Source organism: Pseudactinotalea terrae (assembly GCF_009733845.1).
In the GTDB taxonomy this organism is placed as follows: Bacteria; Actinomycetota; Actinomycetes; order Actinomycetales; family Beutenbergiaceae; genus Pseudactinotalea; species Pseudactinotalea terrae.
The window spans coordinates 1-113,066 of the sequence record NZ_WNXZ01000005.1 but is presented as its reverse complement, the minus strand read 5'-3'; the positions used below and the strand labels follow the sequence as shown (position 1 = coordinate 113,066).

Genomic DNA, 113,066 nt, shown 5'->3' with positions numbered 1-113,066 from the left:
GGCCGTGGCAGCCGAGCTCGGTGGCCCCGACAAGGCGATCGCCGTGCGCGCCGACGTCACGAGCGAGGACGATGTCAGGGCGATGATCGCCGCCGCGAACCTCGCGTTCGGCGGCGTCGACCTCGTGGTGAACAACGCCGGTCTCTCGGTCAGCAAGCCGCTGCTCGAGACCGAGGTGGCCGACTGGGACCTGCAGCACGACGTGATGGCTCGCGGCTCGTTCCTCGTCTCCCGTGAGGCGGCCCGCGCGATGATCGCCCAGAAGCTGGGCGGCGACATCATCTACATCAGCTCGAAGAACTCGATCTTCGCCGGCCCGAACAACATCGCCTACTCCGCCACCAAGGCCGATCAGGCGCACCAGGTCCGGCTGCTCGCGGCCGAGCTGGGTGAGCACGGCATCCGCGTCAACGGCATCAACCCCGACGGCGTGGTCCGCGGGTCCGGGATCTTCTCCGGCGGGTGGGGCGCCAAGCGCGCCGCCGTGTACGGAGTCCCGGAGTCCGAGCTCGGCGCGTACTACGCGCGGCGGACCCTCCTCAAGAAGGAGGTGCTCCCGGAGCACGTGGCGGCTGCGGCGTTCGCGATCGCCGGTGGCGACCTGGACCAGACGACCGGTCTGCACATCCCGGTCGACTCCGGGGTCGCTGCTGCCTTCCTGCGCTGATCGAGATGAACGAACCCACGCGCGGTGCCTTTGTTGCTGTGGATCTCGGCGCGTCGAGCGGGCGGGTGATCCGAGGCGAGGTGGTGAAAGGGGAGGTCACGCTCACCGAGGTGGCACGGTTCCCCAACGGCGCGACCCCGGATGAGAGCGGCACGCTGCGCTGGGACCTCAGCGGGCTGGTGCAGGCGATCCTCGAGGGCCTGCGGGCCGCGGGGGAGCTCGGCCCTGTCGCCTCGATCGGGGTCGACACCTGGGCCGTCGACTACGGCCTCCTGGACTCCCACGGGGCTCTCCTGGCGGAGCCCGTGGCCTACCGGGACGGGCGGAACGAGGCGGCCGTCCCGCGCGTGCACGAGCGGGTCTCGCCCGCGGAGCTGTACGCGATCTCCGGGATGCAGCACCTGCCGTTCAACACCGCGTACCAGGTGAACGCCGAGCAGCAGGGCGAGCTGTGGGCGCGGGCGAGCACGCTGCTGCTGGTGCCCGACCTCATCGCGTACCTGCTGACCGGCGCCAAGGTGGCCGAGCTCACCAACGCCTCGACGACGGCGCTGCTCGACGTCGGGGCGGGGGACTGGTCGGCCGAGCTGCTCGAGCGCCTCGACATCCCGCGGGACCTCCTTCCTGACGTCGTCATGCCCGGCTCCGTGATCGGCACGCTCAGCCCCGAGGTCGCGGAGCGCACCGGCCTCGGTGAGGTCCCGGTGGTGGCGGTCGGCTCGCACGACACGGCGTCCGCCGTCGTCGGGGTGCCCGCACGGCGGAGCGACTTCGCCTACATCTCGTGCGGGACGTGGTCTCTCGTCGGTGTCGAGCTCGACGAGCCGATCCGCACCGAGGCGAGCCGCGCGAAGAACTTCACGAACGAGCTGGGTGTCGACGGCACCGTCCGCTACCTGCGCAACGTGATGGGTCTGTGGGTGCTGCAGGAGTCGCAGCGCACCTGGGCCGAGCAGGAGGTGGCGGTCGAGCTGCAGCAGCTGCTGGCCGATGCGGCGCAGCTGCCGGAGCGAGGCACGGTCATCGACGTCGACCATCCCGACTTCCTGCCTCCCGGCGACATGCCGGCGCGGATCGCCGCGCACGCCGAGGCGACCGGGCAGCCGGTGCCTGTCACGCCCGCCGAGGTCACGCGGTGCGTTCTCGACTCGCTCGCAGTCGCGTACCGACGGGCCGTGCATGACGCCGTGGACCTCTCGGGTCGCGAGGTGGGTGTCATCCACGTGGTGGGAGGCGGCTCCCGCAACGCCCTGCTGATGCAGCTGACCGCGGACGCCACCGGGCTCGAGGTCGTGGCGGGCCCGGAGGAGTCGACCGCGCTGGGGAACGTCCTCGTGCAGGCTCGCGCGCTCGGCGCCGTGCCCGACACCGGTCTCGCCGGCCTTCGTGAGATCGCCTCCCATGGCGCCGATCTCGTGACGTACCGGCCGAGCATCGACGCCACCTGCGCCCTCGGCTGGGCGGAGGCCGAGCGCCGTGTCCGCGACGCCTGAGGCCCAGGACGGCGCCGCGCGGCGTCCGCAACTAGCGGCAACGCATGGCGTTCCGCGGCCGGGTGCGCCACGCTGACCCAGCACGATCACAGACCCCGAGAGGACAGATCAACGATGAGGTACGCCGTCGCCGGTACGGGTTCACGCGCAGGGATGTACGTCGGAGCACTGACCGGTGACCACGCCGACTCCGGTGAGCTGGTCGCGTGGTGCGAGCCGAACCCGGTGCGGGCGGCCTGGTACGACAACCACATCTCCGCTGAGCTGCCGCGCTACGAGGTGGCGGACCTCGAGAAGATGATCGCCGACGAGCGCGTGGACAAGCTGATCGTCACGACGCCGGACCACGCGCACGCCGAGATCGTCTCGCGGGCGATGCGCGCCGGGGCCGACGTCATCGTCGAGAAGCCGCTGACCATCTCGGACGAGGGCTGCCGCCTCATCACGGACACGATGCGGGAGACCGGTCGCGACCTGGTGATGACGTTCAACTACCGGTACTCACCCCGCAACAGCGAGCTGCGCCGGGTGATCGCTGAGGGTGAGATCGGGCGGGTGCTGTCGGTCCACTTCGAGTGGGTGCTCGACACCGCGCACGGCGCTGACTACTTCCGCCGCTGGCACCGCCAGAAGGACAGCTCCGGCGGCCTGCTCATCCACAAGTCCAGCCACCACTTCGACCTGGTCAACTGGTGGCTCCAGGACGTCCCGGCGCGGGTGTACGCCACCGGTGGCCTGAAGTTCTACGGGCCCGAGGGCGCCGGCGCTGCCGGCGCCGGTGAGCGTCCCGCGCGTGGCTCCGAGGGGCGCCCCGACGACCCGTGGTCGCTCGACATCTCCTCCGAGGAGCGCCTCAAGGAGCTCTACTACGACGCCGAGAAGCACGACGGCTACATCCGCGACCAGGATGTGTTCGGCCCGGGGATCACGATCGAGGACGATCTCGGCCTCGTGATCGACTACGCCGGCGGCCCGTTCATGACCTACAACCTCACCGCGCACTCGCCGTGGGAGGGCTACCGGGTGTTCGTCAACGGCTCCGAGGGCCGGGCAGAGCTCGAGGTCGTCGAACGCTCCTGGGTCGAGGCCAAGGGTGCCGTGGTCGACCCCAGCGCGAACGAGGTCGAGCAGGCCGAGGCCACCCGCCCCAAGGGCGCGCGGCTGCTGGTGCAGCGCCACTGGGAGGCCGCGCGCGAGGTGGAGATCCCCGAGCGGTCCGGCGGCCATGGCGGCGGTGACGCGCTTCTCCTCCAGGACCTGTTCCAGCCCGGCACCCGCCCCGACCCGCTGGGTCAGGCTGCCGGCGTCCTCGACGGCGTGCGGGCCGTGTGCGTCGGCATCGCCGGCAACGCCTCGCTCGCCTCGGGCCAGGCGGTGCGCATCGCCGATCTCGACCTCGGCGTCGACCCCGCCGCCTCCTCCCTGTCCTGACGAGCCTGGTGGGTCCAGGGGCCGTCGCGCTCGCGCTGACCGAGGAGGAGAGACGGTGCGGTACTGCTTCATCAACCGGGTGCGGCCGGACAGGCTGACCGAGTACGCGGCCGCCCACGCGGCCGTGTGGCCGGAGATGCTCGAGGCGCTGCGCGACTCGGGCTGGCGGGACTACTCGCTCTACCTGTCCGACGACGGGCTGCTCGTGGGGCACTTCGAGGCCGACGACTACGACGCGGCCCAGCAGGCGATGACCCGCACGGAGGTCAACCCACGCTGGCAGGCCAGCATGGAGCAGTTCTTCGTGAACCCCGGCAACCCCGACGAGGGCTTCCAGCTGCTGCCCGAGATCTTCAACCTCGAGGACCAGCTCCGCGCGGCTGGCCTGCCGACCGCGTCCACGCCGCGCCCCTGACCGGATCTCACCGCACTGTCGTCACCTGTCGGAGGTGCGGTGATGGGGCGCTCCTGATGTGCCTGTGGGTCCGCGGCTCGTTGTGGAAGCGACATCGTGGCACTTTCCGCAACGCCCATGAGACAGGAACGTTGCACATGTGACAGATGGGCGAGCTCCGCAACGCCACCCGGGGGCACCTTGCGGCTCGCGGCTCCGCGCTGGTGCCGAGTTCGTTGGATCTCGTCAAGTTCGTTCGGTGCACCCGACGAGCTCGGCGGACTGCAACGAACTCGGCGTGGGTGTGGCGGGCCCGGAGTGTCGGCGGTCGCGCCGGGCCGTCAGAAGATGCCGACGGAGAAGTAGTTCATCTCGTCGGGCCGCTCGATCACGGCCGGACACCCTGCGGGAACGAGCTCCGCATCGGCCAGCGAGGTGCCGTAGCCGCCGCCGAGCGAGATGAGCTCGCCGAGCTTTGCGCTCTCACCGTTGACCGTCAGCGTGGTGCCATCCCAGTCGGTGACGGCGATCGGCAGGATCGGCACGACAGGCGGCCGGTCGTCGAAGCCCTCGTGCGTCGGCAGCAGGACGAGGCAGCCGTCCTGCAGCTCGAGGGTCCCTTCCAACAACGCGCCGGAGCCGCCCGACTCGGTCTGCAGGTGGTAGGCGAACGGGACGTCGCTCGGGAGTGGATCGGGTGGTGACGGCGCCGCAGCGCAGGCGGCGCACAGAAGGATCGCGCCCGCGAGTGCGAGAGCGCTCGGCGACCTCCGCATGCCCGGACGCTAGCACCGCAGCCACGACCGCAGACGTGTGGCGACCCGACTGCGCGGTAGCTGCCGGTCGGCTGCCCGGGGGGGCTGCCGACTGAGGCACTGTCGAGAGTGATCCTGCCGACGGGGGGCCTTGCCGGTCGTGACGTTGCCGACAGCCAGGGTGTGACGTTGTCCACTGGGAAGCGCGTGTCGAAGGCTCAAATCGCAACGATGCGATCGACGTCGACTCAGCGTCCGCAGCGCCAGATCCCCGGAATACCACCGATTCCGGCACTTAGCAGCCCGTGGGAGCGCCCGTAACCAGATCGTTAAGTCCGTATGTCCTGACAAATGTTGACCTTCGCGTCCGGCCGGTGCTAACGTTCACGCGGTAACCGCCTTCCAGGCACCCAGCGCGCGTCGCGTCGGTCGGCCGCGTCTCAGAGAAGAGGCCCCCATGAGATCAACTTTCAGCCGCCGTCAGATTCTGCTCGGCGGACTTTCCGGCGCCGCGGTGATCGGCCTGACCGCTGCCTGCGGCAGCGACGACGCGGGCGGCGGATCCACCGACCCGGCCGAGGTCGGCACGCTCCAGTTCTTCCTCTCCGGTGACGCCAACCAGGGTGGCGGCTTCGCGGCCATGGCGGCGAAGTACAAGGAGGAGACCGGCATCGAGGTCGAGATCGTCGACGTCGCCAACGAGGACCTCACCACCCGCCTCAAGAACGCCGCTCAGGCCGACGACCTCCCCGCGCTCGCCCGCGTCGGCGCCGTCGACCCCGTGTGGAAGAACGCGACCATGGACCTCGCCGAGATCATGAGCGCGAACAACATCATGACCGGCCTGTCGACGCAGGACGAGGACGGCAAGGTCATGTCCTTGCCGACCGACGTCACCGGTGTCGGGCTGTTCCTCAACAAGTCGCTCTTCGACGAGGCCGGGGTCGCCTTCCCCACCGACCCCGAGGGTGACGTCTGGTCCTGGGACGACTACGTGGCCGCCGTCAAGCAGGTGCAGGAGGCGACCGGCGCGTCCTACGGGATGGCGATGGACCGCAGCTCGCACCGCCTGAAGTCCTTCCTCTATGAGTTCGGCTCCACCATGTGGCAGCCCGACGACAGCGGGACGTTCACGACCAACGACGCGACCAAGACCGCGCTCGAGTACTTCTACGGCCTCAACGACGACAGCTTCATGCCGCGCTCGGTGTGGCTCAGCGAGGCCGACGGCAACGCGCTGTTCAAGAGCGGCGACGTCGTGTCCTACTACTCCGGCTCGTGGCAGATCGCGGACTTCGCGGACAACATCGCGGACTTCGAGTGGGTCTCGGTGCCGACGCCGCGTCAGCCCACCCGCGCCATCAACTTCGGGAACGCCGCCTCGATCGTCGTGTTCGAGGGCACCGGCCAGGAGCAGGCGGCGTACGACTTCGTCAACTGGCTCTTCACCAAGGAGAACTACGACGAGCTCGCCACGACCTCTGGCTTCCTGCCGGCGGTCGAGGGTGCCACGGTCGACTATGGCGACCAGCAGGCAGCGTTCGACCTGTACAACGCCGAGATCGCCGGCTCCGACCCGATCGTCAGCACGATCAAGCAGATGGAGCTCGGCTTCGAGGTCGCGGGCCTCAGCGTCGACGGCGACCCGCTGCGCGACAACGTGATCCGCTACCTCAATGACGAGATCGGCGTCGACGAGTGCATCACGATCATCGGTGAGCAGATGACGGAAGCCTTCGGCTCCGCCAGCTGAGACCGCTACGGTGCGCCCCGGGAACCCGGGGCGCACCGTTTCATCTATGAAGGAGGACGTGATGGTCCAGGACGCACCTGCGGCTGCTGCTCCGGCGTCCGCGCCACCGACTCGACGGCGTATCCGCCGACCCGGGCAGACCCTCGCCCCGCTGCTGTTCATCTCGGTGGCGTTCGTGCTCTTCGCGGTCTTCTTCGTGGGCCCCGGATCGCTCGGCATGTACTACTCCCTCACGGAGTACACCGGTGTGGGAGACCCGGAGTTCATCGGTCTCGCCAACTACGAGAAGCTGTTCGGCGACAGCCAGTTCTACCGGTCGATCATCCGCACCGTGCTGTACACGGTCTTGGCGGTGCCGGTGCACTACGTCGCGGCGCTCGGGATCGCGCTGCTTCTGACCTCGGCGGCCACCCGGTTCCGCAGCGCGGCCCGCGTGATCTTCTTCGTGCCGTGGCTGATCTCGCCGATCGTGACCGGTGTGATCTGGCGCTGGATGTTCGGTGAGAACTTCGGACTCATCAACTTCGTGCTGAACGCGCTGGGCGGCTCCGGGCAACGCTGGGAGACCGAGGGCAACCTCGCGCTCGCCGTCGTGATCCTCGCCGGGACCTGGGCCGGCACCGCCTTCACGATGCTGCTGTTCATCGCAGCACTGCGGAACATCCCGAAGTCCTACCTCGAGGCAGCCCAGATCGACGGCGCCTCGGCCGCGCAGCGGTTCTTCAAGATCACGCTGCCGCTGCTGCGGCCGACGTCGTTCATGGTGATCCTGCTCGGCACGCTCGGCGCAATGAAGGAGTTCGCCATGGTGCAGGCCCTCAACGGCGGTGGCCCCGGCACCGAGAACATGTTCATCGTCCAGTACATCTACCAGACCGGGTTCCAACGTGCCGACATCGGGTACGCGAGCGCGGTGTCGATGGTGCTGATGCTGATCCTCATCGTGATCGCCCTGAGCCAGATGCGCTTCGACCGCCGGGAGGACCTCGCATGAACGCACCCCGTAAACGTCTCTCCCCCGCTGCGCTCCTCGGAGAACTCTGCGAGGACCCCGCATGAGGATCCGTGGTGTCAACATCGGACTGACCGTGCTGCTGCTCGTGCTCGCAGCCTTGTTCGCGTTCCCGATGCTGTGGTTCCTGCTCAGCTCGTTCAAGCCGGGCAGCGAGCTGTTCTCGCTGCCGCTCTCGCTCTTCCCCGACAACTGGACGGCGTCGGGCTACGAGACCGCGTGGACCCGTTTCGACTTCTGGCGCTACTTCGCCAACACCGGCACCGTCGCGGTCATCACGACGTTCTTCACCGTGCTGGTCTCGGCCATGACGGGATACGCGTTCGCCAAGTACAAGGCCTGGTGGCTGCAGGCGTTCTTCATCTGCATCCTCATCACCACGATGCTCCCCACCGAGGTCATCATGCCCTCGACGTTCGCGATCATCCGTGACCTCGGGCTGTACAACAGCCTCGCCGGCATCATCGTGCCCTCGATCATCACCGCGACCGGCATCTTCATGTTCCGGCAGTACTTCCGCACCGTCCCCGACGAGCTCCTCGAGGCAGCCCGCATCGATGGTGTCGGCGAGTTCCGGGCGTTCTTCCAGATCATGCTCCCGATCGCCAAGCCGATCGCCGTGGTGCTCGCGATCTTCTCGTTCCAGTGGCGCTGGAACGACTACATCTGGCCGCTGATCGTGCTGAACGACCCGAACAAGTACACGCTGCAGATCGCGCTCCGCTCGATCGTGGGCGCCGACAACATCGACTGGTCGGTGCTGCTCTCGGCCTCGGTGATCTCGCTGATCCCGATGGTGATCCTCTTCGTCATCTTCCAACGGCAGATCATGAGCGCCGACATCAACTCCGGCCTGAAGGACTGATCACGCTGAGCCTCACCGACCGCATGGCCGAGCTCGTCGAGACCTGGTGGGACGACGAGGTGCAGCATCCGTCGCTGGGTCACCGTGCCCTGATGAGGCTCGTCGCCACGGCGGTGGCGCTCGACGCGGCACGCCCCGGGGCGAGCTCAGAGGCCAGGGTGACGGCCGCCGTCGGGCTGGCTGATCGGCTCGTGGCCCTGCAGGGATCTGACGGGCTGTTCTCCTCCGACGGCAACCTGCACTCGCCGCCCGACAGCGCGTTCACGCTCAACGACGTGGGCATCACGCTCGGCCTGCTGCCGAGGGCGAGCGCACCCCAGGCCAGGGAGCTCGAGGAGCGGTTGCGCAGGATCGCGACCGCTGCCGCCCCGGCGCTGGTGGCCGGTGGCGTGCACACGCCCAACCACCGCTGGGAGATCAGCTCCGCGCTGGTGCGACTGGCATCGTTCGACGACCGTGCCGTGCCACGCGCCCAGGAGTGGCTCGCCGAAGGCGTGGATGTCGACGCCGACGGCATCTACTCCGAGCGCAGCGCCAACTACTCGGCGTTCGTGAGCAACCCGTGCCTGCTCGCGCTTGCCGACGAGCTCGGTCGCCACGACCTCGACGAGATCGTCCACCGGAACCTGCACACGATCCTCGACCTCACCGATGCTGACGGCGTGGTCGAGACCGTGTTCTCGCGTCGTCAGGACCAGGGCAGCGGGATCCCGATCGAGGCGTTCCACACGCAGCTACGCCGGTACGCCGTGCGCGGCTGTGAGACATGCGCAGCCGGCGCGGCGCGCTCCGAACCGCGCGACGGAGCGATCGCAGCGATCGCGCTGCTCGAGCTCGTGGCCGAGCCCGCGCTGGCGGCCGAGCTACCCGTGATCGAGCCCATGGGTGAAGCAACCCGACGCCACTTCGGGGGAGTCGGGCTGCTGGTGGCCTCGCGAGGCCGTACCCGTTCCGTGGTCTACGGCGGCTCGGACGTGCCGCACGTGGGTCGGGTCGGTTCCGGGCTCGCCGGCAACCCCACCTTCCTCCGGTACCGGTCCGGTGCCGCCGTCATCCGATCGCTGCGGCTCTCGCGGGTGTTCTTCGGTCTCGGCCCGTTCCGGGCCGAGAGCCTTCAGGTGGCCGACGACGGCGTCGCACACCTTCACGAGTCCGTCACCGCTCGGTACTACCGACCGCTGCCGGCCGATCGCCGCCGTGCGGACGGCGACTACCGGCTCGTGGACGACGGCCGCTTCACCGCATCCATGGCGTTCGACGAGCGCCCGTACGACGAGGTCCGGCTGACCACCGAGATCGCGGTGGAGCAGCTCGAGCGAGGGCTCGAGATCGCTGTTGACATGACGGGGGCCGAGACCCAGTGGGCGCTCGAGCTCGCCCTTGGTGACGGCGAGCTCATCGGTGCCGAGCGCGCATCGGAGGCGACCTACCGGATGACCGGACGACGAGCCGAGCTGCGAAACGGGAGCGACGCCGTCGTCATCGAGACGACCATCGGGGCCGCGGCCGGGCCAGCCGGCTTCTACGCGCCGGGGGAGGCCTTCAGCTTTCTGGGCGGCACCGATGCCCTCGACGGGCCACGCCTGTACCTCACGGGTACGGTCCCGACCACGTGGAGGGTGACGCTCCGGTCGGAGTGAGCGCCGACGCGGGCGCTCAGCGGTAGGCGGGCGCGCGCAGGCGGGAGGGAGTGCGGCGTCATCGCCCGGGTGGCATCGTGTACCCGCGGGAGAACGCCGCGGCGACGGCCGCAGCTCGGTCGTGGACGCCGAGCTTGGCGTAGATGTGCAGCAGATGGGTCTTGACGGTGGCTTCGCTGATGAACAGCTGCTTGCCGGCCTGCCGATTGGTCGCCCCGCCGGCGATGAGTCGCAGCACCTCCAGCTCCCGCGGCGAGAGCGGTTCGGCCGATGGCTGGCGAAGCTGGCCCATCACGCGTGAGGTCACCGAGGGAGAGAGCACCGACTCGCCACGAGAAGCGGCCTCGACGGCGCGGAACAGCTCGTCCCGCGGCGTGTCCTTCAGCAGATATCCGGTGGCTCCGGCGTCGATCGCCAGCAGCACGTCCTGATCGGTGTCATACGTCGTCAGCACCAGCACACGGCTCTGCACCTGCTGGCGAGACAGCTCGCGGATGGCGCTGACGCCATCTCCCCCCGGCATCCGCAGGTCCATGAGCACGACGTCGGGCTGCAGCCTGGCCGCCGCGACAACAGCTTGCCTGCCGTCACCTGCCTCGCCCACCACCTCGAACCGACCGTCGGCGCTGAACATGCTGCGCAGCCCGTCACGGACCACCGGGTGGTCGTCGACGATGAGCACCGAGATCATGCTGCGTCCTGCTCGGCCGGGATCGCGGGCAGGGTCGCCGAGATCGCGGTACCGCCGCCCGGCTCGGACTCGACCTCGAGCTGCCCGGCCAGTCGCTGGACCCGCTGCCGCATCGCCGTGAGGCCGAAGCCTCCGGCTGCGGCCGCATCCTGGGGTCGCGTGCGCGAGCCACGCAGCGCTACGGGCTCGAACCCGACGCCGTCGTCCAGCACGTCCAAGGTGACGGATTCCTCCATGTAAGACAGCGTGAGGACCACCCGGCCGGCGTCGGCGTGCTTGGCCACGTTCGCGAGCGCCTCCTGCGCAGCGCGCAGCAGCGTCACCTCGATGTCGGTGTGCAGCGGACGCGCGTACCCGGTCGTCGTCAAGGCCGCCTCGACGCCGTTCGACTGCGACCAGCGACTGACTGCCGCCTGGATGGCCTCTGGCAACCGTGACTCGGCCAGCACCTGTGGTTCGACCGCGTGCACGGTGCGCCGAGCCTCGGTCAGTCCCTCCCGGGCCAGCTCGATCGCGGCGGTGACCTGACGGCGCTCCGGCGAACCTGTCCGCAGGGTCTGCTCGGCCGCCTGGAGCTGGGCGAGGATGCCGGCCAGTCCCTGGGCCAGGGTGTCGTGGATCTCCCGAGCCATGCGCTGGCGCTCGTCCTGGACCCCGGCCTCACGTGCCTGCACGAGCAGCTGGGCGTGCAGGGCCGCGTTGTCCTGCATGGCCTGCTCGAGCTGGGCGTTGGAGGCGTGCAGCTCGTCCAAGGACTGCCGCTGCCACACGACGCGCTGCTCCTCCTGCTCGGCGAAGCGCAGGAACGCTGCGGCTATCAGTGCGACGACCAGTGCCACGGGGGGCCACGCCAGCCATGCCTGGCCCTCTGCAAGCCCCGCGTAACCACCGAGGTACGCCGCCGACGTGACTGCGGCCGTGGCGCTCACCCCGACGTACTTCCAGCGTCCTCGCAGGTGCGTCTCGGCGTAGACGTAGCCCATGAAGGCGAAGAACCCGTACCACGGTGATGCGGCCACGAGCCCACCGGCCAGAGCGACCACCGCGGCGTAGAAGGTCCCACGCCGCACCTGGTTCTCGTGCCCCCCCGGGTGGCCGCTGAACAGGTAGATGCACGCGGTGGCTGCCACCGTCAGCGCGACGACCGCCACCACGTTGACCCCGGGGTCCATGAAGGCCTGCAGCAGTGTGAACGCCAGGCTGATGGCCAACAGAGCGTACGGCAGCACGCGCATGACGGCCCTGCGTCGTCGATCAGCGCGGTCGAGGGCATGGCGCAGCTCGGCTTCGATGGCCATGGTCATCCCCTCCGCTGTGGTCCTGCCGTCACTCCCACCGGAAGTACCGAGCCGCCAGTGCGCCCGCCACGAGCGTCCAGCCGACCAGGACGAGCACCGGCATCAGCTGGGGCCAGTCACCACCGGTCGTGTCTTGCAGCGACTGTACTCCGGCGCCCAGCGGCGAGAAGTCGCTGATGGTCCGCAGGGTCTCGTTCATCTGCTCCCGTGGGACCCACAGGCCGCCGAAGAACAGCACGGGGAAGAACATCACGGTCCCGATCCCACTGGCGGCCTGCCCACTCGGAGCGAGGGCCGCGACGAGCAGGCCGAGAGCGAACAAGGCCGCCGCCATCAACAGGTACGTGCCGAGGTAGCCGATGAGGTTCGCGGGCAGCTCGACGTCCAAGGTCGCGGAGCTGACAACCAGCAGGATCACCAACGTCAGCAGCGACATCATCAGAGACATCAGCAGATGCGCCCCCAGCACGGCCTGCGGCCGCACAGGGGTGGTCCGCATCCGTCGCAGGATCCCCCGTGCCCGATAGTCGGCGATCACCGTCGGCAGCGAGGTGAACGCCAGGAAGCACACGGCCATCGCGATGAGGATCGGGGTGTAGACGTCGATGGCACGCAGCCCACCGAGCTCCGGGTCCGGTTGCCGGAGCTCGGTGACAGCTCCGAGGATCACCAGGAGGACCGGCGGGAGGCCGATCACGAACGCCCAGTTCATCCACTCGCGCAGGAACAGTCGGGTCTCGGTGATGGTCAGCAGGCGGACAGCACGCATGTCAGTCTCCTTCGGTCATGGGGCGGCGGCCGGTCAGGGCGACGAAGGCGTCGTCGAGCGTGACCTGCTCGACGCGCAGGTCGCCGGCGACGACGTGGTGCCGGGCCAGCTCGGTCGTCACGGCGAGCAGGAGGTTGCCTGTGCCCGTGATGACGAGCTGCGGACCGGCCCAGTCCACGGAGGCGACCTCCTCCAGTCGCGTCAGGGCGGCGACGTCGAAGGGCTCCGAGGGCCGGAACCGGATCCGCTGGCCGTGCTCGACGCGAGCGACCAGTCCGGCGGGGGTGTCGAGAGCGACGAGCCGGCCGCGGTCGATCACCGCCAGGCGGTCGCAGAGCCGCTCCGCCTCCTCCATGAAGTGGGTGACCAGCAGCACGGTGACGCCACGGTCACGGATCCGTTCGATCAGGCCCCAGGTGTCTCGGCGCGCCTGCGGGTCCAGCCCGGTCGTGAGCTCGTCCAGCACCGCTACCTCTGGGCGTCCCACCAGTGCCAGCGCGATCGACAGCCGCTGCTTCTGCCCGCCCGAGAGGCGGCGGAACTGCGTGGTCAGCTTGTCGGTGAGGTTCAGCTCCTCGATCAGCTCCCGCCAGTCGGCCGGGTCGCGGTAGTACGCCGAGTACAGCCGCATGGCCTCGGCCACGGTGATCTTCGCCGGCAGCTCGCTGGCCTGGAGCTGGACGCCGAGGCGTTCCTTGAGCTCGGCAGCGTGCTCCTGCGGGTTCAGCCCGGTGACCGTGATCCTCCCCGCGTCGGGGACCCGCAGGCCCTCGATGCACTCCACGGTGGTGGTCTTCCCGGCTCCGTTGGGGCCGAGGATCCCGAAGATCTCACCCTTGTCCACGGTGAAGCTGACACCGTCGACGGCGGTGCGGTCGCCGTAGCGCTTGGTGAGCCGGTCGACTTCGATGATGGTCATGCGTCGAGCCTGCCGCGGCGCCCGGCTCGGCGGATCGACAGCGCCGGATGACTCCGGACCGCGGTCGGGGGAGCCCGGCATCCACCGATCGGTGGATGCGAAGGACACCGCGCCCAGGGTGTCAGCACCCGGGGCGCGGCGTCGATCTCAGGACGACAGCGAGCGGAGGTGGTCCAGGCTGCGGCGGACGTCGGCCACCGGGCCCTCGCCTTCGGGCTCGGTCTGCAGGATCGTGTCCTGCTCGAGGACCCACCAGCCGTCGAAGTCGACCGCTGTGAGGGCGCTGACGATGGCGGGGAGGTCGACGTCGCCGTCTCCCAGCGGCACGTACATGCCGGCGCGCACGGCGTCGGTGTAGCTGAGCGCGCCCGACTGGACCTGGGCGGCGAGATCGGCGCGGACATCCTTGGCGTGGACGTGGCTGATGCGCTCGGCGTGGGCGCGGGTGAGCTCGGCCGGGTCGGTGCCGCCGATGAGCAGGTGGCCGGTGTCCAGGCAGAGCGGGACACCGGTGCCGTCGAGCACGCGCGTCACGTCGGCGAACGACTCGACCAGCGTGCCCACGTGCGGGTGCAGGCTCGGCGTGATGCCGCGCGAGCGCGCGTGGATGGCGAGCCGGTCGAGGTTGCGCAGCAGCCGGTCCCACTCGTCGGCGGACAGCTCGGGGCGGGCGTCGTAGCCATCGGTCCCGGTCGCCGCAGCGAGCACGAGCACGTCGCCGCCGGCGGCGTCGAACGCGTCGAGCTCGGCGTCCAGACCGGGCAGCGGGTCGTGCTCGGCCACGTGCAGCAGCACCGGCACGAACGCCCCGACGGCGGCGAGCCCGGCGTCGGCGAGCACGCTGGCCCGGGCAGCCGGCGCCTCGGGCAGCCAGCCCTGCGGGCCGAACTCGGTGGCGGTCAGCCCCACCTCGACCATCTCGCGCAGCACGCGGTCCGGCTCGAGCTGGAAGCCCCAGCCCGGCACCTCGCACACACCCCAGCTGATCGGGGCTCCAGCAACCTTCATGATGCGACCTCCAGGTCGATGGTGGTTCCGGTACGGGCCGACCGGTCCGCGGCCTCGGCGAGCGCGAGGGCGGCGCGACCGTCGGCGATCGATGGCGTCTGCGGTGCCCCCGAGAGCGCGGCCTCGATGAAGCTGCCGAGCTCGGCGGCGTACGCGCGCCGGTACCGCTCGAGGAAGAACGGCAGGAACGGCCCCGACTGCTCGGTGCCCGAGGCGTCGTGCAGCCGGACCGAGCTGGCCCGCTGGTTGGTGACCTCGAGGGTGCCCGTGCTCCCGAACACCTCGACGCGCTGGTCGTAGCCCGCCACGCTGTGGCGGGAGTTGACGATCACGGCCACCGCACCCGAGGTCGCGGTGAGGGTGAGGGTCGCGGCGTCGTAGACGTCCTCCACCTCGGGATCGAGGTGCTGGCCCACGGCATGGACCGACTCGATGTCACCGATCAGGTGCCGCGCCATGTCGAGGTCGTGGATCGTCATGTCCTTGAAGATGCCCCCGGAGACCTTCAGGTACTCCGACGGCGGCGGGGCCGGGTCCCGGCTGACGATCGTGACCTGCTCGACCGTGCCCACCTGCCCGGCCTGCACGCGTGCGTGGACCTCCGCCACGCTCGGGTCGAAGCGGCGGTTGAATCCGACCATCACGCGGCCGGCGTTCTCGCCGAGGGCCTCGATGCAGGCGTCGACCGCCGCGACCTCGAGCGCCACCGGCTTCTCCATCAGCACCGCCTTGCCGGCTGCCACCGCGGTCAGCGTGTGGGGCACGTGCAGCGGCGTGGGGGAGGCCACGACGACGGCGTCGACGGCGTCACTGGTCAGTGCGGCATCGGCGTCGGCGGTGGAGTCGGCGCCGAGCGCGGCGGCCAGCTCCGCCGCGGCTGCGGCGTCAGGGTCGGCGACCAGCACCAGCTCGGCGCGGTCGTGGTCACGGATCGTGCGTGCGTGCACGGCACCGATGCGCCCGGCACCGATGACGGCGATCCTCAGTCGATCTGCCATCTCGCCCTACTTGTCGCTGTCGCCGGAGAAGTGGAACGACGCGGCGACCCTGCGGGCGGGCCAGCGCTGCGTGGTGACCTTGGGGCGGGTGTAGAAGCTCACGCCCTCAGGCCCGTAGATCGGGCTGTCGCCGAACAACGAGTCCTTCCAGCCCCCGAAGGAGTGCCACGCGACCGGCACCGGGATCGGCACATTGACGCCCACCATCCCGACCTTGACACGACGCCGGTACTCACGCGCCGCCGCACCGGAGCCGGTGAAGATCGCGGTGCCGTTGCCGTACGGGTTGGCGTTGACGACGGCGATCGCCTCGTCGAGGTCGGCGACCCGCACGATGTCCAGCACCGGGCCGAACACCTCCTCGCGGTACACCTCGTGCTCGGTGGAGACCTTGTCGATCAGCGTCGGACCCACGAAGAAGCCCTCTTCGTGACCCTCGACCTGCAGGCCGCGACCGTCGACCACGAGATCGGCGCCCTCGCGCTCCGCGGAGCCGATGAGGCCCTCGATGCGCTCCTTGGCAGCGGCCGTGATGACCGGGCCCATGTCGGAGTCGGGCTGGTCGCCCGGTGCGACCTTGACGGCGCGCGCACGCTCGGCGAGCAGGGCCACCAGTTCGTCGGCGATCTCCTCGGCCACGACCGCGACCGACAGCGCCATGCAGCGCTCACCCGCGGAGCCGAAGGCGGCAGCGGTGAGGTGATCAGCCGCGTCCTCGAGGTCGGCGTCGGCGAGGATGACGCCGTGGTTCTTGGCGCCGCCGAGCGCCTGCACGCGCTTGCCTGCTGCGGTCGCTGCGGCGTGCACGGACCTCGCGATCGGCGTCGAGCCCACGAACGAGACCGCGGCCACGTCCGGATGCTCGATCAGCGCCGTCACGGCGTCCTTGTCGCCGTGCAGCACGCTGAACACGCCGTCGGGCAGGCCGGCCTGCTGCCAGAGGCGTGCGAGCACGTTCGCCGCTGACGGGTCGCGCTCGGAGGGCTTCAAGATGAAGGCGTTCCCCGTGGCGATCGCCATCGGCGACATCCACAGGGGCACCATCGCGGGGAAGTTGAAGGGCGTGATGCCCACCACGACACCGAGCGGCTCGCGGGTCGTGAAGACCTCGATGCCGGTGGCGGCCTCGTCGCTCAGCTCACCCTTCATCAGCTGCGGCAACCCGCAGGCGTACTCGACCACCTCGAGGCCGCGCGCCACCTCGCCCCGAGCGTCGGAGACCACCTTGCCGTGCTCACGGCTGATGATGCGCGCGAGCTCGTCGGCATGGGAGGCCAGCAGCTCCCGGAACGCGAAGAGCACGGCCGCGCGCTTGCCGAGCGAGAGCGCGCCCCACGCCTCCTGCGCGGTGACGGCGGCGCTGACGGCGGCGTCGATCTCCGCCTGGTCGGCGAGCGCCACACGGGCGATCTCGCGACCGGTCGCGGGGTTGAACACCGGTGCCGTCCGAGCCTCGTCGACCGAGGTGGCGGCGCCGTCGATCCAGTGGGCGACGAGGGTGGTGTCGGTGGAGGTGGCGGTCACAGGTAGTACCTCTGGTTCTTTCTGTCGTGCTCGTACGTCTCACGGGCGCGTTGGGTGGAGGGAAGGGTCGAGACCTCGCTGACCGGGACGTCCCACCAGGCGGTGCCGGGCGGGTTCGGTCCCTCGAGATCGGTCTCGATGACGACGACGGTGGTGCGGTCGGACTTGCGTGCCTGCGCGAGCGCGGAGCGCAGCTCGTCGAGGCCGGTGGGGGTGAGCACGTCCGCACCGAAGCTGGCCGCGTTGGCGGCCAGATCGACCGGGTCCGCTCCGCCGTCGAGCAGTCCCGTCTCGGCGTTGCGCGTGCGGTAGGCGGTGCCGAACCGCTCGGAGCCGCGGGACTCCGAGAGCGCCCCGATCGAGGCAAAGCCGTGGTTCTGCACGAGCACGACGATCACCTTGATGCCTTCGGACACGAGCGTCGCGAGCTCCTGCGGGGCCATCTGGTAGCCGCCGTCGCCGACGAGCGCGTAGACCTCGGCGTCCGGCCGCGCGAGCTTGACGCCCATCGCTGCCGGGATCTCGTACCCCATGCAGGAGTAGCCGTACTCGAGGTGGTACTGGCCCGCTCGCGACGCACGGAACAGCTGCTGCAGGTCGCCCGGTGCCGAGCCGGCGGCGTTGATCAGCACGTCGCTGCTGGTGACGACGTCGTTCAGCACGCCGATGACCGCGGTCTGCGCAGGCAGCGGGTGGTGGACGACCCCGTAGCAGTCGTCCACCACCCGCTGGGCCTGTGCGCGAGCCTCGGCGATCTCGGTGGCGTACGAGGGTTCGACGGCGTACCCCGCCAGGGCGTCGACGAGCGCCTCGAGCGTGGTACGGGCATCGGCAACGACCATCTCGGCACCGTGCTTGGCGGCGTCGAAGCCTGCGACGTTGATGTTGACGAACCGGGCATCCGGGCCGAACACCGTGTGGCTCGCGGTGGTGAAGTCGGTGTAGCGGGTGCCCACGCCGATGACGACATCTGCCTGCGCGGCGAGGGCGTTGGCGCTGCTCGCCCCGGTGGAGCCCAGACCTCCGACCGAGGCTGCGTGATCCCACGAGATCGCGCCCTTGCCGGCCTGGGTGTCGGCGACCGGGATCCCGGTAGCGTCCGCGAACGCCGTCAGCGCCTCGCTCGCGCCCGAGTACACGGCACCACCGCCGGCGACCAGCAACGGCCGGCGCGCCGACCGGATCGCCTCGACAGCGCGGTCGAGGGCGTCGGGCTGCGGCACGGGGCGGCCGATGTGCCAGACGCGGTCGGCGAAGAACTCCACCGGCCAGTCATGGGCCTGCGCCTGCACGTCCTGCGGCAGGCACAGCGTCACGGCGCCGGTCTCGGCCGGGTCGGCGAGCACGCGCATCGCCTGCGGTGCGCTCGCGATCAGCTGCTCGGGTCGCCAGATGCGGTCGAAGTACCGCGAGAGGGGTCGGAAGGCGTCGTTGACCGTGACGTCCGGCCCGGTCGGGAGCTCGAGCTGTTGCAGCACCGGATCGGGCACGCGGTTCGCGAACACGTCCGAGGGCAGCAGCAGCACCGGGATGTGGTCGATCGTCGCGAGCGCCGCACCGGTGAGCATGTTGGTGGAGCCGGGCCCGATCGAGGCGGTGCACGCCATCATCTGCGTGCGCATCGAGGCGCGGGCGAACCCGACAGCAGAGTGCACCATGCTCTGCTCGTTGCGCGCGAGGTAGTAACCGAGCTCGTCCGGACCGCGCTCGCCTGCGGGCACGCCCGCTTCACGTGCCTCGGTGAAGGACTGCAGCAGACCCTGGCCGAAGCCTGCGACGTTGCCGTGCCCGAAGATCCCGAAACATCCGGCGAACATGCGCGTCCGCACGCCGTCCCGCTCGGTCCACTGGTGCGCGAGGTACCGGACGAGCGCCTGCCCGACCGTCAGCCTCACCGTCTGCTGCACGCTCACTGTCCTGTCTCCAAGCTATCGGTGAAGGGGAGTCGAGGGTCGACCGGCTGGCCCTCCCACGACGCGCGCAACCATGCCCACGCCGGGTCGTCGACCATCAGCCACTCGCCGTCTCCTGCGGGCCCGGCCATCACGTTCAGGTAGTACAGGTCGACGCCCGGCAGGGTCATCGACGGCCCGTGGTAGCCGTGCGGCACGAGCGCGACGTCACCGCTACGGACCTCCGCGAGCACGTCGATCGGGCGCTCGGGGGTGCCGTAGTTGCGGTGGTAGGCCATGCCCGGCCCACCCGGGGTGTCGGCCACCTCGAAGTAGTAGAGCTCCTCGAGCTCGCGTTCGTCGTCGCTGTGGGTGTCGTGCTTGTGCGGCGGGTAGCCGGAGGTGTTGCCGCCGGGCGTGTAGACCTCGCACACCAGCATCCGCTCCACCTCGATGCTGCTCCCGATCGTGTAGTTGTGCACCTGCCGGCTGCAGGAGCCGGCACCGCGCAGCAGGGTGGGCACCTCCGCCGCCCGCAGCACCTGCACCGCGAGGCGCTGCTCGGCGCGCGCCCGGGTGAGGGCCAGCCGCGCGCCGGCTGCGCCGGCGGTGACCTCGACATGGCTGCCCAGCGGCAGGTAGGCGAAGTCCACCGGCCCGTCCCACACGCGCGCACGCCCCGCAAGGTCGATCTCGGTGCGCTCGCCGTCGGCGGCCGTCACCACGGCCCGCAGGTCTCCGCGCAGCGGCAGCAGCCCGGCCTCGTCGGTCGCGAGCTCCCAGGTGTGGGCGGCCCCGGCGTCGAGATCGCGAACCTCCACGCCCGAGTAGCGCCAGCCGGCCGATTCCGGCGTGACCGAGGCGACGACGCCCTGGTCGCCACTCGAGTGTGCCCGCATCACGTACTGGTTGCTCACAGCTCCCTCTCGCGCACCGTCACTCACAACGCTCTCTGGTCGCGCACCGACGCTCGCTCCGGTCCTCGCTCCGCTCCGGTCCTCACTCGCTGGTGCGCTCACAACAACCCCACAGCCTCGTCCACCGCCGCGGCGACATCGCCGTCGGGCGGGTACAGCAGCGAGCGGCCGACCGCGAGACCGGCGACGCCCGGTGCCGCGGCAGCGGCTCGCCACGGCTGGTCGCTCGGGTCGCCGGGACCGACCTCGCCGCCGAGCAGCAGCGTGGGCATCGTGGTGGCGGCGAGAACCCGGTCCATCTCCTCGACGGCCGGCAGCTTCAACCACGTGTACGCGGAGGTGCGGCCCAGGCCCGACGCGATCGTGATCGAGCGGATCACCGCATCAGGAGTCAGGTCGTTGCGGACCTTGCCCTCGACGCGGGTGCTCCAGAACGGCTCCACCAGAGCGATGAGACCACGCTCGGCCAGCTCGTCGACGGCGCGCGCGCAGGCCTCCATGGTCGCGACGCTGGCCGCGTCGTCGGGGTCGATGCGCAGCAGCATCTTGCCGCCGTCGAGCCCCGCGTCTGCGACACCGCGCGCGTCGTAGCCGCTGAAGCGGTCGTCGAGCTCGAACGTGGTCCCGGCGATGCCGCCGCGGTTCATCGAACCGAGCACGAGCTTGTGGTCGAGCGCTCCGAGCAGCGCGAGCTCCTCGATCAGGTCGGCGGTGCCGAGGAAGCCATGGACTCCGGGCCGCGAGACCGCGATCTGGATGCGGCGCAGCAGGTCGTGCCGGTCGGCCATCGCGCGCGCGTCGCCGCCCACGGAGAGGGAGCCGCGAGCCGGGTGGTCGGCGGCGATGACCAGCAGCTTGTCGATGCCCGCGAACCCGGGGAACCGCGGGCGCTCGCGCAGCCGTTCGGCGATGAGGCCAGGGTTGTCCCGCCGGATCTCGGTGATCGAGGCGGTGCCCTGCGCAGACGCGATGCTCATACGTCGGCGCCGGTCATCAGCTGCTCGACCTCGGTCGTCGTCGGCATCGCGGTGGAGCATTCGAGCCGCGAGGCGACGATCGCACCCGCGGCGCTGGCGAACGAGATCATCCGGTGCAGGTCCCAGCCGCTCAGGAGGCCGTGGCAGAGCGCGCCGCCGAAGCCGTCGCCGGCGCCGAGCCCGTTGAGGACCTCGACCCTGCTGGCCTCGACCACCACCTGCTCGTCGGCTGTCGCGGCGAGCACGCCGCGCGGACCCATCTTGACGATCGCGAGCTCGACGCCCGCCTCGAGCAGCGCCGCCGCCGCCCGCTCCGGCTCGGTCTCACCGATCGCCATCGCGCACTCCTCGCGGTTCCCGACGGCGACGGTCACATCTCCGAGGATCTCGCCGACGGCGGCACGCGCCGTCCTCTCGTCCGCCCACAGGGTGGGCCGGTAGTCGAGGTCGAGGACCGTGTGGGTGCGCTTGCCGCGGATCTCGAGCGCCGCGTGGTGCGCCGCGCGGCTGGGCTCGACCGACAGCCCGGTCACCGTCATCCAGAACAGGCTCGCCGCGGTGACGGCCTCGGCGTGGGCGCGCACGTGCTCGGCTGTGATCTGCAGGTCGGGCGCGCTGGGCTCGCGGTAGAACCACAGCGGGAAGTCGTCCGGCGGGTGGATCTCGCAGAAGGTGATCGGGGTGTGCAGGATCGGGTCGACCACCACGAGGCTGTCGTCGACGCCGAGCTCGCGCATCTGGCGTCGCACGTAGATGCCGAACGGGTCGTCGCCCACGCCGGTCACCACCGCTGCGGAGCGACCGTGCCGAGCTGCGGCGACGGCGACGTTGGTCGGGCTGCCACCCAGGAACTTGCCGAACGAGGTCACGTCCTCGAGTCCGACATCGATCTGCAGCGGGTACAGATCGACGCCGCTGCGTCCCATCGTCAGCACATCGAGGCCGGCGGCGGGGTGACTCATACGGTTTCCTTCTTCCCTGTGGGCCTGCGGTGCCAGTGCTGCTGAGCCTGCCGTGTCGTGCACTTCCGCGCAAGCGTATGTCAGGACATTCTTTCATACGGCCGAAGCTCGCGGTAGCCTGTGCGGATCAGAGCGATGGAGGGGGAAGCCGTGGACGCGCCGATGCGTTTCGACCTGGACCGCAACAGCCCGGTGCCGCTGTACCACCAGCTGGCCTCGGCGATCGAGGCAGCCATCCATGGTGGCCTGCTCACGCCCGGAGCTCCGCTCGAGAACGAGATCGCTCTCGCGCAGCGACTGGGCATCTCGCGACCGACCGCGCGCCAGGCCCTGAAGTCGCTCGTCGACCGCGGGCTGCTGGTCCGCCGCCGTGGGGTCGGCACGCAGGTGGCGCCCACGCAGATCCACCGGCCGGTCGGCCTGACCAGCCTCTACGACGACCTCGAGGGCAGCGGCCAGACACCCACCACCCGCACGCTCGAGTGGCAGCAGCACCGGGCGAGCGCCGAGGAGGCCGAGGAGCTCGAGATCGCCGTCGGCTCGCCGATCGTGACGATCAAGCGGCTCCGGCTCGCCGGCGACGACCCGATCGCCGTGCTTTGCAACCACCTGCCGGAGGAGCTGGCGCCGACCGCCGACGACCTCGAGCGCACGGGCCTGTACGAGTGCCTGCGCGCACGCGGCTGCCAGCCCGCGGTGGCGAAGCAGCGGATCGGTGCCCGCACCGCCAGCGCCGCCGAGTCCCGCATGCTCGAGGAGTCGCCTCGGGCCGCGCTGCTCACCGCCGACCGGGTCGCGTACGACGACGCCGGTCGCGTCGTCGAGGTCGGTCACCACATCTACCGGTCGTCTCGGTACTCCTTCGAGACCACGCTCTTCTCGCGCTGACTCGCGGCCGGCGCAGCCCGACGCCGGCCTCGGTGCGCAGGTGGGGCCGGTCGAGATCGTGGGCGGTCGGTGGGTGACGTCGCCGGTCGATGGCAGCCATGAGCCACTGCCCGCCCTCTGCAACAGCCTACGGAAAGCGCTTGCCGGATCGGTCGCCGTCGGGCACACTGGAAGCGATCCGTCCTGCCACCCCAAGGAGCGCCCGTGCCCAGCGAACGACCCGTCGCCCTCGTCACCGGAGGGAACCGCGGTATCGGCCTCGGCATCACCGAGGCTCTGCTGGCCGAGGGGTACGCCGTTGCCATCCTCGCCACCCGTGAGGAGCCGGCCGAGCTGATGGCGAGCCTGCGCGAGAAGGGTGACGTCATCTACGTGCGCGGCTCGGTCGCCGAGCTCGAGGACCACGGCCGCTACGTCGACGCCGCCCTCGAGAGGTGGGGCCGGATCGACCTGCTGGTCAACAACGCCGGTGTCGCTCCCAGCGTGCGCGCCGACATCCTCGAGGCCGAGGCCGAGAGCTTCGACCGCGTGCTCGGCATCAACCTGCGCGGGCCGTACTTCCTCACCCAGCGTGTCGCGAACGCCATGATCGCCCAGCGAGGAGATGTGGATGGCGCAGCCGGGCTACCGCCGGAACCGCTGGGCACCATCGTCAACGTGTCCTCGATCTCGGCCACCGCCGTCAGCACCAACCGCGGCGAGTACTGCATCTCGAAGGCCGGCGTGGGGATGGCCACCCAGCTGTGGGCCGTGCGCCTGGCCCCCGAGGGGATCCTCGTGTACGAGGTGCGCCCCGGGGTGATCGCCACCGACATGACCGCCGGGGTGCAGGCCAAGTACGACGAGCTGTTCGCGGGCGGGCTCGCACCCATGCCCAGGTGGGGGACCCCTGCGGACGTGGCGGGCGCCGTCGTCCAGCTCGCCGCGAAGCGGATGCCGTACTCGACCGGTGATGTCATCACGGTCGGCGGCGGCATGCAGATCCCCACGCTCTAGCCCATGCGCCCCACCCCCGAGCCTCGAGACCGCACATCCACGGTGAGATCGCACCACGCGGAGTGCGATCTCACCGTGGATGTGCGATCTCAGCGTCAGCAGGAGGAGAGTTCCCAGTGACCACGCCACTTGACGGCGACGCCAACCCCGGCCTGGAGCCGGCGCACCTGGAGAAGGCCGACCAGGTCGTCTTCGGCGACCCGGACGCGGCGCCGACGATCCGCTTCGGGGAGCACGAGATCCCGGTCGTGGTGGCGAACACCGTGGTGGTCGGGACCGGGTCCGCGGGCTACTGCGCCGCGGACCGGCTCTGGGAGTTCGGCCAGACCGACGTCGTGATGGTCGCCGACAAGATCAATGCGGGTTCCTCGCGCAACGCGGGCAGCGACAAGCAGACCTACTACAAGCTGACGCTCTCGGGCGGTGACGACGACTCCGTCCACGAGATGGCGCACACGCTGTTCTCCGGCGGCGCGATGGACGGCGACAACGCGCTCGCCGAGGCCGCGCTCTCGGCTCGTGGCTTCCTGCGGCTGTGCGATCTCGGGGTCCCGTTCCCGCAGAACCGGTACGGCGAGTTCATCGGCTACAAGACCGACCACGACCCGCGCCGCCGGGCCACCTCGGTGGGGCCGTACACCTCGCGCTCGATGGTGGCCCAGCTCGAGAAGAAGGTGGCCCGCAACGGCACCCCGGTGTACGACGAGTGCCGCGTGGTCGACCTGATCCGAGGAGCCGACGGCGAGATCGCCGGTCTTCTCGTGTTCCGCACCGACGTGAGGCCGGGCCCCGACCAGAGCCCCTACCTGCTGTTCCGTTGCACCAACATCGTGTACGCGACCGGTGGCCCGGCAGGCATCTACGCCACCCGGGTGTTCCCCAACGGGCAGTGGGGTGCGAGCGGTGCCGCCTACCGCGCCGGCGTGCACGGCAAGAACCTCACCGAGTGGCAGTTCGGGCTCGCGTCCATCAAGCCGCGATGGAACGTCTCGGGCACCTACATGCAGGTGATCCCACGCTTCGTGTCCACCGATGCCGACGGCAACGACGAGCGCGAGTTCCTCACCGAGACGATCGGCGACTACGGCCGCATGATGTCGCTCGTGTTCCTGAAGGGCTATCAGTGGCCCTTCGACATCCGCAAGGCACGTGACGGCTCGAGCCTGATCGACCTGCTGGTCTACCAGGAGACCGTGCTGCGCGGGCGACGGGTGTTCCTCGACTTCCGCTCCAACCCGGTGCAGCCGGAGTTCGATCCTTCAGCCCTGGCGCCCGAGGCCTACGAGTACCTCGACCGCGCGGGAGTGCTGTTCGGCACCCCGATCGAGCGGCTGCGCCGGATGAACGAGCCTGCCTACCAGTTCTACCTCGGCAAGAACCCGTACGTGGACCTCGAGAAGGAGATGCTCGAGGTCGACGTGTGCGCGCAGCACAACAACGGCGGCCTGCTCGTGGACGCCTGGTGGCAGTCGAACGTGCCGGGCTTCTTCCCGGTCGGTGAGGCCGGGGGAGCGCACGGCGTGTATCGGCCCGGTGGCGCTGCTCTCAACTCCGGTCAGGTGGGTGCTACTCGCGCCGCCCGGTATGTCTCCGCGGCTCGCACCGACGACCCGATCGATGAGTCCGCCTTCACCCAGGCGGCCGCGCCGGTGGTGAGCGACGCCGTCGAGCTGGTCGCGCGGGCGACCGAGCGTGCGGCCTCAGGAAGCCCTGACAACACCGGTGACCTGCTCAGCGACGTGCAGGCCCTGATGAGCGAGAAGGCCGGTCCGGTGCGAAGCGCCGGCTCGATCGATGAAGCCCTCGCGCAGGTGCACGAGTGGCTCGCCGGCTACGGCGATCTCGTCAGCGCCGACGGGGGTTCGCGCCGATCGATCAATCGCACCTTCCTGGTGCGGGACATCCTCGTCACGGCGTATGTGTACCTGAGCGCGATGAAGGACTACGTGACACACGGAGGCCGCTCACGAGGCTCGGTGCTCTACACCGATCCTTCAGGTGACCTCCCGCAGGTCGGCTACGGCGACAACGCCGAGGAACCGCTCGACCTGCCGGAGATCTTCCGGTTCGCCCTTGACGGCGGTGCGCTCGACGGCGAGGTCCAGGAGGCTGCGTACGCCGCCGACGCCGACGACCCGGCCGGCCGACCTGCGTTCACCTGGCGCCCGGTGCGGCCGATCCCCGCCGATGACGACTTCTTCGAGAACGTCTGGCGCGACTTCCGTGAGCACGGGAACGTGTACTGACGCGCTACCTGTCCCAGAGCAGCCGGACGACGGAGGTGTGGGTGGACAGGAGGACGCCGTTCGACAGCGCGACGAGGTTGGACGCATCGTCGACACGCAGCGGGGCGGTCCAGTCCTGCGAGCCGTCGAGAGGGTCGAGCGCGAACAGGGTGCCCTCGACATAGTTCAGCATGAGGATGTTGTCCCGGGTCGCGGCGAGCGCGAAGGTCGGTGCGCTGAGGCTCCACAGCTCGTTGCCGCTGCGCAGGTCCCACCCGACGACGCGCTCGGCGGTCTCGCCCCAGCACGGTGTCACCAACGCGCCCTGCAGTCTCGCGACCGGGCGGCACCCGTCGTGCGATGACGGCATGCGCCAGAGCTCGGTCCCGTCGGCGCGCAGGGTGGCGATGAGCCTGCCGGTGGGATCCTGGCTGAGGGCGACCGCGCCGCCGAGATCGTCGTCGTAGGGGATCAGGATCTCGTCCCGCTGCAGCGGGACTCTGCCCACTGGCGTGTGAACGACGAGCTCGGGGCTGGCGGCACTGCCGATCTCGACGTCGACGTCGTCGTGGAGGGTCCAGCGCGTGATGGGCGAGACCGCCCCGGTCGCGATCTCGATCGAGCTGGCCGTGTTGTAGATCTCCACCCTGTCGTTGACCACCGCGAGCTGGGTCCAGAACGGGGCAGTCGTGCCCTCCACGACATCGAGCTCGACCCGCCAGCGCTCCGAGCCGTCAGCCTCGATCAGCGCCACGGACTCCGACGGTGCATCCGATGCCTGGATGACGACCGCGTCGTCTTCTGTGGCCACCACCGCCACGGCACGCGGGTACAGGCGGGTGTGGCGGCTGCCGTCGGAGATGTCGATCAGCACCAGCACCGCGCCCGGCGAGCCGGGGCTGTCGACGCACCCGATCGAGGTTCCCCAGGTGCACGTGTAGCCCCGGTCGTAGTAGCGCCACACCTCGGCGCCGTTCGCGAGGTCGAGGCCGAGGACGCTCCGGCCGGCACCGTCGTCGTCCTCGACCACGACGGCTCGGTCTCCCTCCGCCAGCACGACCTCCGGGAACCGCAGCTCGGTGGTCCAGACCGTGCTGGGCTCGGTCCGGATGTCGAGGTCGAACAGGCCGATGTCCGGTCCGCTGCCTGCGCCGTAGGAGATCGGGACGGGGCCCGAATTGGCGGCCCCGATGCCGACGAGCGCGAGCGCCGTCAGGATCCATGGCAAAGGCTGGGAGGCCCGACGGCGACCCGTTCGCGGCGGGGGAGCGCCGCCGTCGTCGTCCGGCTCAGCGAGCTCGAACTCCTCGACGGCGGACATGGGTCGATTCTCCCGCCTCGCCCTTGTCCTGTCCCCAGGTCTGTCAGCCCCATCGCAACCGGGACAGGTTGTCCTCGCCGATCACGAGGATCCCGTCGGAGATGGACATCACGTAGGGGTAGCCATCGATCGGCATGGGAAGGGACCATCGAGCCAAGCCATCTGACGAGTCGATCCCGAGCAGGATGCCCTGGGTGTGATCGAACACCAGGAGCGTGTCCTCGCTCGCGGCGACGACGCTCGCATTCGGCAGTTCCCACCGCGTCTCGCCGGTGACGACATCGAGCACGACGATCTGCTCGTGGGAGACCTCCCAGCACTGCGTGGCGATGGTGCCGCGCAAGCGCGCGACCGGGTGACAGGTCGGGGTGGCCACGTGCCACAGCTCGGCCTGGTCGACGCGTCGCGACGCGGTCAAGACCTCGTTCGAGATCTACTGCACCATGACAGGGCCGCCGAAGTCGTCCTCGAAGGGGATCAGCGACTCGTGGAGTCCTAGCGAGATCTGCCGGTCGCTGGTGTGCAGCACCATCGTGCCGTCGGCCGTGAACTCGATCTTCGCGCCGCCCGGAAGCTCCCAGCTCGTCGCTGACGTTCAGCGGCACCCACTGCGGTCCGTTCTCCGTCGGCACCGCGTCTGCGCTGACTCGCCAGCGCTCGGATCCGTCCTCCTCGATGTGCACGACGTCCTCGTCGACACTCTCGGTGGCCGCGATGATCAGCATGCCGTGGGCCGTGGGTATGGCGGCCAGTGCGCCCGGGTAGGGCGGCGGACCCCGTGTGCCGCCATCGGTGTCGATCGTGGCAGCGTTCAGGGCGCCCACCAGCACGAGTGCGGCCGCTGTCGCCGCCCATGGCCACGCCCTCGACCGCGAATGGCGAATCTCATCAGGCGTACCCTGGTGCCATGAGCAACTTGTCGCTGATCGACAGCACGCCAGGGGTTCGTGGTGGCAAGCCTCGGTTCGTCGGGACGCGGATCACTGTCGGTGATGTGCTTGAGTACCTGGCTTCGGGAATGACCACCGAGCAGATCGTCGAGGAGTTTCCGGAGCTCACCGCCAATCACGTACGAGCAGCAATCGAGTTTGCTGCTCTGCGCGAGCGGCGGCTCGCGTCAGCGTGAGATTGCTGTTCGACCAGAACTTGTCACGCAAGCTGGTCGGGACCTTGGAAGCGGAATATCCCGACTCCACCCACGTTGCTGTTGTGGGACTGGACACCGCGGACGACCGGGCTGTCTAGCAGTACGCGGCTCAGCATGAGCTGGTGCTTGTGTCCAAAGACAACGACTTCGCGCAACTCGCCTTTCTCTTTGGTGCGCCGCCGAAGGTCGTCTGGGTACGCGTCGGGAACAGCACATCTGCAACCGTCGCAGATGTGTTGCGGGATGCTCGTCCAACGATTGCGACGTTCGTCGCAGATCCCGATGAGGCTTTGCTCGTGCTGTCGTAGTGCCGCCACCGAACTTCGGCTCACAATTCTTGTCCGCGCGATCACTGACAGCCTTGGCCGGGACAGAGATGCTCAGAGGTAGGGCTCCACGAGCCTCGTGTAGCGCTCGACCATGGTGGCGACGGTCTGCTCGGCCGGTGCCTCCCAGATCTCCGCGTTGAAGATCTCCACCTCGACGGCGCCCGTGTAACCGGCATCTGCCACCCACCTGGTGATGGTGGGGAAATCGATGTAGCCATCCCCCATGAAGCCGCGCGAGAGCAGCGGGTCGGCGGCGAGCGGGAGCAGCCAGTCGCAGACCTGGTAGAGCGCCAATCGGCCCTCGCGGCCCGCGCGTGCGATCACGTTCTCCAGCTCGGGATCCCACCACACGTGGTAGGTGTCGACCAGCACACCGACGGACTCCTGCGGGAAGTCGGCAGCCACGTCGAGGCACTGACCCAGCGTGGACAGCACCGCGCGATCGGCGGCGAACATCGGGTGCAGCGGCTCCAGCACCAGGCGCACCCCGTGCTCAGCAGCGAACGGCACCAGCTCGCCCACCCGGTCCACGACCCGCCGGCGGGCGGCGATCAGGTCGCGATCGCCGTCGGGAAGTGCAGCGGCGCCCGGCTCGGGGTTGGCGGGCAGGCCGCCCACCACGAGCACGAGCTCGCTCGTACCGAGGGTGGCGGCCTCGACGATCGCGGCCTTGTTGTCGGCGAGTGCAGCGGCCTGGCCCTCGGCGTCGGCGGCGGTGAGGAAGCCGCCGCGGCACAGGCTGGAGACGCTCAGCCCGGCGTCACGGATGAGCGTGGTCGCCTTCTCCAGGCCCACCTCGGCGACGCGGTCGCGCCACGGCCCGATCGCCGTCAGGCCGGCGTCGGCCGCCACCCGCACGGCTTCGGCGAGCGTGACGTACTTCGTGGTCGCGGTGTTGAGCGCCAGCCGGGTCACAGTGCGATCGGCTCCAGCTCGACCCTGCGGCCCTCGGCGGAGGAGGCGAGCCCGGCCTCGGCGAGCTGCACGCCGCGTGCGGCAGAGAGCAGGTCGTAGCGGTGCTCGCGCCCGGCGACGACGTCGCGGATGAACTCTTCCCACTGCAGCTTGAACCCGTTGTCGAGGTCGGCGTTGGCCGGGACCTCCATCCACTGGTCGCGGAAGGGCTCGGTCACCGGCAGGTCGGGGTTCCACACGGGCTTGGGCGTGTGCGCACGCTGCTGCGCGACGCACTTGCGGAGCCCGGCGACCGCGGAGCCGTGGGTGCCGTCGACCTGGAACTCGACCAGCTCGTCGCGGTAGACGCGCACGGCCCAGGAGGAGTTGATCTGGGCGACGATCTCCTCGCCGCTCGGACCCTCGATCTCGAAGATGCCGTAGGCGGCGTCGTCAGCGGTGGCGGCGTACTCCTCGCCCTTCTCGTCCCAGCGGGTCGGGATGTGCGTGACGGTCTTGGCGACGACGCTCTTGACGTTGCCGAGGATGCCCTCGAGCACGTAGTTCCAGTGGCAGAACATGTCGGTGGTCATGCCACCGCCGTCTTCCTTGCGGTAGTTCCAGCTCGGGCGCTGCGCGGCCTGCACGTCGCCCTCGAACACCCAGTAGCCGAACTCGCCACGCAGGCTGAGGATGCGGCCGAAGAACCCTTCATCGACCAGCCGGCGGAGCTTGACCAGTCCGGGCAGGTACAGCTTGTCGTGGACGACGCCGGCGGTCACGCCGGTCTCCCGGCGGAGCCGTGCGAGCTCGATCGCCTCGTCGAGGGTCTCGGCCGTGGGCTTCTCGGTGAAGATGTGCTTGCCGGCCTTCATGGCGGCGGTGAGGGTCGCGGCGCGCAGCGAGGTCATCGAGGCGTCGAAGATGATGTCGACCTCGGGGTCGGCGATCGTGCCCTCGAGGTCGGTGGTCCAGCGCTCGATGCCGTGGCGCTCGGCGATCTCCTTGACGGCGTCGGGGCGGCGGCCGATGAGGATCGGCTCGACGAGCACCTTGCTGCCGTCGGCGAGCGTCACGCCGCCCTGCTCCATGATCGGGACGATCGAGCGGACGAGGTGCTGGCGGTACCCCATCCGGCCCGTGATGCCGTTCATGCCGATGCGGAGGGTGCGGGTGGACATGGGGAGCTCCTGGAGGTCGTGGCCGTGGGAATGCGCTTTCCGCAGCCTAAGGGAGGGTCTCGGTGGTGTCAACGAGCCCCTAGCGTGGAACCATGACGCGGACGTCCCCCACCATCGCCATCATCGGAGCCGGCGGCTTCGTCTTCCCGTTCCGGCTCTTCGGTGACCTCATCAGCTTTCCCGCGCTGCAGGCTGCCGAGATCAGACTCATGGACATCGATGCGGGCCGGCTCGATGGCGTCGCCTCCGCCGCGCGTGCCCTCGTGGCCCATCACGGGCTTCCCACCAGGGTCATGACGACGACGGATCGTCGCCAGGCGCTGGACGGAGCCGACGTCGTCATCATCACCTTCCAGGTCGGAGGTGTCGCCGCCTACCGCCACGACGTCGAGATTCCGCGTCGGTACGGCATCGACCAACCCGTCGGGGACACGGTGGGTCCGGGTGGGGTGTTCAGGTTCCTGCGATCGGTCCCCGCCTACCGCGACATCGCGGCCGATGCCCTCCAGCTGTGCCCGGAGGCGACGTTCATCAACTACGCCAACCCCATGGCGATGGCGACGGCCTACCTCAACGCGCTCGGGCTGCGCACCGTGGGGTTGTGCCACAGCGTGCAGGGCACCACCCGGATGCTCGCGCGCACGCTCGGGGTGCCCTACGAGGAGGTCAGCTACCGGTGCGCCGGGATCAACCACCAGGCATGGGTCCTCGACTTCCGTCACGGCGACGAGGACCTCTACCCCCGGCTCCGGGCAGAGATGCGTGCACGGCACCAGGTCGGGCGCGGTGCAGCGGCGCTGCGTGCCGATGACGGCGACCACTCCGGTGCTGCCGCGGCCGCCAGCACGTACGAAGGCGGCAACGAGCAGGTCCGCACGGACATCATGAACGCCTTCGGGTACTTCCAGACCGAGTCCAGTCACCACGCCTCCGAGTACCTGCCCTACTTCCGCAAGAACGCCGAGCTGGTCTCCGAGTACATCCCGCAACGGTGGGACTACTACGAGATCTGCGCCGCGCACGACGTCCCGGGTGACCTCACCGATCAGCTCGAGCGCCTGCAACGCGAGCTGGCACCCTCGGTGGAGTACGGCGCCACCATCGTGAACTCGATCGTCACCGGCGTGCCCAGCGTCGTCCACGGGAACGTGCCCAACGCCGGCTCGCTCATCACGAACCTGCCGGCGGAGGCGTGCGTCGAGGTGCCGTGCCTCGTCGATGCAGGCGGTGTGCAGCCCACGGCCCAGGGGGAGCTGCCACCCCAGCTCGCCGCCCTCAACCGCACCAATGTCAACGTGCAGACCCTCGCCGTCCGGGCCGCCCTGACCGGCGACGTCGAGCACGTCCACCACGCCGTCGCGCTCGACCCGCTCACCGCGGCGATGTGCACGCTGCCGCAGATCCGTGCGATGACCGACGAGCTGCTGGCCGCCCACGCCGAGCTGCTGCCGGCCGAGCTCCTCGGCGCTGTCGAGCCCTGAGCCGGAGGACCACGTCCTCGCGATCGGCACCGCAGCAGCCACGGCCACGCCTACCGTGGTCGGATGCTCGCCCGAACCCGCTCGCTGCTGCTCGCCAGCCACCCCGGGCCGACGGCGACGGTCACCGTCCTGGCGGTCGTCCTCGGCATCGCCATCGACCTGCCGGCCTGGCGCATCGGGGCCCTGGGGATCGCGATCCTCGCCGGTCAGCTCTCGATCGGCTTCTCGAACGACTGGCTGGACGCTGCGCGGGACCGAGCCGTCCACCGCACCGACAAGCCGGTCGCCCGGGGCGACATCTCGGTCACCGCCGTGCGCAGGGCCGCCTGGGTCTTCGCTGCGCTCACCATCCCGGCGTCGTTCGTGCTGGGCTGGCGGTCTGCGGTGGCGCACCTCATCCTGGTGGCCTCCGGCTGGGCGTACAACGCCGTGCTCAAGAGGACGGCGGCCTCTGTCATCCCGTTCGTCCTCAGCTTCGGACTGCTCCCCGCCGTCGTCACACTGGCGGCCCAGCCGCCGGCGGCCGCCACGTGGTGGGCGCTCGGCGTCGGTGCTGCCTTCGGCGTCGCGATCCACTTCACCAACGTCCTGCCCGACCTCGATGACGATGCCTCCACCGGCATCGACGGACTGCCGCATCGCCTCGGTCGAGTGGCTGCTGGCGTGGTCGCGTTCGTCGCGCTCGCCGTCGCGGCCACGCTGGTGACGCTCGGACCTGTGCTCTCGGGGGCGGCGTCGTCGCCCACTCCGCTCGGGATGGTGGCACTGGCTCTGTGCCTGGCCATCGCCGCGCTGGGGATCGTCCTCGTGGCGACGCGCCCGCCCGGCCGCCTGCTCTTCCGTCTGATCATCGTGGCGTCGTTGATCGTTGCCGGCAGCCTCGTCCTGGCGGGCACGTCGCTGACGGCCTGATCGTTCGCGCCGCAGGACCGGTGTCTCAGCGGAGGTGCCGCATGGCGTACACGGACGCCAACGCGCGGCGGGCCGGGCTCCGGAGCGCGGCGGTCAGCAACCCGTCCCGCACCACGGCACCGAACCCGGCGACCGGTCGCCCGAGGCCCATGTTGAGCTCGGCCTGCCGCGCCGCCCACCGAGCGCGCCGTCGGCGTGCCGCGTCGAACCGGTCGAGTGCTGCGGCGGTCGCGGGCCCGTCCGCGGTGCCGCGAACCGCGGCGAGAAGCAGCGGAGCCAGCCGTGCGCCGTCGAGCCATCCGAGGTTCATGCCCTGGCCGCCGATGGGGCTGATCTCGTGCGCGGCGTCACCGAGCAGGACGACGCCGCCCACCACGGTGCGTGAGGCGAGCCGTCGTCGGACCGTGAACGCGCTCAGCATGCTGGTCGTCGCCGGGTCCACGAGGACCCCGGTCCGCTCGGTGACGAGTGCGGCGAGACTCTCGGCGGTCGGCTCGACGACGGGCGACGGCGTACGGACGACCCAGCGCCGCAGGGCACCGGGAAGCGGGAAGGACTCCACGACGCCCGCGCGCTCGAGGTGGATGACCGCGTCCGCGCCGGCGTCGGTGCTGTCGAGCAGGTCGCCCATGACGTAGCTGTCGGGATAGGCGCGCACCGGCGAGGACACGCCGAGCAGGTCGCGCACCCGGCTCCGCGCGCCGTCGGCGGCCACCACGAAGCGCGCCGTCTCCGCAGACCCGTCCTCAGCGCTCACGTGAACCCCGCCGGGCTTCTGCTCCAGAGCGGTGAGCGTGCGGTCGTGGATGAGGTGCACGCCGTCCAGGGCTGCCACGTCCTCGCGAAGGATCTGCTGCGTGCGCACCTGCGGAAGCGTCGCGACGTAGGGGAACCGGCGCGAGACGCCGTCGAAGGGGACGACGCCCAGCACGCGCTCGCGGGTGCGGGCGACGCCGCGGCGCACCTGCACGGCCTCGGCGACGATCTGGTCGGCGACCGCCGGCTCGAGGGACTCGAGCGCGGGAGCGTGGATGCCGATCGCGCGCGAGTGTCCCGCACGTCCCGTGCCCGGAGCAGGTGCGGGCCGTCGTTCCCACACGGCGACGTCCAGTCCGCCCCGTGCCAGGCGGGCGGCGAGGGCCAGGCCGACGGTGCCGCCGCCGACCACCAGGACGTCACGCACCGACATCGCGCTCGATCGCGCCCGACACCCACGCCGGCTCGCGCACGGCCAGCACGCGGAACGGCGCGCGCTCGACGCGCCAGCCGTCGGGCAGCACGGCCGCGAGCTCGTCGGGCCGGTAGCTGCGCCGGATCGAGAGCAGGCCGTCGTCGCGCACGAACGCCGCGTGCGGTCGCCCACGGCGGTGGAGCGGGATCGTGCCGACCCAGTAGCCGACGTAGGCCAGCCGCCCGCGCGCGATGTCGCTGTGCACGACGAGGCGCCGCGCCAGCGCCGCGCTGTCGTGCAGCAGACCATCGAGACCCTCGGGATCCAGATGGTGCAGCACGTGATTCGACACGACGACGTCGAAGGCGGCACCCTCATGCACGAGGTCGGAGCTGAGCGCGCGCCGGAACGTGACTCCAGTCGGAGGCAGGCTCTCGGCGTACTCGATCGCGCGCGGGTCGGGGTCGATCGCGGTGATCTCCAGCAGCAGCCCGTCGCGCGCGGCCCAGCGGGCGAGGGAGCGGGCGACGTCGCCACCGCCAGATCCGATGTCGAGGAGCGTCGTGCTGACCTCGCGTGACAGCAGCGGCCGCAGGCGGCGGGCGTAGATACTCCGCCATCCGGCCACCAGGCGGTTCACGGCGACGAAGGCGCGGTAGGTGCGCCGCAGGCCTTCGGCGTCGCACTCCGGGTCGTCCATCAGCTCGAACGCTGCGACGTCGCGGCGCTCCAGCCCGTGGCTCGAGCGCCTCGTGCGGGCGAACGCTGCCGCAGATCTGCGACTCACGCGGCGGCCGGTGCGCCGTCGGACCGCCTCATCGTCAGCAGCGCGGACTCGACGGTGAGGCCGGGTCCGAAGGCCATGGCGCACACGCGCTCGGGCGTCCCGTCGGCCGCCGCGAGCAAGCGCTGCAGGACGAACAGCACGGTCGCGCTCGACATGTTGCCGTACTCCCGCAGCACCGATCGGGACGGTTCCATCTGCGCCTCGCTGAGCCCGAGCGCCTGCTCGACCTTGTCGAGCACCGAGCGGCCGCCCGGGTGCACGGCCCAGCGAGCGATGCGTCCACCGGCCCCGGTCGAGTCCGTCCCCGCCGTCGTGAGCAATGGGTCGAGCGCACCGCGGATGTGCTCGGAGATGATCGACGGCACGTAGCGAGAGAGCACCATCTCGAAGCCGTGGTCGCCGATCGTCCACGCCATGTCTTGCTCGCCGACGGGTGTCAGGGTGGTGCGCATCTCGTCGAGATCGAGCACGAGATGCCCCGCCGGCGCGGGTCGGGCGGTGACGACAGCGGCGGCGGCGCCGTCAGCGAACAGCGCCGAGGCCACGATCGTGTCCGGGTCGTCCGACGCCTCGAGGTGGAGCGAGCACAGCTCGGCGCACACGACCAGCACCACCGCGGCGGGGTTCTCGGCGCAGATCGACCGCGCGGCCGAGATCGCCGGGAAGGCGGCGTAGCAGCCCATGAAGCCCACGTGCAGGCGACGTGTGGTGGCGGCCAGTCCGAGGTCCCGCACGAGCACATAGTCGGGGCCGGGGGCGAAGAAGCCGGTGCAGGATGCGGTCACGACGTGCGTGACGTCGCCGGTCTGCAGTCCGCCCGAGGCGGCGAGCGCCCCGCGGGCCGCCTCGAGGAACAGGCTTGGCGCGTGGGCGACGTAGTGGTCGTTGCGCGTGCCGGTGGTGGGGGAGAGGATGCGCCGCTGCCCGCGATCGCAGAAGACCGGACCAGCGGTATCGGCGGTCGGCTCCGCCTCGAGCGGCGCGCCGAGGTCAAGGTCACCCACAACCGTGTGGCGGGTGTCGATGGCGGAGCCATCGAAGGCCGACGCGATGAGACGGCGGGCGAGCCGGCTGCGACCGGGCTGGACCAGCAGAAGGTCGCGCATGTCCGGTTGCTTGATGACGGTCGGTGGGACCGAGGTGGCCACCGACCTGACGCTGATGGCCATCTTTCCACTGTATCTGCGGGCTCCGCTCCGCACGGCTGGAATCGTCGCCGCCGGGTACGCAACAGCGGCCTCCGACTCGTGCCCGACTCGGCTCCGGGCAGGCGTGGGCGAGGATCTCACAGCGGCTCACGTCGGGGTGAGCGCGAAACGTAACAGTCCGGTCCACATCCGTGACGAGGGCGAAACGCACGCTCTCTAGCGTCGTGAGCACGCCACGGACCGGGCCCGGAACTACCGGGAGCACCGGGCGGCGACCTCCCCCGACCTGGAGATCGACCATGTCGTACACCAAGCCCGCTGACCTCGTCGTCGCCATGGCCGACGCCGGCGAGACGAAGATCAGGATGAGCACCAGCGACACCATCGTGAAGGGCGCGATGGGTGCCGCGTTCCTCAGCATGGGCGCCGCGTTCGCTGTCACGGTGACCGTGACGACCGGCTCGGCGCTGCTCGGGGCGTTGCTGTTCCCGGTCGGCTTCGTGCTGCTGTACCTGCTGGGGTACGACCTGCTGACCGGCGTGCTCGTGCTCGGTCCGATGGCGTGGCTCGACCGCTCACGCGGGATCACGGGCAGGGCGGTGCTCCGCAACTGGGGCCTAGTGTTCGTGGGCAACCTGATCGGCGCGCTCACGGTCGCGGTGCTGATGTCGATCGTGGTGACCTACGGGTTCGATGTCTCCCCGAACGAGGTCGGACAGGCGATCGGTCACATCGGCGAGGGGCGCACGGTCGGGTACGCCGAGCACGGCGGTGCGGGCATGCTGACCCTGTTCGTGCGGGCGATGCTGTGCAACTGGATGGTCTCCACCGGCGTCATCGGCGCGATCCTCGCCAAGGACGTCATCGGCAAGATGATCGCGATGTGGCTGCCGATCATGTTGTTCTTCTTCATGGGGTTCGAGCACTCGATCGTCAACATGTTCCTGTTCCCCTCGGGCCTGCTGCTCGGTGGCGAGTTCACGCTCGGCGACTACCTCGTGTGGAACGAGATCCCCACCCTGCTCGGCAACCTCGTCGGCGGACTGACCTTCACGGTGCTCCCGCTGTACCTGGCCTATGGCCGCAAGCGCACTGTGGCTGCCGAGTTGCCCCGCCCGGTCGCGGCGCCCCGCCCGCAGCCGGCTCTCGTCTCCGAGGGGGTCTGAGATGGCGCGCCGGCTGGTCGTCGTCGGTGGCGGCATGGTCGCCCAGCGGCTCGTCGAGGCCCTCCGTGCTCGCGACGAGGCCGGTGCCTGGGAGGTCACCGTCCTCGCCGAGGAGGCATCCAAGCCGTACGACCGCGTGGCTCTCACGAGCTACTTCTCGGCGCGTGACGCCGAGGAGCTCACCCTCGGAGACCCGGCGCTGTGGGAGGACGAGCGGGTCACGCTGCGGCGCGACGCCGCCGTCACCGCGATCGACCGGGAGAACCGCACGGTCACGGACCGGCTCGGCCGGGTCCACCCCTACGACGAGCTCGTGCTCGCCACCGGCTCGAGCGCGGCGGTGCCGCCGATCCCGGGCGCCGACCTCCCCGGTGTGTTCGTCTATCGCACGCTCGATGACGTGGCAGCGCTGCGCGGGTGGGTCGAGGAGAAGCGTGCTGCTGCCCCGAGCGCGAACGGCTGGCAGCGCCCGGTCCGTGGCGCGGTCATCGGCGGCGGTCTGCTCGGGCTGGAGGCCGCGGGTGCACTGAAGGCGCTGGGCGCGCAGGCCACCGTGCTGCAGGCGACCACGCACCTGATGAACGCGCAGATCGACCTCGGTGGTGGCGAGGCGCTCAAGCGGATCCTGCAGGGCATGGGCATCGCGGTCCGCTGCGAGTCGCTGACCTCCCGGATCCGGTCCTCGCGCCGCACCGGGCACGTCGGCTCGATCGATCTCGGCGAGGGTGGCCGTCTCGATGCCGACGTCGTGGTGATCGCCACCGGTGTGCGGCCCCGCGACGAGCTGGCCCGCGCCGCCGGTCTGCCGGTCGGTGAGCGCGGCGGCGTGATCGTCGATGTCGCGTGCCACACCGGGGACCCGCACGTGTGGGCGGTCGGTGAGGTCGCGAACGTCGAGGGCAACGGGTGCGTGGGGCTGGTGGCCCCGGGCTACGCGATGGCCGAGGTCGTCGTCGACCGGCTGCTCGGGGGGGAGGCCACCTACCCGGGCGCCGACACCGCGACCAAGCTCAAGCTGCAGGGTGTCGACGTCGCGAGCTTCGGCGACCCGTTCGCCAGCACGCCGGACTCGATGGAGCTGGTCTACGCCGACCCGGTGGCGGGCGTCTACAAGAAGCTGGTCGTCTCCGACGACACCCGCACGCTGCTGGGCGGGGTGTTCGTGGGCGACGCCGCACCGTACGCGGCGCTCCGCCCGATGCTGGGTGCCGAGCTCCCGGGTGACCCGGGCCAGCTGCTGCTACCTGAAGGATCGGGCGCCGCTCCGAGCCTCGAGCTCCCCGACTCGGCGTCGGTGTGCTCCTGCAACAACGTCAGCGCGGGCGCGATCCGGGACGCCGTCACCGAGCACGGCTGCACCGATCTGGCAGGCGTGAAGGCCTGCACGCGTGCCGGCACCACGTGCGGCTCCTGCCTGCCGCTGGTCAAGAAGATCACCACCACCGAGCTCGAGCGGGCCGGTGCCGAGGTCTCCAACGCACTGTGCGAGCACTTCGAGATGTCCCGCGCCCAGCTGTTCGACGCCGTGCGGGTCGCCGATCTGCACACCTTCAGCGAGATCATCGCGCGCTTCGGCCGTGAGCCCGGCCGTGGCTGCGACATCTGCAAGCCGACCGTGGCCTCGATCCTCGCCTCGTTGGGCAACGGGCACATCCTCGACGGCGAGCAGGCGACCCTGCAGGACACCAACGACCACGTGCTGGCCAACATGCAGAAGGACGGCACCTACTCGGTCGTCCCACGCATCCCCGGCGGCGAGATCACGCCCGACCAGCTGCTGGTGATCGGGCAGGTCGCCAAGGACTTCGGGCTCTACACGAAGATCACCGGCGGGCAGCGGATCGACATGTTCGGCGCCCGGATCGAGCAGCTGCCGCAGATCTGGCAGCGGCTCGTCGAGCACGGCATGGAGTCCGGGCACGCTTACGGGAAGTCGCTGCGCACCGTGAAGTCCTGCGTGGGGTCCACCTGGTGCCGCTACGGCGTGCAGGACTCGGTGGGCATGGCCGTCGAGCTCGAGCTGCGCTACCGGGGCCTGCGCTCGCCGCACAAGATCAAGCTGGGCGTCTCCGGCTGCGCGCGCGAGTGTGCCGAGGCTCGGAGCAAGGACGTCGGTGTGATCGCCACCGAGAAGGGCTGGAACGTCTACGTCGGCGGCAACGGCGGCTTCAACCCGCGGCACGCGAAGCTGTTCGCCGAGGACCTCGACGACGCGACCCTGATCCGGACGATCGACCGCTTCCTCATGTACTACGTGCGCACCGCCGACCGGCTGCAGCGCACGGCCGCCTGGGTCGAGGACCACGAGGGCGGCATCGAGGCGATCCGTGCGGTCGTCATGGACGACTCCCTGGGCATCGGCGCGGACCTCGACGAGGCGATGGCCGCGCACGTGGGCAGCTACGCCGACGAGTGGCGCGCCGTGCTCGAGGACCCCGAGAAGCTGCGCCGCTTCGGCTCGTTCGTCAATGCTCCCGACGTCGCGGACCCCGACCTCGTCTACGTCACCGAGCGTGGCCAGATCCGGCCCGCGAGCGAGGCCGAACGAGCGAGCGAGGTCCACGTATGACCCCGATCTGCCGGCTCGCCGACCTGGCCGTCGAGCGGGGCGCGGCCGGCCTGCTCGGCGACACCCAGATCGCGCTGTTCCGGCTGCCCGACGACAGCGTGCACGCGGTGCAGCAGCGCGACCCGTACTCGGGCGCCAACGTCATGTCCCGCGGCATCGTCGGTACCCGTGGCGGGATCCCGACCGTCGCCTCGCCGATGTACAAGCAGGTCTTCGACCTGCGCACCGGGCGCTGCCTGGACGCCGTGGGCTACACCCCCCGCCCAGGGCTCGCGCCCGATCTGGTGACCTGGCAGGTCGAGGTGATCGACGGCGTCGTCCATGTCGGTGCACCCCTCAGCATCGAGGCGAGCGCCCCATGATCTCGATGCTCGGCATCGACCTGGCCGGCCGCGACGTCCTCGCCGTCGGGGGTGGCGTCGTCGCTTTGCGACGAGCACAGGCATGGGCCGACGGCGGAGCGCACCTGCGCGTGTTCGCTCCCCGGGTCGTGGACGAGCTGGCGATGCTGCTGGAGCGCGCCGGCACGTGGCGGGCGCGCCCGGTGCGCGAAGGCGACCTCGAGGGTGCGTGGCTCGTGCTCGCGGCGACCGACGACCCGGCCGTCAACCACCAGGTCGCGGCCTGGGCCGAGGCACGCCGCACCTGGTGCGTGGTCGCCGATGCCGCCGAGGCTGGCACGGCGCATACCCCGGCGACCGCACGCAGCGGTGACCTCACGGTCGGCGTCGTCACGGACGGTCGGGGCGATCCCCGCCGGATGGCTGCTGTGCGCGACGCTCTCGCGGAGCGTCACATGACCGGTGTCGACCGACGTCGGCGCCGCCTAGCCGGCGGTCGCGTCACGCTCGTGGGAGGCGGTCCGGGCGCCGTCGACCTGCTGACCGTGCGCGGCCGCCGCGCGCTGGCCGAGGCCGATGTGGTGATCGCCGACCGGCTCGGTCCGCTCGACGTGCTCGACGAGCTCCCGCCGGGGGTGTCGGTGCCGGCGCTCGCGGGCATGCCGCTGACGCACCGAGGCACGGTGGCGGCGTTCCACGTGATCGCGGGTCATGCGGGGCTCGACGACGTCTCGCTCGCGTGCGTGCGCGAGGGCGCGGCTACGCTGGTCGTTCTCATGGGCGTCTCACAGCTGAACCGGATCGCGACCCAGGCGCTGGCCGCCGGGGCCGACCCGATGCTGCCGGTCGCGCTCGTCGAGAACGGGTCCACACCGCAGCAGCGGGTGACCCGTGCGCCGTTGCGCGAGATCGTCGCCCGCGCCGCGCAGGTGGGCGTGCGCTCACCCGCCGTCATCGTCATCGGCGAGGTCGCCGCGGAGCACACCGGCGTCACGGCCGCGGTCGCGTGAACGCTGCGCTGGGCCAGGTGATGGCCGGGTGCACCGTGCTGATCACCGCAGACCGCCGCAAGCACGAGCTCGCGGCGGCGCTCGAGCGCCGTGGCGCGCTGGTGCGGCACGCGCCGTCGCTGACGATGATCCCGCACGCCGACGACGACCAGCTGCTCGCCCGCACGGCCGAGCTGGTCGCGGACCCGCCGGACGCTGTCGTGGTCACCACCGGCATCGGGTTCCGCTCCTGGGTGGAGGCCGCGGACGCGCACGGCCTCGCCGACCAGCTCCTCAAGGTCCTCGACGCCTCCCGCCTCATCGCGCGCGGCCCCAAGGCCCGCGGCGCGATCCAGGCGGTCGGGCTGACCGCCGACTGGGTCGCCGAGTCCGAGACCTCCGCCGAGATCGCTGACCTGCTGCTCCGGGAAGGTGTGGCGGGCCTGCGCATCGCCGTCCAGCAGCACGGTGCTGGGGCCGACGGCCTCGACGTGGTGCTGGCCGAGGCCGGCGCGCAGGTCGTCAGCCTGCTCGTGTACCGCTGGGGGCCGCCGCCCGACCCGCAGGTGCTCGCCGACTCGGTCGAGGCCGCAGCCAGGGGTGAGATCGATGCGGTGGTGTTCACCTCGGCGCCGGGTGCGGAGGCATGGTTGACCGCCGTCGAGGAGCAGGGCCTGGCGGATCCGATCCTTCACCTGTTCGGCAGCGGCGCCATGATCGCGGCGGCCGTCGGTCCGGTGACGGCCGGGCCTCTGGAGCGCCGCGGGGTCCATCCGCTGGTTCCGGAGCGTGGCCGGCTCGGTGCGCTGGTTCGTGCGCTGGTGGCGCATTACGAGCACGTCGAGACGCTCGCACTCACCACGGTCGCCGGGCCGCTGCAGATCCGATCCAGGGTCGCGGTGCTCGACGGCCACCTGCTGCCGCTGTCGCCCAGCGGCCTGGAGGTGCTGCGGCTGCTCGCGGCGAGGCGTGGCGAGATCGTCACCCGTGACGACGTGCTCGCGATCCTGCCCGGTGACGCGGCCACCGGTCACGCCGCCGAGGTCGCGGTCGCCCGGCTGCGCGAGGCGATGGGCCGCCGTGATGTCATCAAGACCGTGGTCAAGCGCGGTTATCGACTGGAGCTCACATGACCGGCACCGCCCCCGTGCTCATCGGCTGCTCGCACGGCACCGACGATCCCGAGGGCCGAGCCGTGATCCGCGCGATCCTCGACGGCGTCCGTGCGGTCCGCCCCGATCTCGATGTCCGTGAGGCGTTCGTGGACGTGCAGCAGCCCGAGGTGGCCGATGTGGTCACCGAGGTGGTGATGCCCGACGGCGGTGGCGCGCGTGAAGCCGTGGTGGTTCCCCTGCTGCTCTCGGCCGGGTTCCACGTGAACGTCGACATCGCCGACGCGGTCGCCGATCGCGGACCGGGCACAGGGCGCGCCGCGGCCGGCGCGCCGCTGGGTCCCGACGACCGCTTGGTCGAGATCGCGGCTGAGCGCCTGACGGAGGCAGGGGTCCGCGCCGACGATGCCGTGGTCGTCGCTGCGGCAGGCTCCAGCCGCCCGGAGGCGGCCCGCGACGTCGAGCACGTGGTCGCCGGTCTCCGTGCGATCCACCCCGGGCCGGTCAGCGTCGGGTTCGGCGCGATGGCGACGCCCAGCGTCACCGACGCGGTCGCGGCAGCGCGCGAGAGCGCACCGCGCGTCGTCGTCATCGCGTTCCTGCTCGCCCCCGGCTACTTCTACGACCGGGTCCAGGAGGCCGGTGCCGACGTCGTCACCCAGCCCCTCGGCCCCGACCCCCGCCTCGTCCAGATCGTCCTCGACCGCTACGCCGAGGCGACCCGCCAGTTGGGCGGGTCGCCTCGGCACAGGTGAGCACGCTATTGCTCCCTGCGCTGCTCACCCTGGGCCCGTACCTGCCATGTGACCCATGTGATCAGCGTTATCGCACCCGTTGACATCCCGACCCATACGAAAAAGTTGGGGTTCGCGAAACCGCTCGAGAGTCCGACTGTATAGCACACAACAGTTGCAGTGAGTCCGACGATCGTAAAGACACGGTGCGAGCGGGGGTGGATCAATACGTGCAGGTTCTCGTTCATAGTTGGCTGCCTCCGTTCGCTTAGCGGCAATTGCCACCCGAATAGGTTCCGACCTGTAGGAATGCCGCCGGGGGGAGTGCCTGCCAGCGGATGGCGATGACTAGGCAACGCTTCGGACTGGAGTTTTGGGCTACGCCCGCCTGGTACACGATAACGCCGGATGCTGCTGCGCACGCTGCGCCCATCACCCCGGCAGGGATGGGACCGAGAGCTGCCGAAAGCCCGCCGCAAGCCAGCGCAGTCGTGCCCGGAGTCCATCCGCTTTGCGCGATGGTTCGGGTCTCGACGTGGGACTGCAATTACCCTCGCCGAACTCGTTGAGCGGGAGACGCGCGGTGGTCAGGTCGGGGTCGAAATCGCGCAGCGTGGCAAACGCGGAAACAGGGTGGGCATCGTACAAGCTACCTCTGGGTACGCGAGCTCTCGATGCTCCTGCCAATCAGGAGGACGATCGTCAGACCCGCCAGCGCGGGTATGAGGACAGTCAGCACGGCTTGCACAAGGGTGAGCGACTGCAGGAAGACGAAGAACATCACGGCTGTCAGAACCAAGCCGCCGACAAAACCTCGCCGCAAGTTTTCAGACATGATCAGTCCTCTCGATCAGCTTGTGCACGCAATGCCCGTGATCCCAAGCGGGAGGTATCTCACCTGGACGAGCAGCGTAGGCCTGGACGTCGGGCAGACGCCGCCCCGTTCCATGAGCCACTGCGCGACTGATGCCCCAATTCCCGAAGCGGCGACGCACCCGATCACGGTGGCCAGGCAGATCGCAGCGCCGTTGCCAGCGATTGCGATCCGCTGGTCGGACTGGTTCAGCCTGATGTAGGCGTGAGTCCAGCCTGGGCTGACAGACAGGTCTGGCGAGTTCCCGGTCTGTGGCACTGCCACCACGGTTACCGTCGATCCACTCTCTAGTGTGACCGTGTTCCCGCTCTGGCTGCCTGGGTCGAGCTTGATCGGGTCGGCGTGCGCCGTGGACGTCGCCATCGTGAGCGCTCCGACAACCAACAGCACGCTCAAGAGCAACCGAATGGTGCTGCCGATGTGAATCTCAGCGCTCGCTACCAGGGCTACCTGACTTCCCCCCCCGGGTTTCCTGATGGAGCTGCCGACCTGCCTGCTCCTTGACCAGCTGTGTGTGACGCCACGATCCCGTTCTCCGTTCTCAAGGTGCTGGCGCCGCTGAGTGCAGCGCTCAGTATGCAGATGGCCGGCTGCCACCGATTCGTTACCCTGGCCCAGCATGTGAGACTGTGTAGCTCACATGCTAAGAGCGTTGCCGTCTCTGGCGGCGGTTCCGCGTGCTCGCGGAGGAGCCGCAACGACGCGCACTGACTCGATCAGATGTGTCGAGACGCGGGCTGCGAGTTGCCGCTGATGGCTCAGGAGGCGTCAGGGCAGCACGCGACATCGTCGCTGGGCATCGATTGGTGCCCCCGCCCGGCGAGCGTGCGCTTGGCGCGATGGCACGGCTGAGCTCGAGCGATACCTTGGTGAGCTCACGAGCGGGCGCGCTGCCCGTGTCGTGGCGCTGGTCTTGCTTCTAGCCCGACTACGTCTACAACCGGCCCGAGGGAGACCGTCCGTGTGAAGGAGCGGTCACCTGGCGTGGGCGGATCCAACCGTTCGATCCAACGGTTGCATCGACCGGTTGAACCCCGTGGTCGGGTGGGCGCTGAGTGACCAGCCGGCCGACTGGTGGACGCTGAGTGACCAGTGCGGGCACGTCGGGGCGTGGCGCACGCTCGCCGACATGAGACCGGGTGAGTGCCGACCGGGTCAGGCTCGAGGTGGTGTCGACGCGCGGACCACGACTTCGCCGTCGACGTCGACCACGGTCGCCTCGGGACCCGGCCCGGCCAGCGCGAGCTCGATCGCCTTGGCGCCGAGCTCGTCGAGGGGGAGTCGCACCGTGGTGAGTCCGGGGCTGACGTCGCGCAGCGTGACGATGTCGTCGAATCCGGCGACGGCGAGGTCCACGCCGACCTCGCGGCCGGCGTCGCGAGCCGCGGCCATCGCACCGACCGCCATCACGTCGTTGACGGCGAAGACCAGGTCGACGTCGGTGTCGCGTCCCAGCAGCTCGCGCATGCCCTCGTAACCGCCGTCGCGGGTGAAGGCGCAGTCGACGATGTGGGCGTCAGGCACCGGGGTGCCGAGGTCGGCGAGGGTCTGGACGAAACCCTCGCGGCGGTCGCGTGCCGTGATGTGACCCTCGGGCCCGGCGAGCACGGCGGCTCGCCGGTAGCCGAGCCCGTGCATGCTGCGAGCGAGCGCGGCTGCGCCACTCCTGTTGTTGATCGCGATCGTGCTGAAGCCTTCGAGGGCCTGCCCGATGAGCGCGACCGAGCCGCCGGACGCGACGTAGCCAGCAAGCGACTCGGTGAGGGCCGCGGTGCCCTCGGGGTCGTCGTACCGGCCACCGGCGATGAGGATCGCACGGGCACGCTGGCTCTGCAGGATCTCGACGAACTGCTGCTCGCGGCCGCGCTGGTGCTGGGTGGTGGCGAGCGTGACCACGAGCCCGAGCTCGTCGGCGGCGGCGGTCACGCCTGCCGCGATGGACGAGAAGTACGGGTCGGCGATGTCGTGGACGATCAGGCCGATGGTGCTGGTGCGGCCCCGCGCCATCGCCTGTGCGTTGGCATCGGGGGAGTAGTGCAGCCTGGCGGCCGCGGCCAGCACCCGCTCGCGCAGCTCGGGGCGCACGGTCCGGTTCGCGGATCCGTTGATCGCCCGGGAGGCGGTGGCGAGCGACACGCCTGCCTCGCGAGCGACATCGCTGAGGGTCACCGGGCCGGCCATGCGCCTAAGGGTAAGCGGTTCCCGCACCCTTGGCGGTGTCCACCACCGCATGATCCGCACAGGCTTGACGCCAGACCCCTCGCCAGATATGTTGGACAAGACAACAAACCGACCTCTCCCGCCCGGTGATCGAGGTAATTCGAGGCCGCCGCATGGTCTCCGAACACCTCGAACCGGGTGGGGCCACCGCTGTTGAGCAATGGAGCGCCCTCATGGTCCGCAAGCCCACCCCTGACGACAAGTTCTCCTTCGGTCTGTGGACCGTGGGCTGGCTCGCGAACGACCAGTTCGGTTCCGCCACCCGGCCCGCCCTCGACCCGCGCGAGTACGCCACCAAGCTGGCCGAGCTCGGCGCCTGGGCCGTGACCTTCCACGACGACGACGTGGTGCCCTTCGGGACCGATGACGCCACCCGCGAGAAGATCTGGACCGACTTCAAGGCCGCGACCGACGCCGCGGGCCTGGAGATCGAGATGGTGACCACCAACCTCTTCAGCCACCCGGTGTTCAAGGACGGCGGCTTCACCTCCAACGACCGCGGCGTGCGACGGTTCGCGCTGCGCAAGGTGCTGCGCAACATCGACCTCGCCGCCGAGCTCGGGGCGAGCACGTTCGTGATGTGGGGCGGCCGCGAGGGGTCGGAGTACGACGGCGTGAAGGACACCTACGCCGCGCTCGACCGCTACGCCGAGGGCGTCGACACCGCCGCCGCCTACATCAAGGACAAGGGCTACGACCTGCGCATCGCGCTCGAGCCCAAGCCGAACGAGCCTCGCGGCGACATCCTGCTGCCCACCATCGGTCACGCGCTCGGCTTCATCGCCAAGCTCGAGAACGGCGACATCGTCGGCCTCAACCCCGAGGTGGGCCACGAGCAGATGGCGGGCCTGAACTTCACCACCGGCATCGGCCAGGCCCTGTGGAGCGACAAGCTGTTCCACATCGACCTCAACGGTCAGCGCTCGATCAAGTTCGACCAGGACCTCGCGTTCGGTCACGGCGACCTGCTCTCGGCGTTCTTCACGGTCGACCTCATCGAGAACGGCTTCCCGGGCGGCGGCCCCCGCTACGACGGCCCGCGTCACTTCGACTACAAGCCCTCCCGCACCGAGGGCATCGAGGGTGTCTGGGAGTCCGCCGCCGCGAACATGCAGACCTACCTGCTGCTCGCCGAGAAGGCCAAGGCCTACCGGGCGGACCCGCGCGTGCAGGAGGCGTTCGCCGCCAGCGGCGTCCTCGAGCTCTCGCAGCCGACCCTCTCCGCGGGCGAGTCTGTCGCCGACCTCTTGGCCGACCGCAGCGCCCACGAGGACTTCGACGCCGACGCGGCCGGTGAGCGCGAGTACCACTTCGTGCAGCTCAACCAGCTCGCGATCGACCACCTGATCGGCTAGACAAGCACCATGCCTCTGGTCGCCGGCGTCGACACCTCGACGCAGTCATGCAAGGTCGTCATCCGTGATGCGGACACCGGGGCGCTGCGGCGCTTCGGGGCCGCCTCGCACCCCGACGCCACCGAGGTCGACCCGGAAGCCTGGTGGACCGCGTTCCAGCAGGCCAGCACCGCCGCGGGAGGGCTCGACGACGTCGCAGCCCTCTCGGTCGGCGGCCAGCAGCACGGCATGGTGGCGCTCGACAGCGACGGCGCCGTGGTCCGTGACGCGCTGCTGTGGAACGACACCCGATCGGCGAAGGCCGCGCGCGACCTGATCACCGAGCTCGGCGACGGCCGGCCCGGGTCGGGCGAGAAGGCGTGGGCCGATGCGGTCGGCATCGTGCCGGTCGCCTCGTTCACGATCACGAAGCTGCGCTGGCTCGCCGAGAACGAGCCGGCCAACGCCGAACGGGTCGAGGCGGTCGCGCTGCCCCACGACTGGCTGACCTGGCGGATCGCCGGCGACGGGCCCGGCACCGAGGGGCTCTCACGCCTGATCACCGACCGGTCCGATGCCTCCGGCACCGGCTACTTCGACGGCGTGAGCAACAGCTACCGCTTCGACCTCCTCGAGCGCGGGTTCGGTCGCAGGATCGGGCTGCCCGCGGTCATCGGACCGGGTCAGCAGGCGCGGTCCGGGCTGAACGACCTCGTGATCGGACCCGGTACGGGCGACAACGCCGGCGCCGCGCTCGGGCTCGGTGCCCGCCCCGGCGACGTGATGGTCTCGATCGGGACCTCCGGCGTCGTCACGGCGGTCTCCGACACCCCCACACGGGACGTCAGCGGCCTCGTGGCCGGGTTCTCCGACGCCACGGGCCGCTACCTCCCGCTCCTCGCCACGATCAACGGCTCGCGCACGTTCGACGCGATCGGTCGGCTCCTCGGCGTCGGGCACAAGGAGTTCGCCGAGCTCGCGCTGTCGGCGCCCCCGGGCGCCGAGGGGCTCGTGCTGGTGCCCTACCTCGAAGGTGAGCGCACCCCCAACCTGCCTGACTCCACGGGCTCGCTCCACGGTGTCCGGCTCGCCAACACGACGCCGGCCAACCTGGCGCGCGCCGCCGTCGAGGGTGTCCTGTGCTCGCTCGCGTTCGCGATGGACGCCCTCGTGGCGCAGGACGTCGCGGTCGAGCGGATCATCCTCATCGGAGGCGCCGCGCAGTCGGAAGCGGTGCGGCGGATCGCGCCGAGCGTGCTCGGCAAGCCGGTCGTGGTCCCCAAGCCGGGCGAGTACGTGGCCGACGGAGCCGCACGCCAGGCCGCGTGGGTGCTCTCCGGCGAGGACGAGGCGCCCACCTGGGAGCTCGACGCCGGCCAGACCTACGAGCTCGAGGCCCCCGCCGTCGGGCTCCGCGAGCGGTACGCGGAGGCGTCCCAGCTGTTCCTGACCCGCTGACCGCTGGCCCGCCGCGCTCGAGTCGCGCATCTCGACCGACCTCCGCCAGGATGGTGGCTGTGACCCGATCTGTGCTGCGCTACGACCGCCCTGCTGCTGAATGGACCGAGGCGTTGCCGGTCGGCAACGGGCGGCTGGGGGCGATGGTCTACGGCGGGACTCGCACCGAGCGCCTGCAGCTGAATGAGGACACTCTGTGGTCGGGCGGTCCGTACGACCCGATCAACCCCGAGGCCGCCGAGGCGCTGCCCCGGGTGCGGGAACTGCTGACACAGGGGCGCTTCGTCGAGGCCGACGAGCTGACCGACCGCTCGGTGATGGCGCGGCCGATCAAGCAGGCGGCGTACTCGACCGCCGGCGAGCTCGTGATCGCCTTCGAGGGCGTGCCCGACGGCGCATCGGTGCGCCGGTCTCTCGACCTCGCCACGGCGCTCGCGAGCTCGGAGATCCTGCTCGACGGCGTCACGCACCGGCGTCGCGTGGTCGCCTCTCCCGAGCATCAGGTGATCGCGGTGCACCTGGCCGCGTCGGAGCCCGGGGCGGTGTCCGCCCGGCTCGCCTTCGCGTGCCCGCTGCAGGATGCGCGGGCGGTCGCCGAGGCGGACGAGCTGGTGCTGGCCGGCCGCAACGACCCGCACGAGGACACCCCCGGCGCGCTGACGTTCACGGCGCGGGTGCGGGCGGTCACGGTGGGTGGCACGGTCCGCGCCGACGGCGATGCGCTGGTGATCGAGGGCGCCGACGAGGTGACCCTGCTCGTCGCGATCGCCACCTCCTACGCCGGCCCCGACGACCTGAGCGCCGACCCCGGTGAGATCACCAGCGCCCAGTTGCGGGCCGCCGTCGGGCACTCGTTCGACGAGCTCGCGGCGGGCACCGCTGCAGCACACGGGGAGCTGTTCCACCGGCTCACGCTGGATATCGGTGAGGGCCCGGACCTGCCGACCGACGAGCGGCTGCGCCGCAACGAGACCGATGACGACCCTGCGCTCGCTGCGCTGTACCTGGACTATGCGCGGTACCTGCTGATCTGCTCGTCGCGGCCGGGGAGCCAGCCGGCCAACCTGCAGGGGATCTGGAACCCGCACACGGACCCGCCGTGGGGCAGCAAGTACACGGTGAACATCAACACCGAGATGAACTACTGGCCCGCCGAGATCGGGGCGTTGCCCGAGCTCGTGGAGCCGCTGGACCGGCTGGTGCGCGAGCTCGCGGTCGCCGGTGAGCGCACCGCACGCGAGATGTACGGCGCTCGCGGCTGGGTCTGCCACCACAACACCGACCTGTGGCGCGCGACCGCACCGATCGACGGCGCCCGCTGGGGCATGTGGCCGACGGGCGGTGCGTGGCTGAGCCTGCACCTGTGGCAGCGGTACGTGTACGCCCCGGACGCCGAGTACCTCGCCTCGATCTACCCGATCCTGCGGGGCGCGTGCGAGTTCTTCCTCGACGTGCTCGTGGTGGATCCGGAGACGGGCGCCCTGGTCACCTCGCCGTCGCTGTCGCCGGAGAACGAGCACCACCACGGGACGTCGCTGGTGTCAGGCCCGATCATGGACGCGCAGATCCTGCGCGACCTGTTCGCCGCCACGGTGTCGGCGGCCGAGGTGCTGGAGGTCGACGACGAGCTGGCCCACGAGGTCCGTGCGACAGCGGATCGGCTGCCGGCCAACCGCGTCGGGTCCCACGGCCAGCTGCAGGAGTGGCAGCACGACTGGGACGCTCAGGCGCCCGAGCAGGACCACCGCCACGTGTCGCACCTGTACGGGCTGTACCCGAGCCGGCAGATCAGCCCGGACCGCACCCCGGAGCTGGCGGCCGGAGCACGGCAGACCTTGCTCGACCGCGGCGACGAGTCGACCGGCTGGGCCACCGCGTGGCGTATCGCGCTGTGGGCGCGGCTGCGCGACGGCGACCACGCGCACCAGGTGCTCCGCCTCCTGCTCGACACCGAGCGCACCTACCCGAACCTGCTCGACTCCCACCCACCGTTCCAGATCGACGGCAACTTCGGCGGTGCCGCCGCCATCCTCGAAATGCTCGTGCAGGCCGACGGCGAGACGATCCACCTGCTGCCCGCCCTCCCGAGCGCGTGGCCGAGCGGGCGGTTGCGCGGGGTCCGGACCCCCGGACCTTGCACGCTCGACCTCGCGTGGGCGGATGGCCGGCTCACGGAGCTCACCATCACGGGAGAGCGAGCGGGAGACCGCACCATCCGGTACGGCGAGACCGAGGTGCGTGTCACGCTCGAGCCGGGCTCCGCCGTCCAGGTAGCCCTCGCCTGAGATTTCACCGCACATTCGTCACGTTCCCGATTTCAACGCACTTCTGACCACGCTCGAGCGAGTCAGAAGTGCGTTGAAATCGGGTTGGGGTCGGAAGTGCGTTGAAATCAGGGGTGGTGGGTGACCTCGAAGCGGGTGACGTGGCTGTGGCCGGGGTCGGTGCCGTGGTCCGCGCCTTCCGGGGCCGTCGCGAACAGGCCGATCTCCGCACCGATCCAGTGGCCCTCGGTCACCTCGGCGTCGAGGAGCGGCTGCCACTCGCCGCCCTCGGTGCGCCAGTCGTAGTGCACGGTGCCGTCGGCAGGGCTGACCAGGCGGATCTCGACGGCGGCGCTCGCCACCGGCGTGCGGCTCACCTCGGTCTCGTGCTGGCGGTCGTCGCCCAGTGCACCGACGAGCTCCACGCCTGTCGCGGTCCGTTGCAGACCCACCCAGCTGTAGCGGAGCCCCAGCACCGTCACGCCGACGCGGGCGTGCTCGACCGAGCTGCCGAGCGTGAGCTGCACCTGCACCTCCACCGGCCACCCGGGCAGCAGCTGTCCGAGGACCTGCGGCAGGTCGCGAAGGTCGCCCCGGTCGTTGGGGAGGTGAGAGAGCTCCAGCGCGCCGGCGCCGGTGCGGCACCAGTCCGGCTCAGGGTTCGCCTGCCAGTGCCAGGCGGGAGCGAGCGTGTCAGCGGTGAAGCCGTCCGAGACGGGGCTGGGCGGCACCGGCGCGGCGGCGGCCTCGCCGTCGGGCACGGCGCACGTCGGCCGCCGCCAGCGACGCACCGGCTCGCCCACGCCGTCGGCGCCGGGGGTGCCCATGGTCGGCCAGCCGTCCTCGCCCCAGGCCATCGGCTGCAGGTGCGCCACGCGGCCGTAGACGCCGCGGTCCTGGAAGTGCACGAACCAGTCGTCGCCTGCTGCGTCGGTCACCCACGCCCCCTGATGCGGGCCGTTGACGTCGGTGCTGCCCTGCGCGAGCACCACCCGGTCCTCGTACGGCCCCCACACCGACCGGGAGCGGAACACCGACTGCCACCCGGTGGCCACCCCGCCCGCGGGCGCGAAGATCCAGTACCAGCCCGCCCGTCGGTAGAGCTTCGGCCCCTCGAGCGTGGTGTAGCCCGGCAGGTCGTCCGCGTCGATCACCACGCGTCCGGGACCGAGCGGCCGGGTGAGCCCCGGGTCGACCTCGATCACGGTGAGCCGGTTCTTGATCCCGGCGCGGCTGTTCGCCCAGCCGTGCACGAGGTACGCGCGCCCGTCGTCGTCCCACAGCGGGCACGGATCGATCAGCCCCAGCCCCGGCAGCAGTAGGTGCGGTTCCGACCACGGCCCCTCCGGCCGGTCCGCCCACACCGTGTAGATGCCGTGGTCCGGGTCCGGGTAGACGATGACCAGCCGGCCCTCGTGCTCGCGGATCGACGGCGCCCACACGCCCCCGCCGCGGCGCGGCAGCCGGAAGTGCTCGGCCGGCACGTTCGCGGGCAGCGCGTTGCCGGCGTGGCTCCAACGCACCAGGTCCGGCGATGTCAGCACCGGCAGCCCCGGCGCCCGGTTGAAGCTCGAGGCGACCAGCACGAACGTCTCACCGAAGCGGACCACGTCAGGGTCCGGCCAGTCGGCGTCGAGGATCGGGTTGGTGTACTCAGGCACGCGTGATCTCCTGGAGGTCGTCGGGGGTCAAGGGTTCGTCGAGCACGACGGCGTCGAGCCCGATCTCGAGCGTCTCGCCCTGGGCGATCCGCACCGGGGCGTCCCAGGCGATCGCCGGGCACACGGCGAGGTAGTCGTCGGTGCGCACGTGCCAGGGCACGAGCACCGGACCGTGCTGGCGCAGCACCACGGTCCACGGCCGGGCGTCGTCAGCGTGAATCAGCGCCATCCACGGCGAGCGGCTCCCGTGAGCCGATCCTTCGCCGTCGGCAGTCACGATCCGGACCTTCTCCACCATCGGCAACCGCCAGAAGATGCCGCCGTAGCGCGCATCGGGCCGACCCGTCTCCGCAGGGCTCGTGATGAGCACGTCATGGTCGTCGGCCGTGAGCGCACTGCGCCAGAAGAGCTCCCAGCCGGTCCGGTCCTCGCGGATCGACGAGCTCAGGTGCCGGCGCTCGCTCAGCTGGTGCGCACCGTCTGGCCCGTGCCAGATGAGGCGCTCGTCCATCTGCTCGCCCGAGGTGACGAGCTCGACCGACATCTGCGTGCCATGGTTCGCGAGCAGCGTGGGCCCGCGGTCCTCGAGGTAGGTGCGGCCACCCCAGTAGGAGACGCCGTCGACATCCGGGAGCGCCACCGAGATGCCGTGCTGGTGCCGGTGCACCGCTGCGCCGGCGTCGGTGAGCACCGCACCTGAGAGCGTGAACAGCGGGTGCAGGTAGGGCCGCGGGGAGTACACGTCAGGCATCACCGGCCGGCGCTCGTAGCGCGCGAGCAGCGCGCCGGCGACGTTGAGGTCGACGGCGACATCGTCATCGTCCCGGTGCCAGGCCAGAGCGGGGTTCACCACCTGGGTGAACGACGGCGGCATGTGCTCGCGCGGGACCGGTCCCGTGCTCCCTCGCTCGACCAGGCGCGGCGGGAAGCGCAGCACCGAGCCGCGCTCGTCACCGCCGAGCAGCCGCTCGACCTCCTCCCAGGCGTGCCGGCCGAGCTCCTCCTTCGGCACCGACACGGTGGTCAGCGCCGGCGTGGAGTAGCGAGTGAACGGGATGTCGTCGTAGCCGGCGACCGAGATGTCCCCCGGGACCGCCACGCCCGCCTCGTTGAGCTTGCCGAGGAGGCCGAAGGCGACGACGTCGTTGTAGGCGAGCACCGCCGTCGCGCCCGACTCCAGCACGGGGCCCAGGGCCGCGTCGCCATCCTCGATCGAGCCGCCGCAGGGGAGCACGGTGAGCGAGATGTCGTCGTGCTCGCGCGCGAGCGTGCGCAGCGCCTGCACCCGGTCGTTGTTGGGCAGGCTGCTCGAGGGGCCGGAGAGATAGACGAAGGATCGATGCCCTTGGCGCATCAGCCTGTGCATGAGGATCCGCACGCCCTCGGCGTAGTCGACCACCAGGGACGGCACACCACCGGCCTCGGCCTCCCGGTTGATCAGCACGACCGGCTCGGTCGCGGACAGCACTCGACGCAGGTCGCGGGGCGACATCCGCGGCGAGCAGAGGATCAGGGCGTCGCAGCGGCGGCGTGCCTCGATCGCGAGGTCGGCCTCGGCGCCGGGGTCCTCGACGCTGTCGGTCACCAGCAGCCGGTAGCCGGCGGCGGCCGCCGCGCGGTTCGCCCCGCGCAGCACCTGCTGGAACATCGGGTTCGACAGGTCGGGCATGAGGAGCGCGACGGTGTGCGTGCGGCCGAGGGAGAGGCTGCGCGCAGCGTTGCTCGGCACGTAGTCGAGCCGGGCGGCGGCCGCGAGCACCCGCTCGAGGGTCTCGGGCTTGACCGCGGGGTGGGCGTTCATGGCTCGCGAGACCGTCGCCACCGACACACCCGCGAGCTTGGCGACGTCGCCGATCGTGGCATGGCGTGGACTGCTCATCACTTCCTCCTTGCGGCGGCACGACGTCGAGATCCGTGACCGAACAGGCTGCATCGATGCAAGCGGTTACAGTCTTCCATATCCCATGGAACGTGCGATATTCCCCGCCCGCAGTGGGACCGATTACGCTGGTCCGCGTGACTATCGCCCGCGTCGGCGACGACGCCGATCTCCTCCCCAGCCTGACCCTCGCGATCGCCGACCCCGCCGTGCACGAGATCGTGCTCGCCCCAGGCCGATATGTCGAGCATGTCGCGATACCGGCGCGGCGGCAACCGCTGACCATCCGGTCTGAGAGCGGACGCGCCGAGGATGTGGTCCTCACGTTCGGGCTCTCGCAGGGCGACCGCGACCGCACGGGCATGGAGATCGTCCAGGACTGCGCCACGCTGACGGTGGACGCCGACGAGGTGACGATCCGTGGCATCACGATCGAGAACAGCTTCGACAAGCGGCTGCAGCCCAAGAGGGCGAACCAGCAGGCGCTCGCGCTGCGCACGCGCGGTGACCGCATCCTCGTGGAGGACTGCGTGCTGCGGGCGCGCCAGGACACCGCCCTGCTGGACACCCCGAGCTACGCGGCGGTGAGCCGTGTACATCTGCGGCGCTGCCTCGTGGAGGGCGATGTCGACTTCGTCTACGGCCGTGCGACGGCGGTCCTCGAGCAGTGCGCCATCCGCAGCATCGGACCCGGCTACATCACGGCGCCCTCCACCGCGCGCGAGAACCCGCGCGGGTTCTTGTTCCTCGGCTGCGAGATCGTCGCCGACGCCGATGTGCCGGCTGGGTCCGTGCGGCTCGGTCGCCCGTGGCACCCGGGCCGCAAGCCTGACGCGATCGGGCAGGCGTGGTTCGTGGGGTGCGAGCTCGGCGAGCACATCGCCGCGGACGCCTGGTCCGAGATGGGTGGTTTCGCCTGGCAGGACGCGCGGTTCGCTGAGCAGGGCAGCCGCGGGCCGGGAGCCTTGGTCGGCGCCGATCGGCCACAGACCGCCGAGACGCCGACCGCCGCGCAGTGGCTGCTCGGGTGGGAGGGCTGGCCCGCGCGCGAGGGTGAGATCCACGTGGTCGGCGACTCCACGGCCTCGACGTACGAGGCGAGCAGCGCGCCGCGCGAGGGCTGGGGCCAACGGCTCGCCGACGCTGCCGGGCGAGTCGTGCACAACCACGCGGTCTCCGGCAGGAGCTCGCGCAGCTTCATCGATGAGGGTCTGCTCGACGCCGTGCTCGAGACCCTGCAGCCGCATGACCTGCTGCTCGTGCAGTTCGGGCACAACGACAGCAAGGGGGACGAGCGCCACACCGACGTGTTCCGTGACTACGCTCCGATGCTGCGGCGGTACCTCGTCGGTGCGAGGGCGCGCGGAGCGGCACCGGTGCTGCTGACCTCGGTGGAGCGGCGGCGGTTCGACGAGGCGGGTCGGGCGCGGTCGACCCACGGTGGCTATCCGCAGCGTGTGCGTGACCTGGCTGCCGAAGAGGGTGTGCCGCTCATCGACCTCACCCAGCTCACCCGCAGGCTCTGGCAGCAGCAAGGTGCCGAGGGCAGCAAGGAGTCGTTCCTGTGGCTTCAGCCCGGTGCGCATGCGGCCTTCCCTGACGGCGAGCAGGACGACACGCACCTGTCGGCCTCAGGGGCGATCGCGGTGGCAGGCATGGTCGCTGACGGACTGCGCGCGGCGGGACTCCTCCCGCCTCGCGCCTGATCCATCACTTCATCCCGGTGGTGGCGATCCCGTTGATCAGGTAGCGCTGACCGATGAAGAAGAACCCGACCACCGGGAGCAACGACACGATCGACATCGCGAACATCGGGCCCCACTGGCTCGCGCCCTGAGCCGACATGAACTGGCGAAGCGCCAGCGGCACGGGGAACAGCATCTGGTCCGTGAGGTAGAGCAGCGGTCCGAAGAAGTCGTTCCACGATGCGATGAAGGTGAAGATCGCCACCGTGGCCAGGGCCGGCGTGGTCAACGGCAGGATCACGCTCCAGTAGGTGCGGATGGGACCGCAGCCGTCGATGCGCGCCGCATCCTGGAGCTCCATGGGCAACCCGCGCATGAACTGCACCAGCAGGAACACGAAGAAGGCGTTCGTCGCCAGGAACGCGGGCACGGTCAGCGGCAGATAGGTGTTGATCCAGCCCAGCTTCGAGAACACGATGTACTGCGGGATCAGGATCACGTGCGAGGGCAGCAGCATCGTGGCGAGGGTCATCGCGAACATGATCTTGCGGCCGGGGAACCGCAGTCGCGCGAAGCAGTACGCCGTGATCGAGCAGCTGATGATGTTGCCGAGGATGTTGAGAACAGCCAGCACCATCGAGTTGTACAGATACGTCTCGAACGGGAACTCGAGCGCCGACCAGCCCTCAGCGTAGTTGCCGAGGTCCCACTGGGTGGGGATCAGGCTGGTGTCGTTGAAGACATCGGCGCTCGGCTTGAAGGATGCCGACACCATCCAGATCAGCGGGTAGAGCATCACCAGGCCCAGACCGATCAGCACGACGTGCCGAAGGAAGCGGGAGCCGGGGGTCCCGGTGATCTCCTCGCGGTAGGTCTCGCGGGTGCGGAGTCGCGACACCAGCCTCTGTGCGGACGTGCGGGTGGCCACCCGTGCGGCTGTGAGATCAGTCATCGTAGAAGACCCAGTACTTGGAGACGAGGAAGTTGACGGCGGTGAAGATCGCGATGACCACGAACATGATCCACGCCAACGCGGAGGCGTAGCCCATGTCGAACCGCTGGAACCCCTGCTGATAGAGGTAGAGGTTGAAGAACAGGGTCGAGTCCGCGGGGCCGCCGGTGCCGCCGCTGAACACGTAGGCCTGCGTGAAGGTCTGCAGGCTCCCGATCAGGCCCAGCACCAGATTGAAGAACAGCACCGGCGACAGCAGCGGCATCGTGATCGAGAAGAACTGTCGCGCCGGGGTGGCGCCGTCCACGCTCGCCGCCTCGTAGTACATCCGCGGGATCTGACGCAGGCCGGCCAGGAAGATCACCATCGAGGCTCCGAATCCCCAGACGCTCAGCGTGACCAGGGTCATGAGCGCCCAGTCGGGGTCTGTGGTCCAGCCGGGGCCGTCGATCCCGAAGAACGCGAGGAACCGGTTGACGACGCCGGCGTGCCCGAAGATCGAGCGCCACAGCATCACGATCGCGACGCTCGCGCCGATCAGCGAGGGCAGGTAGAAGGCGGATCGGTAGAACGGCAGCCCGCGCACGCCGCGGTTGAGCAGCAGGGCGATCCCGAGCGCCACCGCGAGCGAGATCGGCACCGCCACGAAGGTGTAGACCAGCGTGACCTTGGCTGCCGTGGCGGCCTTCGGGTCGTTCGCGAAGTGCGCGAAGTTCTCGAGGCCGACCCAGGCGGGGGAGGTCAGCAGGTCGTAGTCGGTGAACGCGAGGTACAGCGACACCCCGAACGGGATCAACGTGAACAGCATGCCGATGGCCCAGGGGATGAGCAGCACGTACGCCACCCGGTCGCCGGCGTCGGCGCCCTTGCGACGGCGTGGGCTGCTCACCCCCCGCTCCGCCGTGGTCGACGACATCAGCCGGCAGCCTCGAGAGCCGCGGCTGCCTGGGACATGAACTCCTCACCGGCCTGCTGCGGGGTCATGCGCTGGTACTCGACCTCGGTGGCGAGCGTCACCAGGATGTTCTGGACCTCGCCGGTCCCCGCCGGCTCCATGTCATAGGCCGGGAGATCCTCGGACTGGACACCGAGCGTGAAGTCGACGAACGCCTGCTCGTTCTCCGAGACCTCGGCGGCGACCACCTCGGCGACCTCGGCATTGGCCGGCACTCCCAGGAAGATCGACCGGGCGCCGTAGGACTCCGGGTCGTTCGTGAGGAAGTCGATCAGCTGCGCAGCCTCCTGGGGGTGCTCCGACTCGGCCGCCTGGCACCAGAGCAGGGTGGGCGTCACGGTGTAGCCGCGGCGCGCGCCGTCCACCTCTCCCGGTACCCGCATCAGCTGGAGCCGGCCGTCGAGGGCGGAGTTGAGGTCGGAGAACTGGTTGGCCGGGATGATCTGGGAGGCGATGACCCCGCGTCCGAGCAGCGACTGCTCGAGCGAGGCCGCCGAGTCGTCCTCGAGCACACCCTGGGCGGCGAACCCGCCGTCTGCGCGCATGTCCTCGATCAGCTGGAAGTACTCCCCGATGGTGGCGGCATCGGTACCGACGGTGCCGTCGCTGGTGAAGAGGTCCTGCCCGTGCTGCCGGGCCCACTGCGTGATCGTGGGCAGCCATGGCACGTAGAAGCCGGTGCCGTAGGTCTGGCCGTCGCTCGCCTCGTAGATCGCGGCGTTGAAAGCGGCGAAGTCCGCCCACGTCCACGTGGTGTCGTCGGGCATCTCGAGCCCCAGGCCCGTGACCAGCTCACGGTCGTAGACGTAAGCGATCGTGGTGGAGCCGGTCGGGACGCCGTAGAGCTTGCCCTGGTAGGTGGCCTGCTCGAGGAGCCCGGCATCGACCGCGTCGAGGTCGATGACGTCGGAGAACTGGTCGAGCTCGGCCAGCACGCCACGGGTGGCGTACTCACCGATCCAGCGACCCACCTGAAACATGACGTCCGGCGGGTCACCGGCGGCGAAGAGGGTGTTCAGCTTGTCCTGGTAGCCACCGACGTCGAGGAACTCGAGCTTGACCCCGATCCCGGTCTTGTCGGTGAACACCGCGAGGTCCTCCTCGTAGCGCTCGGCCTCGGCCGCGCTGGCCCACACCATCAGGCGCAGCTCGACGTCGCTGGTGGCGGCGCCACCGCCCGCTTGGTCACCGGCCGTGCCATCGGTGCCGGGCCGGCATCCGGCGACTGCCGCGACCGCCGCCCCCGAGCCGACCAGCGTGATGAACCCGCGTCGGGTCACATATGTCGTCATTGACTTCTCCTCGCAGAGCCTGGATTCGTGGAACCGCTTACATTGCGGCTGCGAAGCGATGGTAGAACAATATTCCTGGTTACGGAAGCGGTTACATGGTGAGGCCGCGGAGGCCGGTGCTGTCCCGCCGCGTCCGCGGGCGAGGTGGTGCGTGCAGCGCGGCGTTAGGGCTGCCCATGAGGACGAGCGACATGCCCGGTCCGCCAGAGCCCCGAGGCGTGACCTGGTTGCCGTTTCGGCGCTGGGGTCACGCGGTGGCGTCCCCATGGACGATGACGTCGACGCCGGGACGCGTCGGAGTGGTCGGGCCCGATCCGCGCCATGGACGCCGCCGCCGTGCGGGGCGGGGCTCCTGGCAGGCTGTGACCCATGACGGAGCCCACCGCCCCCGTGCTCGCCGACCTCGGCTCGATCTCCGGCCTGCTGCCACTGCTGCGCTCGGCCGGGCCGGTGCTCGCGCAGGGTGATGACGGCCCCGCCGTGCGGGCGCGGCTCCGGGAGCAGCTCAACCCGCCGCCGTGGTCACCGGTCACCGCCGCGCGTGGGCGGACGTGGCAGGCGGAGGGGGTCGACGGCGTCGAGCTCACCTGGGACGTGGGGTTCGGGGCGCCCACCCAGGCGTGGCTGCTGCGACCCGCCGGTGTGACCGCGGCGCTGCCCGGCGTCGTCGCGCTGCACTGCCACGGCGGCATGAAGTACTACGGCAAGGAGAAGATCGCCGACGGGCCGGACGGTCCCCTTCCCGCCGTGCAGGTCTTCCGGGAGGAGTGCTACGACGGCCGAGCGTTCGCGAACGACCTCGCCCGCCGCGGCTACGCCGTGCTGGTCCACGACGTCTTCGGCTGGGGCTCGCGCCGCGCGCCCGTGCGGGACATGCCCAGCCGGAGCGAGAGCGTCGCCGCGCTCCAGCTCGCCGAGGCCGAGCGTGCCGGGCGGACGCTGTCGGACAGCGAGGCCTACGACACCCACGCAGGTGCGCACGAGGACGCCATGGCCAAGACCCTGGGCGTGCTGGGCACCTCCTGGGGCGGCGTCGTCGGGCGAGAGGACCTCATCGCCGTCGATCTCCTCAACAGGCTCGAGGGCGTGGCGCCGGGAGGTGTCGCCGTCATCGGGATGTCCGGGGGAGGGGCGCGGTCCGCCACTGTGACCGCGCTCGCGGAGCCCGGTCAGATCCGCGCCACCGTGGTCGCCTCGATGATGTCGAGCTACGAGCACCTCCTCGACGGCCACCTGCACAAGCACACCTGGATGATCAACAACCCGGGGCTGGGGCGCGTGGCCGACTGGCCCGACGTGGCGGCGTCAGCGCGCCCGCAGCCGCTGTTCGTGGGATACGGGCTGCGGGACGCGCTCTTCCCCGAGGCGGGCATGCGGGCCGCGCACGAGCAGATCGGCCGTCTCTACGCCGCGGCGGGCGCGCCCGACGCCTACCGTGGGGTGCTGGTGGACCTGCCGCACTCGCTCGCCGGCGAGATGCGCGACGAGGCGTTCGCCTGGCTCGATGCGGTGATGCGCGCGTGAGCGATCGCCGCGTCGAGGTCGACGGCGACCTCGTGCGGCGTCCGGCCTACCCGTGGACGCCGACGGTGCACGCGCTGCTGCGTCACTTGCGTGGGAAGGGCCTCGAGGTACCGGAGCCGCTCTCGTGCGAGCTCGGGGCCAGCGGTGAAGGCGGTGTCGCCGGGGTCGAGGTGGTCCGCCTGGTGGAGGGCGTCGCCGGGAAGGATGCGTGGGGCCTGCAGGCGACCGACCGTGGTCTGAGGTCCGCTGCGACGCTGCTGCGGCGCATCCACGACGCGGCGCGCAGCTTCAACCCGCCGCCGGGGGCCGTCTGGGCCTTCCCTGCGATCGCGGGCGAGTCACTCACGGTGCTGCACGGTGATCCCGGTCCGTGGAACATGGCGTGGCGAGACGGGCTGGCGGTCGGGCTGTTCGACTGGGACCTCGCCCGCCCCGGCCCTGCGCTCGACGACGTCGCCTACGCGCTCGACTACCTGCTGCCCCTACGCACCGATGAGGACTGCCTGCGCTGGCACGGCTTCACGCAGGTGCCGGACCGCGGGGCACGGCTGCGCGTCTTCCTGGACGGCTACGGCCCCGGCGCGGACCTCGACCTCGCCGAGGTCGCGGCCGCGATCCTGACCCGCAAGCACCGCACCCGTGAGGAGGTCGCCGACCTCGCCGCCCGCGGCATCGAGCCGCAGCGCACCTGGGTCGCCGACGGGTTCCTCGCCGAGGCGGACGACCACCTCGCGTGGGCCGAGAGCAACATCGAGCGGCTGCTGCGCTGATCGTCAGGTGGTCTCGCGGCATCGGCGCGCCTCAGCCGAGCGCGAGCGATACCAGGATCAGCAGCGGCACGGCGAGCACGGTGGTGATCAGCTGTGAGTCGCGGGCGATCGGCTGGCCGGTGCCGTACCTCATGGCGTACACGAGGACGTTCTGCGCAGTCGGCAGGGCTGCCATCGCCACCACGCCGAACAGCACTGCGCCCTCCAGCCCGAGCCAGGTACCCAGCGCCCAGGCGGCCACCGGGTGCACGATGGTCCGCAGCGAGACGGTGAGGGCGAGATCCGGGACCGGGGCGCGGTTGCCCTTCGACTGCGGGCCGGACAGCGTCATGCCGAGCATGATCAGCGCGAGCGGGGCAGCGGCTGCGCCGACGAGATGGAACGGGTTGAGCAGCCAGATCGGCAGCGGCGGCAGCAGTGCCAGCACCACCCCGGCCAGCGCGGCGATGATGATCGGGTTGCGCAGGGAGCGGCCGATCCCGGTGAGCACGGCACGGCCGCCGCGCCCGCTGCCGCGGGACTCCATCACCACGAACGCCGCGGGCGCGAGCACCAGCAGCTGGAACAGCAGGGTAGGCACGATCACGACCGGGTCGCCGAGCATGTAGACGGCCAGCGGCAGCCCGAGGTTGCCGACGTTCAGGTAGGAGGCGGAGAGCGCGCCGATCGTGCTCTCGCCCGCGTTCCGCCGCAGCGCCACCCGCAGCACGACGGCGGCGATGGCCGCGACCGTGGCGGTGGTCACCACCGTGACCAGCGCGGTTCGGGTGAGCAGGAGGTGCAGGTCCGACTCGGCGATCGTCGCGAACAGCAGCGAGGGGGTCGCGACGACGAAGACGAGCTTCGCGATCACGAGCTGGGCTCCATCACCGAGCACCTTCAGGCGGCCGAGGAGCCAGCCGACGACGACGATCGCGGCCATCGTGCCCAAGGACGTGAGGACGGCACCCATCAGCGGTCTGCCCGGGTCCTCACGAGCAGCGACCGTATCGCAGGCCGAGATTCCCCCTGCGCATGTTGGTTTCGGTTGCCTTGCCCCGCATACCAGGCGCGGGCACGAGGTCGTGGATTGAATCGGTAAAATCCAGGAACTAGGGTGGAGGGCGGCGAGACAGCACTGCCGCCGTCGAGAACCACACGAGAGCAGGCCATGGAACGACGACTCCCCAACCTCTCCGTCCTGCGCGAGCAGCTGAACTTCCGCGCTCCGAGCCTCAACTTCGCAGCGACCCGGCTCGAGAAGGCGCAGACGATCTGGGACCTGCGGCGGATCGCGAAGCGCCGCACCCCGAAGGGGCCGTTCGACTACACCGACGGCGCGGCGGAGAACGAGGTGGGGCTCGCCCGCGCCCGGAAGGCGTTCGAGGACGTCGAGTTCCACCCCAGCATCCTCAAGGACGTCACGAACGTCTCGACGTCCTGGGACGTGCTGGGCAAGCCCGCCGCCTTCCCGGTGGGCATCGCACCCACCGGCTTCACACGGCTGATGCATGCCGCGGGCGAGCGGGCGGGCGCCACGGCCGCGCAGAAGTTCGACGTGCCGTTCGTCCTCTCGACACTGGGCACGACCTCGATCGAGGAGGTCCGCAAGGCTGCCCCGCGCGGGCGGCTCTGGTTCCAGCTGTACATGATGAAGGAGCGGCAGCGCTCGCTGGATCTGGTGGAACGGGCGAGCGCGGCGGGTTACGACACGCTGCTGATCACGGTGGACACCCCGGTCGCGGGTGCTCGGCACAGGGACAAGCGCAACGGCATGGCGTTCCCGCCACAGCTGACCCCGATGACGATCATCGATGCGTTGCCGCGCCCGGAGTGGTGGATCAACTACCTCACGACCGAGCCCCTGGAGTTCGCGTCGGTCACCAAGTTCGACGGCTCGGTCGCCGACATCCTGGACACGATGTTCGACCCGAGCATCGACTACGACGCGCTCGCCGAGATCCGTTCCCACTGGGACGGCAAGGTCGTGATCAAGGGCGTGCAGAACGTCGAGGACGCGCGCAAGCTCGCCGATCTGGGCGTCGACGGCATCACGCTGTCGAACCACGGCGGCCGGCAGCTCGACCGCGCCCCGGTGCCGTTCCTGTTGCTGCCTGAGGTCGTCCGTGAGGTCGGCAACGATCTCGAGGTGCACCTCGACACCGGGATCATGTCCGGAGCCGATGTCGTGGCCTCGGTCGCGCTCGGCGCCCGCTTCACGATGGTGGGCCGCGCCTACCTGTACGGACTGATGGCCGGCGGCCAGGCCGGCGTCGACCGGATGCTGCAGATCCTCACGGGCGAGATCAGCCGTGTGATGCGCCTCATCGGCGTGGCGAGCCTCGAGGAGCTCAGCCCGGAGCACGTCACCCAGCTGGTGCGGCTCGCACCGCGTCAGCTGACGTACGCGGATGCGGCGAGCTCCGCCGTCGAGCAGACGAAGGCCGCGCCGGCCAGGTCCGCACGGCAGACACGCAAGCCGGCCCGCGCGAAGTCCTGAGCCACGGCGGCGAGCCGCTGCCGGGCAAGCAGCGAGGACGGACCCGCTGTAGACATGACGGCGCCCCACCGGTCTGAACCGGTGGGGCGCCGTTTGTTCGCGCGACGGGGTGAGGTCAGGCCTCCGTGTCCTCGTCGACCCAGTCGAAGGTCTTCGTGACGGCCTTCTTCCAGTTGCGGTACAGGCGGTCGCGCTCGCCGTCGTCCATGCTGGGCTCCCAGCGCTTGTCCTCGGCCCAGTTGTCGATGACGTCCTGCTCGCCGTTCCAGAAGCCGACGGCGATGCCGGCCGCGTAGGCCGCGCCCAGCGCCGTGGTCTCGGCGACCTGCGGGCGAACCACCGGCACGCCCAGGATGTCGGCCTGGAACTGCATGAGGGTCTCGTTGGCGATCATGCCGCCGTCGACCTTCAGCTCGGTCAGGTCCACACCCGAGTCGGCGTTCATCGCGTCGAGCACCTCGCGGGTCTGGAAGGCCGTGGCCTCCAGGGCGGCCCGCGCGATGTGACCCTTGTTGACGAACCGCGTCAGGCCCACGAGCGCGCCGCGGGCGTCGGAGCGCCAGTACGGGGCGAACAGACCCGAGAACGCCGGCACGAAGTACGCACCACCGTTGTCGTCGACGCTCTTGGCCAGATCCTCGACCTCGGGGGCGGAGGAGATCATGCCCAGGTTGTCGCGGAGCCACTGCACGAGCGAGCCCGTGACGGCGATCGATCCCTCGAGCGCGTACACGGCCGGCTGGTCACCGATCTTGTAGCAGACGGTCGTCAGCAGCCCGTTCTCGCTCGGCACCTGCTCGGTACCGGTGTTGATGAGCATGAAGTTGCCGGTGCCGTAGGTGTTCTTGGCCATGCCGACCTCGAAGCACGCCTGCCCGAACGTGGCTGCCTGCTGGTCGCCGAGGATGCCCGCGATCGGGATGCCGGCGAGGTGACCGTTCTTGCGCCCCTCTCCGTAGACCTCGGAGGAGGACTTGATCTCGGGCAGCATCGACATCGGGATACCCATGTCGGAGGCGATGTCGGCGTCCCAGTCCAGCGTGGTCAGGTCCATCAGCATCGTGCGGCTGGCGTTGGTCACATCGGTGACGTGCACGCCGCCGTTCGTGCCGCCCGTGAGGTTCCACAGCACCCAGGTGTCGGTGTTGCCGAACAGCAGGTCGCCGGCCTCGGCCTTCTCGCGGGCGCCCTCGACGTTGTCGAGGATCCACTTGACCTTGGGCCCGGAGAAGTAGGTCGCGAGCGGCAGGCCGACCTTGGCCTTGTACTTGTCCGCGTCGCCACCGCCGAGCTCGTCGACGATCTTCTGGGTACGGGTGTCCTGCCAGACGATGGCGTTGTAGACGGCCTCGCCGGTGTTCTTGTCCCAGACGACGGCGGTCTCGCGCTGGTTCGTGATACCCACCGCCACCAGGTCGTCCTTGGTGATGTTCGCTCGGGTGAGCGCGAGGGCGACGACCTCACGGGTGTTGCGCCAGATCTCGGCCGGGTCGTGCTCGACCCAGCCGGCCTTCGGGAAGATCTGCTCGTGCTCGAGCTGACCGCTCTCGACGATCTGACCGGAGTGGTTGAAGACGATCGCGCGGGTACTCGTGGTGCCCTGGTCGATCGCGAGGACGTACTTCTCGTCCGACATGACTGGTTCCCTTCACTTCTTCGTGTGGCGCGCCGAGGTGACGGCGCTGTGTTCGGGGCGGTGCTGCAGAGGTGCTGACCCGGTGGGCGCCGCTGAGGTCTCAGGCGGCGCCCACCTGGTGGGTCAGCTGAGCGGGATGAACGAGAGCAGCGGGTCGGCGAGCAGACCCGCCAGCACGCCGCCGATGATCGGGCCGAGGACCGGGACCCAGGAGTAGCCCCAGTCCGAGGAGCCCTTGCCCTTGATCGGCAGGATCGCGTGCGCGATGCGCGGGCCGAGGTCACGTGCCGGGTTGATGGCGTACCCGGTGGGGCCACCGAGGCTGGCGCCGATGCCGACCACCAGCAGTGCGACGGCCAGCGGCCCGAGGCCCGAGGGCGTACCTCCGAAGGCGATGACGACGAAGACGAGCACGAACGTCGCGATGACCTCGGTCACCGTATTCCAGCCGAGCGACCGCTTCGCGGGGCCGGTGGAGAACACCGCGAGCTTGTTCGCTGCGTCGGGCTCGTCGTCGAAGTGCTGCTTGTAGGCCAGCCAGCAGAACACGGCACCGAGGATCGCGCCGATGAACTGACCGATGATGTACATCAGGACGTTGGAGACGGTTGCAGGCACGCCCTGGGCGAGATCGCCCCCGGCCGCCCACAGACCGAAGGTCACCGCAGGGTTGATGTGCGCGCCGGTGTCGACCGCGGCGTAGACGCCGGCGAAGACGCCGAGTCCCCATCCGAAGTTGATCAGCAGCCAGCCGCCGCCGTTGCCCTTGGTGCCGGCGAGAACGACGTTGGCGACGACGCCGCAACCAAGGAGGATCAGCAGGAAGGTACCCACTGCCTCCGGGAGGATAATGTCCATCAGACTCTCTTTCTCGTCATCGAGGGGGTGAAGGTGTGGACGCCCCGATGCGCCACACGGCCAGCATGCCGCTGTGCGGCATCGGGATCACGCAGGCGCGTCGAGTGGACGCATCGGGACGATGTCGGGCGCCTGCGCCCTGGCCAGCGCGCCCTCGGCGTCGCTGGTGGTCTGTGCGGCGGCGGCCTCAGCCTCACGCCGGTCGAGGTAGGACTGCTTCTCACGCTCGACCTGCGGGGAGTCCCAGCCCAGGATGGGGGCCAGGATCTCGCCGATCTCGTCGAGAGCGGCCACCCCGCCGTCGCGCTGCTCGTAGGTGAGCCGGGTGCGGTGCAGCATCACGTCCTCGAGGTGGACCACCTGCTCGTGGCTGGCCGCGAAGGCGATCTCGACGCGCAGGTAGTCGGGCGCGCCTTCGAGCGGCTTCGCCAGATCGGGCTGTGCCTCGATCATGGCGACGAGGTCGCTCAGCTGCCCGCCGTAGCGGTGCAGCAGGTGGTCGGTGATCTGCTTGGTCCAGCCGTAGGTGTCTGCCCAGCCACGCGCCTTGCGACGAGCGGTCGCGAAGCCCACGGCGCCGGCGAGCGGGACGCGATCGGTGATGGATGGGGTCGCGGCGGCCGCTTCGTCAGAGCCGAGCGCGAAGTCGACGGCGTCCTTGGCCATCACGCGGTAGGTGGTCAGCTTGCCGCCGGCGATGACCACGAGCCCCGGGGTGGGGGAGGCGGTCGTGTGCTCGCGTGAGACCTTGGCCGAGGAGGTGCCCTCCTTGGTGCCCGGCTGCAGCAGCGGGCGCAGACCGGCCCAGGTGCCGATCACGTCGTCGCGGGTGAGCGGGTCGCGCAGCACCGCGTTGGCGTGGTCGAGCACGTACTCGATGTCCTCGGCGGTGGCGACGGGGTGCACCGGGTCCTCGGTGTAGGTGGTGTCGGTCGTGCCGATCACCCAGTACCGCGACCACGGGATCACGAAGAGCACGCTCTTCTCGGTCTGAAGGATCAGACCCCGTTCACCACGGATGCGCTCACGGGGCACCACGATGTGGATGCCCTTGGAGGCCAGCACCCGCAGGCCGCCCTCGGTGTCCGCGAGCGCTTCGGTCTTCTCGGTCCACACACCGGTCGCGTTGATCACCGTCTTGGCCTTGATCGTGCGCTGCTCGCCGCTCTCGAGGTCGACGACGACGGCGCCGGTCACCCGGTCGCCGTCCTTCGTCATCTCCACGACCTGGGTCCGGTTCGCGGCGAGCGCCCCGTAGGAGGCGGCGGTGCGGACGAGCGTCACCACGAGGCGGGCGTCGTCGACCTGGGCGTCCCAGTACTGGATGGCGCCGATCGCGGCATCAGGGCGAAGGTCCGGGAACACCTTGCCGAGCTGGGTGTGGGAGAGGTGCTTGTGGAACGGGGTGGCGCGGCGGCGCGAAGACAGCGACGCGAGCGCGTCGTAGAGCCCGACGCCTGAGCCCACGTAGAAGCGCTCCCAGACGCGGTGCTCCAGCGGGTAGAGGAACGGCACGGCGCGCACGAGGTGCGGCGCGAGCTCGGACAGGAGCAGGTCGCGCTCGTTGAGGGCCTCGTGCACCAGGTGGAAGTCGAGCATCTGCAGATAGCGCAAGCCGCCGTGCACCAGCTTGGAGGAGCGCGACGACGTGCCGCTCGCCCAGTCCTGCGCCTCGACGATGCCGGTGCGCAGGCCGCGCGTCGCGGCATCGAGCGCGATACCGGCGCCGGTGACGCCGCCACCGACGACGAGGACGTCGAGCCCTGCGTCGTCGCTCATCGCTGCCAGGGCCTCGGAGCGCTTCTCGGCCGTGAGTGCCGTTGCCGTCACGATGGCACCTCTCCCTTGGGATCGGGTCGCGGGAGGAATCTCCCGGGCGCAGCGTCGACGCCGCACGAGCACAGACTTGCGGGTGGCAGCACAATTGCGCAAGCATCCTGCACATATGTGCACGGCGGAGCGGGAGAGATGGGAGTCCGTGAATGATGCAGGACGAGGCGGCGTTCCGCGCCGCGACGATGTACTACCTGCAGAACCAGACCATGGATGTCATCGCCCGGACGCTGCAGGTCTCCCGTTCCACGGTCTCCCGACTCATCGCCCACGCGCGGGACGTGGGGATGGTGCGGATCGCCGTCGAGCAGCCCTCAAGCAGGAGCGGCCAGTACCTGGGGCACCAGCTGGCGGCGACGTTCGGGATCCGAGCGCACGTGGTGCCGGTGCGGCCGCGGTCCACCGAGCTGCAGCGACTGGACCAGGTGGCGGCGGTGGCGGCGAACCTGCTGGGGCAGTGGTTCACCTCGAACATGGTGCTCGGGGTCGCGTGGGGCACCACGGTGTCGGCGATCGCCGGTCACCTGCGCAAGGTGCCCACCACGGGCTCGACGGTGGTCCAGCTCAACGGCGCAGCGAACACCTACGCCAGCGGGATCACGTACGCGAGCGACCTCATCGGGGCGATCGCGGAGAACTTCGACGCCACCTCCCAGCACTTCCCGGTGCCGGCCTTCTTCGACCACGCCGAGACGAAGACGTTGATGTGGCGCGAGCGCAGCGTGCAGCGGGTCCTCGAGATGCAGCGCCGGGTCGACATCGCGCTGTTCGGCGTCGGCGCCCTGACGGCGGAGGTCCCCTCCCACGTGTACTCCGCGGGCTATCTGACCGACCGGGAGCTGGCCGTGATCACGAGCGACGGCGTGGTCGGTGACGTCTGCACGGTGTTCCACCGAGAGGACGGCAGCTACAGCGACGTCGAGATCAACAGCCGCGCGACCGGCCCCAGCCCTCGCGAGCTACGGCGCTTCGCACGCCGCATGTGCGTGGTGGTCGGCGACCGGAAGGTGCCCGCGCTCCTCGGTGCGCTCCGCGCCCGCGTGGCCACGGACCTGATCCTCGACGAGGAGACCGCCGGCAAGCTCCTTGAGCGCGCCAACGCCCGGCCCTGACGCGGCGCGAGGGCGGCCGCGACTCCCGGGGGTGTGGCACGAAGTCCACGGTCGATGAGGTTATGACGGCGAAGCAACCGGTTGCCATCGCATCGAGCGTGGACTTTGGTCCAGATCTGACCGTGCTCAGAGAGAGCGGAGCAGGTGGACGCGCAGCAGCGCGAGCGCGACCACGAGCTGCAGCACCACGACCGCCCCGACGACAGCGCCGACGATGCCGGCCGTGTCGGCGAGCACCCACACCGTGATCACGAGCACGCACGCACCCACGATCACGCGCATGAGGATTGCGAACCGGGCGGCGGTGGATCGGATCGCCGCGTGGGGCACGTCGGTGCGGGCGGCGGCGGCTGAGTCCTCGCTGCCGGGCTCGCCGACCTGACGCAGCACCCGCGCGAGACCGCCCCCCGCGATCGCGGCCGCGACCAGCGCGCACAGCTGGCCGACCGCCAGCATCGACAGCCCCGCGACGATCGGCGGGGTGCGGAGGTCGTCGCCGGCGAGCGAGAGCGCGGCGGCGCCGATACCGGCGAGCACGATCACCGCGACCGCGAGCGTCACCAGCGCTCGGGTGTGGGCGCGCACGGAGCGAGCGATCAGCACGTCGGCGGGCGCGGTCTCCACGGCGTCGACGATAGTCGCCCTTCCGGCCCTTCCGGCCCTTCCGGCCCTTCCCGGCCTTCCTGCCCGGGGGATGGGTGGTGGCTCAGCGTCCACACCGCGGGTACCACTGGTCACTCAGCGGCCACTGGAGAAGGTTCGGTGGACGCTCAGCCACCAGCCAGGTCCAGTGGTGGCACTTCCGGCACTTCCGGCCCTTCCGCCCGTGCCGCTGTTCGGCGCGCCACGAGAAACACCATCAACAACTATTTATCAAGATAACTTGATAAAGAAGTCTTGAAGGTTTACGCTCCTTCACATGGACGACGACACGACGGCGCAGAGCTCGATCAGCGGTTCCTCGATCAGCAACCCCGAGCGCATCCGGGCACTGGCGCACCCGCTCCGGCTGGCGCTGCTCGACCACCTGGGCAACGTCGAGGACGCGACCGCCACCCAGTGCGCGGAGGCCGTCGGGGAGTCGGTCGCCTCCTGCTCCTTCCACCTGCATACGCTCGCGAAGTACGGGTTCATCGAGCCCGCGCCGCGTCGGGGTCGCGAGCGTCCGTGGCGCTCCACCGTGCGCGGCGGCATGGATGTCCGCCCCAGCGCGGAGATGCCCGGCTCCCGCCATGCCGTCGCCGAGCTCGCCGGCATGCAGGTGCTGCGCCAGGCCGAGCGCGTCCGCGCCTACCTCGCCACGCTCCCCGAGGAGTCCGAGGAATGGGTGCAGGCCAGCACCGTCACCTCCAGCACCTTCTGGGCCACGCCCGAGGAGCTGGCCCGGCTGAGTGAGCACCTGCAGACGGTCGCGGCCGAGTGGTTCGGCGGTCGTGAGGCCGACCCCGCCAAGCGACCCGCCGGTGCCCGCCGCTCCCACGTGTTCGCGACCGCGAACCCCGAGCCCCTGGAAGGCGGCGAACGATGAGCATCGCGACCGCGCTCCGCCGTCGCCCCGCGGCATGGAAGCACCAGCCGTTCCGCCGCCTCACGGCGGCCTGGGTGACCACCAACCTCGGCGACAGCGCCCTCTACCTGATGGCCGCCGTCTGGGCGAAGGACCTCACCGGGTCGGATGCGGCAGCCGGCATCGTGTTCGCGGTCCTCGGCCTGTCCACGCTGCTCGCACCCGTGATGGGCCACATCGTCGATCGGGTGTCGCGGCGGCGGCTGCTGATCATCGCGAACCTCGTCGGCGCCGGGCTGGTCTGCCTGCTGCTGCCGCTGACCGCGGACCGGTTCTGGCTCCTGTACATCGTGATCTTCGGGTACGGCGCGCTGGGCACGCTGACGGGGGCCGCGCAAGGGGCGCTGCTGCGGGACATGCTCGCCGACGACGAGCTCGCCTCCGGCAACGGCCTGCTCTCGACGATCGACCAGGCGCTCCGACTTGTCTCACCGTTGCTCGGCACGGCGCTCTACGTGACCGCGGGTCCGCTCGCCGTCGTCGCGCTCACCGCGACCTGCTTCGCCGCCACCGCGCTCCTGCTGGTCTTCGTGCGACAGGAGGAGTCGCAGCCCGAGCCGCGCGACGGCGAGAGCTTCCTGCGCTCGGCACTCGCCGGGTTCGGCCACATCGCGCGCACGCCGGTGCTCGCCCCCACCACGATCGCCATCGGTGTGGCGTTCGGGGCCACCGGCCTGCTCAACATCGCCGCGTTCCCGGTGATCGAGCAGGGGCTCGGGTTGCCGGCCGCCTCGCTGGGGGTGATGGTCAGCGTCCAGGGCATCGGTGCCGTGCTCGCGGGGGTCACCGCTGCGAGCGTCATCGCCCGGCTCGGTGAGCCGCGCACCCTCGCGGTCGGCCTGACCATTCTCGCGGCCGGCGGGGCCGCGTTCCTCACCACGAGCGTGCTGGTGGCCGGCGCCGGGATGGCCGCGGTCGGGTTCGGCGTGACCTGGAGCGTGGTCGCCTTCGTGACGATCCGGCAGCGGCTGACAGCGCCGCGCATGCAGGGCCGCACCTCGGCCGCCTCGAACCTGGCGATCAACCTGCCACAGGCGCTGCTCACGCTCGTGGGCGCGGCGGTGCTCGCCGTCATCGACTACCGGCTGCTGATCGCGATCACCGTGCTCGGGGTCGCAGGCGCGGCGGTGTCGGCGTTCGTGGTCCCGCCGATCCCGGCCCCCACGGTCACTGCTCCGGCAGCCGATAGCGAGCCGGCGAGCCCGTGACGGCGACCAACCCGTCGCTGACCAGACCGGCCAGCACGCGGTCGCGCTGGGTGCGATCGCCCCAGTCGGGCAGATCTTCCACCGTGAGCGCTCCGACGGCGGCCCGCAAGGCCGCCATGATCCGGCCCCTGGCCTGTCGCTCGGTTCCCTCCCAGGCCTGGGTGCGGCGGCGGTGCGCGTGCACGTCACCGGGGTACCCGGCGGCCCTCCAGGCACAGACATCGGCCAGCGGGCACACGTCGCAGCGCGGCGAGCGTGCGGTGCACACCAGCGCTCCCAGCTCCATCAGCCCGACGTTCCACCGCGCGCTCGCCGCAGGCTCCGGCGGCAGCACACCCTCGGCCCGGCGCTCCTCGGCGCGCGTCAGCGACGGAGCCGGCAACGCGGCGCCGTCGAGCACCCGGCCCAGCACCCGGCGCACGTTGGTGTCGAGCACGACGTCGCGCTCGCCGTAGGCGAACGAGCGCACCGCGGCGGCCGTGTAGCTGCCGATCCCGGGCAGCACGAGGAGATCGGAGGTCGCCACCGGGACCACGCCGTCGTGCCGGTCACGGATCGCGGCTGCCGCCTCGCGCAGCCTCAGCGCCCGGCGCGGGTAGCCCAGCCGGTCCCACGCACGCAGCACCTCGGCGGGGGTGGCGGCCGCCAGGTCGGCAGGCTGCGGCCACCGCTGCATCCACTCGCGCCAGCGCGGCTCGACCCGCACCACGGGAGTCTGCTGCAGCATCACCTCCGAGACCAGCACGGCCCAGGCCGAGACCCCGGCCGCGCGCCACGGCAGGTCCCGCTGGTGCCGGCGGTACCAGTCGAGCACGGCCGGCCACAGCTGCTCCGGGGGCTGGGTGATCGCCTTCACCCGCACAGTCTCGCCTGCTCGGCGGTATGTCTGCCGAGCTGCGGGCCTCGCAGGGGTTACGGTCACCGGCATGAGGAGTACCGCGACCCCACCCAAGCGGGGTGGCTCCTCCCCGAACCGTGCCAGGCCGCGCCCAGCGGCACGCGGCACCCGGGGCCCGACCGGTGCGCGATCCGCCACCCCGGCCCGGCCCGTGGGGCGATCGCACACGCCTGACCCCGCGGTCTTCCGCCGCCGGCGGATCCTTGCGCTGACGATCCTGCTCGTGCTCGTCGCGGGTGTCGCGCTGGGTGCCCAGGCCGTGATGCGAGCGATCGACGCTGCCGACGACGTCATCCCACGGACGGTCAGCACCGCCCCGATCACGCCGGTGGATGTCGATGACGAGCCGACCGGCCCGCCCACGGAGGAAGAGCTGGCCAACCCGGTCGACTGCCGTCCCGCCGCCGTCGACCTCGCGATCGGGATGGGCACCACGGCGGTGGCGGGCGCGACCACCGCGATGCCGGTCACGGTCACCAACGCCGGGCAGGTGCCGTGCCTGCTGGACATCGGCGGTGCCCAGATCGAGCTGACGATCTACTCGGGCGAGGATCTCGTGTGGACCTCGCAGCACTGCTCGACGCTCGGGGACCGGCGGGTGCTGCTCGACATCGGCGCTGCCGACACAGTCGCGTTCCGCTGGACCGGCACCCGCAGCGCGCCGGGCTGCCCGGGCGGTCAGCCGGTCGCCGCCGCAGGGACCTACCGTGCGGTCGTGGTGCTGGTGACCGCGGGGGACAGCCCCGAGCAGGTGGCGACCGTCGAGCAGGTGTTCACGGTCACGTAGTCGGTGAGCGGACCCGGGCGGTGCGCTCCGCCGTCGAGAGCGCTCAGGAGAAGCGCTCGAGCAGGCTGGACTCGGCCTGACGGGACAACCCCTCGCGAACGGATCGCGCACGCTGGGCGCCGACGCCGTCAACCACCTCGAGATCCTCGATCGTGGCTGAGAGCATGCGCTGCAGCGAGCCGAAGTGAGTGACCAGCGCGGTCACCACGGATGCCGGGAGGCGGGGGATCCGCGTGAGCATCCGGTAACCGCGGGCCGCGATGGCGGAGTCGAGCGCCTCACCCTGCCGGCCGCCGAGGCCGAGCACACGTGCGATCAGCGACAGGTCGAGCAGCTGGGAGGAGTCGAGCCCGGCGAGATCGCTGAGGACATCGGTCAGCGTGCGCGCCGAGCGGTCGTCGAGGTAGTCGCGGATGACGGTCTCGAGCCCGGAGCCGATACCGCCGCTCATCTCGTCGAACTGCAGCTCGAGCAGCCGGCCGTTGCTGCCGAGCTCGATCACGTAGTCCGCGATCTCGCCCGAGATCCGGCGCACCATCTCCAGGCGCTGCACCACCGAGGCGACGTCACGGACCGTGACGAGGTCCTCGATCTCCAGCGCCGAGAGCGTTCCGGCCACCTCGTCGAGGCGCTCCTTGTAGCGCTCGAGCGTGGCGAGTGCCTGGTTGGCGCGAGACAGGATCGCGTCGGAGTCCTCGAGCACGTACCGCTGGGAGCCGACGTACAGCGCCACGATGCGCATCGACTGGCTCACGGAGATCACCGGCAGGCCGGTCTGCTTCGCGGCGCGTTCCGCGGTGCGGTGCCGGGTTCCGGACTCGCTGGTCTCGATCGCCGCGTCCGGGAGGAGCTGGACGGCAGCGCGCAAGATGCGGGTGGCCTTGCCGTCGAGGACGATCGCACCGTCCATCTTCGCGAGCTCGCGCAGCCGGGTGGAGGAGAACTCGACGTCCAGCTCGAACCCGCCCGTGCAGATGCTCTCGACGACGTCGTCGTAACCGAGCACGATCAACGCACCCGTGCGCCCGCGCAGGATCCGCTCGAGCCCGTCGCGGAGCTCGGTGCCCGGGGCGACCCAGCCGAGGATCTCGCGCAGCGAAGGTGTGGACAAGCTCGGTACTCCCAACGCGCTCTCGACCTGGACTGCTGGGAAGTCTAGGCGGGCCGCTGCTCAGATCCGTCCCACTCAAGGATGAGATCGCCTCACAGATCGACCTTCGTCCAGCGCAGCCGTGCGAGCTGCGTGGCGTCGCCGGCGATCCACAGCCGCATCGCCCGTGCCACCTCGGCGGCGCTGCGCACCTCGGTGCCGAGGTGTCGGTCAGGTGAGCCGTCGCGGTACTCGAGCGCGTAGGCGTCACCGCGCCGCTGGGTCTGGATGTACCGCTGCTCGGCGATCGCGACGACCAGGTAGTCCTCGTCCCGCAGGCGGTGCACGAGCGCGGTGACGGCGGTGGGTGCGATCACCCGGTAGATGCCGTCGGCCGAGGACTCGATCATGCCCTCCCTCACGGACCGGGGATCGATCATGACGTCGTTCTGCGGATCGAAGACCCCGTAGCCGGCCCGAAGCGCCTCCGCGACGAGCACGTCGCGAGCATCCTGCACGCGCGGGTACGGGGCCGCGACCACGACCATGTCGCCCTCGGCCGCCAGCGGGTGGATTGACAGGAAAGCGCGCTGATCGTCCAGCGGCAGGTTGTGGCCGGTGATGGCGGCGGCGATGGCCGCCGCCTCGGGCTGCGGTGACCGCCCGAGCTGGCTGTGCACGTGAGCGGCCGCGGTTGCCGGGTCGGAGCAGGCGGCAGCCGGGATCACGTAGTGGTCATAGCTCATGCCCGAGCAGCCTCCCATGCCCGCCGGTGGGGGGTCAGTCGTCCGCGCGAGCCGTCAGGGCCGCCTCGACGGCGGAGCGCAGGTCGGGTGCTTCGACCAGCGACATCCCGGCCGGGGGGCCACCCAGCAGGTCGGACCGGGAGGGGATGATGGCGCGGGTGAAGCCGAGCCGCCGCGCCTCGGCGAGCCGGCGGCCCGTGCCCACCACGGGACGCAGCTCACCCGCGAGACCGATCTCGCCGATCGCGACGAGGCCGTCGTAGAGCGGGGCGTCCTGCTTCGAGCTCACGACGGCGAGCGCGACGGCCAGATCGACCGCCGGTTCCTGTGCGCGCGAGCCGCCCACGGTGGACACATAGGTGTCGTGGCCGCTGGCATCGAGCCCGAGCCGCGCGGAGAGAACGGCGAGGGCCATGGCGACGCGGGAGGAGTCGAGCCCGTGGGTGGCGCGGCGCGGTTGCGGGGCGCTGGTCTTCGCGAGCAGCGCCTGCACCTCGATCGGCATGGGGCGACGGCCATCGAGGGTCACGGTCACGCAGCTGCCGGCGACGGGGTCGCGGCCGCCGGACAGGAACAGGCCGGAGGGGTCCGGGAGCCCGTGGATGCCGGCCTCGTCGAGCGAGAAGCAGCCGACCTCGTCGACCGAGCCGAAGCGGTTCTTGACCGCTCGCACCAGCCGGAGCTGAGCGTGCTTGTCGCCCTCGAACTGGCACACGACGTCGACCAGGTGCTCGAGCACACGCGGCCCAGCGATCGCACCATCCTTCGTGACGTGTCCCACGAGCACGACGGGCAGCGCTGTGCGCTTGGCGACCGAGATCAACGCGGCGGCGACCTCGCGCACCTGCGAGACACCGCCGGCGGAACCATCGACCTGCGCCGACGCGATCGTCTGCACCGAGTCGACGACCAGCAGGTCCGGCTGCTGCGCCTCCACGTGACCCAGCACGCGGCCGAGATCGGTCTCGGCGGCGAGGAGCAAAGTGGGGCGGAGCGCTCCGATCCGCTCGGCGCGCAGCCTGACCTGCGCCGCGCTCTCCTCACCGGTGACGTACAGGACCTTGCCGCCGCCCTCGGCGGCCCGCGCCGCCACGTCGAGCAGGAGGGTCGACTTGCCGACACCCGGCTCTCCCGCGAGCAGGACCACGGCGCCGGGCACGATGCCGCCCCCGAGCACCCGGTCGAACTCGCCCACGCCCGTGGGGCGATAGGCGGCAGCGTGCGCATCCACATCGGCGATCGCCTGCGCGGCCGTGCCGGGGCGGGACACCGCGGTACGGGGCCCGGTCGCCTCGGGCCCGCCCGCCTCCACGAGCGTTCCCCAGGCCTGGCACTCGCCGCATCGCCCCACCCACTTGGGCGCGTTCCAGCCGCACTCGGCGCATGTGTAGCCCGCGCGAGCAGGCTTAACAGCTGTCTTGGCACTCACCCCGTGAACCTACCCGCCACCCCCGACACGCTCACCACAGGCTTGCGCCTCTCGCGGGTGGCGTGGGTAGCGGGCCGGGGAGCTACTCGGCGAGCCAGGCGGCGAAGGCGTCGACCGAGTAGGGGCGGCCGAGGAAGTCCTCGACGAGCTCGGCGGCATCCTTCTGCCCGCCCGGGGCGAGCACGCGGTCGCGGTAGCGGTGGGCCACCTCGGGGTCGAACATGTTCTCCCGGTCGAACGCCGAGAACATGTCCTTGGCGATCACGAGCGACCACATGTAGGTGTAGTAGCCCGAGGAGTAGCCGTCGAGGTGCCCGAACGAGGCGGCCATGTGGGTGCCGTCGATGAACGGGAACAGCGAGTACGCCTCCTGCAGCTCCTTGGTGCGCGCGGTGATGTCGGCCGTCTGCTCGGCGTGCAGGTAGTAGGAGAGCGCGGCGTAAAACATCTGGGTGCGGGCGTCGGAGCCCTTCCCGAAGTCGTCGGCGGTCCGCATCCGCGCCACCAGCTCGGCCGGGATCGGCTCGCCGTCGGCGTCGAGCGCGAACGAGCGCAGCACGTCCGCGTCCCAGGCCCACTCCTCGAGCAGCTGGCTGGGGGCCTCCACGAAGTCCCACTCGGTCGCCACGCCCGAGAACCGCACGTACCGGCCGCGCCCCGCGAGCACGTGGTGCACGAGGTGACCGAACTCGTGGAACAGGGTCACGACGTCGTCGTGCTCGATCAGGCCCTTGCCCACGTTGCACCCCAGCACGCCCTCGGCGAGCTGACGCCCCGCGATGCCGGGCTGCAGGTCGAACTGCGCCGCGTGCTTGTACTTGCCCTCGCGCGGGTGCAGGTCGAGATAGATGCGCCCGATGCGCTGGCCGTTCTCGGTCAGGTGCACGTCGTAGGAGTCGACGTCCTCGTGCCAGCGCACCGCGTCCGGCGCCGGCCGGTACTCCAGGCCGAGCAGCCGCCCGGTGACCTCGAGCAGCCCGTCACGCACGCGCGTGAAGTCGAAGTAGCGGCGCACCTCCTGGGCGTCGACGTCGAAGCGCTCCTTGCGGATCTTCTCGGTGTAGTACGCGGCGTCGGCGCGGTCGATGATCTCGGCGTCGGGCCGGTCCTGCTGCAGCCGCTCGAGCAGCACCGCGACATCGCGCTCGCCGCTCTCCAGGGACGCCTCGGCGATCCGATCGATGAACTCGGCGACGGCGGAGCCCGAGCCGATCATCTTCACTTCCGTGTCGTAGTCGGGCCAGCTGGCGTACCCCACGAGCGCCGCGAACTCGCGGCGCAGGCCCAGCAGCTCCTGCAGCAAGGCCTCGTTGTCGGGCCAGGCGCGGCTCAGGTAGGCGATCGAGAGCCGACGGCGGCACTCGGCGTCGTCGGCGAACATCATGAAGGGCACGTAGTCGGGGTAGTCGGTGGTCACCTCGACGAGCCCGTCGTCACCCGCGAGGTGCGCGTCGATCCAGTCCTGCGGCAGCCCGGCGAGCCGGTCCGGGGTCACGCGGATCGAGCGGACGTCGTCGCGGATGTTCTTGCCGAACTCCTGGCTGAGCTGGACCATCCGCTCGGAGATCTCGGTGACCCGTGCGCGGGTGGCGTCATCGCCGTCGACGCCCGAGCGGCGGAAGTCGCGCAGCACCCGGGTCAGCAGCCGGGCGGCGAGCGGATCGGTGCCGGCGAGCACGGCCGGGTCGAGCGCGGCGAACACTTCGAACAGGTCGCGGTCGAGGGACAGCTCGGTGCGGAGGCGCTCGACCTCCTGCACGGCGTCGTCGCCCCGGGATCGCGCGTCCTCGTTCGGGTGCAGCTCGGAGAGCGTGTGCGCGGGGGCAGCGAGGTTGCTGAGCGTGAGCTCGAGCTCGTTCCACCGCGCCACGGCCTCGGCCGGGTCGGTGGGCCGGTCGGTCTTCAACGCAGCGATGATCTCGCGGGCCTGCGCGAGCAGGGCAGCGGTGCGCTCGGCGAGCCAGTCGGCGGTCTGGTCGGGGGTGGGCAGGGTGAGCGGGGCGGGTCCGCCAGATGCATCGGTCACGGGCGCAGCCTATGACGCCGACCCGCTCCCACTACCCTGTCCGGGTGACTGACCCGTCGACGCCCGAAGCCATCGACCCGGTCGCGCAGGGTGGCGAGACGACCGCGTCTCGCCGATCGAAGCGCGCCGCCGGTGGCGAGCCCGCCTCGAACCGCAACCGCCGGCAGCTGATCCTCATCGGCTCGGTCGTCGCGGTGCTGGTGGTCGTGGCCCTCGCACTGCTGCTGACCCAGCGCCTCGGCGGCCAGATGGAGCCGCTCACGATCGAGACGACCACGGTCACGGTGCCGCCGCCGACCCCCGCCGAACCGGCGATCGAGCGCGACACGTCGACGGCGCTGCTGGCGGCCCTGCCCGATGCCGTGATCGGCTGGTCGGTCAGCGACCAGGTCGAGTCCGCGATGATGACCGAGCTCAGTGCGCTCGAGGGATGGCAGCTGACGTACTCGGGCAGGGACACCGCCGTCGTGCTCCAGGTCGGTCAGTGGCCCGAGGCCGAGGAGGCGACCGCAGCCGCTGCCGGTCTCGTGGGCGAGGCGACGGCGACGGACCAGGGCGAGGTGCTCGTGGCGGGTGCCCCGGTGGGGACGTTCACGACGTTCGAGGTCGACGGCGTGGAGCGCACCGTGTGGACCAATGCCACCGTGGTGCTCGTGGCCGAGGGGCCGATCGGGACCACGAGCACCTTCTACGACGCGTTCCCGCTCTGACCTGGAGGTTCCGATGACCGAGCACAGCGTCGCCCTGGTGGGCGCAGGCGTGATGGGTGAGGCGGTGCTCGGCTCGCTGGTGAGCGCGGTGGGCGCCGAGCGCGTCACGATCACCGACGGCCGTGAGGAACACGGTCGTAGGGTCGCGCAGCGGCACGGGGTGCGCTGGGCGGGCAGCAACGCCGAGGCGGCCCGCGGCAGCGAGGTGGTGGTGCTCGCGGTCAAGCCGAAGGATGTGGCCGATGTCTGCGCCGACCTCGCGCATGCCATGCCCGAGGGCGGCCTGGTGGTCAGCGTGGCCGCGGGGATCACGACGGCGTACCTCGCCGAGCGCCTGCCCGCCGGCACCCGGGTGGTCCGGGTGATGCCGAACACCCCCGCCACGATCGGCCGCGGCATCGCCGCTCTCAGCGCCGGTGGTGCGGCGCAGCAGAGCGATCTCGACGTGGTGGCCGAGCTGCTCGCCGGGACCGGGGAGACCGTGCAGGTCCCGGAGGACCAGCAGGACGTGGTGACGGCCATCTCCGGTTCTGGGCCCGCCTACGTGTTCTACCTGCTCGAGGCGATGCGCGACGCCGGTGTGGCCGGCGGTCTCGACCCCGACCTCGCGCTCACGCTCGCCCGTCACACGGTGGCCGGCGCCGCCGAGCTCGCGCTCGCCTCCGACGACGACCCGGCGGTGCTCCGCGAGCGCGTGACCTCGCCCGGGGGAACGACCCTCGCCGCGATCACCGAGCTCGACGAGCGCAAGGTGAGGGACGCCGTCGGCGCCGCTGCTCAGAAGGCGTGGGAACGGGCAGCCGAACTCGGCCGGTCCTGAGGCTAGGGCCGGCTCGCGAACTTCTCCAGCAGCGCGGTGTCGCCCGAGAGGATCAGGGTGTCCTCGGCGTCGATGCGCGTCTCCTGCGTGGCGTACTCGAAGGGCTTCCCCGGCGCCTTCACGCCCACGACCATGATGCCGTAGCGCGACCGCAGGTGCAGGTCGCCGACCGTGAAGCCCCAGGTCTCCTTCGGCGGCCGCATCTTGACGATCGTGAAGCCATCCTCCAGCTCGATGAAGTCGAGCATCCGGCCCGAGACCAGGTGTGCCACCCGGGTACCGGCATCCCACTCGGGATAGACCACGTGGTGGGCTCCGATGCGCTGCAGGATCCGGCCGTGCTCGGCGGAGATCGCCTTCGCCCAGATCAGCGGCGTGCCGAGGTCGACGAGGTTGCCGGTGATCAGCACGCTCGCCTCGATCGAGGTTCCCACGCCCACGACGGCGATCGGGAAGTCCTTCGCACCGAGCTGGGTGAGCGCCTCGGGGTTGGAGGCGTCGGCCTCGACGAGCGGCAGCCGGTCCGACCACTGCTGGATCAGCTCGGCGTCCTTCTCGACGCCGAGCACGTCGCGGCCGAGCTTGTCGAGCGTGAGCGCGATCGCAGAACCGAAGCGGCCGAGCCCGATCACGAGCACGCCGGCGTCGGCGCCCGGCTCGGGGCCCTTCGGGGAGATGCCGCGGGGGCGGTCGTCAGCCAATGATCGGCCTTTCCTCAGGCAGTCGGATCACGCGGCGCCGGTTGCGCAGCGCGAGCGCGGCCGCGAGTGTCATTGTCCCCGTGCGTCCCGCGAACATCAGCGCGATCAGCACGTACTTGCCGCCGTTCGGCAGATGGGGGGTGATCCCGGTGCTCAACCCGCAGGTGGCGAACGCCGAGATCACCTCGAACAGGATCACGTCGAGGTGGAGGTCGGTGAGCACGAGCAGCGCGAGGGCCGCGAGACCCACGAACGTGGCACCGATGAACGCGACCGCGATCGCGAGCCGCACCACCCCGGCGTCGACGCGACGGCCCCACGCCTCGAGGTCGCGGTCGCCTCGCGCCTCGGCCACGATCGCGAGCAGCATGACGGCGAACGTGGTCACCTTGATGCCGCCGCCGGTCGAGGCGGAGCCGCCGCCGATGAACATCAGCGCGTCCTGCATGAACCAGGTGGCCTCGCTCATGTCGTTGATGTCCACGGTGGAGAAGCCGGAGGAGCGCGGCGTCATCCCCGCCACCAGGGCTGCGAGCAGGCGACCGTGCACCGGCAGCCCGCCGAAGGTGTCCGGGTTCGTCCACTCGAAGGTGCCGATCAGCAGCACGCCGAGCACCCACAGGCCGAGGCTGGTGGTGATCGTCAGCTTCGCGTGCAGCGACCACCGCCGGGGGTTCCGCCAGTTCGAGGCCACCGAGAGGATCACGGGGAACCCCACGGCACCCACGAACGTCCCGACGATGATCGGCATGCACATCCACCAGTCCGAGACGAACGGTGACAGGCCGCCCGGCAGGATCATGATCCCGGCGTTGTTGAACACGGACACCGACAGGAACCAGCCCTGCCACAGAGCCTCGCCCAGCGGCATGCCCTCGGCCAGGAACCGCGGCACCAGCACGAGCGCGAGCCCGAACGTCAAGGTCAGGCTGGCGCCGATGACCGCGCGGACCAGCGAGCCGACCTCGCCGAGCCTCGTCAGCTTGGTCTCCGCGGCGGCGAGGAGCTTGGTGGTCAGACCCATCCGACGCGACACGGCGAGCCCGAGGATCGAGGCCAGCGTCATGACGCCGAGGCCACCGACCATCATCCCGAACATGATCACCACATGGCCGAAGTCGGACCAGTAGGAGGCCACGTCGACGGTGGTCAGTCCGGTGACGCACACGGCCGATGTCGCCATGAACAGTGCGTCGACGAACGGCGCGCGCTCACCCGAGGCGGTCGCGATCGGCAACGAGAGCAGGGCCGTCTCGATCGCGACGACCCCCGCGAAGACCAGCAGCGTCAGCCTGGCGGGGGAGCGGCGGGCGACGCCGTCGATCGAGTCGCGTAAAGCGGACACGAATGCTGGCAGCTCACGCGCCACCCGTGTCCCCTCTCTCCGGCCCCGACTGCCAGGGCGACGGGCATTACTGTGCCACCTCGCGGCGGGTGGCCGGAGCGATAGCGTGCACGCATGCCGCAGAACGAGCGCGCCACCTTGCTGTGGACCCCCGAGCTTCTCGGCTACGACTTCGGTCCCGGGCACCCGATGTCGCCGCTGCGGCTGCGGCTGACGATCGAGCTGGTCACCGCGTTCGGGCTCCTCGACCAGCTGGACGTGGTCGCACCCGAGCCGGTCGAGGACGAGGTGCTGCGCCTGGTCCACGACCAGGACTACATCGATCGCGTGCGCGCCGAGGATGCCGGCGAGCCGCCCCACCCGTTCGGGCTGGGCGGCACCGACAACCCGGTGTTCAGCCACATGCACGAGGCCAGCGCGCGGATCGTGGGCGGCACCGTCGCCGCCAGCCGCGCTGTCTGGCGTGGCGACACGCGGCGGGCGGTGAACCCCGCGGGCGGGATGCATCATGCGATGGCGCGGGCGGCGTCCGGCTTCTGCGTCTACAACGACGTCGCCGTGGGAATCGCCGCCGCTCTCGCCGAGGGCGCCGAGCGGATCCTCTACGTGGACATCGATGCCCATCACGGCGACGGCGTGGAGCGCGCCTTCTGGGACGACCCTCGCGTGCTCACGGTCTCGATCCATCAGAGCGGGCAGAGCCTGTTCCCCGGCACGGGCTTCCCGCAGGACATCGGCGGTCCGCAGGCGCGTGGCTGGGCCGTGAACGTGGCTCTGCCGCCGCGCACCTCCGACGCCGCGTGGCTACGAGCGATCGAGGCGGTCGTGGAGCCGCTCGCGCACGAGTGGCAGCCGCAGATGGTCGTGAGCCAGCACGGTGCCGACGCCCACCCCCGCGACCCGATCACCGACCTCGACATCTCGATCGACGCCCAGCGCGCCGCCGCGCTCATGGTCGCCGAGGTCGCCGACACCTACGCCGAGGGTCGCTGGGTCGCGACCGGAGGCGGCGGCTACGACCTCGTCAGCACGGTGCCGCGGGCCTGGACCCATCTGATCGCCGTCGTCGCGGGACACCCGATCGACCCCCAGACCCCGACGCCGCAGGCCTGGCGCGACGAGGTGCGCCACCTGCTCGGTCTCGACGGTCCCGACACGATGACCGAGGGAAAGCCCGGGACGTTCCGGCCCTGGGAGCAGGGATACGACCCCGAGGACCCGGTCGACCGGGCGATCCTCGCGACCCGTCGATCCGTCTACCCCGAACATGGTCTCGACCCGCAGATCCGGTAGGCTCGGGACCAGGCGAGGTGGCCGTGACGTGGTCGAACGGACGCCGTAAGGTTCCCGTTTGTCGGTTGCAGGCCCTAGAGTTCTGCTCACGTCGGGGACAGAGAAACTGGCACGAGAGCTCGTGCTGGAGAGGGAGTGGACGCATGGCGCAGCCGAGTGCTCCGCGTTTCCTCACCGTCGCCGAGGTCGCCCAGCTCGCCCGGGTCTCACGCATGACGGTGTATCGGATGGTGCACGCAGGGGATCTGCCGGCGATCCGCGTGGGCAAGTCGTTCCGGGTGCCGGAAGCCGCGGTCCAGGAGATGCTGTCCGAAGGGCTGCCGCTGTCTGACACCGCGGCAGAAGCGCGCTGAACGGACCGCTAGACTGGACCGCTGGTGGGCGGACTGCTCGTCTGTGTCCGCCGTCCTCGATCATCTAAGTCAGTGAGGTCCCCATGGGTTCCGTCATCAAGAAGCGCCGCAAGCGCATGGCGAAGAAGAAGCACCGCAAGCTGCTCCGCAAGACGCGTCACCAGCGTCGCAACAAGAAGTAGACGCACGGGGGCTCCGCCCCCGTGTGCCCCCGCTGGGGTTTCGCGCCGAGCTCAGGCCGGCGCAGTCGCCAGAGGCCGGACCTTCGGGTCCGGCCTTTCGCATAGGGGCCGGGGGCGTCGCGGGCGGCCCGGGACGCCCGCTGCTGCGTTGTGCGCTCGTCACGCTCGCCACGCGGGCGACCTCCGCCCCGTCACGCCGTGCACTGCTGCCCTCCCCATCGCCTCGCAATCCCTGACGTATGGTCGTTCCATGGCTGCTCGAGTCCAGCTCCTTGGCCGTGCCGGCTGCCACCTCTGCGACGGGGCGCGTCGCGTGGTGCGCTCGGTGTGCGATCCCGCCGGCGTCGCCTGGGAGGAGATCGACATCGATACCGATCCCACGCTCCAGGCGCGCTACGGGGAGCTCGTCCCGGTCGTCCTCGTCGACAACGTGCAGATCGGCTACTGGCGCATCGACCCGGGCAAGCTCCGGGCCGCGCTCGGGTGATCCCACCCGGAGAAGACAAGTGCGGCAGCCCCCACAAGGGAGCTGCCGCACCGGGTTCAGGCGACGTGGGGTCAGGCGACCCGGGCCGGCTGCCGGACGCCGGCGATCTCGATCGAGATCTTGACGTTGTCGCCGACCAGGAGGCCGCCGCCCTCGAGCGCGACGTTCCAGGTGAGCCCGAAGTCCTTGCGCGAGATCTCGGTGGTGGCCGAGAAGCCGACGCGGCCCGCGCCGTCGGGGCCGTTGGCCGCACCGTTGTACTCGACCGCGAGCGCGACCGGCTTGGTCACACCGTTGATCGTCAGGTCGCCGTTGATGGTGAACTCCTCGCCCTCACCCTCGACCGAGGTCGAGGTGAAGGTCCACGTGGGCTTGCTCGCGGCGTCCCAGAAGTCGGGGGAGGTCAGGTGGCCGTCGCGCTGCGCGTTGCCGGTGCTGACCGACGCGGAGTCGATCTCCACGTTCACGCTGGAGCTCGCGAAGGGCTCAGCGACGACGATCGAGCCGGTCACGTCGGTGAAGCGGCCACGCACCTTGGCGATGCCGGTGTGGCGGACGGTGAAGCCCAGCTCGGAGTGGCTCGCGTCGATGTCGTAGGTGCCAGCGGGGATGCTCATGGAGAAAACTTCTTCCTGTGGGAGACGTCGTGGGAACGCATCTAGTACAACATTCAATTAGACTGGTGTCAAGGAGGTAACAATGACCGACTGGCTCACCCTGGAGCAGCAACGACAGTGGCGCTCCTTGCTCACCGGTTCCAGCGCCCTGTTCGCCGCGCTCAACCACGATCTGGAGGCGGCAACCGGGCTCTCGTTGAACGAGTACGAGGTGCTCGTCCGGCTCTCCGAGAGCGATGACCGCACCCTGCGGATGTCGCTGCTCGCCGAAGGGCTCGTGCACTCGCGCTCGCGGATCACCCACACGGTGACGCGGATGGAGAAGCAGGGGCTGGTGCGCCGGCAGGCAGCGTGCGACGACGGCCGCGGCATCGACTGCGCCTTGACCGAGGAGGGGTACGCGACGCTGGTCGCGGCCGCCGCCGTGCACGTCGCGTCGGTGCGCGCGAGGCTCGTGGACGTGGTCACGCCCGCCGAGCTCGCCGCGATCGGTGCCGGTTTCGAGCGGGTGGGGGAGAAGATCGCGGAGAACCCGCCCGGCTGAGCCGGGTTGCGCCATCGGTGCTCGACGGCGCACCCCTGGTCTGGGTGTCCAGGAACCTTTGCGAGACTACGACCATGCGTCAGACACGTGTGCATCTTGTGCGCCACGGTGAGGTGGAGAATCCTCAGGGTCTCCTCTACGGCCGCCTACCGGGATACGGTCTGACCGATCGCGGCCGCCGGATGGCGCAGCGGATCGCCGAGCACTTCGCCCACGAGGACGTGGTGCACCTCGTCGCCTCGCCGCTGCAGCGCGCGCAGGAGACGATGGCGCCGCTGGCGCAGACGCTCGATCTGCCGGTGCGCACCGATGAGCGCGTGATCGAGGCGGACAGCGTCTTCGAGGGCCTCAACCTCGGGCCGCGGCCCGCGCAGCTCGCGCACCCCCGGTACTGGCGCTACCTCCTCAACCCGTTCAAGCCGTCCTGGGGCGAGCCGAACCTGGAGATCGTCGCGCGGATGCGTGCCGCGATCCGCGACGCACGCGCGGCCGCCGAGGGCCACGAGGCGGTCATCGTCTCCCACCAGAACCCGATCTGGACCACGCGCCTCTCGCTCGAGGGCCGCAGCTTCCTCCACGACCCGCGGCGCCGCCAGTGCACGCTGGCTTCCGTCACCTCGCTGACGTTCGACGGCGCCACCCTCGTGGGCCTCGACTACTCCGAGCCGGCCGGCGACCTGCTCGCCGGCGCCGAGGCGATCACGTGAGCGGGACCTCCCGGCGGGCCGTGCTGCTGGGCGCCGTCGGTCTGCTCGGTGCCGGCGCGCTCACCGCGTGCAGCAGCGACGAGACCCCCGAGGACTCCGACGGCGTCGACACCAGCTACGTGTCCGGCGACGGCACCGCCACCGAGTGGGCTCCCGACCGGCGCACGGACCCGGTCGAGCTGGCGGGCCAGACCATGGCGGGGGACGCCGTCGACCTGGCGGAGTGGCGCGGAGCGCCGGTGGTGCTCAACTTCTGGTACGCGACGTGTCCGCCTTGCCGCAAGGAGGCGCCGGACCTGGCGTCGCTGTCGGCCGAGCTCGAGGCCGACGGCGTCCGCTTCCTCGGTGTCAACCACACCGATGAGCCGGCCACGGCGCTCGCGTTCGAGCGCACCTTCGAGCTCCCGTACCCCACCCTCCACGACTCGGACGCCTCCGGGGTGGCCGCGCTGCAGGGGCTGGTGCCGCTGCAGGCGATGCCCAGCACGGTCGTGCTCGACGCCGAGGGGCGGGTCGCGGCCCGCATCATCGGGCTGGCGGAGCGGAGCACGTTGAAGGCGATGATCACGACGGTGCTGGCGGAGTCGTGACCAGGGCGCCGCAGACTTCTGCTCCCCAGCTGCGCTCCTCGGCACACGTCAGCGGGGGCCCCGCGTGACCTGGTTGAGCGAGCTGGGTGAGTCGTTCGCGAACACGGCGTTCTCGGGCCCGATGCTGGCGGCGATCGCGGTCTCGCTGCTCGCGGGGTTCGTCTCGTTCGCCTCGCCCTGCGTGCTGCCGCTGGTGCCCGGGTACGTCGGGTACATCGGAGGCATGGCAGGGCTCGAGCCCGGGGCATCGAAGGGGGCGACGGCGAACCGTGCCGGGCGAGGCAAGCTCGTGCTGGGCGTGGGGCTGTTCGTGCTCGGGTTCTCGCTCGTGTTCGTCATGGTCGCCGCGGTGTTCTCCGTGGGTGTCGCACTGGTGCGGTGGCAGGACCTGCTGATCCGGGTCCTCGGCGTGGTGGTCGCGGTGCTCGGGCTCGCCTTCATGGGGTTGATCCCGTTCCTGCAGCGCGAGCGGCGGATGCACCTGCAGCCACGCGCCGGGCTCTGGGGTGCGCCTGTGCTCGGCTTCGCGTTCGGGCTGGGCTGGACGCCGTGCATCGGCCCGACGCTGTCGGTGGTGCTCGCGATCGGGGCGCAGCAGAACGACATCGGGCGCGCGATCGCGCTGAGCCTCGCCTACAGCCTCGGGCTCGGCCTGCCGTTCCTGCTGGTGGCTCTCGGGCTGCGCTCCTCCGAGCGGCTGCTCGGGTTCCTGCGGCGCCACCGGCTGGCGATCATGCGCGTCGGTGGTGGGCTGCTCGTGCTGATCGGCCTCGCGATGGTGACGGGGCTGTGGGGCCGGCTGATGAGCGCGCTGCAGGGGCTGGTCCTGGGAAGTTCGACGGTGATCTGATGTCGCGCTACGCACCAGAGGGGCTCAAGGAGTCGGAGGGCGGCGCCGCACCCGCACCCACCGCCGGTCCGCGGCTCGGCGTCGTGGGCTGGCTGCGCTGGGCCTGGCGGCAGCTGACCAGCATGCGGGTGGCGCTGATGCTGCTGCTCCTGCTCGCCGTGGTCGCGCTGCCGGGGTCGTTCTTCCCGCAGCGCCCGCAGACCCCGGAGGCGGTCGCCGAGTACCTGGAGACCAACCCCGAGCTCGGCCCGTTCCTCGACGCGATCGGCATGTTCGACGTGTACGGGTCGCCGTGGTTCTCGGCGGTCTACCTGCTGCTGTTCGTCTCCCTGATCGGCTGCATCGTGCCGCGCACGTTCGCGCACGCGCAGGCGATGCGCGCGGGCCCCTCCCGGGTGCCGCGCAACTTTGCCCGGTTCCCGACCCAGACCACGGTGAGGACCAGGCGCAAGGCGAGCTCCGCCGTCGGGGCGGCCGAGGCCGTGCTCGGGCGCGGGTACAAGCGCGCGACCACGACGCGGGACGACGGCGTCGTCGAGATCTCCGCCGAGCGCGGCTACGGCCGCGAGACCGGCAACCTGGTGTTCCACCTCGCCCTGGTGGGGCTGCTCGTGGTGACCGCGTGGGGCCAGCTGGTGCAGTACCGCGGCCAGGCCGTCGTCGTCGAGGGCGATGCCATGGTGAACTCCGCGGTCGACTACGACACGTTCACCTCCGGCGCGTGGTTCGACAGCGACAGCCAGGAGGCGTTCCGGATCCAGCTCGACGAGTTCACCTCGGTCTTCACCGAGGCCGCTCGGCCCGATGCGTTCACCGCCGACGTCACGCTCACCCGCGGCGACGGCGAGACCTCGACCGCGCAGATCCAGCCCAACAGCCCGCTCAGCGTCGGCGACGCCAACGTGTACCTCACCGGCAACGGCTACGCACCGGTGATCACGGTGACCGACGCGTCAGGGGATGTCGCGTTCTCCGGGCCGGTGCTGTTCCTGCCGCAGGACACCGCCTACACCTCGACCGGGGTGATCCTCGTCCCCGACGCCAACCGCGGCGAGCCGCAGCTCGGGTTCTCCGGGCAGCTGTTCCCGACCGCGCTGCGCGCCGAGGACGGTACCGTGCTGGGCTCGACCTTCCCGCAGCCGAACGACCCGGTGCTGATCCTCAACCTCTGGACCGGTGATCTCGGGCTCGACGACGGCACGCCCCAGAACCTGTTCGTGCTGGACACCGAGGGTCTCGAGCAGGCGATGGACGTCACCGAGGACGGCGCCGAGTTCCCCCTCGAGCTCGAGCTCGAGCCGGGGGAGACGGTCGAGCTGCCCGACGGCCAGGGCAGCGTGACCTTCTCCGAGCTGCGCCGGTTCGCTGCGCTCGACGTGCGCTGGGACCCCTCGGTGCCGTGGATGGGGGTGTTCGCGGCGCTCGCCTTCCTCGGGCTCGCGGCCTCCCTGTTCCTGCCCCGACGCCGGCTGTGGCTCCGCATCGAGCCCGGTGAGAGCGGTACCGTGGTGCACGCTGCGGCCCTGGCCCGAGGCGACGATCCCGGCCTGCAGCGAGAGCTCGACCGCGTCATCGACGCGGTGACCAAGAAGACGGCACGTCCGGAGGCCAAGAACGATGGGTGATCTCAGCACGGTGTTCGTGCTCAGCTCGGTGGTGACCTACCTGGTCGCACTGATCTTCTTCGCTGTCGACGTCTCGGCCCTGGGTGGGCACGCGCCGAAGCGGACCGTGCGCAAGGCGGCCAACATCGCGGTGGCGCTGAGCTGGCTCGGTGTCGGGCTGCAGGCCGTGGGGCTGGCGCTGCGCGGCATCGCCGCCGGGCGGGTGCCGTGGGCGAACATGTACGAGTTCAGCCTCACCTTCTCCTTCGTGGCCGTGCTCGCGTTCCTGCTGATCAACCGCAAGCGCGACATCCGCTACCTCGGCGTCTTCGCCACCTTCCTGGCGGTCGCGGTGCTGTACGTGGCGTTCTGGCAGCTCTACGTCGAGGCCGACGGCGTGCAGCCGATCCTCGACTCGTACTGGCTGGTCATCCACGTCTCGATCGCCGCTGCCTCGACCGGGGTGTTCGCTATCGCCGCCGCGGCCTCCCTGCTCCAGCTCGTCCAGCACCGGCAGTCGCGTCGCCGGGCCGTAGCCGAGGAGCGGGTGCTGGTGGCCTCCGGTGGCGGCGCCGAGGCGCCGGTCAGCCAGCCCGCTGGAGCCGCCGCTGGCTCCAGCGGCTCCGCGGCGCCCTCGACCTTCGTGGGCCGCCTGATGGCGCAGCTCCCCGACGCCGAGTCGCTCGAGCGGTTCGCCTACCGCCTGAACGCGGTCGCGTTCGTCGGATGGACGCTCACCGTGGTGGCTGGTGCCATCTGGGCCGAGGCCGCGTGGGGTCGCCCGTGGGGCTGGGACCCGAAGGAGACCTGGTCGCTGGTCATCTGGTTGATCTACGCGGCCTACCTGCACGTCCGTGCCACGGTCGGCTGGACGATCAACCGGTTCGCCTGGTTCGGGCTCATCGGGTTCGCGGCGCTGCTCGCGAACTTCTACGTGGTCAACATCTTCTTCCCGGGGAACCACTCCTACAGCGGGCTCTGAGCCCGCCGCCGCTACCGGGACTCGTTGGGGCCCGGCTCGTCCTCGACGGCATCGCCGCTGGCGGGGTTCTCGTCGCTGGAAGGCGTGGGGTCGGCCTCGGGCTGGGGTCGCTTCGTGCGCCGCTCGAGCTCGCGGAGGAACTCCGGGTCGTCGTCGGGGGCCACCGGGCGCCGCTGCGCAACCTCGGGCCCCGGCAGGATCAGCCGGGAGACGATCAGCCAGATCACCGTGCCGACCAGCGGCAGCACGATCATCAGCGCCACCCAGATCCACAGCGGGATGTTCCGACGCGTGCGGGCGTCCGCCTGCGCGCAGTCGACGATCCCGTAGATCACCGCCGCGAGGATCAGCAGCGCGAACACCTGACGCATACCCCCGAGCCTACGACGCCCCAGCACCTTTCGCTCTCACCCCGGCTCCGCCCTCGGCTCTCCCCGGCTTCCACCCTCCGCTCCCAGCCCGCTGACCTGCTTGGCTCCCGATCTCGTGGGGCGGATGGCCCCGGCTCCTGCGCGCGTCTGTCCCACCCGCCAGCCTCCGCCGGGACGAGGGCCGGTCGCAAGGAAGGTGGTGCAGGCGAACTACCCTGGAAGGGTGCCGCTGCTGATCTACACCGTGCTCCGCCTGCTGCTGGTTGTGGCGGCGGGGGCACTGCTCTACCTGCTGGGGATGCGCGGGGTGCTGCTCGTGGTCGTCGCGGTGATCGTGGGTGCGCTGCTGTCATTCCTGCTGCTCAAAGGTCCGCGCGACCGTGCGGCCGGCACGCTCAAGGCGTTCGCCGAGCGCGAGCCCCGGGCCAGCAGGCCCGACGCCGACTCCCTCGCCGAGGACGACGACCTCGAGGCCTCAGCCGAGCCAGAGGACCAGCCCGAGCGCGACGCCGAACGCTAGCTCGAGCATCCCCGTGCGCTTGAGCACGGTGATCAGCGCCGGACCCGTGGCTCCGGCGAGCACCGTGCGACTCAACGCCACCACCGGAACGGCGAGCAGCAGCAGCGCCGCCGCGACGGCATCGGCGCCGCCGGCCACACCACCCAGCACGGCGAGGACCAGCGCACCCACGAGCATCGCGACGTAGCCGATCCGCGCACGACGGTCGCCGAGTCGCACAGCCAGGGTGCGCTTGCCGGCGTCGACGTCGGTGGGGATGTCGCGGATGTTGTTCGCCATCAGCAGCGCGCACGCGAGCAACCCGATCGAGGACCCGGCGAGCACCGTGGCCGCGGTGACCTGCAGGGCCTGCGTGTAGGTGGTGCCGATCGTGGCGACCAGCCCGAAGAACACGAACACCGCGACCTCGCCGAACCCGCGGTACCCGTACGGGTTCCTCCCCCCGGTGTAGAACCAGGCGGCGACGACGCACAGCGCGCCCACCGCGAGCAACCACCAGGTCCCGGCCCATACGCACAGCGCCAGCCCGAGCACCGCGGCGACGCCGAAGGCCGCGAAGGCGGCCCGCTTGACCGTGCCGGGTGCCACCGCACCCGAAGCGGTCAGCCGCTGGGGCCCGACGCGGTGGTCGTCGGTGCCCCGGACGCCGTCGGAGTAGTCGTTCGCGAAGTTGACCCCCACCTGCAGCGCGAGCGCCACCCCGGCGGCCAGCGCGGCCCTGCCGAGATGGGCGCCGTCGACCGCTGCTGCCGCCCCGGTGCCGGTGAGCACGGGTGCCACGGCCGCCGGCAGGGTGCGCACCCGCGCGCCGGTGGCCCACTCGCGCAGGCCCGGTCGGGAGGGTGAGGGCGGTCCGCTCGGATCAGGCACCGCACGAGGCTACCGCCGCGCGGACGTGGGCCGAGCGGCCGCTAGCGACGCTGGGCGGCCTGTGCCAGCGCGAGAGCAGCGCGGCGGTCCGGCTTGCCGGGGCCGCGGGTGGGGAGCTCGTCGACCACCACGACCGCACGGGGTGCGTCAGGGCCGTGCCCGACGGCGTCCCTCACCTCGGTCAGCGAGCACGCCCTGGTCACGACGGCGGTCACGATCGCGCCCCACTCGGCATCGGGGACCCCGACGACGATGACCTCGCCCACCAGCGGCTCCAGCAGCCTTTCGACGTGCGTGGGATGCACCTTGACGCCGCCGGTGATGATGACGTCGTCGACGCGACCGAGGATCGCCAGGCGGCCCTCGGCGTCGACCGCGCCCGCGTCGGAGGTGACGAACCACCGACCTTCGGCGTCGTGCTCGAAGGGCTGCGGACCGTCGTCGAGGTAGCCCTCGGCGAGCATCGGCCCGCCGAGCAGCACGCGCCCCTGCCGGATGCGTACCTGCGCACCGGGCAGCGGGAGCCCGTCGTACACGCAGCCGCCGCTGGTCTCGGTCATGCCGTACGTCGTGACCACGGGGACGCCCGCCGCGCGGGCGCGATCCACGTCCGCACGCGCCGCGGCCGCACCGCCCAGCAGCACCGCCGAGCAGCGGGCGAGCGCCGCCAGCGCCCGGTCGTCCGCCTCGAGGACCCGGTGCAGCTGGGTGGGCACGAGGGAGAGGTACAGGGGAGCGTCGTCGGGCGCCGCGAGCACGGCGTCGGCCAACGCCGTCGCGTCGAACGGGCCAGGCCGCACCAGCACCGGCGCCAGCCCCGCTCGCACCGACCGCACCAGCACCTGCACGCCCGCCACGTGCACGGGCGGCAGGGCCAGGACCCACCGGCCCGGGCCGGACAGCCGCGCGTGCGTCGCATCGGTACTCGCGAGCAGAGCCGCCGCCGACAACGCCACCGGGCGACCCACGCCCGTGCTCGAGCCCGAGGTCCGCAGCACCAGCGCGACGCCCTCGGGCACCACACGGTCAACGGGACCGCCCAGCACGAGCGGTGCTCCGCCGTCGAGAGCGGACTGCAGCGCATCGCGGAGCGTCAGCGGGTCCCAGGTTGCCGGCACGCGGTCACCGTAGCAACGCCGGCACAGATGAAAGTGGCCCGGCAGCGTAGGGGATGCACCGCCGGGCCGCCCGGCTCAGCCGGGATCCGTCAGCTCGTCGGACTCGCAGGGGGGACTGTCGAAAACGTACGACTTTCAGCGCTGACGGACGCCGATGACGCTAGCAACGCGCGTCTGACCGGGTCAAGTGATCCGAGAGGGTGGTTCGGGCTCCGCGCGGGGCGAGCGATCCGGCTCGGTCTCGCACCTACGATGGTTGTCGTGACAAGGACGAGGGTGCGTGCGCTGGCGGCTGTCGTGGCGGCGTTGCTTCTGCTCGGTGGCTGCGCCGCGCCGCGGGGCAACAAGGTCATGCTGATCAAGGTGCTGGTGTCGGAGCCCGTGGTGGTCGACAAGGCAGACGCGCCCGACCCGGTGGTCCCGGTGACGTGGCCGCTCACGGGCGTGCAGACCGCCGAGGTCGCCGATCGCCCGGCGCTGAACGTCAAGATCGAGAACTCCGCGGCCGCTCGCCCCCAGACCGGTCTCGGCTCGGCCGACGTGGTCTGGGAGGAGATGGTCGAGGGTGGCATCACGCGACTGGTCGCGGTGTTCCACTCGCAGGTGCCGGGCACGCTCGGCCCGATCCGGTCGCTGCGCCCCATGGACGCCGCCATCTCCGGTCCGTTCGGGGGGCTGTTCGTGTTCTCCGGGGGTCAGCGCCAGTTCGTCAACCAGGTCGCGGCCACCGGCCTCACCATGATCTCGCACGACGGCGGCGACGCGGGCTTCTACCGCACGAGCGACCGCGCCGCGCCGCACAACGTCTACGGCAGCACCGACGACTTCCTCGCGGCCGGGGAGGGTCTCATCCCGCCGCCGCCGCAGTTCGAGTTCAGCCGCAGCCCCGAGGACGCGACCGCGCTCGCGGGCACGGCGGTGAGCCAGGTCGCGATCAGCTTCCCCGCGTCGGACCCGGGCTGGACCTGGGACGGCGAGACGTGGCTGCGCACCGAGGGTGGCCAGCCGGCCACCACCACCGACAGCGGTCAGATCTCGGCGGCGAACGTCGTCGTGCTGCGCGTTCAGGTCCGCAACAGCGGTGCCCGCGACCCGGGCGGCAACCCCGTTCCCGAGACGATCCTCACCGGTTCGGGTGAGGCGATCGTGTTCACGGGTGGGCACAAGATCGAGGCGACCTGGAACAAGCCCGAGGTCGGATCGGTCCTCACCCTGACGACGGCGGACGGCGAGCCCGTGCTGCTCGCTCCCGGGAACCTCTGGGTGGAGCTGGTGCCGGTCTCCGGGTCCTCGGTCTCAACATCCTGACGGCGGTGGCTGGCGTTGGGTAGCAGGCGGACCCGGCCATAGGGTGGGGTTTCATGACCTCACCCGAGCGACCTGTCCGCATCGCCGTCCAGATCCAGCCCGAGCACGCCCCCGACTACGCGCAGATCCGTGACGCGGTGCTGCGTGCTGAGGACGCCGGCGTGGACATCGCCTTCAACTGGGATCATTTCTACCCGCTGAACGGCGACCTCGACGGCGAGCACTTCGAATGCTGGACGATGCTCGGTGCCTGGGCGGAGCAGACCTCGAACATCGAGATCGGCGCGCTGGTCACCGGCGGCGGTTACCGCAACCCCGACCTGCTCGCCGACATGGCCCGCACGGTCGACCACATCAGCGCCGGCCGGCTGATCCTCGGCATCGGCGCCGGGTGGAACGAGAAGGACTACGACAACTTCGGCTACGAGTTCGGCACCGCCGGCTCACGTCTGAAGCTGTTGGGGGAGTACCTGCCGCGCATCGAGCACCGCCTCGCGGTCGGCAACCCGGCGCCGCGCCGTGACATCCCGGTGCTCATCGGTGGTGGCGGCGAGAAGAAGACGCTGCGCCTGGTGGCCAAGCACGCGAGCATCTGGCACGCGTTCGGCGACCTCGAGACCGTGACCCGCAAGTCGGCGATCCTCGCCGAGCACTGCGCTGTCGTGGGCCGCGACCCGAGCACGATCGAGCGCTCCAGCTCCTGGCCCGGCGCGGACAAGGCGCAGGGCTACGTCGACGCCGGCGTCTCCCTGTTCACCCTGGGCACCAACGGCCCGGACTACGACTTCACAGCCCTCCGCGAGGCCCTGGCCTGGCGCGACGCACGGCGCTGAGCAGACGCCGGGTCATCCCGCAGGGGGATGCCCGGGCCCTCGCTCATCCCGCGGTCTGGTGCGGGATTCGGGCTGCCGTCCGATGCCCTGCGCGAGGTACAGGAGCAGTGTTGAGGCATGACCTCGATCACCGCTCACACCATCGTCCGCCGCCCTCGCCCCGCCGCCCCGGCCCTCGCCGAGCAGCCGGCCGTCGAGGACAACCACCAGCCGATCAACGACGTCCCCGGCCCGGGCGAGCGCTCGCTCGCCCGCACCACGGCCGCCGTCGCGACCTCGCTGGTGCTCCTCATCGGCACCATGGTGCTGGTCGCCTATGGCACCGGATCCATGGTCAACGCCGTCGCCGAGTGGTTCCTCAGCCGTTGAGCTGAGAGCCGCCCCGGTCGGGGCGCCCTCGACTGCCGTCGTGCCCGGTGCGATGCTGGGTCATGGCCAGGTACGAGGTGAACCCCGACGCCGTCGCGTTCGTCCGGTCGAGGATCGCGGCCAGGCAGTACGTGCTCGACAGCGACTGGGGCGACGTGCAGCCCGACGCGGCCGCCCAGAACGCCTACCTGGAACGCCACGGCTGGGCGGAGTACGCCGCCTGGCACCTCGGGCTCACCGACGGCGCGTCCGAGGAGACGAAGGCGCGCTACGCCTTCGTGGTCGGTGACCTCCGCCGGGTGCACCGCTCGGGTCTCATCGCGTGCATCTACCGTGCCGCGGAGTGGCGGCACAAGGCGGTCGAGCGGGCCGCCTACGACCTGCTCCAGGAGCTCGACGAACGGGCGGGCATCCGCTGACGCCGTCAGGTCAGCTGCAGGCTGGTCAGACAGGTGAGGTCGTCATCGCCGGTAGCGATCTGCGCGTGACCGGTGCCGCGGTCGGAGGTGATCGTCACGGTGGCGGTGATGTCGGCGGGTAGCCACACTCCGGTGAACCCGTTGTCCTCGAGGGTGGCGCTCTGGTCGAGGTAGACCTCGCCGGTCTCGCTGTCGACGATGCGGAGCGCGACGTCCTCTCCGCCGAGCTCACCTGTGCAGGTGGTCAGGGAGTGGAAGTAGCACTCGTGGGTGGAGGTGACGAAGGGCGCGATCGACAGGTAGTGCTGGCCCTCCGGGATCGCGATCTCGGCCTCGCCGTCGGCGGTGGTCAGGACGACCCGATCGGGCTTGACCGAGGCCATGAGGTCATCGCGCCGTTCATCCACAGGCGTGCTTTCGAGCGCGGCGATGAGATCCTCGGCGCCGAGGGTCGTCAGCTCGTCGAGACCTGCTGCCACCTCGGTGGCGGTCGCGATCGAGGAGTCGGCATCCGGTTCCGAGACCGATGGGGCGCACGCCGCCGTCGCCAGGGTGGCAGCGGTCAGCGCGGCCGCCAGCCAGATTCGCCGGGTCGTTCTCGTCATGGGGTCGAACCTACTGAGAGCTGGCGCCCACCTCCTGGGGCAAAGGTCCCAACCGGCTCGGACAGACGGACGCGTTGTCGCGCCCTCGCAGCCGATCTCGTCGTGGCGGTGGCCATCATCGCGGGGGCTTGACGGCGGGGGTAGAGTGATGAGCACATACCCCCGGGGGGTACCCGATAGGAGATGGTGATGGCGACGACGAACTTCCTGGTCAGCGGAATGCACTGCGGCGGTTGCGCCAATACCGTGCGTCAACGTGTGGAGCAGGTGCCCGGCGTGCGTGGCCTCACGGTCGACCCCAGCACGGGGATGCTCGCCGTCGACGGCGACGAGGACCTCGACGGAGCCGCCGTGCTGGCGGCCGTGGAGCAGGCCGGCTACGAGGCGGTGCGCGCGTGAACGCCGCCCCGCAGCACGCTGCTCACGAACAGCACGATCACACCCAGGACCAGCACGAGCACCACAGCCAGGACGCCCATGGTGACCATCACGCTGGTCATGGCGAGCACGACGAGCACCACCAGCACGGCGAGCACGGCAGTCACCACCAGCACGGCGGGCACGGGGGTCATGACGGGCACGTGGCGCAGTTCCGCCGGTTGTTCTGGGTCATGCTCGCCCTGGCTGTCCCGGTCGTGGCCTTCAACGACATGTTCGCCGACCTGCTCGGGTACTCGCTGCCCGAGCAGGCGTGGGTGTCGTGGGTCTCGCCGGTGCTGGGCACGGTCGTCTACCTCTGGGGTGGGTGGCCGTTCCTGACGGGTGCGGTCAGCGAGATCCGTTCGCGCAAGCCCGGGATGATGTTGTTGATCGGCCTGGCGCTCACGGTCGCGTTCATCGCCTCCTGGGGTGCGAGTCTGGGGCTGCTGGACCATGCGCTGAACTTCTGGTGGGAGCTTGCGCTGCTGGTCGTCATCATGCTGCTGGGCCACTGGATCGAGATGCGGTCCCTGGCGCAGACCACCTCGGCGCTGGACTCGTTGGCGGCGCTGCTGCCGGATGAGGCCGAGCGCATCGAGGGCAACGACGTCGTCACGGTGGCGCCTGCCGAGCTGAACGTGGGCGATGTGGTGATCGTGCGCCCCGGCGCCTCGGTGCCGGCCGATGGTGAGATCGTGGAGGGCTCGGCCAGCATGGATGAGTCCATGATCACCGGGGAGTCCAAGCCGGTGCGCCGTGAGGTGGGCGAGCAGGTGGTGGCGGGAACGGTGGCCACGGACTCCGGTCTGCGGGTCCGGGTCAGCGCTACCGGCGATGACACCGCGCTGGCCGGCATCCAGCGCCTGGTGACCGAGGCGCAGTCCTCGACCTCGCGCGCGCAACGCATCGCCGACACTGCCGCGGCATGGTTGTTCTGGTTCGCGCTGTCGGCGGCGGTCATCACCGCGATCGTCTGGGCGGTCGTGGGGCTGCCGGACGCGGCCGTGGTCCGCACGATCACCGTGCTGGTCATCGCCTGCCCCCACGCCCTCGGGCTGGCGATACCGCTGGTGGTCTCGATCGCCACCGAGCGCGCGGCCCGGGGCGGCGTGCTGGTCAAGGACCGGCTGGCGCTGGAGAGCATGCGCACGGTCGACACGGTGCTCTTCGACAAGACCGGCACCCTGACCCGGGGAGAGCCGACCGTCACCGCCGTCGAACCCGTCCAGGGTCAGGACGCCGACCGAGTGCTGGCACTGGCCGCAGCCGCCGAGGCCGACAGCGAGCACCCGCTCGCCAAGGCCATCCTCCGGTCGGCACGTGAGCGCGGCCTGACGATTCCCGCCAGCAGCGACTTCAGCTCCTCGCCTGCTGTGGGGGTGCGCGCAGTCGTCGACGGTGCGGAGGTGCGGGTCGGAGGGCCGCACCTGCTGAGCGAGCAGAGCGCCGACGAGCTCCCGGTCGCCGAGGAGTGGCGCCACCAGGGCGCGATCATCTTGCATGTCCACATCGACGGCGCCGTCGCGGCCGCGCTGCGGTTGGCCGATGAGGTCCGCCCCGAGTCCCGAGAGGCGGTCGACGCACTGCACGCCGCAGGCGTGCAGGTGGTGATGATCACCGGCGACGCCGAGGCCGTGGCACACGCGGTCGCCGACGAGCTCGGGATCGATCGGGTCTTCGCCGGGGTGCGGCCGCAGGACAAGTCGGCCAAGGTCGCCGAGCTCCAGGGCGAGGGCCGCAAGGTGGCGATGGTCGGTGACGGCGTCAACGACGCCCCGGCCCTCGCACAGGCCGACGTCGGGATCGCGATCGGCGCCGGCACCGACGTCGCGATCGCCTCGGCCGGGGTCATCCTGGCCAGCGACGACCCCCGCTCGGTGCTCTCGGTCGTGGACCTGTCTCGCGCCAGCTACCGCAAGATGAAGCAGAACCTGTGGTGGGCGGCCGGATACAACCTGCTCGCGGTCCCTCTGGCTGCCGGTGTGCTGGCTCCGATCGGCTTCGTGCTCCCCATGAGCATCGGCGCGATCCTCATGTCTGCCTCCACCGTGGTCGTGGCGCTCAACGCCCAGCTGCTGCGCCGCTTGGACCTGACACCGCAGAGCAGCACGAGGCGCATCCTGGCAGCAGAACAGTCATGATGGTCTGATGCACCGCGGGCGAACCGGCCACCAGTCAGTGCCGCGACCACTCCTGGTCGCGGCACTGCTGGCCGTGCTCGGCCTGCTGACGATGCACACCCTGGTCCTGCCGAGTGCGGCCGACGCCTCGACACCCCCGGACGCCGGGCACGTCACGCACGAGCATCTCGCTCTCGACCACGGAGATGCACCGCACAGCCATCCCGCCGTGGAGCCGGACGCCCGTCTCGCTCCGGGCGACGATCGGGGCTCGACGGGGCACCCGTGCGGGAGCTGCCCGGGCTGCGACCACGAGACCACGAGCGTCTGCGCCCTCGCCCCGGGCAAGGCCGGCAGCAGTCAGCCTCTGCTGTCGGTGACCGAGCTGGCGCCGGCACCGCACCAGCTGACCGCCTGGCCCGGCGTCGGAAGCCCTCCACAGGCGACGTCCGCGCCACCCTCGCTCACCGCTCTCTCGATCAGTCGGACCTGAGACCCGCTCCGTGGCGTCCCGGCCATCCCTGATGGCCCCACGCTCCGGGCCCCAGGCGCTCACCAGCGCCGTCTCAGCCGACCACAAGCAGTGATACGAGAGGTAGTACACCCATGGCTCGACACACCCGCACCGCCGTCCTGGCGACCGGCGCCCTCCTGGCAGCGGTCACCCTGGCCGCGTGCAGCAACGACGACCCCACTGGCACGGACAACAGCACCGACCAGTCCACCACCAGCATCGCCGCCGACGTCAACCAAGCAGACGTGATGTTCGCCCAGATGATGATCCCGCACCACCAGCAGGCCATCGAGATGTCCGACATCCTGCTGGCCAACGACGCAGCCATGACCGAGGTCGCCACCCTCGCCGAGGAGATCAAGGCCGCCCAAGGCCCCGAGATCGACACGCTCAACGGCTGGCTCACCGAGTGGGGTGTCGACTCGTCCGCGCCGATGGACCACGGTGACATGAGCAGCGACGACGGCATGATGAGTGACGAGGACCTGGCCGAGCTCGAGTCAGCCTCTGGTGCCGAGGTCAACCGGCTCTTCCTCGAGCAGATGATCATGCATCACGAAGGAGCCATCGCGATGGCGCAGGAGCAGGTCGACAACGGCCAGAACGCCGACGCGATCGCACTCGCCGAGGACATCATCGCCACCCAGGAGGCAGAGATCGCCACGATGGGCTCGATCCTGGGCACGCTCAGCGACACGACCGGCTGATCCGACCCAGCCGACCCAGGCGGGGTAGGGCCTGGCAGCCCCGGGCTCTACCCCGCCGTCGTGCACGCGAAGCCAGCGTCCCTGATCTCGTGACGGCTGCTCGAACACCGGTCCCGCAGCCGGTGCTCGGGCTAGCGTCGACGGTAGCCAGGCAACCCCTGGCCATCGACTCGGAGAAGAAGGAGCGCACCGATGACTCACATCGCTTCAATGATCGAGACACACCCCGACGGCGCCGCGGGTCTGGACGTCACGAAGCTCGCCGACTGCATCGCCGCCTGTACTCGATGCGCCCAGACCTGCACCGCCTGTGCCGACGCCTGCCTGGCTGAGGACATGGTCGCGGACCTGCGCAGCTGCATCCGGCTCAACCTCGACTGCGCTGATCTCTGCGCGGCTACCGGGTACATCCTCAGCCGTCGCACCGGCCAGAACCTGGCCACTGTCAGAGCGGCGCTCGAGAGCTGCATCGTCGTCTGCCAGGCATGCGGCAACGAGTGCGAGCAGCACGCCGGCATGCACGAGCACTGCCGCGTCTGCGCCGAGGCCTGCCGGGCGTGCGAGGCGGCGTGCCGTGAGCTGCTCGCCGTCATGGTCTGACACGCGCGGCGTGCCGAGATCTTCTGAGCTGCGCAGGCGCGCCGATCAGAAGTAGTGCGGAAATCCTGACCAGTCGGGCTCGCGGCGCTGCAGGAAGGCGTCCCGGCCCTCGACGGCCTCGTCGGTCATGTACGCGAGCCGAGTCGCCTCGCCGGCGAAGACCTGCTGGCCGGCCATGCCGTCGTCGACGAGGTTGAACGCGAACTTGAGCATCCGGATCGCCTGCGGGGACTTGGTGGCGATGATCGCCGCATAGTCGAGGGCGACGCGCTCCAGCTCGGCGTGCGGGACCGCCTCGTTGATGGCGCCCCACCGCTCCGCCTGCTCGGCCGAGTACTCGCGGGCGAGGAAGAAGATCTCCCGGGCCCGCTTGTCGCCCACCTGCCGCGCGAGCAGCCCGGAGCCGTAGCCGGCGTCAAAGGAACCGACGTTGGCGTCGGTCTGCTTGAACCGCGCGTGCTCGAGGCTCGCGATCGTGAGATCGGCGACGACGTGCAGGGAGTGCCCGCCCCCGGCGGCCCATCCCGGCACGACGGCGATGACCGGCTTGGGCATCGTCCGCATCAGTCGCTGCACCTCCAGGATGTGCAGCCGCCCGGCCCGTGCCGGGTCGACGGCGGCGGAGGTCTCGTCGGCGCCGTCGGCGGCGTAGCGGTAGCCGTCGCGGCCGCGGATCCGCTGGTCGCCGCCTGAGCAGAACGCCCAGCCGCCGTCCTTGGGGCTCGGCCCGTTGCCGGTGAGGATGACCGCAGCCACATCGCTGCTCATGCGCGCGTGGTCGAGGACCCGGTACAGCTCGTCCACCGTGTGCGGCCGGAACGCGTTGCGGACCTCGGGGCGGTCGAACGCGACCCGCACCACGGGCAGATCCTCGACCGTTCCGTCGCCGGCGCGGCTCACACCTCGGTGGTAGGTCAGGTCGGTCAGGTCGAACCCGTCGATGTCGCGCCAGCGCTGCGGGTCGAAGATCTCCGAGACCTGCTCGGGAACCAGTACGTCGTTCACCGGGCCAGCGTAGGCCGCCGCGCGGGGTCGCCGTGCGCGGCGTCGGTATCGTGCCCTGGGTGGCTGACCGCATCGAGCGGATCATCAATCTCGGGGACGTGGCCGGCAAGGGACCGGGGGAGCTCTCGCCGTCGAGCGCTGTCGTGAGGTGTGCGAGGTGACAGTCCGGGGGAACTGGGACGAGTTCCTGCCGGTCATCGGCGATGACCGCAGCCCGGAGCTCCTGTGGTGGCGGGACGAGCTCGGGCAGGAGCACAAGGACTGGCTGGTCTCGCTCCCGCTGAGCCACGACCTGGTGATGAGCGGGCGGCGGGTGCGGTTGTTCCACGCGTCCGCGCAGAGCCCGCACGTGCGCGTGTTCTTCGACCACACGGCCGAGGAGTTCGAGGCCATGTTCCGCGCCACCGAGATGACCGGGCCGGGTCCCGAGCCGGATGTCGTGATCTACGGGGACATCCACGACGCCTACGTCGAGACCCGCGACGGTCGCACGCTGGCGAACGCCGGCTCGTGCGGCAACCCGCTCGACGAGCCGACGCCCAGCTACCTGATCCTCGAGGGCGCGCTCGAGAGCCCCGAGCCTGCTCCGTTCGGACTCCACCTCGTGCGGGTGCCCTACGACGTGGACGCCGAGGTGGCCGTGGCCCACCGGCTCGGGATGCCGACGGCCGACGTGTGGGAGGTGGAGCTCCGCACCGCCCGTTACCGCGGGAATCAGTAGCTCAGCGTGTGCCGGCGATCTCGTCTCTGACCGCGTGGACGAACGCCTCGACCTCCTCGAACCGACCCCCGTCGGCATCGCTGCCGCCGTGGTACCACCAGCCCGACGCCCACGCGATCAGCTCGGCCCACTCCGGCAGCCGCGCGGTGCCCCAGGCACCTGCCTGCCGCTTGGAGCTCTGGTGGCCGATCTCGAGGAGGTGCAGGGCCCGGCAGAGGGTGAGCACTGCATACGCCTGGGCACCAGGCCGCCCGCGGGCATCCTGCACCCAGGCCGGCCAGCTCTCGACATGCTCCCGGATCACCGGGAACAGCGAGTCCTTCGGCACGAACGGCACGAGCGAGGGAACATCCAGGCCGCGCAGGGTCTGACCGTCCTGACGCGCCGAGACGATGTTGATCAGGTAGTGCCGGGTGGCCTCGAACAGGTGCAGCGGCTCACCCGGGCTGATCCTGATCATCGGCCCTGGCCGCTCCGCGAGCGTGCGGAGCGTCTCGAGCGAGAGGTAGTCGACCTCGACCCGGTCTGCCCAGCGGGGGTGCTCGACGGCGATCCTCTCGTGGAGAGGTCGCAGCCGTTCCAGCATCGCCCGGTCGGGCTCGGCGTCGAGCACCGCGAGCAGATCGAGGTCGCTGCGGTCGGGCTCGAAGTCGCCCGCGACGTAGGAGCCGTGCACGGTCAGGCTGAGCAGGTCGTCGCCCAGCGCGGCAGTGACGGCCGCGGCGAGCTCCTCCAGGAGCTGCGTCGGCTCGACCGCCACGTCCTCAGCCTCGAGCAGCGGTGGTTCAGGCGACCGGCGGCGGGTCCTGCCGCTCGGTGGTGCGGCGCTCGGTGACCTGCGAGCCATCCGGCTGGACGGTGGTGGCGGTGGTGGTCGCCCGACGGCGCGCGTTGGCCTGGATCGCGGTGATCAGCACGATCACCAGGCCGGCGCCGGCGAGGATCCAACCGATCATCCCGAGCTGGATACCTTCGATCCGGTCCTGCACGGCGAGAGCGAGGATCAAACCGGCGGCTACCAGGAAGATTCCGAATCCATAACCCATGGTGTTGCTCCTGTGTCGCGACGGCCAGGGTGACCGCTCAGTTTCGTCAGCATAGTCACGGCGGTCACGCCTCGGGGTGGCAAAACGCCGCTGAGAGCGGGCTTCGTGGCCCCCGATACGCTTGCTCCTGTGACCTCCCTGCCGCGTGCGTTCGTGTGGTCGACGCCGATGCGGTCGCGCTTCCGGGGCCTGCTCACCAGGGATGGCGTACTGGTGCACGGACCGGCCGGCTGGGGCGAGTTCTCGCCGTTCTGGGACTACTCCGACGCCGAGGCGCGGCGGTGGTGGGCCGCTGCCCGGGAAGCGGCCGACGAGGGCTTCCCCGAGCCGCTGCGCGACCGGGTCCCGGTCAACGTGACCGTGCCCGCCGTGGCTCCGGACCGCGCGGCCGAGATCGTGCGTGCCTCCGGTGGGTGCACCACCGCGAAGGTCAAGGTGGCCGAGCCTGGGCAGTCGCTGGCCGAGGAGCAGGCTCGGCTCGAGGCGGTCCGGGCAGCGCTCGGGCCGGCGGGCAGGATCCGCGTCGACGCGAACGCCGCCTGGGATGTCGAGACCGCCGTGACCCACCTGCGCGTGCTCGACCGGGCTGCCGGTGGGCTCGAGTACGCCGAGCAGCCCTGCGCCACGGTCGAGGAGCTCGCGGCTGTGCGCCGCGCCGTCGAGGTGCCGATCGCGGCCGACGAGTCCATCCGCCGAGCCGAGGACCCGATGGCCGTGGTCCGCGCCGAGGCCGCCGACGTGGTGGTCCTCAAGGTGCAGCCGCTCGGTGGGGTGCGTGCCGCGCTGCGGATCGCGGAGGAGACGGGGCTGCCGGTGGTGGTCTCCTCGGCGCTGGAGAGCTCGGTGGGGATCGCCGCGGGTGTGGCGCTCGCAGCCGCGCTGCCCGAGCTGCCCTACGCGTGCGGGCTCGCCACGGTGCAGCTCTTCGAGCACGACGTCACCGACGAGCCGCTGCTCCCGGTCGACGGGCACCTCCCCGTGCGCCGCGTCACCCCGAGCACCGAGGCGCTCGAGGCGATGCACGCCGACGCCGACACCGAGCGCCGCTGGCAGCGCCGCATCCGCGCCGTGGTCGGGAGCGCGCGATGACTGTGTGGAACAAAGCTGACGCTCGCTGTGCCCTGAACTGTGTCAGTGGGCGCCGCCGGGCGCTCGAGCGTCAGGTTCGTTCCATCGGGGAGCCCGCGTGAGCTATCTGGCCGAGCACCCGGCCGCGCTCGCGGCACGTGAGATCGTCACCGCCCTGGTAAACCAGGGCGTCAAGGACGTCGTGCTGGCGCCAGGGTCCCGCAGCGCCCCGCTCGCGTACGCGCTCGCCGCCGCCGAGGCAGCGGGCTGGCTCCGCGTCCACGTGCGGATCGACGAGCGGGTGGCCGGGTTCGTGGCGCTCGGGATCGCGCGCGTGCGACCCGCCGCCGTGGTCACCACCTCGGGTACCGCGGTCGCCAACCTGCACCCGGCCGTGCTCGAGGCGCACCACTCACGGCTCCCGCTGATCGTCGTGTCCGCCGACCGGCCGCACGAGCTGCGGGGGGTCGGCGCCAACCAGACCACCGACCAGCCGGGCATGTTCGGGGCGGCGGTGCGTGCCGCCGTCGAGATCCCCGCCTTCGATGGCGAACCGCGCGGCGTGCGTTCCGCCGTCGCCCGGGCGGTGGTCGCCGCGACCGGGGCCCGCTGGGGCGAGGCCGGGCCCGTGCAGCTCAACGTCGCCTTCCGCGACCCGCTGACGCCGGCGGCGGTATGGCAGCCCGGGGAACTGCCCGAGGATCCGTTCCCGCAGGTCGCGGCCACGCGGCGGGCCGGTGGCACCGCAGTGGTCGACGGCACCCGGCGCGGGGTGGTCGTGGCCGGCGACGCTGCCGGCGCGGAGGCCGCGGCGCTCGCCGAGGGTGCGGGCTGGCCGCTGCTGGCCGAGCCCTCCTCGGGTGTGCGGCGGAGCCCCCACGCGATCGCCGGGTACCGGTCGGCGCTGGCGGAGCTCGGCGCGCAGATCGAGCAGATCGTGGTGCTCGGGCGGCCGACCTTGAGCCGTGACGTCTCGGCGCTGCTGGCTCGTACCGACATCCCGATCGTGGTCGGGTCGCTCGACACCGGCTGGGTGGACGTGGCGGGTGCGGCGGCGGTCGTCGCCGGTGATGTGAGGGCGACCGGCACCGCCGACCAGGGGTGGCTGCAGGACTGGCGCGCGGCGGGGGAGCGCGGCCGGCGGCCGCTGCTCATGGGTGAGGCGCTCACCGGGCACCGGGTGCTCCACGCGGTGCTCGCTGCCGACCAGGAGCACACCGTGCTGCTCGGTTCGTCGCTCACGGTCCGGTACGCGGACCTCGCCGCGGGCGCGGGGGCGGAGTTCACGCCCGCGCGGGTGGTCGCCAACCGCGGGCTGGCGGGGATCGACGGGACGATCTCGACGGCCACCGGACTCGTGCTCGCGACCCGCGCCCCGGTGCGCGCCGTCGTCGGCGACCTCACGTTCCTCCACGACGTGGGCGGGCTGGCGCACGGCGTGCACGAGCCGGAGGTGGATCTGCAGGTCATCGTGCTCAACGACGCCGGCGGCGGCATCTTCGCCACCCTCGAGCACGGCCGCCCCGAACACGCGCCCGTGTACTCGCGCTACTTCGGCACCGCGCAGCAGATGGACATCGCGGCGCTCGCGGCCGGGTTCGGCGCCTCCTACCGACTCGTGCGTACGACGGCGGAGCTCACCGGGGTGCTCGAGGAGCCCGTGGCGGGGCGGTCCGTCGTCGAGATCTTGCTCACCTGAGGCCAGGCCTCACGCCTCGACGTGAAGAAAGCGTGTGCAATAACACGGCGCTTGGTGAAGGCGGTGTCGCTGGTGTATGTCACACTGAAACATCTTCTCGGCGCGCATCCAGGCAACGTTGACGGAGGCGCGTGTCGCGGCGAGAGAGTTCGGGAGGGTCGTTTGCAGAGGATCGCTGACCTCGTTCGCGACTTGATTCGCACGCTCTACCTACGCGGCCGTATCGCGCAGGTGGCGCCGCAGGTCGCTGTCGACCTCATCGTCTGGGCGATCGCTGTGCCACTGGCCGTGTGGCTGCGGTTCGAGTTCCGCATCCCTGCCGCCAACAACCTCGGAATCGTCGTCGTGATGGCGGCCACCTTGCTTCTGCAGGTGGTGTTCGGGCTCTTGTTCTCCCTGTATCGGGGGCGATACAGCTACGGCAGCTTCGACGAGGTCGTGGGCCTGACGAGCACGGTAGCGGCAACGGCGGTCGCCGTGGGCGTTCCGATGTTGTTCTGGGGTCCGCTGGTGGGCGCGCCCCGGAGCACGATGCTGATCGCGACGCCGATCGCGTTCGTCGCGATGGCAGCGAGCCGCTACCTCAAACGACTGGCCCTCGAGCGCGGGCAGCGGCCGGGCGAGCATGCTCACGCGACGCTGGTCTATGGCGCGGGAGCAGTCGGTTCACAGCTGGTCCGGAGCATGCGGACCGACCCGGAGTCGGCCTTCCGCGCGGTGGGCATCGTGGATGACGCGCCGCAGCTGCGCGGGGCGATCCGCCATGGCGTGCCGGTCCTGGGATCCTTGGAGGACCTTGAGGACGTGGTGGAGCGCACGGACGCGACACACCTGGTGGTCGCGATCGCTCGTGCCGACGCCGCATTCCTGCGCCAGGTCAACGACCGCGCGATGCAGTGCGGGCTGCAGGTGCTGGTGATGCCGCCGTTCTCGGACGTGCTCGCGGGCCGCCGCCAGGTCAAGGATCTGCGTTCGATCAGCATCGAGGACATCGTGGGCCGACACCCGGTCGACACCGACGTGGCCTCGATCGCCGGGTACCTGCGGGGCCGGCGGGTGTTGGTCACGGGTGCCGGCGGCTCGATCGGTGCCGAGCTCTGCCGCCAGGTGGCGGACTGGGAGCCGAGCGAGCTGATCATGCTCGACCGTGACGAGAGTGCGCTGCAGCAGGTGCAGCTACTGGTGCATGGGCACGGTCTGCTGAGCACACCCGAGGTGGTGCTCGCGGACATCCGGGATGCCGAGACCATCGTCTCGTTGTTCCGGGAGCGGCAGCCGGAGGTGGTGTTCCACGCCGCCGCGCTCAAGCACCTGCCGATGCTGGAGCAGTACCCGGCCGAGGCGTGGAAGACGAACGTGGTGGGGTCGCTGAACGTGCTGCGTGCGGCCGAGGCAGCGGGCGTGGAGACCTTCGTGAACATCTCCACGGACAAGGCGGCCAACCCCACGAGCGTGCTGGGCCACTCCAAGCGGGTCGCCGAACGGCTGACCGCCAGCTTCGCGGACTCCACCAAGATGAGGTATCTGTCGGTGCGGTTCGGCAACGTGCTGGGAAGCCGGGGCTCGATGGTGCCGACCTTCGCCTCACTGATCGACGCCGGGGGTCCGTTGACGGTGACACACCCGGACATCACCCGCTACTTCATGTCCATCCCGGAAGCGTGCCAACTGGTGATCCAGGCCGGTGCCATCGGGAGCCCCGCCGAGGTCCTCATCCTGGACATGGGTGAGCCGGTGCGCATCCTGGACATCGCCAAGCGGATGATCTCGATGTCCGGCAAGCGGATCGAGATCGTGTTCACCGGGCTGCGACCGCACGAGAAGCTGCACGAGGACCTGGTGAGCGTGGACGAGGCAGCGCAGTCAATGGTGCACCCAAAGATCTCCCACGCCACGGTGCCCCCGCTGGCGCCTGAAGACCTCGACCGGCAGCGGTGGGACAGCCACTGGCGCCGCGAGCACTCCGCGGATGTCGCGCACGAGCAAACCGAGGTGCTCGGGAGCGCCACCGCTCCGATCGGCCCGCTGTTCGTCAACGGGTTGCCGGTGAGGTGAAGGGTGACCGGCACCACCACTCTCGCCTTGACGGCGAATCCGCGAGCGGCGACCGCCTTGAGGCATGCGCTGGGCATGTCCTCGTGCGGGAGGTCCAGTCGGAGTGGCCGGCCTTATGATCGGTGCCCCTGGGCGCAGGAATTATAGAACTGGACGGGAGCAAGACGCGCCATGGTGAGTAGGGCAAGCGAGCAAGGCATGAGCCCAGGCGAGGTAACGATAGGCGTCATAGGACTAGGATACGTCGGTCTGCCACTTGCCGTATCCTTTGCAAAGAAATACGAGGTCCTTGGGTTCGACATCAACGAATCGCGAATCGCAGAGTTGGCGCAAGGCTACGATCGAACGCGCGAACTGAGCCGTGAAGAGTTGAGCGCGGCGATCCAACTGACTTTCAGCGGCGACCCGGTTTCCTTGGACGGCGTGAACGTTTACATCGTCACGACTCCAACGCCAATCGACGAGCACAAGACACCTAACCTAGGTCCGGTCCTTGCCGCCACGCGCTCGGTTGCGGCGTCGCTACGTCCTGGCGACACGGTCATCTACGAGTCGACCGTATACCCCGGAGCCACGGAGGAGGAGTGCGTCCCACTGCTCGAGGAGTTGTCTGGGCTACGCCTCAACAAAGACTTCTGGGTCGGCTACAGCCCAGAGCGGATCAATCCGGGCGACAAGCAGCATCGGTTCGAGACGATTACCAAGGTCACGTCCGGCTCGACCGACGAAGCCGCCAACTTCATTGACGCCCTATACGCCTCTGTCGTAGTCGCGGGCACCCACAAGGCACCCTCGATCAAGGTGGCGGAGGCAGCAAAGGTTATCGAAAATACCCAGAGAGACGTCAATATTGCGCTAATCAACGAGCTGGCTATGATCTTCAACAAACTGGAGATCGACACTCAGGATGTGCTCGAGGCCGCCGGAACGAAGTGGAACTTCCTACGTTTCCAGCCCGGCCTCGTTGGAGGTCATTGCATCGGAGTGGACCCCTATTACCTCACTCATAAGGCGCAGGCAGTTGGGCACAATCCGGAGATCATCCTCGCCGGGCGGCGTCTGAACGACTCGATGGGTGAGTATGTGGCGGGACAACTGGTGCGCGCCATGGTTAAGCAAGGCATAGATCTACGCAATGCGCGCATTCTCATTCTCGGACTCACTTTCAAGGAAAATACTCCAGACCTTCGGAATACCCGTGTTGTCGACATCATCGACGAGTTGAGGTCCTACGGGATCGAAGTCGATGTCTATGATCCTTGGGTCGATCCGGCTGAGGCCAAACACGAGTACGGCCTAGAAATGCTGCGTGAACCAAAGGCCGATACCTATGACGGCATCATCCTTGCCGTGGGGCATCGCGACTTCCAGATACAGGGCGCCGCCGCGGTCAAGAGGTGGGGCAAGAAGTCGCAGGTGTTCTTCGACCTCAAGAGCATACTGCCGAGAAAGGACTCCGACCTTCGTCTATAGTCGTCTGCGTGTCGTCAATAATCAGTTCTCTCTGAAGAATGCGGGACATCGTGAGAATTCTTGTAACCGGCGGTGCGGGTTTCATCGGGCACAACCTCGCTAGGATGGCGCTAGCCGCTGGCCACGAAGTGCGAGTGCTCGACGATCTATCTACGGGCTTCCGTGACAATCTAGATGGTCTCGACGTAGACCTTCGGGAGGCGTCGCTTCTAGAGGAAAGTGCCGTGGGCGACGCCGTCCGGGGAATGGATTCCATCATCCATCTTGCGGCTCTGGGTAGCGTTCCGCGGAGTATCCAGGATCCGATGCGAAGCCACCACGCCAACGCCACCGGCACGCTGACGCTGTTGGACCAAGCGCGCAGACACAGCGTGACCCACGTTGTGAGTGCATCATCCAGTTCCGTCTACGGGATGAATCCAGCTCTTCCGAAGGGTGAACGCGAGTGGGTTCGACCCATGAGCCCCTATGCTGTGACGAAACTCGCGACTGAACAGTACACCCTTGCATATCAGCAATCGTACGGCTTTGAGACGCTCGCGTTCCGGTTCTTTAACGTCTATGGGCCGGGCCAACGTGCTGGCCATGCGTACGCCGCTGTCGTTCCGACCTGGCTGGACGCCATTCTGCGTGGCGAGCCCGTATGGATAAACGGAGACGGATCGAATTCTCGCGACTTCACCTATGTCGAAACAGTATGCGATGTCCTCCTTTCGGCGGCTGCTCGGCGTGTCCACTGCGACGAGCCAGTGAATCTAGCGTACGGCACGAACACCAGCTTGCTAGCATTGGTAGAGGAAATCCGGAGCATTGCGGGCACCGAGTTCGATGTGCGTTTCCGTGCACCTCGCGCGGGAGACGTACCGCACTCACAGGCTGAGAACGTTACCCTCCGGAACCTGTTTCCCGAAATCGTTCCATTTCAGCTGGCCTCCGGACTAGAGGCAACGTACCGGTGGATGCGCGGCGTCGTCGCGCCTGAATCCGCCCGTCACGGAGGCCGATGAGGGGGTCAACCGGCTCTGGGACATCGGTGGGGAGCGGGGCTGAAGGCGCGGCAGCGCGCGGGTAGGTTTCGAGGTCCCCGAGGATCAGAAGCGCCAATCACTGATCTAGTCTCGAGGACCTCGACGTGCCTGACGTTACGGGGTACGCTGCCGCACCACTTCTTCTGACCCGTGCCCGCGCTGCGACTTGATACTAGGCCTGGGCGTCGTGCACGTGGAGGCGTCGAGCGATCTGCTGATCTGCTCGTTGTGAGGCTCTTGGGACATCCGGTGGGGGTTAGCGGCTCTTGGGACATTCGGTAGGGAGCGGGTTGTCGGCGCGGTAGCCGAGGGGTAGGGGTCGAGGTCCCCGAGGATCAGAAGCGCCAACCACTGATCCAGTCTCGAGGACCTCGACGTGCCCGACGTTACGGGGCTCTTCGCAGTTGAGGGTGTAGCGGCGGGTTGAGCCAGGCGTGGGTCGAGGTCCTCCGATGATGGGAGTTCTCACGCTGCCCATCTGGAAGACCTCGACGTGCTTGACGCTACCTTCGCTGACCC

106 protein-coding genes and 1 pseudogene (1 of these 107 running past the window's edge) are annotated in these 113,066 nt (G+C 70.4%); 60 read left to right on the top strand and 47 right to left on the bottom strand.

Translation table 11 applies throughout. From position 1 onward, the window contains the following. From GPA03_RS15960 to GPA03_RS15945, 4 genes are all read left to right on the top strand, one after another. Positions 1 to 667, top strand: partial view of a bifunctional aldolase/short-chain dehydrogenase gene (locus GPA03_RS15960; protein ID WP_156253031.1) — the 3' end only. The gene continues 1,370 nt to the left of window position 1, outside the view; the window shows 667 of its 2,037 coding nt (coding positions 1,371-2,037); its start codon lies off the left edge, out of view; it ends in the stop codon at positions 665 to 667. A 5-nt stretch (positions 668 to 672) separates the two neighbouring features. Continuing rightward, positions 673 to 2,160 carry a rhamnulokinase gene (locus tag GPA03_RS15955; RefSeq protein ID WP_156253030.1) on the top strand — a complete coding sequence of 496 codons (1,488 nt, stop codon included), beginning with the start codon at positions 673 to 675 and terminating at the stop codon, positions 2,158 to 2,160. A gap of 114 nt (positions 2,161 to 2,274) precedes the next feature. Further along, entirely contained in the window at positions 2,275 to 3,591 is a 1,317-nt protein-coding gene (locus GPA03_RS15950) for a Gfo/Idh/MocA family protein (RefSeq protein ID WP_156253029.1), read from the top strand. Between the two features lie 55 nt (positions 3,592 to 3,646). Then, the gene (locus GPA03_RS15945) at positions 3,647 to 4,006 is read left to right on the top strand and encodes an L-rhamnose mutarotase (RefSeq protein ID WP_156253028.1); all 360 of its coding nucleotides are present in this window, start codon (positions 3,647 to 3,649) and stop codon (positions 4,004 to 4,006) included. 320 nt (positions 4,007 to 4,326) lie between these two features. Here GPA03_RS15945 and GPA03_RS15940 read toward each other — a convergent pair whose 3' ends face one another. After that, the gene (locus GPA03_RS15940; RefSeq protein WP_156253027.1) at positions 4,327 to 4,761 is read right to left on the bottom strand and encodes a hypothetical protein; all 435 of its coding nucleotides are present in this window, start codon (positions 4,759 to 4,761) and stop codon (positions 4,327 to 4,329) included. Positions 4,762 to 5,197: 436 nt separating this feature from the next. Here GPA03_RS15940 and GPA03_RS15935 point away from each other — a divergent pair, with 436 nt between their 5' ends. From GPA03_RS15935 to GPA03_RS15920, 4 genes are all read left to right on the top strand, one after another. Then, positions 5,198 to 6,493 carry an ABC transporter substrate-binding protein gene (locus GPA03_RS15935; protein ID WP_156253026.1) on the top strand — a complete coding sequence of 432 codons (1,296 nt, stop codon included), beginning with the start codon at positions 5,198 to 5,200 and terminating at the stop codon, positions 6,491 to 6,493. A gap of 46 nt (positions 6,494 to 6,539) precedes the next feature. Further along, on the top strand, positions 6,540 to 7,487 hold the full coding sequence (locus GPA03_RS15930) for a carbohydrate ABC transporter permease (protein ID WP_241681339.1): 948 nt from the start codon (positions 6,540 to 6,542) through the stop codon (positions 7,485 to 7,487). Positions 7,488 to 7,548: 61 nt separating this feature from the next. Beyond that, positions 7,549 to 8,370: a carbohydrate ABC transporter permease gene (locus GPA03_RS15925; protein WP_156253025.1), complete on the top strand. Its 822-nt coding sequence runs from the start codon at positions 7,549 to 7,551 to the stop codon at positions 8,368 to 8,370. Positions 8,371 to 8,393: 23 nt separating this feature from the next. Further along, a complete protein-coding gene (locus tag GPA03_RS15920) occupies positions 8,394 to 10,010 on the top strand; it encodes a hypothetical protein (RefSeq protein WP_156253024.1) in 1,617 nt (538 codons plus the stop codon). 58 nt (positions 10,011 to 10,068) lie between these two features. On the opposite strand, the gene GPA03_RS15915 is transcribed toward GPA03_RS15920, so the two are convergent. The 11 genes from GPA03_RS15915 to iolC all read right to left on the bottom strand — a co-directional run bounded on the left by GPA03_RS15915 (position 10,069) and on the right by iolC (position 21,965). Next, the gene (locus GPA03_RS15915) at positions 10,069 to 10,701 is read right to left on the bottom strand and encodes a response regulator (RefSeq protein ID WP_156253023.1); all 633 of its coding nucleotides are present in this window, start codon (positions 10,699 to 10,701) and stop codon (positions 10,069 to 10,071) included. Continuing rightward, the gene (locus GPA03_RS15910) at positions 10,698 to 11,999 is read right to left on the bottom strand and encodes a sensor histidine kinase (RefSeq protein WP_156253022.1); all 1,302 of its coding nucleotides are present in this window, start codon (positions 11,997 to 11,999) and stop codon (positions 10,698 to 10,700) included. Before GPA03_RS15910 ends, GPA03_RS15915 begins: the two co-directional genes overlap by 4 nt. 28 nt (positions 12,000 to 12,027) lie before the next feature. Next, positions 12,028 to 12,768 (bottom strand): ABC transporter permease, encoded by a 741-nt coding sequence (locus GPA03_RS15905; protein WP_156253021.1) that lies wholly within the window; start codon positions 12,766 to 12,768, stop codon positions 12,028 to 12,030. Between the two features lies 1 nt (position 12,769). Further along, positions 12,770 to 13,687 carry an ABC transporter ATP-binding protein gene (locus GPA03_RS15900; RefSeq protein WP_156253020.1) on the bottom strand — a complete coding sequence of 306 codons (918 nt, stop codon included), beginning with the start codon at positions 13,685 to 13,687 and terminating at the stop codon, positions 12,770 to 12,772. Between the two features lie 147 nt (positions 13,688 to 13,834). Then, positions 13,835 to 14,695, bottom strand: a complete 861-nt coding sequence (locus GPA03_RS15895; RefSeq protein WP_156253019.1) for a TIM barrel protein — start codon at positions 14,693 to 14,695, stop codon at positions 13,835 to 13,837. Then, positions 14,692 to 15,693 (bottom strand): inositol 2-dehydrogenase, encoded by a 1,002-nt coding sequence (gene iolG / locus GPA03_RS15890; protein ID WP_156253018.1) that lies wholly within the window; start codon positions 15,691 to 15,693, stop codon positions 14,692 to 14,694. The genes GPA03_RS15895 and iolG overlap by 4 nt, the downstream gene beginning before the upstream one ends. 6 nt (positions 15,694 to 15,699) lie before the next feature. Further along, positions 15,700 to 17,217, bottom strand: coding sequence for a CoA-acylating methylmalonate-semialdehyde dehydrogenase (locus GPA03_RS15885; protein WP_156253017.1), 1,518 nt, complete (start codon positions 17,215 to 17,217; stop codon positions 15,700 to 15,702). Continuing rightward, positions 17,214 to 19,124 carry a 3D-(3,5/4)-trihydroxycyclohexane-1,2-dione acylhydrolase (decyclizing) gene (iolD, locus tag GPA03_RS15880; protein ID WP_156253234.1) on the bottom strand — a complete coding sequence of 637 codons (1,911 nt, stop codon included), beginning with the start codon at positions 19,122 to 19,124 and terminating at the stop codon, positions 17,214 to 17,216. Before iolD ends, GPA03_RS15885 begins: the two co-directional genes overlap by 4 nt. 2 nt (positions 19,125 to 19,126) lie before the next feature. Further along, positions 19,127 to 20,026, bottom strand: a complete 900-nt coding sequence (gene iolB / locus GPA03_RS15875; RefSeq protein ID WP_156253016.1) for a 5-deoxy-glucuronate isomerase — start codon at positions 20,024 to 20,026, stop codon at positions 19,127 to 19,129. A 98-nt stretch (positions 20,027 to 20,124) separates the two neighbouring features. Then, a complete protein-coding gene (locus tag GPA03_RS15870; protein WP_156253015.1) occupies positions 20,125 to 21,003 on the bottom strand; it encodes a Cgl0159 family (beta/alpha)8-fold protein in 879 nt (292 codons plus the stop codon). After that, the gene (gene iolC / locus GPA03_RS15865) at positions 21,000 to 21,965 is read right to left on the bottom strand and encodes a 5-dehydro-2-deoxygluconokinase (protein ID WP_156253014.1); all 966 of its coding nucleotides are present in this window, start codon (positions 21,963 to 21,965) and stop codon (positions 21,000 to 21,002) included. Before iolC ends, GPA03_RS15870 begins: the two co-directional genes overlap by 4 nt. Positions 21,966 to 22,127: 162 nt before the next feature. Between iolC and GPA03_RS15860 the strand changes: the two genes are divergently transcribed. From GPA03_RS15860 to GPA03_RS15850, 3 genes are all read left to right on the top strand, one after another. Beyond that, on the top strand, positions 22,128 to 22,853 hold the full coding sequence (locus GPA03_RS15860) for a GntR family transcriptional regulator (RefSeq protein ID WP_162458403.1): 726 nt from the start codon (positions 22,128 to 22,130) through the stop codon (positions 22,851 to 22,853). 204 nt (positions 22,854 to 23,057) lie between these two features. Then, positions 23,058 to 23,849, top strand: coding sequence for a 3-ketoacyl-ACP reductase (locus GPA03_RS15855; protein WP_156253012.1), 792 nt, complete (start codon positions 23,058 to 23,060; stop codon positions 23,847 to 23,849). 116 nt (positions 23,850 to 23,965) lie between these two features. Beyond that, positions 23,966 to 26,095 carry an FAD-binding protein gene (locus GPA03_RS15850; RefSeq protein ID WP_241681338.1) on the top strand — a complete coding sequence of 710 codons (2,130 nt, stop codon included), beginning with the start codon at positions 23,966 to 23,968 and terminating at the stop codon, positions 26,093 to 26,095. A 4-nt stretch (positions 26,096 to 26,099) separates the two neighbouring features. Here the strand turns inward: GPA03_RS15850 and GPA03_RS15845 are convergent, their stop codons facing one another. Together GPA03_RS15845 and GPA03_RS15840 are read right to left on the bottom strand one after the other, a co-directional pair. Then, entirely contained in the window at positions 26,100 to 27,395 is a 1,296-nt protein-coding gene (locus GPA03_RS15845; protein ID WP_156253011.1) for an outer membrane protein assembly factor BamB family protein, read from the bottom strand. A gap of 43 nt (positions 27,396 to 27,438) precedes the next feature. Next, positions 27,439 to 27,813: a PQQ-binding-like beta-propeller repeat protein gene (locus GPA03_RS15840; protein WP_156253010.1), complete on the bottom strand. Its 375-nt coding sequence runs from the start codon at positions 27,811 to 27,813 to the stop codon at positions 27,439 to 27,441. A gap of 489 nt (positions 27,814 to 28,302) precedes the next feature. On the opposite strand from GPA03_RS15840, the gene GPA03_RS15835 reads away from it, so the two are divergent. Then, a complete protein-coding gene (locus tag GPA03_RS15835; RefSeq protein WP_156253009.1) occupies positions 28,303 to 28,521 on the top strand; it encodes a DUF433 domain-containing protein in 219 nt (72 codons plus the stop codon). After that, a pseudogene (locus tag GPA03_RS22915) lies at positions 28,518 to 28,850 on the top strand (DUF5615 family PIN-like protein). Before GPA03_RS15835 ends, GPA03_RS22915 begins: the two are co-directional and overlap by 4 nt. Before the next feature lie 72 nt (positions 28,851 to 28,922). Here GPA03_RS22915 and GPA03_RS15825 read toward each other — a convergent pair. Then, positions 28,923 to 29,786, bottom strand: coding sequence for a sugar phosphate isomerase/epimerase family protein (locus GPA03_RS15825; protein ID WP_156253007.1), 864 nt, complete (start codon positions 29,784 to 29,786; stop codon positions 28,923 to 28,925). After that, on the bottom strand, positions 29,783 to 30,946 hold the full coding sequence (locus GPA03_RS15820) for a Gfo/Idh/MocA family protein (RefSeq protein ID WP_156253006.1): 1,164 nt from the start codon (positions 30,944 to 30,946) through the stop codon (positions 29,783 to 29,785). Before GPA03_RS15820 ends, GPA03_RS15825 begins: the two co-directional genes overlap by 4 nt. A 92-nt stretch (positions 30,947 to 31,038) precedes the next feature. Between GPA03_RS15820 and melA the strand changes: the two genes are divergently transcribed. Next, positions 31,039 to 32,427, top strand: coding sequence for an alpha-galactosidase (gene melA, locus GPA03_RS15815; protein ID WP_156253005.1), 1,389 nt, complete (start codon positions 31,039 to 31,041; stop codon positions 32,425 to 32,427). 63 nt (positions 32,428 to 32,490) lie between these two features. Beyond that, positions 32,491 to 33,339 carry a UbiA family prenyltransferase gene (locus tag GPA03_RS15810; protein WP_156253004.1) on the top strand — a complete coding sequence of 283 codons (849 nt, stop codon included), beginning with the start codon at positions 32,491 to 32,493 and terminating at the stop codon, positions 33,337 to 33,339. A gap of 25 nt (positions 33,340 to 33,364) precedes the next feature. Here GPA03_RS15810 and GPA03_RS15805 read toward each other — a convergent pair whose 3' ends face one another. The 3 genes from GPA03_RS15805 to GPA03_RS15795 are packed head-to-tail and all read right to left on the bottom strand — an operon-like array spanning position 33,365 to position 36,466. Beyond that, complete coding sequence (locus GPA03_RS15805) at positions 33,365 to 34,522, bottom strand: FAD-dependent oxidoreductase (protein WP_421958429.1); 1,158 nt, start codon at positions 34,520 to 34,522, stop codon at positions 33,365 to 33,367. After that, positions 34,515 to 35,297: a class I SAM-dependent methyltransferase gene (locus GPA03_RS15800; RefSeq protein WP_421958428.1), complete on the bottom strand. Its 783-nt coding sequence runs from the start codon at positions 35,295 to 35,297 to the stop codon at positions 34,515 to 34,517. Before GPA03_RS15800 ends, GPA03_RS15805 begins: the two co-directional genes overlap by 8 nt. Further along, positions 35,294 to 36,466 carry a type III polyketide synthase gene (locus tag GPA03_RS15795; RefSeq protein WP_156253002.1) on the bottom strand — a complete coding sequence of 391 codons (1,173 nt, stop codon included), beginning with the start codon at positions 36,464 to 36,466 and terminating at the stop codon, positions 35,294 to 35,296. Before GPA03_RS15795 ends, GPA03_RS15800 begins: the two co-directional genes overlap by 4 nt. A 278-nt stretch (positions 36,467 to 36,744) precedes the next feature. Between GPA03_RS15795 and GPA03_RS15790 the strand changes: the two genes are divergently transcribed. Genes GPA03_RS15790 through GPA03_RS15765 form a run of 6 tightly spaced genes read left to right on the top strand, consistent with a single transcriptional unit; the run spans position 36,745 to position 43,377 of the window. Next, positions 36,745 to 37,611 (top strand): formate/nitrite transporter family protein, encoded by an 867-nt coding sequence (locus tag GPA03_RS15790; RefSeq protein WP_156253001.1) that lies wholly within the window; start codon positions 36,745 to 36,747, stop codon positions 37,609 to 37,611. Between the two features lies 1 nt (position 37,612). Then, positions 37,613 to 40,180 (top strand): nitrite reductase large subunit NirB, encoded by a 2,568-nt coding sequence (gene nirB / locus GPA03_RS15785; protein WP_156253000.1) that lies wholly within the window; start codon positions 37,613 to 37,615, stop codon positions 40,178 to 40,180. Next, positions 40,177 to 40,542 carry a nitrite reductase small subunit NirD gene (gene nirD / locus GPA03_RS15780; protein WP_156252999.1) on the top strand — a complete coding sequence of 122 codons (366 nt, stop codon included), beginning with the start codon at positions 40,177 to 40,179 and terminating at the stop codon, positions 40,540 to 40,542. Before nirB ends, nirD begins: the two co-directional genes overlap by 4 nt. Beyond that, positions 40,539 to 41,531 carry a siroheme synthase family protein gene (locus tag GPA03_RS15775; protein WP_156252998.1) on the top strand — a complete coding sequence of 331 codons (993 nt, stop codon included), beginning with the start codon at positions 40,539 to 40,541 and terminating at the stop codon, positions 41,529 to 41,531. The genes nirD and GPA03_RS15775 overlap by 4 nt, the downstream gene beginning before the upstream one ends. Positions 41,532 to 41,551: 20 nt before the next feature. Then, the gene (locus tag GPA03_RS15770) at positions 41,552 to 42,643 is read left to right on the top strand and encodes a uroporphyrinogen-III synthase (RefSeq protein WP_156253231.1); all 1,092 of its coding nucleotides are present in this window, start codon (positions 41,552 to 41,554) and stop codon (positions 42,641 to 42,643) included. After that, positions 42,640 to 43,377, top strand: coding sequence for a sirohydrochlorin chelatase (locus tag GPA03_RS15765; protein WP_156252997.1), 738 nt, complete (start codon positions 42,640 to 42,642; stop codon positions 43,375 to 43,377). The genes GPA03_RS15770 and GPA03_RS15765 overlap by 4 nt, the downstream gene beginning before the upstream one ends. 628 nt (positions 43,378 to 44,005) lie before the next feature. On the opposite strand, the gene GPA03_RS15760 is transcribed toward GPA03_RS15765, so the two are convergent. Together GPA03_RS15760 and GPA03_RS15755 are read right to left on the bottom strand one after the other, a co-directional pair. Then, positions 44,006 to 44,191 carry a hypothetical protein gene (locus tag GPA03_RS15760; protein ID WP_156252996.1) on the bottom strand — a complete coding sequence of 62 codons (186 nt, stop codon included), beginning with the start codon at positions 44,189 to 44,191 and terminating at the stop codon, positions 44,006 to 44,008. A gap of 1,194 nt (positions 44,192 to 45,385) precedes the next feature. Then, the gene (locus tag GPA03_RS15755) at positions 45,386 to 46,411 is read right to left on the bottom strand and encodes a LacI family DNA-binding transcriptional regulator (protein WP_156252995.1); all 1,026 of its coding nucleotides are present in this window, start codon (positions 46,409 to 46,411) and stop codon (positions 45,386 to 45,388) included. Positions 46,412 to 46,623: 212 nt separating this feature from the next. On the opposite strand from GPA03_RS15755, the gene xylA reads away from it, so the two are divergent. The 3 genes from xylA to GPA03_RS15740 are packed head-to-tail and all read left to right on the top strand — an operon-like array spanning position 46,624 to position 51,527. Then, the gene (xylA, locus tag GPA03_RS15750; RefSeq protein WP_156252994.1) at positions 46,624 to 47,805 is read left to right on the top strand and encodes a xylose isomerase; all 1,182 of its coding nucleotides are present in this window, start codon (positions 46,624 to 46,626) and stop codon (positions 47,803 to 47,805) included. 9 nt (positions 47,806 to 47,814) lie between these two features. Further along, positions 47,815 to 49,242 carry a xylulokinase gene (locus tag GPA03_RS15745; RefSeq protein ID WP_156252993.1) on the top strand — a complete coding sequence of 476 codons (1,428 nt, stop codon included), beginning with the start codon at positions 47,815 to 47,817 and terminating at the stop codon, positions 49,240 to 49,242. A 59-nt stretch (positions 49,243 to 49,301) separates the two neighbouring features. Continuing rightward, positions 49,302 to 51,527 (top strand): glycoside hydrolase family 95 protein, encoded by a 2,226-nt coding sequence (locus GPA03_RS15740; RefSeq protein ID WP_206673597.1) that lies wholly within the window; start codon positions 49,302 to 49,304, stop codon positions 51,525 to 51,527. A gap of 107 nt (positions 51,528 to 51,634) precedes the next feature. On the opposite strand, the gene GPA03_RS15735 is transcribed toward GPA03_RS15740, so the two are convergent. After that, complete coding sequence (locus GPA03_RS15735) at positions 51,635 to 53,167, bottom strand: glycoside hydrolase family 43 protein (RefSeq protein ID WP_156252991.1); 1,533 nt, start codon at positions 53,165 to 53,167, stop codon at positions 51,635 to 51,637. Beyond that, the gene (locus GPA03_RS15730; RefSeq protein WP_156252990.1) at positions 53,160 to 55,046 is read right to left on the bottom strand and encodes a DUF6807 family protein; all 1,887 of its coding nucleotides are present in this window, start codon (positions 55,044 to 55,046) and stop codon (positions 53,160 to 53,162) included. Before GPA03_RS15730 ends, GPA03_RS15735 begins: the two co-directional genes overlap by 8 nt. A 137-nt stretch (positions 55,047 to 55,183) precedes the next feature. Here GPA03_RS15730 and GPA03_RS22680 point away from each other — a divergent pair, with 137 nt between their 5' ends. Next, the gene (locus GPA03_RS22680; RefSeq protein ID WP_206673596.1) at positions 55,184 to 56,752 is read left to right on the top strand and encodes a pectinesterase family protein; all 1,569 of its coding nucleotides are present in this window, start codon (positions 55,184 to 55,186) and stop codon (positions 56,750 to 56,752) included. 4 nt (positions 56,753 to 56,756) lie between these two features. Here the strand turns inward: GPA03_RS22680 and GPA03_RS15720 are convergent, their stop codons facing one another. From GPA03_RS15720 to GPA03_RS15710, 3 genes are read right to left on the bottom strand one after another with little or no spacing between them, the layout of a single operon-like run. Then, positions 56,757 to 57,683, bottom strand: coding sequence for a carbohydrate ABC transporter permease (locus GPA03_RS15720; RefSeq protein WP_156252989.1), 927 nt, complete (start codon positions 57,681 to 57,683; stop codon positions 56,757 to 56,759). Further along, positions 57,676 to 58,599 carry a carbohydrate ABC transporter permease gene (locus GPA03_RS15715; RefSeq protein WP_156252988.1) on the bottom strand — a complete coding sequence of 308 codons (924 nt, stop codon included), beginning with the start codon at positions 58,597 to 58,599 and terminating at the stop codon, positions 57,676 to 57,678. Before GPA03_RS15715 ends, GPA03_RS15720 begins: the two co-directional genes overlap by 8 nt. Further along, the gene (locus GPA03_RS15710; RefSeq protein WP_162458396.1) at positions 58,599 to 59,930 is read right to left on the bottom strand and encodes an ABC transporter substrate-binding protein; all 1,332 of its coding nucleotides are present in this window, start codon (positions 59,928 to 59,930) and stop codon (positions 58,599 to 58,601) included. Before GPA03_RS15710 ends, GPA03_RS15715 begins: the two co-directional genes overlap by 1 nt. 369 nt (positions 59,931 to 60,299) lie before the next feature. Between GPA03_RS15710 and GPA03_RS15705 the strand changes: the two genes are divergently transcribed. Together GPA03_RS15705 and GPA03_RS15700 are read left to right on the top strand one after the other, a co-directional pair. Then, entirely contained in the window at positions 60,300 to 61,454 is a 1,155-nt protein-coding gene (locus tag GPA03_RS15705) for an alpha/beta hydrolase family protein (RefSeq protein ID WP_156252986.1), read from the top strand. Continuing rightward, on the top strand, positions 61,451 to 62,224 hold the full coding sequence (locus GPA03_RS15700) for a phosphotransferase (RefSeq protein WP_206673595.1): 774 nt from the start codon (positions 61,451 to 61,453) through the stop codon (positions 62,222 to 62,224). The genes GPA03_RS15705 and GPA03_RS15700 overlap by 4 nt, the downstream gene beginning before the upstream one ends. Positions 62,225 to 62,255: 31 nt before the next feature. Here the strand turns inward: GPA03_RS15700 and GPA03_RS15695 are convergent, their stop codons facing one another. After that, positions 62,256 to 63,176, bottom strand: coding sequence for an AEC family transporter (locus GPA03_RS15695; protein ID WP_156252985.1), 921 nt, complete (start codon positions 63,174 to 63,176; stop codon positions 62,256 to 62,258). A gap of 198 nt (positions 63,177 to 63,374) precedes the next feature. Here GPA03_RS15695 and GPA03_RS15690 point away from each other — a divergent pair, with 198 nt between their 5' ends. Continuing rightward, positions 63,375 to 64,703, top strand: coding sequence for an alpha-hydroxy acid oxidase (locus tag GPA03_RS15690; RefSeq protein WP_156252984.1), 1,329 nt, complete (start codon positions 63,375 to 63,377; stop codon positions 64,701 to 64,703). A 115-nt stretch (positions 64,704 to 64,818) separates the two neighbouring features. Here the strand turns inward: GPA03_RS15690 and glpK are convergent, their stop codons facing one another. From glpK to GPA03_RS15675, 3 genes are all read right to left on the bottom strand, one after another. Further along, positions 64,819 to 66,339 carry a glycerol kinase GlpK gene (gene glpK / locus GPA03_RS15685; protein ID WP_156252983.1) on the bottom strand — a complete coding sequence of 507 codons (1,521 nt, stop codon included), beginning with the start codon at positions 66,337 to 66,339 and terminating at the stop codon, positions 64,819 to 64,821. Positions 66,340 to 66,462: 123 nt separating this feature from the next. Beyond that, positions 66,463 to 67,197 carry an MIP/aquaporin family protein gene (locus GPA03_RS15680; protein ID WP_156252982.1) on the bottom strand — a complete coding sequence of 245 codons (735 nt, stop codon included), beginning with the start codon at positions 67,195 to 67,197 and terminating at the stop codon, positions 66,463 to 66,465. Positions 67,198 to 67,284: 87 nt separating this feature from the next. After that, positions 67,285 to 69,027: a glycerol-3-phosphate dehydrogenase/oxidase gene (locus GPA03_RS15675; protein WP_421958427.1), complete on the bottom strand. Its 1,743-nt coding sequence runs from the start codon at positions 69,025 to 69,027 to the stop codon at positions 67,285 to 67,287. A 152-nt stretch (positions 69,028 to 69,179) separates the two neighbouring features. Here GPA03_RS15675 and GPA03_RS15670 point away from each other — a divergent pair, with 152 nt between their 5' ends. Then, positions 69,180 to 70,142 (top strand): sugar-binding transcriptional regulator, encoded by a 963-nt coding sequence (locus GPA03_RS15670; protein ID WP_206673594.1) that lies wholly within the window; start codon positions 69,180 to 69,182, stop codon positions 70,140 to 70,142. A gap of 126 nt (positions 70,143 to 70,268) precedes the next feature. Here the strand turns inward: GPA03_RS15670 and GPA03_RS15665 are convergent, their stop codons facing one another. Continuing rightward, entirely contained in the window at positions 70,269 to 70,766 is a 498-nt protein-coding gene (locus GPA03_RS15665; protein ID WP_156252981.1) for a hypothetical protein, read from the bottom strand. Positions 70,767 to 71,061: 295 nt separating this feature from the next. Between GPA03_RS15665 and GPA03_RS15660 the strand changes: the two genes are divergently transcribed. Beyond that, the gene (locus tag GPA03_RS15660; protein WP_156252980.1) at positions 71,062 to 71,670 is read left to right on the top strand and encodes an ArsR/SmtB family transcription factor; all 609 of its coding nucleotides are present in this window, start codon (positions 71,062 to 71,064) and stop codon (positions 71,668 to 71,670) included. Further along, positions 71,667 to 72,917, top strand: a complete 1,251-nt coding sequence (locus GPA03_RS15655; protein WP_156252979.1) for an MFS transporter — start codon at positions 71,667 to 71,669, stop codon at positions 72,915 to 72,917. Before GPA03_RS15660 ends, GPA03_RS15655 begins: the two co-directional genes overlap by 4 nt. Here GPA03_RS15655 and GPA03_RS15650 read toward each other — a convergent pair. Then, positions 72,877 to 73,779: an HhH-GPD family protein gene (locus GPA03_RS15650; protein WP_421958426.1), complete on the bottom strand. Its 903-nt coding sequence runs from the start codon at positions 73,777 to 73,779 to the stop codon at positions 72,877 to 72,879. The two genes, GPA03_RS15655 and GPA03_RS15650, sit on opposite strands and share 41 nt — an antisense overlap. A gap of 64 nt (positions 73,780 to 73,843) precedes the next feature. Here GPA03_RS15650 and GPA03_RS15645 point away from each other — a divergent pair, with 64 nt between their 5' ends. Next, positions 73,844 to 74,602, top strand: coding sequence for a hypothetical protein (locus GPA03_RS15645; RefSeq protein WP_156252977.1), 759 nt, complete (start codon positions 73,844 to 73,846; stop codon positions 74,600 to 74,602). Positions 74,603 to 74,645: 43 nt separating this feature from the next. Here GPA03_RS15645 and disA read toward each other — a convergent pair whose 3' ends face one another. From disA to GPA03_RS15625, 4 genes are all read right to left on the bottom strand, one after another. Next, entirely contained in the window at positions 74,646 to 75,713 is a 1,068-nt protein-coding gene (gene disA, locus GPA03_RS15640; protein WP_241681337.1) for a DNA integrity scanning diadenylate cyclase DisA, read from the bottom strand. A 92-nt stretch (positions 75,714 to 75,805) separates the two neighbouring features. Continuing rightward, positions 75,806 to 76,438 (bottom strand): hypothetical protein, encoded by a 633-nt coding sequence (locus GPA03_RS15635; RefSeq protein WP_156252975.1) that lies wholly within the window; start codon positions 76,436 to 76,438, stop codon positions 75,806 to 75,808. A gap of 34 nt (positions 76,439 to 76,472) precedes the next feature. Then, a complete protein-coding gene (gene radA, locus GPA03_RS15630) occupies positions 76,473 to 77,867 on the bottom strand; it encodes a DNA repair protein RadA (RefSeq protein WP_156252974.1) in 1,395 nt (464 codons plus the stop codon). An 82-nt stretch (positions 77,868 to 77,949) separates the two neighbouring features. Next, positions 77,950 to 79,893, bottom strand: coding sequence for a M3 family metallopeptidase (locus tag GPA03_RS15625; RefSeq protein WP_156252973.1), 1,944 nt, complete (start codon positions 79,891 to 79,893; stop codon positions 77,950 to 77,952). 44 nt (positions 79,894 to 79,937) lie between these two features. Here GPA03_RS15625 and GPA03_RS15620 point away from each other — a divergent pair, with 44 nt between their 5' ends. Next, positions 79,938 to 80,603: a hypothetical protein gene (locus tag GPA03_RS15620; RefSeq protein ID WP_156252972.1), complete on the top strand. Its 666-nt coding sequence runs from the start codon at positions 79,938 to 79,940 to the stop codon at positions 80,601 to 80,603. Positions 80,604 to 80,616: 13 nt separating this feature from the next. Then, complete coding sequence (gene proC, locus GPA03_RS15615) at positions 80,617 to 81,423, top strand: pyrroline-5-carboxylate reductase (RefSeq protein ID WP_156252971.1); 807 nt, start codon at positions 80,617 to 80,619, stop codon at positions 81,421 to 81,423. 2 nt (positions 81,424 to 81,425) lie between these two features. On the opposite strand, the gene GPA03_RS15610 is transcribed toward proC, so the two are convergent. Beyond that, complete coding sequence (locus GPA03_RS15610; RefSeq protein ID WP_194239533.1) at positions 81,426 to 82,124, bottom strand: potassium channel family protein; 699 nt, start codon at positions 82,122 to 82,124, stop codon at positions 81,426 to 81,428. Further along, positions 82,117 to 83,493, bottom strand: coding sequence for a TrkH family potassium uptake protein (locus GPA03_RS15605; protein ID WP_206673593.1), 1,377 nt, complete (start codon positions 83,491 to 83,493; stop codon positions 82,117 to 82,119). Before GPA03_RS15605 ends, GPA03_RS15610 begins: the two co-directional genes overlap by 8 nt. Before the next feature lie 90 nt (positions 83,494 to 83,583). Here GPA03_RS15605 and GPA03_RS15600 point away from each other — a divergent pair, with 90 nt between their 5' ends. The 4 genes from GPA03_RS15600 (at position 83,584) to GPA03_RS15585 (ending at position 85,784) form a co-directional block, all read left to right on the top strand. Beyond that, positions 83,584 to 84,762: an acetoin utilization protein AcuC gene (locus GPA03_RS15600; RefSeq protein ID WP_156252970.1), complete on the top strand. Its 1,179-nt coding sequence runs from the start codon at positions 83,584 to 83,586 to the stop codon at positions 84,760 to 84,762. Positions 84,763 to 84,905: 143 nt separating this feature from the next. Continuing rightward, on the top strand, positions 84,906 to 85,115 hold the full coding sequence (locus GPA03_RS15595; RefSeq protein WP_156252969.1) for a helix-turn-helix domain-containing protein: 210 nt from the start codon (positions 84,906 to 84,908) through the stop codon (positions 85,113 to 85,115). Positions 85,116 to 85,198: 83 nt separating this feature from the next. After that, on the top strand, positions 85,199 to 85,297 hold the full coding sequence (locus GPA03_RS15590; RefSeq protein WP_003792170.1) for a 30S ribosomal protein bS22: 99 nt from the start codon (positions 85,199 to 85,201) through the stop codon (positions 85,295 to 85,297). A gap of 250 nt (positions 85,298 to 85,547) precedes the next feature. Then, positions 85,548 to 85,784, top strand: a complete 237-nt coding sequence (locus GPA03_RS15585) for a glutaredoxin family protein (RefSeq protein WP_156252968.1) — start codon at positions 85,548 to 85,550, stop codon at positions 85,782 to 85,784. Positions 85,785 to 85,855: 71 nt separating this feature from the next. Here the strand turns inward: GPA03_RS15585 and GPA03_RS15580 are convergent, their stop codons facing one another. Further along, a complete protein-coding gene (locus GPA03_RS15580; protein ID WP_156252967.1) occupies positions 85,856 to 86,401 on the bottom strand; it encodes a YceI family protein in 546 nt (181 codons plus the stop codon). An 82-nt stretch (positions 86,402 to 86,483) separates the two neighbouring features. Here GPA03_RS15580 and GPA03_RS15575 point away from each other — a divergent pair, with 82 nt between their 5' ends. The 6 genes from GPA03_RS15575 to ccsB all read left to right on the top strand — a co-directional run bounded on the left by GPA03_RS15575 (position 86,484) and on the right by ccsB (position 91,678). Beyond that, positions 86,484 to 86,945: a MarR family winged helix-turn-helix transcriptional regulator gene (locus GPA03_RS15575; RefSeq protein ID WP_156252966.1), complete on the top strand. Its 462-nt coding sequence runs from the start codon at positions 86,484 to 86,486 to the stop codon at positions 86,943 to 86,945. A gap of 74 nt (positions 86,946 to 87,019) precedes the next feature. Continuing rightward, a complete protein-coding gene (locus tag GPA03_RS15570; RefSeq protein WP_156252965.1) occupies positions 87,020 to 87,652 on the top strand; it encodes a histidine phosphatase family protein in 633 nt (210 codons plus the stop codon). Next, positions 87,649 to 88,242: a TlpA family protein disulfide reductase gene (locus GPA03_RS15565; RefSeq protein ID WP_156252964.1), complete on the top strand. Its 594-nt coding sequence runs from the start codon at positions 87,649 to 87,651 to the stop codon at positions 88,240 to 88,242. The genes GPA03_RS15570 and GPA03_RS15565 overlap by 4 nt, the downstream gene beginning before the upstream one ends. Positions 88,243 to 88,306: 64 nt before the next feature. After that, positions 88,307 to 89,092: a cytochrome c biogenesis CcdA family protein gene (locus GPA03_RS15560; protein ID WP_421958425.1), complete on the top strand. Its 786-nt coding sequence runs from the start codon at positions 88,307 to 88,309 to the stop codon at positions 89,090 to 89,092. Further along, positions 89,092 to 90,717: a cytochrome c biogenesis protein ResB gene (resB, locus tag GPA03_RS15555; protein WP_156252963.1), complete on the top strand. Its 1,626-nt coding sequence runs from the start codon at positions 89,092 to 89,094 to the stop codon at positions 90,715 to 90,717. The genes GPA03_RS15560 and resB overlap by 1 nt, the downstream gene beginning before the upstream one ends. Continuing rightward, entirely contained in the window at positions 90,710 to 91,678 is a 969-nt protein-coding gene (ccsB, locus tag GPA03_RS15550) for a c-type cytochrome biogenesis protein CcsB (protein ID WP_156252962.1), read from the top strand. The genes resB and ccsB overlap by 8 nt, the downstream gene beginning before the upstream one ends. Positions 91,679 to 91,689: 11 nt before the next feature. On the opposite strand, the gene GPA03_RS15545 is transcribed toward ccsB, so the two are convergent. Beyond that, on the bottom strand, positions 91,690 to 92,049 hold the full coding sequence (locus GPA03_RS15545; RefSeq protein ID WP_156252961.1) for a PLD nuclease N-terminal domain-containing protein: 360 nt from the start codon (positions 92,047 to 92,049) through the stop codon (positions 91,690 to 91,692). Positions 92,050 to 92,272: 223 nt separating this feature from the next. Between GPA03_RS15545 and GPA03_RS15540 the strand changes: the two genes are divergently transcribed. After that, entirely contained in the window at positions 92,273 to 92,569 is a 297-nt protein-coding gene (locus tag GPA03_RS15540) for a DUF4229 domain-containing protein (RefSeq protein WP_156252960.1), read from the top strand. Here the strand turns inward: GPA03_RS15540 and GPA03_RS15535 are convergent. Next, positions 92,525 to 93,439 carry a 1,4-dihydroxy-2-naphthoate polyprenyltransferase gene (locus tag GPA03_RS15535; RefSeq protein WP_241681335.1) on the bottom strand — a complete coding sequence of 305 codons (915 nt, stop codon included), beginning with the start codon at positions 93,437 to 93,439 and terminating at the stop codon, positions 92,525 to 92,527. The genes GPA03_RS15540 and GPA03_RS15535 overlap by 45 nt on opposite strands. Before the next feature lie 41 nt (positions 93,440 to 93,480). Next, on the bottom strand, positions 93,481 to 94,557 hold the full coding sequence (locus tag GPA03_RS15530) for an AMP-binding protein (RefSeq protein WP_170296899.1): 1,077 nt from the start codon (positions 94,555 to 94,557) through the stop codon (positions 93,481 to 93,483). 252 nt (positions 94,558 to 94,809) lie between these two features. Between GPA03_RS15530 and GPA03_RS15525 the strand changes: the two genes are divergently transcribed. From GPA03_RS15525 to GPA03_RS15510, 4 genes are all read left to right on the top strand, one after another. Continuing rightward, positions 94,810 to 95,865: a DUF3048 domain-containing protein gene (locus GPA03_RS15525; RefSeq protein ID WP_156252959.1), complete on the top strand. Its 1,056-nt coding sequence runs from the start codon at positions 94,810 to 94,812 to the stop codon at positions 95,863 to 95,865. Between the two features lie 53 nt (positions 95,866 to 95,918). Beyond that, positions 95,919 to 96,698: an LLM class F420-dependent oxidoreductase gene (locus GPA03_RS15520; protein WP_156252958.1), complete on the top strand. Its 780-nt coding sequence runs from the start codon at positions 95,919 to 95,921 to the stop codon at positions 96,696 to 96,698. Positions 96,699 to 96,815: 117 nt separating this feature from the next. Beyond that, positions 96,816 to 97,067 (top strand): hypothetical protein, encoded by a 252-nt coding sequence (locus GPA03_RS15515; protein WP_156252957.1) that lies wholly within the window; start codon positions 96,816 to 96,818, stop codon positions 97,065 to 97,067. Positions 97,068 to 97,129: 62 nt separating this feature from the next. Next, positions 97,130 to 97,486, top strand: a complete 357-nt coding sequence (locus GPA03_RS15510; RefSeq protein WP_156252956.1) for a hypothetical protein — start codon at positions 97,130 to 97,132, stop codon at positions 97,484 to 97,486. A 5-nt stretch (positions 97,487 to 97,491) separates the two neighbouring features. On the opposite strand, the gene GPA03_RS15505 is transcribed toward GPA03_RS15510, so the two are convergent. Continuing rightward, positions 97,492 to 98,091: a CueP family metal-binding protein gene (locus tag GPA03_RS15505; RefSeq protein WP_156252955.1), complete on the bottom strand. Its 600-nt coding sequence runs from the start codon at positions 98,089 to 98,091 to the stop codon at positions 97,492 to 97,494. 189 nt (positions 98,092 to 98,280) lie between these two features. Here GPA03_RS15505 and GPA03_RS15500 point away from each other — a divergent pair, with 189 nt between their 5' ends. Continuing rightward, on the top strand, positions 98,281 to 98,490 hold the full coding sequence (locus GPA03_RS15500; RefSeq protein ID WP_206673592.1) for a heavy-metal-associated domain-containing protein: 210 nt from the start codon (positions 98,281 to 98,283) through the stop codon (positions 98,488 to 98,490). On the opposite strand, the gene GPA03_RS23150 is transcribed toward GPA03_RS15500, so the two are convergent. Continuing rightward, entirely contained in the window at positions 98,469 to 98,663 is a 195-nt protein-coding gene (locus GPA03_RS23150) for a hypothetical protein (protein ID WP_421958424.1), read from the bottom strand. The genes GPA03_RS15500 and GPA03_RS23150 overlap by 22 nt on opposite strands. Positions 98,664 to 98,672: 9 nt before the next feature. Between GPA03_RS23150 and GPA03_RS15495 the strand changes: the two genes are divergently transcribed. The 4 genes from GPA03_RS15495 (at position 98,673) to GPA03_RS15480 (ending at position 102,452) form a co-directional block, all read left to right on the top strand. After that, positions 98,673 to 100,652, top strand: a complete 1,980-nt coding sequence (locus tag GPA03_RS15495) for a heavy metal translocating P-type ATPase (RefSeq protein ID WP_421958423.1) — start codon at positions 98,673 to 98,675, stop codon at positions 100,650 to 100,652. Positions 100,653 to 100,659: 7 nt separating this feature from the next. After that, complete coding sequence (locus GPA03_RS15490) at positions 100,660 to 101,124, top strand: DUF6153 family protein (protein WP_156252953.1); 465 nt, start codon at positions 100,660 to 100,662, stop codon at positions 101,122 to 101,124. A 113-nt stretch (positions 101,125 to 101,237) separates the two neighbouring features. Next, positions 101,238 to 101,852: a DUF305 domain-containing protein gene (locus tag GPA03_RS15485; RefSeq protein ID WP_156252952.1), complete on the top strand. Its 615-nt coding sequence runs from the start codon at positions 101,238 to 101,240 to the stop codon at positions 101,850 to 101,852. Between the two features lie 192 nt (positions 101,853 to 102,044). Beyond that, a complete protein-coding gene (locus GPA03_RS15480; protein WP_156252951.1) occupies positions 102,045 to 102,452 on the top strand; it encodes a four-helix bundle copper-binding protein in 408 nt (135 codons plus the stop codon). Between the two features lie 45 nt (positions 102,453 to 102,497). Here GPA03_RS15480 and GPA03_RS15475 read toward each other — a convergent pair whose 3' ends face one another. Further along, complete coding sequence (locus GPA03_RS15475; RefSeq protein WP_156252950.1) at positions 102,498 to 103,457, bottom strand: 1,4-dihydroxy-2-naphthoyl-CoA synthase; 960 nt, start codon at positions 103,455 to 103,457, stop codon at positions 102,498 to 102,500. A 157-nt stretch (positions 103,458 to 103,614) separates the two neighbouring features. On the opposite strand from GPA03_RS15475, the gene GPA03_RS15470 reads away from it, so the two are divergent. Then, positions 103,615 to 104,178, top strand: a complete 564-nt coding sequence (locus tag GPA03_RS15470) for a metallophosphoesterase family protein (protein ID WP_241681333.1) — start codon at positions 103,615 to 103,617, stop codon at positions 104,176 to 104,178. A 1-nt stretch (position 104,179) separates the two neighbouring features. Here the strand turns inward: GPA03_RS15470 and GPA03_RS15465 are convergent, their stop codons facing one another. Both GPA03_RS15465 and GPA03_RS15460 read right to left on the bottom strand, forming a co-directional pair. Then, positions 104,180 to 104,938, bottom strand: coding sequence for an aminoglycoside adenylyltransferase domain-containing protein (locus GPA03_RS15465; protein WP_162458395.1), 759 nt, complete (start codon positions 104,936 to 104,938; stop codon positions 104,180 to 104,182). 25 nt (positions 104,939 to 104,963) lie between these two features. Then, the gene (locus tag GPA03_RS15460; protein WP_156252948.1) at positions 104,964 to 105,224 is read right to left on the bottom strand and encodes a DUF6458 family protein; all 261 of its coding nucleotides are present in this window, start codon (positions 105,222 to 105,224) and stop codon (positions 104,964 to 104,966) included. 129 nt (positions 105,225 to 105,353) lie between these two features. Here GPA03_RS15460 and GPA03_RS15455 point away from each other — a divergent pair, with 129 nt between their 5' ends. The 5 genes from GPA03_RS15455 to GPA03_RS15435 all read left to right on the top strand — a co-directional run bounded on the left by GPA03_RS15455 (position 105,354) and on the right by GPA03_RS15435 (position 112,526). Continuing rightward, positions 105,354 to 106,313: an o-succinylbenzoate synthase gene (locus tag GPA03_RS15455; protein ID WP_277755243.1), complete on the top strand. Its 960-nt coding sequence runs from the start codon at positions 105,354 to 105,356 to the stop codon at positions 106,311 to 106,313. Between the two features lie 97 nt (positions 106,314 to 106,410). Next, entirely contained in the window at positions 106,411 to 107,991 is a 1,581-nt protein-coding gene (gene menD, locus GPA03_RS15450) for a 2-succinyl-5-enolpyruvyl-6-hydroxy-3-cyclohexene-1-carboxylic-acid synthase (RefSeq protein ID WP_241681332.1), read from the top strand. Positions 107,992 to 108,183: 192 nt separating this feature from the next. After that, positions 108,184 to 110,046, top strand: a complete 1,863-nt coding sequence (locus tag GPA03_RS15445; protein WP_241681331.1) for a polysaccharide biosynthesis protein — start codon at positions 108,184 to 108,186, stop codon at positions 110,044 to 110,046. A 198-nt stretch (positions 110,047 to 110,244) separates the two neighbouring features. Continuing rightward, on the top strand, positions 110,245 to 111,519 hold the full coding sequence (locus GPA03_RS15440; RefSeq protein WP_156252947.1) for a nucleotide sugar dehydrogenase: 1,275 nt from the start codon (positions 110,245 to 110,247) through the stop codon (positions 111,517 to 111,519). Between the two features lie 38 nt (positions 111,520 to 111,557). Beyond that, positions 111,558 to 112,526 (top strand): NAD-dependent epimerase/dehydratase family protein, encoded by a 969-nt coding sequence (locus GPA03_RS15435; RefSeq protein ID WP_241681330.1) that lies wholly within the window; start codon positions 111,558 to 111,560, stop codon positions 112,524 to 112,526. Positions 112,527 to 113,066 lie beyond the last annotated feature (540 nt).

Bases quoted from the DNA above. Each gene is read 5' to 3' on its own strand.
- GPA03_RS15955 (WP_156253030.1), top strand. From the start codon at position 673: ATGAACGAACCCACGCGCGGTGCCTTTGTTGCTGTGGATCTCGGCGCG.
- GPA03_RS15950 (WP_156253029.1), top strand. From the start codon at position 2,275: ATGAGGTACGCCGTCGCCGGTACGGGTTCACGCGCAGGGATGTACGTC.
- GPA03_RS15940 (WP_156253027.1), bottom strand. From the start codon at position 4,761: ATGCGGAGGTCGCCGAGCGCTCTCGCACTCGCGGGCGCGATCCTTCTG.
- GPA03_RS15935 (WP_156253026.1), top strand. From the start codon at position 5,198: ATGAGATCAACTTTCAGCCGCCGTCAGATTCTGCTCGGCGGACTTTCC.
- GPA03_RS15930 (WP_241681339.1), top strand. From the start codon at position 6,540: ATGAAGGAGGACGTGATGGTCCAGGACGCACCTGCGGCTGCTGCTCCG.
- GPA03_RS15925 (WP_156253025.1), top strand. From the start codon at position 7,549: ATGAGGATCCGTGGTGTCAACATCGGACTGACCGTGCTGCTGCTCGTG.
- GPA03_RS15920 (WP_156253024.1), top strand. From the start codon at position 8,394: ATGGCCGAGCTCGTCGAGACCTGGTGGGACGACGAGGTGCAGCATCCG.
- GPA03_RS15915 (WP_156253023.1), bottom strand. From the start codon at position 10,701: ATGATCTCGGTGCTCATCGTCGACGACCACCCGGTGGTCCGTGACGGG.
- GPA03_RS15910 (WP_156253022.1), bottom strand. From the start codon at position 11,999: ATGGCCATCGAAGCCGAGCTGCGCCATGCCCTCGACCGCGCTGATCGA.
- GPA03_RS15905 (WP_156253021.1), bottom strand. From the start codon at position 12,768: ATGCGTGCTGTCCGCCTGCTGACCATCACCGAGACCCGACTGTTCCTG.
- GPA03_RS15900 (WP_156253020.1), bottom strand. From the start codon at position 13,687: ATGACCATCATCGAAGTCGACCGGCTCACCAAGCGCTACGGCGACCGC.
- GPA03_RS15895 (WP_156253019.1), bottom strand. From the start codon at position 14,695: ATGAAGGTTGCTGGAGCCCCGATCAGCTGGGGTGTGTGCGAGGTGCCG.
- iolG (WP_156253018.1), bottom strand. From the start codon at position 15,693: ATGGCAGATCGACTGAGGATCGCCGTCATCGGTGCCGGGCGCATCGGT.
- GPA03_RS15870 (WP_156253015.1), bottom strand. From the start codon at position 21,003: ATGAGCATCGCGTCTGCGCAGGGCACCGCCTCGATCACCGAGATCCGG.
- iolC (WP_156253014.1), bottom strand. From the start codon at position 21,965: ATGAGTCACCCCGCCGCCGGCCTCGATGTGCTGACGATGGGACGCAGC.
- GPA03_RS15860 (WP_162458403.1), top strand. From the start codon at position 22,128: ATGCGTTTCGACCTGGACCGCAACAGCCCGGTGCCGCTGTACCACCAG.
- GPA03_RS15845 (WP_156253011.1), bottom strand. From the start codon at position 27,395: ATGTCCGCCGTCGAGGAGTTCGAGCTCGCTGAGCCGGACGACGACGGC.
- GPA03_RS15835 (WP_156253009.1), top strand. From the start codon at position 28,303: ATGAGCAACTTGTCGCTGATCGACAGCACGCCAGGGGTTCGTGGTGGC.
- GPA03_RS15820 (WP_156253006.1), bottom strand. From the start codon at position 30,946: ATGTCCACCCGCACCCTCCGCATCGGCATGAACGGCATCACGGGCCGG.
- melA (WP_156253005.1), top strand. From the start codon at position 31,039: ATGACGCGGACGTCCCCCACCATCGCCATCATCGGAGCCGGCGGCTTC.
- GPA03_RS15810 (WP_156253004.1), top strand. From the start codon at position 32,491: ATGCTCGCCCGAACCCGCTCGCTGCTGCTCGCCAGCCACCCCGGGCCG.
- GPA03_RS15795 (WP_156253002.1), bottom strand. From the start codon at position 36,466: ATGGCCATCAGCGTCAGGTCGGTGGCCACCTCGGTCCCACCGACCGTC.
- GPA03_RS15790 (WP_156253001.1), top strand. From the start codon at position 36,745: ATGTCGTACACCAAGCCCGCTGACCTCGTCGTCGCCATGGCCGACGCC.
- nirB (WP_156253000.1), top strand. From the start codon at position 37,613: ATGGCGCGCCGGCTGGTCGTCGTCGGTGGCGGCATGGTCGCCCAGCGG.
- nirD (WP_156252999.1), top strand. From the start codon at position 40,177: ATGACCCCGATCTGCCGGCTCGCCGACCTGGCCGTCGAGCGGGGCGCG.
- GPA03_RS15775 (WP_156252998.1), top strand. From the start codon at position 40,539: ATGATCTCGATGCTCGGCATCGACCTGGCCGGCCGCGACGTCCTCGCC.
- GPA03_RS15770 (WP_156253231.1), top strand. From the start codon at position 41,552: ATGGCCGGGTGCACCGTGCTGATCACCGCAGACCGCCGCAAGCACGAG.
- GPA03_RS15765 (WP_156252997.1), top strand. From the start codon at position 42,640: ATGACCGGCACCGCCCCCGTGCTCATCGGCTGCTCGCACGGCACCGAC.
- GPA03_RS15760 (WP_156252996.1), bottom strand. From the start codon at position 44,191: ATGTCTGAAAACTTGCGGCGAGGTTTTGTCGGCGGCTTGGTTCTGACA.
- GPA03_RS15755 (WP_156252995.1), bottom strand. From the start codon at position 46,411: ATGGCCGGCCCGGTGACCCTCAGCGATGTCGCTCGCGAGGCAGGCGTG.
- xylA (WP_156252994.1), top strand. From the start codon at position 46,624: ATGGTCCGCAAGCCCACCCCTGACGACAAGTTCTCCTTCGGTCTGTGG.
- GPA03_RS15745 (WP_156252993.1), top strand. From the start codon at position 47,815: ATGCCTCTGGTCGCCGGCGTCGACACCTCGACGCAGTCATGCAAGGTC.
- GPA03_RS15730 (WP_156252990.1), bottom strand. From the start codon at position 55,046: ATGAGCAGTCCACGCCATGCCACGATCGGCGACGTCGCCAAGCTCGCG.
- GPA03_RS15720 (WP_156252989.1), bottom strand. From the start codon at position 57,683: ATGACTGATCTCACAGCCGCACGGGTGGCCACCCGCACGTCCGCACAG.
- GPA03_RS15715 (WP_156252988.1), bottom strand. From the start codon at position 58,599: ATGTCGTCGACCACGGCGGAGCGGGGGGTGAGCAGCCCACGCCGTCGC.
- GPA03_RS15710 (WP_162458396.1), bottom strand. From the start codon at position 59,930: ATGACGACATATGTGACCCGACGCGGGTTCATCACGCTGGTCGGCTCG.
- GPA03_RS15705 (WP_156252986.1), top strand. From the start codon at position 60,300: ATGACGGAGCCCACCGCCCCCGTGCTCGCCGACCTCGGCTCGATCTCC.
- GPA03_RS15695 (WP_156252985.1), bottom strand. From the start codon at position 63,176: ATGGGTGCCGTCCTCACGTCCTTGGGCACGATGGCCGCGATCGTCGTC.
- GPA03_RS15690 (WP_156252984.1), top strand. From the start codon at position 63,375: ATGGAACGACGACTCCCCAACCTCTCCGTCCTGCGCGAGCAGCTGAAC.
- glpK (WP_156252983.1), bottom strand. From the start codon at position 66,339: ATGTCGGACGAGAAGTACGTCCTCGCGATCGACCAGGGCACCACGAGT.
- GPA03_RS15680 (WP_156252982.1), bottom strand. From the start codon at position 67,197: ATGGACATTATCCTCCCGGAGGCAGTGGGTACCTTCCTGCTGATCCTC.
- GPA03_RS15670 (WP_206673594.1), top strand. From the start codon at position 69,180: ATGATGCAGGACGAGGCGGCGTTCCGCGCCGCGACGATGTACTACCTG.
- GPA03_RS15660 (WP_156252980.1), top strand. From the start codon at position 71,062: ATGGACGACGACACGACGGCGCAGAGCTCGATCAGCGGTTCCTCGATC.
- GPA03_RS15655 (WP_156252979.1), top strand. From the start codon at position 71,667: ATGAGCATCGCGACCGCGCTCCGCCGTCGCCCCGCGGCATGGAAGCAC.
- GPA03_RS15645 (WP_156252977.1), top strand. From the start codon at position 73,844: ATGAGGAGTACCGCGACCCCACCCAAGCGGGGTGGCTCCTCCCCGAAC.
- GPA03_RS15635 (WP_156252975.1), bottom strand. From the start codon at position 76,438: ATGAGCTATGACCACTACGTGATCCCGGCTGCCGCCTGCTCCGACCCG.
- proC (WP_156252971.1), top strand. From the start codon at position 80,617: ATGACCGAGCACAGCGTCGCCCTGGTGGGCGCAGGCGTGATGGGTGAG.
- GPA03_RS15600 (WP_156252970.1), top strand. From the start codon at position 83,584: ATGCCGCAGAACGAGCGCGCCACCTTGCTGTGGACCCCCGAGCTTCTC.
- GPA03_RS15595 (WP_156252969.1), top strand. From the start codon at position 84,906: ATGGCGCAGCCGAGTGCTCCGCGTTTCCTCACCGTCGCCGAGGTCGCC.
- GPA03_RS15590 (WP_003792170.1), top strand. From the start codon at position 85,199: ATGGGTTCCGTCATCAAGAAGCGCCGCAAGCGCATGGCGAAGAAGAAG.
- GPA03_RS15585 (WP_156252968.1), top strand. From the start codon at position 85,548: ATGGCTGCTCGAGTCCAGCTCCTTGGCCGTGCCGGCTGCCACCTCTGC.
- GPA03_RS15580 (WP_156252967.1), bottom strand. From the start codon at position 86,401: ATGAGCATCCCCGCTGGCACCTACGACATCGACGCGAGCCACTCCGAG.
- GPA03_RS15575 (WP_156252966.1), top strand. From the start codon at position 86,484: ATGACCGACTGGCTCACCCTGGAGCAGCAACGACAGTGGCGCTCCTTG.
- GPA03_RS15570 (WP_156252965.1), top strand. From the start codon at position 87,020: ATGCGTCAGACACGTGTGCATCTTGTGCGCCACGGTGAGGTGGAGAAT.
- resB (WP_156252963.1), top strand. From the start codon at position 89,092: ATGTCGCGCTACGCACCAGAGGGGCTCAAGGAGTCGGAGGGCGGCGCC.
- ccsB (WP_156252962.1), top strand. From the start codon at position 90,710: ATGGGTGATCTCAGCACGGTGTTCGTGCTCAGCTCGGTGGTGACCTAC.
- GPA03_RS15545 (WP_156252961.1), bottom strand. From the start codon at position 92,049: ATGCGTCAGGTGTTCGCGCTGCTGATCCTCGCGGCGGTGATCTACGGG.
- GPA03_RS15525 (WP_156252959.1), top strand. From the start codon at position 94,810: ATGGTTGTCGTGACAAGGACGAGGGTGCGTGCGCTGGCGGCTGTCGTG.
- GPA03_RS15520 (WP_156252958.1), top strand. From the start codon at position 95,919: ATGACCTCACCCGAGCGACCTGTCCGCATCGCCGTCCAGATCCAGCCC.
- GPA03_RS15515 (WP_156252957.1), top strand. From the start codon at position 96,816: ATGACCTCGATCACCGCTCACACCATCGTCCGCCGCCCTCGCCCCGCC.
- GPA03_RS15510 (WP_156252956.1), top strand. From the start codon at position 97,130: ATGGCCAGGTACGAGGTGAACCCCGACGCCGTCGCGTTCGTCCGGTCG.
- GPA03_RS15505 (WP_156252955.1), bottom strand. From the start codon at position 98,091: ATGACGAGAACGACCCGGCGAATCTGGCTGGCGGCCGCGCTGACCGCT.
- GPA03_RS15500 (WP_206673592.1), top strand. From the start codon at position 98,281: ATGGCGACGACGAACTTCCTGGTCAGCGGAATGCACTGCGGCGGTTGC.
- GPA03_RS23150 (WP_421958424.1), bottom strand. From the start codon at position 98,663: ATGACCCCCGTGCCCGCCGTGCTGGTGGTGACTGCCGTGCTCGCCGTG.
- GPA03_RS15490 (WP_156252953.1), top strand. From the start codon at position 100,660: ATGCACCGCGGGCGAACCGGCCACCAGTCAGTGCCGCGACCACTCCTG.
- GPA03_RS15485 (WP_156252952.1), top strand. From the start codon at position 101,238: ATGGCTCGACACACCCGCACCGCCGTCCTGGCGACCGGCGCCCTCCTG.
- GPA03_RS15480 (WP_156252951.1), top strand. From the start codon at position 102,045: ATGACTCACATCGCTTCAATGATCGAGACACACCCCGACGGCGCCGCG.
- GPA03_RS15460 (WP_156252948.1), bottom strand. From the start codon at position 105,224: ATGGGTTATGGATTCGGAATCTTCCTGGTAGCCGCCGGTTTGATCCTC.
- GPA03_RS15440 (WP_156252947.1), top strand. From the start codon at position 110,245: ATGAGCCCAGGCGAGGTAACGATAGGCGTCATAGGACTAGGATACGTC.
- GPA03_RS15435 (WP_241681330.1), top strand. From the start codon at position 111,558: ATGCGGGACATCGTGAGAATTCTTGTAACCGGCGGTGCGGGTTTCATC.